Genomic DNA, 115,343 nt, shown 5'->3' with positions numbered 1-115,343 from the left:
GCACGGCGTTGAAGGTCATCGAAAAAGAAATGCAGACGCCTTTCGTTGCCCGCCGCAGCGGTCAGCCGCACACGGACTTCCGTTTTAGGCTTGTAAGTGCGCCTCAACTCCTCCTTTACAAAGATGGCCTCCTTGTCGAGCAAGGATTTCACCACATTGAGGATATTCTTAAATCCGGTATCTTTCTCTAACTTCGTCACGCATTGTTCGGGTTCGGCAGAGAGCAAATCAAGCACTTTCTGCTCACGCTGCGGCAACGGCTCCGTTGCTTCAAAATCAGGATTGTATTCTACAATGGTTTCACTTTCAAGCTTCAGTCCCGAAGGCAAGGCTGCTTTATAGACATCGCCCTGTGTACAAAGATAATAATCGGCCAGCCACTCCCAGAATTTGAACTGCACGGGAAGCAGAATGGGGTGCGCGTCCAGCAACGCCGTGACTTCCTTCACCTCATACCCCTCCGGCTTCTGATGATGGACATTCCGCACAATCCCCGTATAGAACTTCTTCTTTCCGAAGGAAACCACTACACGGCAACCCGCCCGAACCTCTCCCTCCATCTCAGGAGGCAGGGAGTAAGTGAAGCAACCGTACAGGGGCAAGGGCAATATGACATCTGCAAACTTTTCCATTGTGACGGCAAAGATAGGTGCATCCCGGCAACCGCACAAATAAAAAACGCCGTTTTTCTTCATAAAATCCGGGAGTATTCCCCGAGCCTCTACGCAGTTTCCACAGGGCGCAAAAATTCCTCCTCCGCGGATGGCACATCCGCGTCCTCCCCCCAGTGCCCCCGGTTTCGGGGGGAACTATTTAGGAGGGGTTATGCTATGCTATTCTGTGCTATGCTATGCTATGTGTACCGGATGCGACATTTTCGGGGATAAATGTTACATTTATGGGGATAAATGTTACATTTTAAGCAAACATCCGTTTCAAGCAATGACCCTTCATCCACACCTTTTCCAAGCATTGCAAAAGTCTGTATGACGGGCTGACCTGCATATATAGATGCAGCCTGCTGGATATATAGATGGAACAAGTTGCATATATAGATGCAGCAAACCACATATAGCACAAAAAAAAGAGGGTATTCTCACGAACTCCCCCTTCACAGTATCTATAAATTTAAAACTACTATTCTTAGAAAATATATGCGGCGGAAACCTGCCAAGTCTTAGTCTTGGCGCTGGCATCCCCCAGGTTCTTCAGTTCAAAGCTGTTGCCCAACGGAATCTGATAGTTGAATCCTATCTGAAGATGGCTCAGCAACTTCACGCCTGCGCCTAAGTTCAAACCTACCTGAGCTTTCTTGGAGTCCACATTGTCCGACGAACCCGATAGACCCAGCATACTCAAGTCCACATCCTTGAAGTTGAAGAAGAAATCGGGACCGGCCGCTACATAAATGCCCAGCATGCTGCCCAAACCGAAAGTATATTTCAGGTTGATGGGAATTTCGATGCCTTGCTGCTTTGCGTCGATGGAGCCCACCGTCGTATTGCCTTTTTGGACATCATACTTATTGCCCCTCTGCGAGTACATCAGCGCGGCATCCACGCCAAGCCCCACGATAGGGATCGTAACCTCGGCCATAGGGCCGATAAAGAAGCCGGTTGAGTTATCTTTGTTACCGTCATATCCACCTTTCCAATCGATTTTCGACAAGTTCACGCCGCCTTTCACACCCCATTTGATGAGTTGCGCCTGAGCAGGCATAGCCATAAACATACAGCATACAGCTATAATGAAAGCACTAAAAATCTTTTTCATAATTCAAATTGTTTAAAAATTACGGGACAAATATATGCAAAATATGGTAGAAACCACCACTTCGCACGAAAAAAAGCAAGAAAAAGAGAATAACGAGCCGCAAAAACGCCTTATCTTTGCATCCGTAAAAGCGGATACGCCAAAACAGAAAGAAGGAAAGATGCCGGAGTGATCGATCGGGCCGCACTCGAAATGCGGTGAACGGGTAACTGTTCCCAGGGTTTGAATCCCTGTCTTTCCGCTGAACTAACCGGACAAAACCGGACAGTAAGCAGACAAGTCCCACAAATTCAATGATTTGTGGGATTTTTTTATCCCCTTATGTCTGCCCTACCGGACATCATTTAGACCCTAAAAGACAAAGTTAGTAACCTAACTCGTACCCCCGACAACTGAAAGTCCAAAAGGGGTACACTTAGTCCGAAATTGGCGAACTTCTGTCGCTATTTGGCGAGCCTGTATAAACTTCACTTTGAGTTAATTACCGTAGTTTTGTAACCCCAAAAAGTGAGTTTATGAAGAGTACATTTTCTGTTCTTTTCTTTGTGAAAAAGGACAAGCAAAAAATCAATGGCAGTTACCCTATTTTCGTCCGTGTTACGATTGACGGTGTGGCAAGTCGTTTTAATTCCAAACTTGATGTTCAACCCAAAGTTTGGGACGGTAAGGCAGGTAAAGCCGCCGGACGTTCTGCGGAAGCTACCCGTATCAACCGATTGCTGGATGATATAAACGCATCCCTGAACACCATTTATCACGAACTGCAAAGGCGTGACAATTATGTTACCGCCGAAAAGGTGAAGAATGAATTTTTAGGTCATAGCGAGAGCCACGACACCATTCTTAACCTTTTCCAAAAGCACAATGATGATGTTAAGCAGTTGGTCGGCATATCTAAAACGATTGCAACTTATCGTAAATATGAAGTGACCCGCCGCCATCTTGCCGAGTTTATCCAAAGCAAATATAACCTGTCGGATATTTCTATAAAGGAAATAACCCCGATGTTCATTACTGACTTCGAGTTGTATTTGCGTACTACCTGTAAATGCGGCTTATCTTTCTTCCTTTCTCTCATTGTTAGATAAGTCCTATAATAATCTCCTAAGTCTATTTTGAATGATGCTTCTAAATAAGTCATAATCTCTTTAATATCAGCATTGCCATTATTCAAAACCCCGGCGGCATATATGGCGTATCCTAATTCGATAACAGCTATCTTTGTTCCAGTCCATTGAAAAGGATTGTCAGGTAATGTAGCACGGCTGGTTTCTATCACTTCTTGCCTTTCCATATTTTGTAACCGTTGTTGGAGATAGATTTCCAACATATCATAACCTAACATTTTTGCTACTTTATGGTCGCAACAAGTTGAAAATAGCGGGTCTTTATCAAGCATCCCACAATTGTGGCACAGTTTGTAGTTTTCATGTCCTCTAAGAAAATAGTATTTGTCTAAGTGAATTGCTTTAGAACGATAGTACTGGTAGAAATCAAGATTGTGATTACAAAATTCTGTTATTGTTGCTTGCTTTCTCTTGTAATACTCTTTAAGAACCTCTTTACTGCCATTCGGCTTTCTTAATTCAAGTGTGTATATATCACTGAAATATATTAGTTTGCTTAAAATGAAAGGCTTAATATCTTTAAAGAATAATATTTCTTCATTAGCATCTTGAAATGTATATTGATGGATAAATTTTCTTAATTCTTCAAATAGAGGTCTGATAAAGTTAATCATATGCAGAGCTGTATCGGAAGATATATCACTATCTATACAGGACATTGTTATCTCTGTATTGATTTTTGCTATAATATTATTAGAAATTTGTTTCATGTCTTTATTGAAACTTTAGCTTGTGAATTTGCCTTTATAATTATCATAAAAGCAAATTCTTTTCTTTTTCTATATTTTTGGAATAAATTTCTTATCTACTTATTACAAAGGCTCTTGGATGAATATCCAATTTTAAGGTAACGAGTTGGTACTGTACTTATTGCTGCGCTCTGCTTTCAATGCTTTCTATTATAGATGGCAAAAATAGAAAGAAATATACTGGCGAAAAAAATCCTTTTACCAGTATATTCCTTGCAGTTCTATGGATATTTAGATGCTACATAATATTCAAATGACAGAAGGGGAAACGCCAAACTGCTTTTTGAAGGCAGTAGAGAAATGGGATAAGTTTTTGAACCCTACTCGCAAATAAATGTCAGACGGAGTACTCTTTTCCTGCTTTAACAGTAGATATGCCTCTTCCAGCCTACGTTTCACCACCCAACGGTTCGGTGTATCGTTGAAGATTTCTTGAAAATCGCGTTTAAAGGTAGACAAACTCCTGCCTGTGTAATGGGCAAGTTCTTCTATTGTGAGGTCACAGGTAAAGTTCTTATCCATGAATTCTTCTAAATCCGGTTTCCACGGTTCTATGAAATCGAATAGAATACTACCTAATTTTGGATTCAATTGCAGCAGAATCAGAATTGTTTCATGCAGTTTCATTTCCACCAATTCTTTGGACGGGCATTGCCCGGTGCTGAAGTATTTGTCTAATGACTGGAAAAGTCCCGTCAAGAATGGGTGGGCAGGCAAAGGTATGTGCAACGCATTCAACATCCCTTTGTCGGCTTTTGCATCAGGCAGCACTATCTGGGAAGCTATTTTCCTAAGAAAAGGGGTATTCAGATGCAGAAACAGCCCCTTAAATGGTTCCCCGTTTTTGGTAGGCTGTTTCGTCTTACGCACCAAATGATTGCGGCGCAAAAATACTGCGTCGCCTTTGTGAAGTACCACACGACGGTCTTTCGACTGTAATATCATCTCCCCGGACATGATGTATGCCAACATGTGGTCGGTTATCATTTCCTCACATACCTTGTCCGTCGTAGTGAAACAACGGAAGAAAGTATCTATGTAGTTATTGTGCGTTTCATCCATATGGGTACAAAATTAGAAATTTATCCGATACGTTATCAATGGATTGGCGGATTATTTCTCTACAGGACTTTTCATTTTGCCATTGTATAGACGGCTTTCATGTCTGTACTGTCGAGGTGCTTAAAATTCCCAATTGTAATGGTATCTCTATGACTACATTTATCAACCATTTCATCTATTTCTTGTTCTGTCACTTCTCTGCCTATTAATTCGCTGATAGAAACGGGCATCCCAATGGCCTGATAGAAACGTTCCATAGCAGCGATACCTTCCAGTGCGGTATGCTCCGGACTGGTGAAGTCGTTTGCCACTCCCATCACATTGACGGCAAAGCGGGCGAAGCGGGAAATATTCTCCTTGTAGACGTAGCGTGCCCAACTGCACCACAGGGCAGCCAGTCCTGCACCATGCGCCACGTCAAACATGGCACTCAATTCATGCTCCAGCATGTGAGTGGCAAAGTCACCCGTAGTGCCGCAACCTGTCAGGTCATTGTGTGCCAAACTGCCAGCCCACATGATTTGGGTACGATGGCGGTAGTCTGTCGGATTTTTCAGAACTTCAAACACACTGTTCTTCACGGTTCGCAGCAAACCCTCCGCCAGTTCATCGGTCAATGTCATGTCATCATCCTGAGAGAAGTAGCGCTCCATCGTGTGCATCATGATGTCCACCGCACCGCAAGCAGTCTGATAGGCGGGTAGCGTGTAGGTGCGTTCCGGGTTCATCACGGCAAACTTGCAACGGCATAGGTTGTTGGAATAGCCTATCTTGATGTCGCCATCTTCGTTAGTGATAACACTACTGTCGCTCATTTCACTTCCGGCAGCAGGAATGGTAAGCACAGCGGCTACAGGGAGTGCGCACTGTGGCTCATACGCCTCTGTGTAGATGTCCCACACATCACCTTCGTATGGTACTCCGTAGGCAATGGCTTTGGCGGAATCTATCACACTGCCACCGCCCACAGCGAGGATAAAGTCAATGCCTTCCTGACGGCAAAGTTCGATGCCCTTGTGAACCAATGACAGGCGAGGATTGGGTACTACACCGCCTAACTTGATACAGGCTATGCCTTCTGCTTCCAGCAAGGAGGCTATCTTACTTAACAGACCGGAGCGTTCCGCACTCTTTCCGCCATAGTGCAGCAGCACTTTGCTTCCACCATATTGTTTCACCAGTTTTCCTGTTTGTTCTTCTGAACTTGCGCCGAACACTACTTGTGTGGGGGCATAATAATTAAAATCTTTCATATTCGTTGAATATATTAAATGAGTTATTACTGTTTTAGCAGTTGCAAAGATAAGGGGATAGACAGGAGTTCCGTTTTTCTTATTCGTTCAATCTACTTTTCTTGAAAGTTCAAATCCTCATTTTTGCTTTCCATTCTATTGCAAATTCAAACTAATAGTAGCAGTATTGACAGACCTGTGATTACTGTAGTCAAGTAGCGAAATCCTTTTTCCGGTATCTTCTTCACCAATAAGATGCCCAAGTATCCTCCCACTATAATAAACGGAATGGTACAAGCATCCAACCATAAGAAATGGAGCGTTATATTATTCCAAGAAAGTACCTGTACCGGGATTTTCAGATAATTTATGACCAAGAAAAACCAAGCATTAGTCCCTACAAAACTATATTTGGGCAACCTGACAGACAATAAATAGATGGCCATGACCGGACCGGCAGCATTGCCTATCATCGTAGTAAATCCACCTAACAAACCAAATGCGGGTCCGTACCACCAATAGGTAGGAGTCGTATCGCTCTTTCTCCATTCAAACCACAGCATGACACCAAATACAACCGCCAGACAAATTCCCAATAAATATCGGAATGCTTCCGGAGGAATGAAACTATCGACCAGTAACGCCACCCCAAAGCCAACCAAAGCAGAAGGCAGCAATTTGAATACATATTTCCACTCTGCAATTCTTCGATAATAGAGTACCGCTATCAAGTCTGCCACGCAAAGCATAGGTAAAATCAATCCGGTAGAGGGCTTGGCTCCAAACGTCAAAGCCATTATTGGCACAGCCAAAAGGCTGATACCCTGTATGCCTGTTTTAGACATACCAATGAGTAAAGCGGCCAAACAAAGCATTATCCAATCCATCATTTCCACCATATTTTTGTTTTCGTTATTCCGGGTATCACTCTTTCCCCCATCAATGGAGTAAGCATTTCGATATGTTGGGCTGTTGCCAGATTATAGACCGTCTGTATAGATTCATTCCACGGGTGAAGAGCCAAATCGAAAACACCCCAATGAATAGGGAGCAGAGTTTTCGCTTTGACATCTTTGCAAACTTCAACTACTTGATGTGGAAATAAGTGTGTGTTAGGCCATCCGTTGTTCCAAGCATCTATTTCGATACAAGCCAAGTCAAATGGTCCGTATTTTTCCCCGATTTCCTTGAAATGCCGTCCATAACCGGAGTCTCCTCCCCAAAAGATGTTTTTCTGCTGTCCTTTTATTGTATAAGCCGCCCACAAGGTCCGATTCTCATCTTTACCACTCCGTCCGGAGTAATGGATGGTTTTGCAGGCATTTATCCGTAACGAACGATAGGTTAAGCTGTCTCCCCATCCCATTTCTGTAATATGCTCCTGTGGTACGCCCCAACCAATTAATCGTGTCCCCACACCCAAAGGAACGACAAAACGTATGTTTCGCTTCTTCAATGCCTTTACCGTCCGCATCTCCAAATGATCATAATGGTCGTGTGTCAAGAGTACCATATCCACATCCGGTAATTCATCGGCTGTAATCGGAGATTCCGTATAGCGAGGCACAATGAAAGGGAATGGGGCAGCGTTTCCCAACACGGGGTCTATCAGAATCCGCACTCCATCCAGTTCTATAATAGCGGATGAATGCCCCAACCAATAAAGGGCGTAGGCAGCGGGAATTTGTAGGAAACTATTACGTGTCAGTTGCACTTTAGGAAGAGCCTGCTTAGGAGCATAGGGAGATTTCTTAAAGAAACGTGCAAATCCCATGCTGCCTCCAGTGGTTCGTTCAGGATAGCGTACAATAATTTGCGGACTGATAAAACCATGCGTTTCCATCGAATAATAGGGCAACTTGCCATATTTTTGGTCGGCTTCATCCGTTGAACTAAGTTCTCCCATAGCAGACCATACATAAATAGTTGTAAAAAGCAAGATTAGCAGTATTCCACTGGCAAGAAGTAATATCCACTTTCCGTTTTTCTTTATTATTTCTTTATTGTTCATTTTTAAATTATGTTATTGCAGCAAAGATAATCACCGCCATTTTGTCGAGACAACCATTTTGACAAAATGGCGGTGCAAAGATTAAGTGAATTTAATAAGGAGAATTTTCTTAAAAATCCTGCCGTTTATTACTATTTCTGCAAATTATCATAGTTGTACCGGGTGATTTCAGAACCCATTTCAGAAACCCGTTTAAACGCAGAACGCAAAAAATCAGGATTGGCTTCGGTGAAGTCTTTGGAGAATTGCGCACGGACAAAGGCGCGTGCCATTTGTTTACCCAGATAAGGAGTGACTACGATCCCCCCCATTGACAGAACATTGGCATTGTTGATGACTCTGGAGAGTCGGGCAGTCTCGATGCTCTCGCACAAGGCACAATGCACTCCGTTGAACTTGTTTGCCACTAAATTCACACCCATGCCCGTACCACAGAATACAAAGCCGAAGTCGTATTCCTTTTCGGAAACAGCCCGACCTACATTGTAACCCACATCAAAATAGTCTTGCTGCTCACTCCCGGTAATGTCCGTTACTTCAAAGCCTTCTTCCACCAAAGCTTCCTTTACGGCATCTTTCAGGGCTATTCCCAATGGGTCAGCTCCCAAGATAGCGGTTCTCTTCACTTTCGTTTCAGCAGAATTAGCAGTTTGTGCCTGCACTCCCATAGCTATGAATGTTATAAACATAGCCATTACAATTGATTTCACTGTTGTTTTCATTTTTTCTTTTGTTTTAAAATTCTGCTGCAAAGATACAGGAGGAATGGCAGCCTCTGTTTTTCTAATTTGTTCAATCTTCTTTTCTCAAACGTTCAAAGGTCTTTTATATAGATAAAATCCTTATTCTCACGTCTGATGTTTATTCCCACGCAATAAACGTTCATTGTAAGGAGGAAAATGATTTTAGAGATGATTTAGTGTAAGGTGCAAGTATATATCTATATATATAGCTTGCACCTTACACTTAAACGCTAAATATTTATATTCAGACATTTGCGTAATTTGGAAAAGAGTTGTATCTTTGAACCGAAGTTTTAGGCAGACAATGAACAGTCAAAGGACGACAGATAAACGTCTTTTTTGAAACCTAAATTGTACCCCCTAAGGCATTGACATATTGATAAAGAGTTGAATTAAAGCGACATAAGGAGATAGGTTCATTACCCTATCTTTCCGCCAAAGCAGGCAAAAAGCCCGGCACTGTAACAGAGATTAATTCCCTCAAAAGATTAATCTCTTTTTTTTTTCGGATATGATAAGAATCAGAAAGACGGAACCCACAGAAACGGATATCCTGATGGATATCTTTGAACAGGCCAAACGCATCATGCGGAAAGACGGAAACATGGCACAGTGGACAGGCAACTATCCTTCTATCGACATCGTCACAAAGGATATACGGGACGGCAACAGCTATGTATGCCTTGACGACAATGGAAAGATCATCGGGACATTCGCCTTTATCCGGGGAAACGACCCCACATATACCCGCATTTATGAAGGAGAGTGGCTGGAAGACACCCTCCCCTACGGGGTGATACACCGGCTGGCAAGCACCGAAGACAGCAAAGGAACAGCAGCCGCCTGCCTCGGGTGGTGCTACGCGCAAATTCCCAATTTGCGTGCCGACACCCACCGGGACAACCGCATCCTCCGGCATATCCTTACAAAACATGGTTTCCGCTATTGCGGCATCATCTACCTGGCCAACGGAGACGAGAGGCTGGCGTTCCAGAAAATCACCCCTCGTACTTCTTCTTCAGTTCTTCCACACCCATACCCGTGAAATAATCTTCCACAAAGTCCCAACGTTGCCCGTCGGTCAGGCTGTCGTTGCCGAAGAAGGAAGTGAAGAGTTCTATCTGCTCCTCAAAAATACGCTCGTTGTCATCGAGAATCTGATTGCGGTAATCGCCCGAAGAAGCCAGTTGCAGCAAAAGGTCAGGTTCGTTGAAGCAAACAAGGACGCAGGGCGTGCCTCCCCCTTCTACGCTGAACGACAATCCTCCGAGCATGGAAAGCAGGTTGAGCAGCATGTTCAGGTCGGAAAAAGGAGTGCAGAAGTAGGTGAGGCGGTCACCGGCATTGCCTACTATGCGCTGTGCGAACAGCTTCTGATAACGGGACAAGAGCAGGTCGAATCCTCTGGTCACCGTGAAAGAAAGCTCGTTCGAGTCTTTCTTCTTTGCGCTGCTGATGTAGCTCACGCTGCGGCCTTCCTCCGTACGGCTTTCGAGCAGAGATCCGATAAAGCGCTTGGCAGAACGTACATCCATGTTGTGATCGGCAAAGAGGAGGCGCAATCCGTCTTCATCAAATTTTCCTTTCGACTTTATCAGGGCCGTCTTCAGCATTATGCCCAAGTCCTTGAACAAAGCATCCATGCGCTGACGGATCACAGAAGCGTCTTCTTTCAGCAGCACTTCATGCTTTCCCACCGACACTGCACGGGCCCCTTCCATCAAAGTCCCGTTGTTCAATTTCTGCTTGAACTCCTTATAGCCCAGTTCGGAGAAACGCTTCTCCCAGATGTCTTCCAGATGCGCTTTATAAAGTCCTTCCTCTCCTGCTATCGGCGTCAGGTAATCGGCAAACTCGCGGGCAAAGGCATCGCCCGTCTTGTCCTGAATGTACCCTTCGGTCAACAGATTCTTGGGGCTGACTTCTATCAAGTGCTTGCCAAAGCGTTTTGCCAAATCGTCTTCGAGCCACAAGAGAGCCGTCTTGATGAGCTGTCCCAACTCTGCCTCATATTCAAGCTTATTCTTGGTACGGGGCAGCTTCACCACAAATTCAAAGTCGGAGAGTGATACCAGCATCTCCTGCCTGCCGCCCTTCATCCGATATACATCGGCCAGTTTTCTAAGAATGAGTACCAGTTGTTCCTGGGCGATGTTCCCAGTCTGGTGCAGACGCTTCATGTAGTAGAAATCGCGTTCGTTGAAGTCGGTAGATGCCACTCCTTGAATGCTGCCATCGCGTGCCGCACGCCCTATTTCCTGAATATAATCGACAAATGTGCTTGAGGGGGCCGCATGATACACACGGTCTATATCACTGATGTCCACACCCATGCCGAAAGCCTTGGTAGCGATGATCAGCTTCTTCTCTCCCTCCTTGAACTCCTGCACAATGGCTGCTTTCTGCACCTTGTCCTTTTTGCCGTAATAAGTGGCCACATAGTGCCAGTCAGTGGACTTTACCCAAGTTTTGAGACGCATCTCGATGCCTCCGGCAAAAGGATAGTAGAGCAATGTCTTGTGTCCGTCCAGAAAGTCTTCCGTACGGGCCAGCACCACGCGCTGCTTGGCTCTGTCGTAAGTTTCTCCCGCCTCTATCTGCATCTGCCGGATGTCAAAGCCGATGTTCCGGCGCTTCACCGTACCCACATAGAGCACACAAGGCTCCATCTGCAAAGAACGTATTGTCTCGAATATCATGTCGTTGCCCCCCTTAGGATTCCACACAGCCGTAGCTGTCAGCGCAAACAAGGGGAAGGCATAACCAAGGTTCTGCTTCAACTCGCTGAGATATCTTCCCAAGAACCAATAGTCCACACGGAATTCCTTGCCCCACGTAGTGACCGTATGTGCTTCGTCGATAACCACCATCCCGATGCGGCGTTCACCCACAAAGTGCCTGATGTCATAGGAGAGAAGCAACTCCGGTGAAAGGTAGAACAAGTCGATTTCCCCTTCACGCACGCGGCGGTAAACGTCCGACTTTTGTTCAGGCGAGAGGTCGGAGGATGCATATGCCACGCGCGTATAGCCCAAATCCAGCAGGCTCTCCACCTGATCTACTATCAGTGCTTTCAAAGGAGAAACCACGATAGTGAGAAGCCCGTACTCTTTTCCCAGATAAATGGCAGGAAGCTGGAACAGCAGAGATTTTCCCGAACCGGTAGGCGCTGTCAAGAGGATATTGTCCACCTGTGCCTCACTTTTCCGTGCCTTCTCCGCCTCAAGGATAACATGCTCTATCAGTTGCCCCTGAGAAATACAAAGCTTCTCTTTCCCCTTAAACAAATCATCATAAATCTCAAAGTCACGGAACCGGTCATAACCGTAAACCTCTTTTAAGAGTACGCTTACAGCCTCACGACAAGTCTCCGGCAAGCGCCGTTCTTTCAACTCCGGTAACCGCAATGTACCTTCTTCCTGCATTTCTGTCATAATTAATGTATTTTAAATAATAAAAATGGGCGATTAAGAAATCGCCCATTCTATTTACTCGCAGCCTGTGTCTTCAAAGGCTCTTTGGTTTACGCTAATACTCCTCCTCGTTAAAGAAGAAATCCTCTTTACTGGGATAATCAGGCCAAATATCTTCAATACTTTCATAAATCTCGCCCTCATCTTCCATCTCTTGCAAATTTTCAATCACTTCAAGCGGAGCACCCGAACGCATGGCATAATCAATCAATTCATCCTTGGTTGCCGGCCAAGGGGCATCTTCGAGTTTTGATGCTAATTCCAATGTCCAATACATGTCTATAAGTATTAAAATTGTGAATATTAAGTCCTTCTTTCTATTTTTCGGCAAAAGTATAACAAATTATTTCACTTGCAACTATTATTCCAAAATATTTCATCTTTTTTCTCATCCATATTGATTTTTCGAGACAAAACAAACAAATAATCTGACAAACGGTTTACATAAGCCAATAATTCCGGGGATACTTCCACCTGATCTGCCAGAGTAAGAATCCGGCGTTCGGCACGACGGCAGACCGTGCGGCAGATATGGCAGACAGCCGCCCCACGGCTTCCTCCAGGAAGGACAAACGATGAAAGAGGGGGAAGAATGGAATCCAGATAATCAATCTCCTGCTCTATGGCTTGCACCAATGCGGGAGTTATGACACTGACTTCATTGAGTCTTGTCTTTTCACAGTCGGTGGCAAGATGAGATCCTACCGCAAAAAGTTTATCCTGCACTTGTTGCAGAAAGCCCTTGTCCCGTTCATCGGACAAATAAGTTATCAATAAGCCGAGGTTGGAATTCAATTCATCTACCGTGCCATAGGCTTCAAGGCGAATGTGAGTCTTGGGCACGCGAGTACCCCCTACAAGAGAAGTGGTCCCTTTATCTCCGGTTTTGGTATATATCTTCATAAGAACGTTTTTTTATTGAAACACCTAAAGATAATCAAAAGTTGACAATATAGTCTTGTTTTATCTTTGTTTTATCAAAGAAGATGATACCGATATCGTAAAGATCAAACGAGACTCCTGTCCGAGCATCCTGTTTCATGCGCTTCCATAGAGCAAACATTTTTGAGGTATAACGAATTCCTTCAATGACGAAAACCGATTTACACGTTGTACGGGCAGCACAAACGCTGAATACGCTTTCTACGAATTCCGGATGCCGGTAGTCATGCAAATAGAGAAAATCCACAGGCACACCGGCTTCGAGGAAAAGCTCCGAAAGTGCGGAAGCGGCAATATAGTCGGCTCCTTCCTTCCCGGCCTTCAGGTAAAGGGAGGAGGCGGCAAGCGTACCGGCATCCACTATTGTGTCCGGACGGGCATAATTGACCAACCGGAACAAAAGGCGCTTTATCTTTTCCGGCTCATACTTCCAACACTTGCCTGAAAAGGGTAAAACGAGTTCTTTCTGTTTCGCCTTCAACTCCTTATATTTATAATAAGGTGTACGCTCGTAAATGACAAATGTGATCAGATTAAAGGCAAAGGGAGAATGCACTCCGTAGCCACAACGATAGCGGAAACGAAGCAGCCAGATGAAAGGACGCTTCAAGGCAAGGACAACACGGTTCACAGCAACTATATCCATTTTTCTGTCGGCAGCTTCTATCAATGTAATTTTCCTTTAATTATCACTTCGTCTGAAGAACAGTTTTCCGTAACGGTGAAGAGTACATTATCTCCGTCAATAGTCTTTCGATTATTCATCATCATATCGGGCATTTGTCTAACATGTGCGCAAAAATACAGCATTCACACACGAAAGACAAATAACTCGACAGATTTGTCACAAGCCACCGGTAACTTATTCCAGCTCAAACAACACCCCCGATATGAATAAAAATATTCCACTCATCATTTACAATCTCACCGATTGTGCTTTCCCGTCATATTTCACTATTTTGCCTTTCGCCTTCAAGTCGAATGGCTGCGGCTTGTCTCTGCCTACTTTCACGACGTTGAAAGTACGCTCTTTCAGCATACCGGGAAATTCACCCGTGCGGCCGCCGATAACCAAAGTCCTTTCGGCTTCATTGTAAGTAAACGGGATAGCGGCATATTGTCCCTTTTCATAATTGTAGTTCACCCCTTCATCTTCGTAGAGAGTGAATGCACCGTTTTGCCCGGTATAGACATACAAGGTAATTTCGGAGGCCGGCTTCTCGTCACTATATTGCATATCCGGCCCGTAAGGCACAATGGAACCTTCGCGGACATAAAGCGGAATGCGTTCGTATGGAGCATCCACCGTCAGTTTCCGTCCGCCTGCCACGTACTTGCCAGAGTAGAAGTCATACCAACCGCACGGAGCAGGGAAATACACTTCACGGCTGCGTGCACCGTATTCATAGACCGGGGCGACCATCAGGGCGGGACCGAACATGAACTGGTCGCCTATATCATTTACATTTGCATCGGCCGTGAAGTCCATCACCAACGGACGCATAATGGTGTAGTCATTAAAATAAGTCATACCTGCCAAAGAGTAAATGTACGGCATCATGTTGTAGCGAAGCTTCGTGTAATAAAGAATGGAATTATAACACGGATGCCCGGCGGGAGCTATGTTCCAAACTTCGCGGAACGGATACTGTCCGTGCGCACGAAACAGTGGACAGAATGCGCCAAATTGATACCAGCGGGCGTTCAGTTCCCTCCATTCCTTGTAGTCGGAGTTCTCACGTCCGGTCTCATCCAGTTCCTTCTGACCTGCAACATAGCGGTTTTCCACACAGAATCCACCGATATCCATTGTCCAATAAGGAATGCCGCTGACAGCAAAGTTCAGTCCGGCCGCAATCTGTGACTTCATATCTTCCCAACGGGTGGCAATATCACCACTCCAAGTAGCCGTGGAGTAGCGTTGCAGCCCCGCAAAACCCGAACGGGTGAGCAGGAAGACGCGCTTGTCCGGATCCATGCCACGCTGTCCGTCATATATGGCCTCGGCATTCATCAGTGCATAGGCATTGAAGAACTTGGTAGAAGGACCGAGTGCCGTAGGGCCGCAAAGCGCCTTGCGATATTGCATATCCGTGCAGTCGCGCACGTTAGGTTCGCTGGCATCCATCCACCAGGCATCAATACCAAGCGGGCAGTAGTGGTCTTGCATCTGCTTCCAGAAGAGTTTGCGGGCATCCGGAGCGTAAGCATCATAGAAAGAACCTACATAGCCGGGACCTACCCAATCCCTGATGCTGTCTCTGACAGCCTGCTGATACATCCATCCTTTCTCATCGAATTCTTTATAGTGTTCGGTCGTAGTGTAGAATTTGGGCCATACGGAAACCATCACTCGTCCGTGCATGGCATGGATGGAATCCACCATACCTTTGGGATCAGGAAAGCGTTCGGGATCGAACTCGTGGCTGCCCCACGCATCCTGCTTCCAGTGCAGCCAGTCTATCACAATATTGTCAATGGGTATCTGCCTCTCACGGAACTCTTTCAGAGTGGAGAGGACTTCTTCGCGCGTATTGTACTTCTCGCGGCTTTGCCAGTAGCCCATCGCCCACTTGGGCATAATCGGAGACTTGCCGGTCAGGGTGCGATAGCCGCTTATCACATCGTCCATCGTGTCGCCATAAACAAAATAGTAATCTATCTCATTCTGCATCTCGCCCCACCAAGAGAGTTTGTTTTGCTCTTCATCGGCCACCGGACTCAATGCCCGCAAGCCGCAATAAGACACATATCCGTCAGGCTCCCATTCAATCTTTAAAGGAACCCGCTTGCCTGCTTCCAAATGGACGGTAAATTTATAACTGTTGGGATTCCAAGCAGTACGCCAACGCCGGGGAACCACCGGTTCATTATTGAGATATACCTTCGTATAGCCTGCATAGTAAAGAATGAAACGGAACAGACCGGTTTCCGACGGTTCTATCTCCCCTTCATAAGTTACATGCGAGCCCATGAGGGGAAACCCGTCGGGCAGGTTCACCACCTTTTCCAGATGGGCGGCACGGTCCAGATGCTCAAAGTAAAGGGAATCTTCCCGACGTACAATGACTTTCGCATCTTTGCCGGCCGGTATGTATGTACCCGTCAGAGCACCTTCTTTTCCGTCCTTGTCATACAGTTTGAATATGCCGCACAACTGGGAATAGTCACGCGGATCACCAAAACGACAAAGGGAATAGCTATCCCACAGCACACCGTAGTTCTTGTTGGACACGATGAACGGAACTGAAACCTTTGTGTTATACTGAAACAGTTCCTCATTCTTCCCTTTATAATTGAATTCGTCCGCCTGATGCTGTCCCAAACCGTAGAAAGCCTCATCATTGCCGGCCGACCGGAATACTTGGCGCACGGTATATCCGTTAGTTCCTTCCACTTTAATCGGAGTGAAAGTGCGTCCGCCTTGGTCTTCCGCCAAAATCTGTTTTCCTGCGGCATCCGTGAAGCGCACCTCTCCTGTAGCCTTGGATACGATGGCACACAGTTGCGATGTTTTTACCATAATCTCATCATCCTGTTCTTCTACTTTAAAACCTGCCTTATTCTTTTGGGGAACGATAATGAGACTTGGCTCTTCCGAGAAGTTCTTTTCCGGAGTGGCAGATACATGGATAAGCTTCTCGCCCATAACCTCCACCCGTACCTTGCGCACATCTGTAGACCGTTGTTGATTGATCTCTACGATAATGCCATTTTCGGTCTTTTGCAATCCACTGCCGGCACATGCAGCAAACACCCATCCGGCCAGCAAACAAACTGAAGTAAATTTCAATTTCATATTATTACATTTAAAGTTATTTTTCTCCGGATGTAAAGATAGAAAACCACACACGGAAAAAGCCCTCCCGATGTTGAACAGGAAGGGCTCATTTGATTACGGAAACGGCAATATGTTTCGATTATAGGTATCTTTTGTTATTTCCTTCCCTTTCCTGATAGACAGAAGGCAAAACGCCGAATTCGTCCTTGAAATATTTACTGAAGTACTTGGGATTGTTGAAGCCCAACTGATACGCTATCTCCGACACATTCTGCTGGCTTTCGCGCAACAGTTGGGCGGCGCGCTTCAGGCGGATGACACGAATAAACTCGATGGGAGTCTTACCCGTAATCTGCAACAGCTTCTTGTACAGGTGCACCCTGCTCATCCCCAGTTCATGGCTCAACTCCTCTACGGACAAGTCACTGCGGGCTATGTTTTCTTCCACATACTTGATGGCATTTCCTATCAGCTTCTCATCCAATGACGTAATGGCAATCTCACTCGGCTCAGGGTCTATGCGCGTGCGTAGCTTGCTCCTGCCACTCAAATCGATGAGTTTGCGCATACGCAATATCAACACTTCCACATTGAAAGGCTTCGTCACATAATCGTCCGCCCCGATAGTCAGGCCTTCCACTTTATTTTCTACGGATTGTTTGGCGGTAAGCAGCACAAAAGGGATGTTTGCGGTACGCTTGTCCGCCCTCACCCTCCGGCACAGTTCATTGCCATCCATCTCCGGCATCATCAGGTCGCTGACTATCAAATCCGGCATCAGTTCAGGAATTACCTTCCAGGCTTCCGCACCATCTGGAGCCGACTGTACAGAGAAATACAAGCTCAAGCTGTCTTTCATGAAATCTATAAAGTCTCCGTTGTCATCCACAACCAAAACCAGAGGTTTCTTTCTATCCCCGGACAACGCACCACCTCCCGCAGTGCCACCTTCGGGGGGAGCAAGAGCCGCAACATCTTCTTCCACAGCCTCTTCAGACAGAGGTGTGGCAACGCGCACCTCCGAGTGCTTTACGGGAATGTCCACAACAAACACGCTGCCCGAACCTGCATTATCAAACACACGCACCGCACCGCCATGAAGCGTAACAAAATCGCGCACCAGACTCAATCCTATGCCGCTTCCGGTGGACAGTCTGTTCGTAGCTTTATGCTCTATCTGAAAGAAACGCTCGAAAATGCGTCCCTTATCTTCTTCTTTTATGCCGATTCCCGTATCGGAAACCTTGATTTCCAATGTCTCGTCAGCACCTCTCAGCAGCTCCAGCGAAACATCTACACGTCCCCCCTCCGGCGTGAACTTGAAGGCGTTGGACAATAGGTTCATCACAATCTTTCCCACCTTGTCTTCATCAAACGCCATGTTAAGCGACTCTACCGCCGAAAAGAAAGTAAGGTGTATGTTCTTCTTTTCAGAAAGCATAAGAAAAGAGTTGCAGATGTTTTGCACGTATGCCACTACATCTCCCTCGGAAAGCGTGAGGTGAAGCCCCGCCATCTCGTTCTTGCGGAAATCAAGCAGTTGGTTCACGAGATTCAGCAGGCGCAGTGCATTGCGGTGCATCATTTTCAGCCTGTCCAGCATTTTTTCTTCCGCCGTTTCCTTTATCATGCTTTCCAGAGGCGAGATAATCAGCGTAAGCGGCGTGCGCAGTTCATGGCTGACATTTGTGAAGAAACGGAATTTCATCTGGTTGATTTCCTCCATTTTCAAGGTATCCTGCTCCATCTGCCGTATCTTGAATTTGTTCCGTTCACGACGTTGCACGGCATAAAGAGCCAGAAGCAGACCACCGATCAGCAAGAAGATGTAGCAAGCATAGGCCCAGGGAGTCATCCAGAAAGGCGGAAGAATGACAATCTTCAGGCAGGCTTCCTCCTTTCCGGCATATCCGTCGCTGTTGGCAGCTTTCACTTTCAGGAAGTAAGTGCCCGGCGCCAGATTGGTATAAGTAACGCGGTGCATGTCGCCCGTACTCGTCAGCCAGTCTTCGTTGAACCCCTCCAACTTGTAAAGATACCGGGTCTTCTGCGGCAACACATAATTATCGGAGGCAAACAGCACTGTAAACATGTTCTGTTTATAGTTCAGCACCACCTCCCGGACGCGATTCAATGCTTTCTGCAATATCACGCGCCCGGCATACTCCTCACCTACCTTTACGTCTTCATTAAACAACTGGAAACCGGTGAACATCACTTTAGGCAAACTACGGTTATATTTTATGTTATCCGGACGGAAACGGTTCAGCCCGTACAAACCTCCCACAACAATCTCTCCCGTATGCAGACGCTTGAGCGAACGCTGATTGAAGTCACATCTCTGCAAACCGTCCTTATCGCCATAAGCACGGCAACCGAACGAGAATTTTCCGGTTTCCTCCTCCACAGACAAAACGACATTTATCATCTCACCACCCGTACTCACCCAAATGTTTTTCCTGTCATCTTCGGCAATGCCCAATATAAACATTTTGGAGAAGTCGGACTTCAGAGGTACTTCATAAAGTTCGTCCCGCCCGGAATCGTAAACATTCAGCCCTTCACGGGTTGCTACCCAAAGCAGCCCCCGGCTGTCTTCATAAACCTGACATATATGCTGATTGGAAAAGCGGGCTTTCCCCGAACGGGTTCCCGTGAAATTGACAATCTTTCCCGTGCCCAGATCCATAAAGGCTACACCGACCGAAGTTCCGATAATCAACCTGTTATCCCGCCCTATCACCAGCGAAGAAATATAGTCCGAAACCAGACCGGAGTTCTTGGTAGAATAAGTGGTAAAGCGCCCCGTCCGGGGATTCAGACAGCGCAATCCTCCTCCCAATGTGCCCATCCAGATATTCTTATCCACATCTTCGGCCAGCGCCCAGACATTGTCATAGGCAGAAGGGGCCGCCCCTTCTTTTTCGTCGCGATAATGCGTAAAGCGGTTCCCGTCATAGCAGTTCAGGCCACCCCAGAAGGTTCCCGCCCAAAGCCTCCCGTCACTGCCCAGCAAAAGTGAGACAACCACGTCACTCGACAGAGAATTGGATGTTGCCGAATGCGAGAAAACTTTCCGGTCACCGGTCACCGTATTCCAACGTACCAAACCGCCACCATTTGTACCCAGCCACACAATGTCATTTCCGCCGTCTTCCACGCAGTTGATGTCTCCTATATCGGCTATGCCAAACTTAAAAGCACTCTCGTTATAATAGGAAATTCCTTTTTTATAAGTACCCACCCACATGGTTCCGTCGGCGTCCTCATAAAGCACGGTTATCGTATTGTTGGATAAGGTACGCTCATTATTGGGATCATTTGCCAGACGGGTATGTTTCTGATTCCGGTCTATCACATCAATGCCATCCTGGTCGTGCCCCACCCATACACAGCCATATTTGTCCTGTGCCAGAGCCCTCACCGTATTATAAGCATCGTTCCTGGGAGAACGCAGCTTCCACGTTTTCCCGGCAAGATGATAGACCCATACGCCTGCCACGCTATACACCCACACCTGCCCGTCGCGATCGGCAAACAAGTCAAACGTATTGTTCGCATCCTTTCCAAGTTGGGCAGGAATATCCGAGTTCACCCACTTCACGCCCGGTTTCTCCTTGTCCAGACACACCAGCGTACCGTCACCGTATGCAATGAGAATCCCCTCCTCACACTCCGTCATATCAGTAATGAGAGCTTTGGAACGCAATTCCGGTGACATGCGCACCTCATCGGCAGCCTTCGCTCCTGCCTTATGGCGGTAAATGCCTTTGCCCGCAACAGAAATCCAGCATACCTTCTCCGCGTCAATATACAGCATGGAAGGCGTCCCGCTGATCCCTACATTCCACATCCACGCCTCGACATCCCGGTCAAAAGTATCGGATACAGAATTATAGACAGCATATCCTGCCCCCGTGCGTATCCACAAGTTGCCGGAAGCGTCTTCCTGTATTTCTTCTATATAATTATCGGGCAAGGTACTTGCATCATCCTTCCGGCTGCGGTATGTCTTAAAGCCATAACCGTCATAACGGTTCAGTCCGGAAGCCGTGCCAAACCACATGAATCCGTCCGCATCTTTATAGATAGCATTGATCTGGTTATTGGAGAGTCCGTCTTTCACCTCCAGATGTTTGAACATATAGTTTTGTGAAGCCGCCGAAAAACAGATCATCCAGACCAATAAGATGGGTAGTCGCAGTCTTTTCATACCATCAGATATAAAGAAATTCTATATTATGCTACAAATGAAGCAAAAAGGATACAGATAGACAAGGAGAGCTTGCCTTTTTTTGATAAAATTGGAACTTTCCAATTTCTAACAATGGTATAAATTGGAAGAAATAAGGGAAACTTCCTTTATCCTGTTCATTAGATTCTCTCCTTATTTGAGTGCAAAAACACACAATTTTATTTGGTAAAAGGCTCGATTTCCAAGAAATGTGTTACCTTTACAGTTGAAAAGAGTTATTAGATAGCGAAGCAAAACATTGTAAACCGCAGAAATCATGACCGTCGCTAAATCATTACCCAATTTTCAAAACAAGTTCATAAGTCGCTTATCTCTAAACAATTCGTTCTAACGGTAGTTTTTATCAAAAAAGGACTCAAGATTTGACCACTATCGCTATTTTCTTTCTTTTTTTTCTTTTTTTAGAATATTCTTCCGATATTTGCATTTGGACTATGAAAGTCTCAGATGTTGTCATTGAAGATGTACTCTTCTAAGACCACAAATGAAACGCCTACGCCGAGCCAAGTGCAAAATATTGCATGAAGCGGGCAATGGGTGGGGTAATAGTCCGTTACATAATTAAGGCGTTTACTCAACGCTGTGTTTAAGACCTTCTGTAATCTTGCAAATTCACAATTGTTGTCTTGAACTTAGCAACGGTAGATGTCCCGGGTGTGATTATATCAGCCCCGTGGAGACCTTATAAGCACTAATTGTACCCTTTTGGGTGCAATGGGTTGTTTATGCAGGTCTCTTAACGGAACGTGATTATTCATATCGGCGTGGGCTCTGACGTTGTCTGTTCAACAACAATAGGCAATGCAAGAGCCTCAGAAGGTGGAATGGACAACAGGATGATTCCACGCTTTTTTTGTGTGCTATAACTAAGTTCTTTTGCGAATAAAGTTTGCACCGATATGAATAAGAATAGAACTGCATTTAAATATGCAAGCAGCCAAGAAGGCGGCATAAATCCTCCCTGCACCGGACTAATCCCCGATGTCCTCTCCGAAGTTCAAAAGTCAGTTTGGGTAAAGAACTTGCATACAGGGGTGTTCACCTTAGATGCGCAGTTAAGAACAGAACAAGAAAACCTTATCCTTGTTTATAACAACTTAAATCTCCCATTTTTCAGTTTATACTATCACTATTACCGTCTTGACATCCCTGTCTGGATGGAATCCCTGTTTGTATCTGAGAATAAGGTAAAAACCATTTCTAAATGTAATTACTGGTTGAATTAGCTAATTTAAAATATATAAATCAAAAAACACACGCTTATGAAATCAAAAAGTTTATTCAAAATTACAATTTTATGTCTGGCTATGATAGCCGGTTGCATTAACCTGACTGCATGCGGTGATAGTGACGATGAGCCGGAAGTGACTAACGAACTTACCACCATCAAGACAACGTTTTCGGTCTCCCTCTCTAATGACTGGTACAAGTTTTTCGACATCGAGGTGACTTATACCTCTGAGACGGGAGAGAAAACAATTACCCTCACACAAGATTGGATGTACGAAAAAGACATCCCCTATTCGGCAGAACCGGATGAATTCCTCTGCAAAGTGATTGCCAAGCCTAAAGCCAACTCTCCCGCTATTGACGCTAACACCACTTATTTGTTGGAACAGTCAGTTCATGCAGAGGTATCTGGAATACTTAAGGATGGTACAATAGATCTTGATTATGGTCTAATAGGAAGTAAATCAGGCAAGGATGAAATGAATAGCACAGGCATGGAGAAATATATAAAAGGCGAACACCGCCTCTTGTCTTTCTCGTTTATTCCGGAAGAATAGTGATAACCTCAAAACGACAAAAATGAAAGAGAAAAGAATAATTCAAAATCCAATGATAATATTACCAATATTGTTGTTGAGTATGACTATGAATTTGTCATCTTGTTCAAAAAACGATGATGAATCCATGTCTGACAAACAAGAAAGTCGGCTTGTAATTAACGGAAACTGTGACATCCATACACTTGAGAACATGGCATCTGCCTCATGGCGTGTTGCTGAATCCCCTGCATGGGTAACTCCGGTGAAAACGGAAGGTTCTGCGGATGACAAAGTAAAGATATATGTGGAGAGTAACAGTGCTTCTTTGCGTGAGGGAACAGTCAAAATCAAATATTCCAACGGCAAAAGTCGTTCGATAGCAGTAGTACAGTCTGCCAATAAGAGCCCGTCATCACTTCAACGTACATATGCCGCAGGGTGGAGCTTTGATGTGAGAACCTATATGGATCTCCGAGGATTGAAAGACCAAATCTTCAATGCTCAGAAGCTACTAAATTACGATACGATAAATCCACTCTATGTGATAGAAGACAATCAATCTACTCTCATCGACTATTATTATGGTGAAAGCGGATCGGATTTATCAGACGACATGAGTGGGAAGTTGGGAATCAATGGCAAATACAATACGTTCAGCCTCGATCTTCAGGCATCCTTCGGTAAATCTGCCATCAGCAATTCAAAGAGAATATTTTCACGGATTAGGAGTCGATACCAGCAGTGTGTGGTATATCTTAACCAACTTGACTATTCCGAAGTCCAAAGCGAAGACCTATTTACTGTGGATTTTGCGGCTGAGCGCAAGAAAGTAATTGATGCCGGAGCTTCTGACGAATCTATACGTAATCTGATAGAACGCTACGGCACGCATTTAGTGGTTCTTGCTAATCTCGGTGGATGTTACGATTATTTCTACTCATCTGTTGTTGAAAACAATAACAACAGCCTGAATGTAGAGGGAGCCATCAAATTAGGATTTTCTGAAAAATTCAAGCTTCAAGGTGATGTGAATTATAAGGATGATTTGAAAAAACTCAGTAGTGAAACAATAGAGAAATTCACTGTTAAAGGTGGCGATGCCATCATGCTCTCCATGGCAGTGGAAGCCGACACCATCACCGAAACCACTACAGACAAGTGGCTTGCCACACTTCGAGACGAAAAAAAGTACGAGCTCTTGTCGTTCCAGTTAGTCCCCATCTCGAAACTTTTCCCTTTAACTGAACAAATAAAAATTAACAACTATACTGAAAGGATGTACTACAGTGAAATACCAGTAACACGTTCTGCCAACTATTTAAAGTAATAGCCTTATGCTTAAAAAATATAATATCATACTGATATTCATGGCTATAATGTCCATGTTCATAAGTTGCAAAGACGATTCTTTGGAAAATACTGACCCTATACCCGATAAGCCTTCAGTCTTAGAACTGAAGCGTCTGAACGCTTTCTACAATATTGAGGTTAATGGAGACCAAACATGGTCTGTGACAGAAAGTCCAGAGTGGGCTGGTCCGATGAATGATGTCGGAGAGGCTGGCGAAAAGGTTTGTCTGTTTGTCGAAACCAATGGTAAGGATGAGGATCGAAGCGGCATCATGACCGTAGAATATGGCAATGGGAAAAAGCAAGAATTTACACTGCACCAGCTCGGCAAAATAAACGATCAGGATAATGGAACCATCTTGTCATCCGGTGATCTTAACCTAACTTCCGGTGTGGGCTACACCTTGGATGTGTTTGATGTAAGTAGCGAATCGAAATATTGTGTAAAGCCTCAAAGCCCGATTAACTTCCGAAAGCTGGTCAATGCACTCCAAAAATATGGCGAAGCCGATGCAATGGCCGATGAGGAACGATATTTTTCAAGGACGGAGCATGTCACGGGCAACACGAGCTCTGCTGTGTCAAACCAACTCTCCATCAACGCCGGTATTGAAGTAGGGGTCTCTGCTTTTAAATTGTCAGTTGAAGGCGGTTATGACAAGAAAGCGAGTGGCGATGACCAATTTTCGTATGCACTTCAAGAAATACAGCACACCGTAAAGTCACGACATCTACGCCCGGGCACATTGAGATATTTTGCCGAAAACGGCATTAACGTCTTTCAAGGTGACTTCAATGAACTCGTTCAAACTCTGTCGGACAACAGCTTTTCCGACAAGGAAAGCTTGTACCAAATGTTATTGACTGAATATGGTACGCACGTGATTACACAAGGCTCATTGGGAGGCGAATTGAAACTTTCCATGCAGTTGAAAGTAACCGATAATACCTCTGAAAGCGATATTCATGCCGCCCTCAATTTGAGCAGTAAGGTGGTCAATGTTAATGGCAATTTTGAGATGAGCAATCAAGAAAAAGCCATTGCTTCCAATACCACTATTTCATTGAAAACCTACGGAGGAAACAATGTCTATACGATTGCTCCGGGTGCTACCTTCCAATCATTCCAAAAAACAGTACGTGACAAAACGAAGATGGAAGAATGGGTATCCGGCATTCGTAAAGGAGATAATCTGGCACTTATTGATGTGGAAGTGATACCTATTTACGACTTGATGCCGACAGCAGAACTGCGTAATGCATTGCGTGAGTATATGGTAGGTACTTATCAGAAAGAACGGTATTCAGCATCGGATAAAGACTATAAAGGCCCCGACCTATATATACTCAAAGGCTTCAACTTAACAGAAAATACGGGAATGGAATGTAAAGCGTATATTCCGGAAATTGATGTGGAAGTGATTGCATGCCGTACTATAATAAAAGAACTCTCTGAATCGGAATACTCCACCGTAATCTACTCTGGCGAAAAAGGCAAAGTAGGCAGAAAGCGCGGATTCTTTGTGGGCAGCGATACACGCAAGCCTTGCAAATTCCAATGGAAAAATGACGGAACATTTGCTACTGAAGTATTTGAAAAACTTGATAACGGAGTCATTACCGAATTGTATGTGGATGCCACAGGAAATATCACCATATACCCCAAGGGTGTGACTTCTCTTTATCGAGAGGTCTCTTTCTCAGACTTGACTATTGATGTGACAAATTGGGATAATCCAGTAGTGACGCAAAACTGCACATTGACCGGAGAAACGACTCACAGAATAGTTTTGAAAAAAGGACTTGAGGTTTCCTTTGATAATTTACATGTCGTAGGAGGCAATTTGGTTTGTCAGGGAGATAATAACATTATTTTGACTACGGGATCAAATAACATTATAGATGCTCAGTGGGAACCTAATTACTCGGGTATCTCTCCCGGTCGTGAAGGAACACTCACTATCAGTGGCACTGGAGCACTTACCATTCGTTCAGAGTATGGTGCCGGTATTGGAGCCGGTGATGTACCGGAATGCGGAAACATTGTTATTAAAAATGGGAATATCAATATATGGTCAAAAAATGGATCTGCAATTGGAACCTCAAAAAGTGGTAGATCTTGTGGAAATATTGACATTATAGGAGGAACTGTAATTGCAAAAACCACCTTCCCTGATGCTGCTGCGATTGGAACATGTACTCAGATGGAAGACAATAAATGCGGAAATGTTTTTATCGGTCGTAACATTGAAAGACTAACTGTACAAAAGGGAGGTTTAGCCTTGGAACATATAGGAAAAGGCGAAGTGTACAATAGTTGTGGTACGGTTACAATAGAAGATCCATCTAAGATTATCAAGCAATGAAAATTGAGTACGCGGTTTTCACATTAATAGGTGTATTGTCACTGATAGCATGCAATTCAGAAAACGAAAGCCATGTAACATTAGAAACATCGCCAACGATGAATTTGAGTGCAGCGTGCCACACTGACACGCTGCGCTTCAAAGCGGATGAATCGTGGCAAGCCGAGTGTGATGCAGAATGGATTACACTATCCTCTACCGAAGGTTGCGGTGATGGTATTTTGCCCATCTATATTCAACAGAATGACGATGACGTTTCACGGGAGGGGGTAATCGTGATAAGAAATAGTCACAGTAAAGTATCTGTAACCATCAATCAAAGCGATAATGACAACAATGGTAGTCCAATCATAAACCTGGCTAAAGATTGCGGCTTGGGTTGGGGGTATGACTTGAACGAAGATTATGCCGATATAGCAGGAATAAGAGGGCAGATATTCGATGCAGCAGCATTGAAGAATGATTATGGAAGCGAAGCCATTCGGATAGATGCTCATGCCAGCACAAATATGTGCTTCGAGAAAGCACAAAGCAGTACGCAGCTTCAGTCGGAAATCGGTGGAAAAGTGTCGGGTGAAGTTGATATAAAAGTTGCGAAGGCAAAAGTTTCGGTGGAATATAATAAGCAAATCAACGAGCAAAAGGATAGACTATATGTATGGTGTCGCGATGCCCGCATCGTGAAGCTCTCCTACTTCGGTAATGACGTAAGTCTGACCGACCGAGATGTGTTGAAATGGTGTACGACCTCGTCGTTTCGTAAGTCAGTAAAGAACGATAAAGTAGAGGATATTGTGCGAAAATTCGGAACGCATGTGGTTACAAGTTCCTATTTAGGCGGTAAACTGGATTATTATTTCACTGTAAGCCAAGACATCAAAACGGAAATAGAGAAAGTGGTAACCACCATTAATGTTAAGATTTTGTTTTTCAAATCATCCTCCACAACGGTTGATGAAAAGACCTGGACAGAAATAAAAAAAGATTTCCAAGGGAACTTTGTCGTGACAGGTGGTGGTGATACAGGGACAATCCTCAATCGGCAGATGAAAGAGTACGCCTCCAAAGGAGAACCTCTTACTGACCCTACACTATTTGAAAAATGGTATTCGTGTTTTGAAAGCCCGCAGACAGCCAATGACACAGACCTTGCCATGGTGGATTTTACTGTAATCCCACTATGGAATATCGTAAGTAGAATGGATGCCAATAAAGGGGAAAAATTGAAAGACTATATTGTTAAAGTATATTTGAAATGAGAATATTCCGCTGCCAAAGCATAATTGCCGTAATCGGTCTGGGGCTGATGCTCGTATCTTGTTCGCACGATGCCGATGAATTTCCGGCAAACAATTTGCCGTGTCTCACCCTTATTACTTCAACCGGTGGCATGGGTGACAATGGCTATAACGATTTGATTTTCGACGGCATTATGGAGTTTGCCACCAAGAATGAAGTGACGCTCTCCATCATCTCTCCCAAAGACAAGCTGGAGGCACAAACGGCAGTAAGCGATTGGTGCGACGAAAATACTGATAGCAAACAGTCGTTGCTCGTACTGGCTTCCAGCGAATACGAGTCACTTTTAGACGGTAACTTTTCCGAGTTGAAAGCATCGAAAAGCATTCTGCTCTTTGAAAGCGAAAGAAAGGACTTGCCGGGAAACGTGTTCACTTTCAACATCCGGCGTTACGGAGCTTCTTTCCTCTGTGGCAGAATGGCGGCGGAATGTCCGCAGGCGTTCGTGCTTGCCGCCTGCCCCAGTGATGCCACGCTGCAACCTGCCATCGACGGTTTTCTACAAGGCTATGCGAAGGAGGAGGGGCGAACCGCCGATGTGAGTTATTTGGCAGACGATGCCATCGGTTTCAATAGTCCTGAAAAGGCATATTTGCTGACCAAGGAATTGCCGTGGAATGCGTTTGTTTTTCCACTTGCCGGAGGATCGAACAGTGGTGTGTATAAGTATGTAAGAGAGAATATGTTTTCGGGGATGCTGATTGCCGGGATGGATGTGGATTGTTCCGCATATTCTACCCGTACCCCGTTCTCTTTGACGTTGAAGATAGACCGGATGCTTAACACGTTCTTGAACGACTGGCTTGCCGGAAACACAAAAGAGCAGCATTGGGAAGGAGGTTTGGCAGAAGGATTTGCTGATGTAACCGTCAATGCCGCTTTCTTCGACAAATGTCTCTCTTGGGAAGATTATTACGACAGTCAGGATTATTGGCAGAAAGCTTACGATACCTCTTATCAAGAGGCTTTGGAGGCAGAAAGGAGGTATTATGAGAAATAAAGTATGGCAAATTCTTCTGTGTATAATTCCGTGGTTTGTCACCGGTTGTAACGATGACGATTCCGATGTACCCCAATCCGAAAAGGTTTCTTACAAGATATCGGTCATCATGCCCCTTTCTTCGGGGAACGACTGGAACCGTACCGTTGACTGGGCTTTGGAGAACTTCCGGCAGGCACAAGTCGGACTTCCTAAAATTACCGACATAAAAGTAGAATTGAAGAACGAGGAGGATGCAGACTTGGCCGAATACCTCTCACGGGTAGCTTCTGATGATTCCTATACGGCTATCATAGGCCCTTACAGTTCAAAGAATGCGACTATGGCGGCTATTGCTTGTGCCGAAGGGCAAAAGACCTTGATTCTTCCACTGGCAACCTCGACAGAGTTTCAACGTGTCTTTGCCGGAAAGGAGTATGTCTGGAACTTGGCGCAAAGTGACCTTACGCAATGTGAGATTTTGCTGATGCAAATGGCTGTATCGGAAATGCATAGTGTCAGCCTGCTTACTTCGGATGACGATTACGGAAAGAGTTTCAGCGATTGGTTCGCCTACCAAGCCGTTGAATTAGGTTTGCAGGTGGATGATGTGGTGATTTATAGGAACGATAAAGAGTTGAAGGAGGCTGTCGCCCATTTTGCCGATAATCAATTCCGTAGCGGGGCATTGCTCTTCGCCCCATCGACGGCATCCGATTTCCGACAGTTTGATGAAATCTACGACAAGTTGGACAAAGAATGTTATCCCGTGGTGTATTGCTCCGATGTGGCGCACTCGAAATCCTTGACTGGCAAAATTAAAAACATCTACGAAGGTATATCTCCAAGTGCCGACCCGGCTTCTGGGTTTATCAATGCTTACCGTTTCAAGTTTGGCGACTCTCCGACGGCAGGCGAAGCGCATCTCTTTGATGCCATTACCTTATTGGGATATGCGCTCGCTTCTTTCGGGGATGCTGACTTGAACGGGGCAATCAAGAATATCGTGGACGGACGGGATAGTTGGAACCGCAGTTGGATGGCAAGCGACATGCAGGCGGCATTGGTTCGTTTGCAATCGGGTGGTTCCCCTGATTTGAGCGGGGCAACTGGAGACTGGACATTTGACCAGAAGCGCCATGCCAGCGTGCTGAACTCTTCCTATTGTCATTGGACGTTGAAAGACGGTGAATATCATACGCTCGAATATCTCTCCACAGACGGAAGCGGGCGGACTACCTCCACGCTGCAAACTTGGCAGACCCAAGCGGAACACTTCCAGCAGTTCAACCAACGGCAGGAAGATTTCAATTATGGGGAACATAAAGACAACTGGGCGGTAGTAATCGGTACGTCGGACACGTGGGCAAACTACCGTCATCAGGCGGATGCGATGGCTATGTACCAGATTCTGAAACGTCACGGGTATGACGACGAACATATCGTCCTGATTATCGCCGACAACATTGCATATGATACGCACAATCTTTATCCCGGTGTGGTCAAGGTGAAACCTGACGGGGAAAACCTCTATCAGAACATGGAAGTGGACTATAAGATTAATGATGTGACGATTGCCGACTTGCAAGACATCCTCATGGGACATTCTTCATCCCGGCTTCCTCATGTCATTTCCTCCGGAAAAAACGATAATGTAGTCGTCTTTTGGTGCGGTCATGGAAATCAGAACAGACTGGCATGGGGTTCGCATGAAACGGTCTATGGTTCGCAGGTACGTGACATCTTGCAGACAATGAACGAGGAACAGCGATACCGGAAAATTTTATTTGCAATGGATGCCTGCTATTCCGGTTCCATCGGTGAGGCATGTACGGGCATTCCGGGCGTACTGTTCATCACAGCGGCCAATGCCTACGAGTCATCCAAGGCAGACATGAAAGACCCGGAAATGGGAATATGGCTCTCCAACGGTTTTACGAGGGCATTTCAGGAAGCGATAGATGAGGACCCAGGTATTACATTGCGAAATTTGTACTACAAACTCGCTCGTCAAACAATAGGCTCACATGCCACGGTATATAATGTGGAGCACTACGGCAACGTATATTCCAACACGATGACAGAATTTCTCAAGTAAAATCGGATTGGAATCTATAAACGTCCTTTGATAACGGTCATTTGCTGAGAGCATAATCTGAAACGGTACGTTGGTCTTCTGTCTTTTGGATATAATCCAATTCGTGCCGTTCATCTCAACGAGGTTGTCCGTTGTAAGGTTCTTGATGTCTATAAACGAGATACCCGTCCAGCAACCGAAGATGAACAGGTCTCTTGCAAATGCAAAGTTCGGATTGTCCAATTCGATTGCAGACATGGCTTTCATCTCGTCCTCTGTCAGAAATCCACGTTCCTTGTGGTCGGGATTGACGTAATACTGTGCGAAAGGGTTTCTCGGTATCTTTCCGTTGTAGTGGGCAGAGGTAACGATATGCTTCAAAGGTATGGAGTATATCCATACGGTGGACTGTGCAAGTCCTACATCATTTCTCAGATACAGACAGTAGTCTCGAATGAAGTCCTCGGTAAGCTCGTTCATGGATATATCTGACCGCTTATACTGCTTCCTTATGAAGTCGGCAACGTATCTTCTTACTATGACGTATTTCTGATAGGTGCGTTGTGCACAGTCTTTGCCCACACGTTTGGCAAATGCCTCGTTCTCCTTGTCAAAGGCTCTGAGCAGTGTCTCGTATTCCATACCGATGCCCTGATAGGCATTGCGTACCATTTCGGCTGTCACGAAAGCCTCACGGTCTGAAATACGCTGATAGTGCTTGGCTATCTGCGCCTTGATGTTCTCAAGGGCAAAGTTTACGGTCACTGCCTCCTTGCTCTTTCCCTTTGCCTTGTTAGCTTTGGCATCCCAAATGTCCTTTGAGATGGTCTGTTTGCAACTGAACTGTGCGATAGTTCCGTTGATTGTTACTCGTCCCATGATGGGGACAATACCGTTTTTCTCCTTGCTTCCATTTACATAGAAGACCGTCTTGAATGTACTTCTCATAATCCTATTTTTTTTGAGTGCAAAATTAAAGTATGAGAGTCATAAGACAGGAATGCAAATCTACGCAACACGCAGAAAACAAATCAGTTGATGTTAAAAGTGCATCTTGTGTCGGGTAATGGTTTGAAAGCGCATCTACTTCTTAGCTTTTCCCAACCGATGTCTTTTTCATCTGTGCCACTTAATGCCAACCACTGCCTAACTACTCTAACTGTCAGTTAGAAGTCTGCTTTTGTCCCTTTTTTGCGTTCTTGGATATTATTTTTTGGAAAAAGTAGCGCAAACCACAGATATGCAGCCTGCAATATGTTATCCGGAACGGCATGATTTGTTATCCGAAGTGGTTAAAAAGTAACCATCAGATGACATCCGGACAAGCGTGCTTGCCCAGTCCGCATGAATGCTCTACTTTTGTGGATATGACATACTCCGTATCTGACTAACTATTTAAAATACAACCTATCCATGAGAAAAATGACATTCATTTTAGGACTGGTCATCAGCCTGTCCTGCTTTTCGCAACAACAACGGGGATACCAGAATCCCGTTATTCCGGGATTCCACCCGGATCCCAGCGTATGCCGCGCAGATGATGGCTTCTACCTGGTCAACAGCAGTTTCCAGTATTTCCCCGGCGTGCCCCTGTTCCACAGCAAAGACCTTATCCATTGGGAACAGATTGGCCATTGCCTGACACGCCCGTCACAACTGCCACTCTATGACGCCAGCACCTGGGGAGGCATCTATGCACCTACCATCCGCTATAATGACGGTACGTTCTATATGATTACCACCAATGTCTCCGACAGAGGCAACTTCATAGTCCATACTGACAATCCGTACGGCGAATGGTCCGAACCTGTCTGGCTCAAGCAGGGTGGCATAGACCCGTCTCTCTACTTCGAAGACGGCAAATGCTATCTGGTCAGCAACCCGGATATAGGAATCTGGCTAAGCGAAATCAATCCTGAAACCGGCGAACAACTGAGTGAGTCCAGACGCATTTGGAACGGTACAGGCGGACGACATCCGGAAGGACCGCATATCTACAAGAAAGACGGATGGTACTACCTGCTGATCTCTGAAGGCGGTACTGAATACGGGCACAAAGTAACCATTGCCCGCAGCCGGAGCATAGAAGGGCCGTATGACAGTAATCCGTCCAACCCCATACTTACCCATATCAACAAGAATGCGCAAGACAATCCCATACAAGGCACGGGGCATGCCGATCTCATACAAGCGCCCGACGGTTCATGGTGGATGGTGTGCCTGGCATTCCGTCCTCAAACCGGCTCACACCACCTGATGGGGCGCGAAACGTTCCTTGCCCCTGTGCGCTGGGACGAAAACGCTTGGCCGGTGGTGAACGGAGACGGCACGATAGCCCTGCAGATGGACGTGCCTACCCTGCCGCAACAGCCCTTTGTACGGAAGCCCGCACGCACCAGTTTCAAAGACGGCAAGCCCGGTCACGAATGGGTCTATATCCGAAACCATCATCCGGAGAACTATTCCTTCACTTCCGGAGCACTGCGCCTGAAAGCTACGCCCGTCAGTCTGAACGACGGCAACGACAGCCCCACCTTCATCGGACGTCGGCAGGAGGACATCGACTTTTGCGCCACAACGTCCGTGCAATTGCTGAAAGCCTCGACGGCAGACGAGGCCGGACTGACCGTTTACATGTTCGAACCTGCCCACTACGACCTTTTCGTCAGACAACAAGCGGAAGGGAAGCAATCCGTCGTCTTGCGCTACCGCATGGGCGAAATGACGCATATAGAGAAAGAAGCAGCCCTTCCCCGGAGCAAAGTGCAACTTCGCGTAAAGGGCAGCAATGAAGTATATTCCTTTGAATACTCCACAGACGGAAAGAACTTCGAGGAACTGGGCAAGATGAATACGCGATACATCAGCACCGAAACGGCAGGAGGATTTACCGGAATCATGCTGGGAATGTATGCCGCATCCGGATCGGATGCATCAAAGGCGTATGCGGACTTTGAATACTTCGACTATCAGAAGTAAAGAAAGACAGGGGCGCTCCATGCAAAGCATTGGGACGCCCCTAACCGTCTGATCTGTCAAGGATTATTTTGCCAACTCCCGCAAACCAAGTGGCAAAACTTTGCCAACATATTGGCAAGGTGCTGCCAGCAAACAGGCAAGCTCTTGCCAATAAGGTGGCAACATCGTGACAACAAGAGAGCAGGACGATGACAACACACTTGCAAAACACTGGCACAGGCCGGACAAAGGAAAACCAAGCGGGCATTATTCATACCGCAACGAGCGTGCCGGCTTGTCCACAATAACCTTCACAGTCTGAAAAGCAACCGTAACAAATGAAATAAACAACATCAACAGCACGGGAACGATAAAGAACCATGCTTTCAATTCCGTACGGAAAGCATAATGATTAAGCCAAGCATCCATTGTGAGCCATGCCACCGGAAGAGCGATGACAACCGCAATCAAAACCAACAGGAAAAATCCCTTCACCAACTGGCAGAAAAGATTCCAACGGGAAGCTCCAAGCACTTTGCGCATTCCCATCTCTTTGGTACGGACAGAACAGGAAAACATGACCAAAGCCCAAAGTCCCAGACAAGAAATAAAGATAGCCAATCCGGTAAAAGAGCCGATCATCACGCCAAATACCACATCCTGACGATACTGATGATCAAAAAACTGATCGAGGAAGAAATAATCGCAGCCGGAATCCGTAAAATACCGGGCCCAAACTTCCTGCACCTGTGACACCAATTCGCGAGGACTGCCGGAATTCATGACAATGGAAATATAACGTTGCGGCAGCCAATCAATCTTATCCTTATGAATCAACATAATAGGAGTATAATTCTTGCTCAAAGCCTGTTGATGGTAATCTTTCACCACTCCGATAATCTGCATCGGAGCATCGGTGCACTCCACATCAACCAGTTCTCCTATTGCTTCTTCACCCGAAGCAAACCCCAGATTGCGGGCAGCAGTTTCATTAATCACCAGTTTGTCAACATCATCCCCATACTCTTCCGAAAAACCTCTTCCGACCACCATCTGCAAACCGTAAGCATCTATGTAATCGGGATCGCAAGCCAGCATTTCATAAAGACGGTTCTGCTTCAAGGCATCATTAGTGCGGCGATTGGAAAGGAAGGTCGCCACCTCTTCGCCCGGAATGGAGCCGGAGAAAGTGACTTTATGCACCAAAGGCAAACGGGACAATGCTTTTTTCATAGCTTCCAGTTTGATATTCAGCCCCTCGGTATGTCCCGGAAATTTAACGATCAATATCCGGTTGGTCTTCACTCCCAAAGACTGGCTGCGCATAAAGTTCAGTTGCGCAAAGACAATCAGTGTGCCGCAAAGTAGTATCATGGAAGCCGTATATTGAATGACAACCAACACTTTACGCGTTCTGTCACCCGACCTGCCATTCATAAACTTCCCTTTGAGCAGAGCTATCGGCTTGCGGTTCAACAAAGCCAGCGCAGGATAGTACCCGGAAAGAACAATACCGGCAACAAAGACTATAACCAGCAAAATCCACCAATAATCCATCAACCAAACAGAAAAAGTAACCGTGCGCCCCACCAATTGGTTGAAAAAGGGAAGCACCATTTCGATGATTCCCATCGCCAGAATGAAGGCGATCAGATTCATTATGAATGCCTCAAACAGAAATTGAAAAACCAACTGCCTGCGAAAAGCTCCCACCACTCTGCGCACACCCACTTCTTTGGCACGCTCCATCGAACGGGCCACCGTCAGATTGATATAATTGATCCAAGCAATGCCCAGAATTGCAATAGCAGCAAAAACCAGCGCAACCATGGCAGAGCGATTTCCTTTAGTCTCCGCCTCATACCCGGCTTGCGGAGTAAGATGTATGTCCGCCAAAGGAATCAAGGAAACACCCCATTTCTTATTTTTCAATGCTTCTTCCGTTTTATACCTCTCCGCCATCACAGGAAATTCCTTCTCTATCCCGGCTTTCCTTTCCGGTGAATCGAGCAGGACGTAAGTATATACTTCGTGCTTATACCAGTAATCGTGCAGATATGCGGGCAAAGAAGCATAAGAAATCAGAAAATTATAACGCACATGCGAGTTGGAAGGCATTTCCTTCATCACCCCGGTCACTTCACACGATAATTTATCGTATGCCCCTGTAAAAACGAGGATCTTTCCGACAGGATCCTCATCCCTGAAAAACTTCCGGGCAATGCGTTCTGTAATCACCACCTGCCCCGGCATGGAAAGGCAAGTAGCCTTGTCCCCTTTCACGAGTTCAAAGTCGAAAAGCCGGAAAAAGCCCGGCTCGGTATAAGCTATCCCGCTTTCACGCAGCATCAGTTCCCCATGCTTCACAATCTGCTCCGGCCGAAACAGGCAGGCAACTCTGGCATAATCTTCAATCCCCGCCAGATTTTCTTTCATCGCCGATCCATATCCGAACGAACTGCCCGCCCAATAGTCCGTCAACTCATCGCCTTCATAAAAAACACTCTGCACACGGTAGATACGGTCATACTTCGCGTGCATCTTGTCAAAGCTGAATTCAAAGGCGACATAAGTCAAAATCAGCAATGCTGACGCTATGCCTATTGCCAGGCCGAACATATTGATAAAACTGAATTTCTTCCTCTTCATCAAATTCCTGCAGGCGCTTTTCCAATAATTTCCTATCATACGTTTTCGAGTTCAGATGAAACATTTCTTTCCAGCGGACGGTTGATGCTTTCGGCCACAATCTGTCCGTCCAGTAATTGAATGATACGATGGGCATACATCGCATCCCTCTGGGAATGGGTCACAATGATAATGGTAGTACCCTGACGGTTCAGCTCCCCAAGAAGTTCCATAACTTCCACGCCATTGGCAGAGTCAAGGTTTCCCGTAGGCTCATCGGCAAGCAGCAATTTACAGTCTGTCACCACGGCACGGGCGATGGCTACTCGCTGCTGTTGACCTCCCGAAAGCTGTTGGGGATAATGGCGGGCACGGTGCAGGAGATTCACTCTTTCCAGCACCTTATTCACCCGTTCCTTGCGCCGCAAAGCCTTGACCCCCAGATAGAGCAGTGGAAGTTCCACATTCTCGTACACGGTAAGTTCATCAATCAGATTGAAGCTCTGGAAAATAAAGCCCAGATTACCCTTACGGAGAGCAGTCAGCCGGTTTTCACTCATCTTGTCCACTTGCTTGCCTTCAAAAAAATAAGAACCGGAACTGGGAGAGTCCAACGTACCCAAAATATTCAGCAAAGTGGATTTACCACATCCCGAAGGCCCCATTATTGCTACGAATTCTCCCTGTTCCACATGTAAGGTAATCTCATTCAAAGCTTTTGTCTGTACCTCTTCCGTCGTAAAAAGCATAGATAGTTTTTCTGTTCTAATCATCATGGTTCATCAGATTATAGTTCATTTCAATATTAGTTTTTCATTTTCTCCAAACAGCTCATAACCGGATATAATCACTTTCTCTCCCGGAGACAAGCCTCCCGTCACCTCATAGAATTGCGGATTCTGCCGTCCTATCTTCACAGGCCGCCGCAGGGCAAATTTACCACTTTCATCAACAACGTACATCCATCTGCCCCCGGTTATCTGAAAGAAACTGCCGCGGGGAACAAGAATAGCCTGTACCGGATCTCCCAATTGCAGATTAATATGATAGGTTTGCCCGGCACGAATATTCTCCGGCTGTTCCGAAATAAAGGAAAAGTCTGTGCGGAACTGACCGTCTTTCACTTCGGGATAAGGCTTGGTTACTTCCAACTTATAGCTTCCTCCGTCACGGGTAAAGTCAGCAGGCAATCCCGGAAGAACACGTTCTACATAGTGCTCATCTATCTGAGCCTGTACCTTCAGATCAGGAGTAATAATCTGCCCGATATGCTCACCTGCAGAAATGGACTGACCGACCTGGGCATTCAGGTTTCCCACTTGCCCGTCAAGGGGAGCTTTTATCTTCAGATTTTCCAAACGTTCCCGAACCAATGCCAGACTTTTCTTCATATTGCGTATATTCTCGTCAAGGCTGCTTATCTGGCTTTCTCTGAAAACATTATCCTGACGGATACGCTCATCAACTACTGCCAGTTGTTCCCGGGCCACCTGATATTCTTCTTCGGCCTGCAGAAAATCTTCCCCGGCTATCAATTGTTCTTCCATCAAACGCCTGTATTGCTCATAACGGCGTCTTTTCCGGACAAGCTCTTTATTCAGACCAATACGTTCCTGTTTCAGCCGCAGGCTCTCTTGCTCCATACTGATGCGAGTGTTTCGCAACTCATTTTCCTGATACGCAAGGTCAGCTTCACTCTGCATAATACCTATATTAAGCAGCGGATTGCTAAGTCGCAGAATTACATCACCGGCTTTCACCATCGCCCCTTCTTCCTTCAAGCGTTCTTCCACCCGTCCGCCCTCGACTGCATCCATATAGATAATACGGTTAGGCAGCACCTGGCCTATCACCCTGATATAGTCATTAAATTCAGCCTTCTTCACAGCAGCAATTGTGAGGCGGTCTTTTTCCACTGTCATGGAAGAGACCGAATCCCTGAAAATGAAGTATAAAACAACTGCCATCCCCAATGCGAGGCCGCCAATCATACAAGCATGCTTGCGATTAATACCGGGTTTTCGCTCAATAAGTGTATCCATAATGATATTGTTGTTTATGCTATTATAAAAATGTTCCCTCCCGATAATATCTCTCCAATCTTATCAGCAATTCTATCTGCAACCGCACACGCACCAGTTCGGCTTTAGCCGAGATAAAACGGTTGCGAGCCTCTATCAGCCGGAACACAGAAATAAGTCCTTCCTCCCACTTACGTTCCGACTCCTTCAACACAAGTATCTCCGCATCCAGATGCATAAGTGCTTGTCTATGTTCAACATATCCGGCACGCAGTGAAAGAAGCGTCTGCTCGATATCTGTATATAATTGCTGTTTTTCCAATTCTTCTTCATTCCGGAGCCGGTGTATATTCAGCTTCTGCTTGCGCAGACTCAAAAGACGTTCCCAACCGGTTGACAAAGGAAGAGAAATGCCTATGCCGATATACCTCCCAACATTGGCACGCAATTGACTTGCAGAGAAAAACGTATTGTAATAGTCGGAACCGACTGTAAAGCGCGCAAAAACAGACGGCAAGAAAGCCCCTCCCGCCATTGCATACTCTTTACGGGCAGCTCTCTGCTTCAATCCTGTCAGACGCATTGAGGGAAGTATCTCCACCGACCGTCTATAGAGTGCATCCGCCGCCGGAACAGACGTCAGAGGCACATTGGCTGCCATTATCGTATCTTGAACCGCAAGTGTGTCATCCGGTTCGAAATTCATAAGTTGTTTTAAATGCAGCAACGCCAACCGGCAACTGTTCTCATACGATTTATAGCGGTAGAGATCTCCCTCCCTACGAGCTTTCATTTCCTGCAGATCGGAAACAGATTTCAGTCCCAATCCGACGAAGGCCTCTGTCTGCTTCAAATACCGTTCACTCAAATGACTCTGTTCGCGGGCAAGATCAAGCATCTTCCTTTCTAAAATCAATTTGTAATAAGCGTCCACTACTTGACCGGCCAATTCATTTTGCTTGTCTATCAGTTTCCATTCGCTATGCTCCTTATTCATTTTACAAAGTTTCATACGGTTGATGCGTGAAAAACCTTCGAATAAAGGAATAGTCATGTCCAATCTTACCGTTCCTTTCTCAAATCTTTCGGCCGTATAAGTATTGTTTTCAGGGATTATCGAACGACCGAAGTGTTTTCCTGCTTCGGCATTGACAACGGCACGAGGAAGAAAAGCGCCGATAGACGCCACATATTCTGCCCGGGCTTCTTGTATGCCTATTAGGCCATTGCGGATAGAAGGGCTTTGCTTCAAAGCGATACATATACACTCATCCAGACTCATTTCCAACTGGGCCTGCAAGACCACAGAAAACGAAAGTAAAAAAAGTAAGAGAATGCTTTTCATCCTTATCATAATTTACTTATTCACATTTAGTTTAATCATACTCTGCAACATGAAAGCAAACACAATGCCACAGTTACAACAAGCTGATTATAAGCAAAGTAATTTCACAACACAGTAAGTGAGTGTCCAATTCTTAAACGCAGTATCGTCCAAAAATTAGACGAAGCACGGCTCGTACTCCCCGACGCCATGCCAACGACATAGATTTCTTTCCATAACTTAATGTTACAGGCCCCGCATTTTACAAACTTCCTATTAAAACGTCTAATTATTGGACAGTCACTTGCAAAAAAAAACAAAAACGAATACCTTTACCCGAAAACAGGAGAAAAACAACTTAGCAAGTCCCCTATCTTACGTATGGAAACAGGAACAATTCTAATAGTAGATGATAATAAAAGCGTACTGGCTTCACTGGAATTATTGCTCGAAAATGAGTTCAGTGAAGTTCGTACTGCCACCAACCCCAATCAAATCACCTGTTTGCTAACTACCACCGTAATCAATACCTTGATTCTTGACATGAATTTCTCGGCGGGTATCAACAATGGAAACGAAGGATTATACTGGCTGAAACGTATCCGTGAAATACGCCCTGATCTTCCTGTTATAATGCTGACCGCCTATGGAGACGTGGAGTTAGCCGTTAAAGCCCTAAAAAACGGAGCTACGGATTTCCTGCTCAAGCCTTGGGACAATCAGGCATTGATACAGAAAGTGAAAGAAGCTTTCAAAGATAACAGGATTTCCCGCAATAAGAACCAGACTAAATCAAAGAATAAAATGCCCGGTTACGAAAATCCCAACAATCCGGAAATGCTGACGGGACATTCACCTTCCATGCTGCAATTGATCAAGATAGCGGCAAAAGTAGCCAAAACTGACGCCAACATCTTAATAACCGGTGAAAACGGGACAGGAAAAGAAATGCTGGCCAGAGAAATACATCGCCTTTCCCTTCGTAATGCCCACCAGATGCTGAGCATTGACATGGGAGCCATTAGCGAATCACTTTTCGAAAGTGAACTTTTCGGGCACGAACGCGGTGCTTTCACCGATGCTTACGAAAGCCATTCGGGAAAATTTGAAGCAGCCAACGGCAGTTCTCTATTCATGGATGAAATAGGGAATATTCCTCTTGCATTACAAGCCAAGCTACTGACCGTACTGCAAAGCCGGAATGTCACCCGGATCGGAAGCAATAAAATAATCCCCGTTGATATCCGCCTTATTTCCGCCACCAATAAAGACATTCCTCAATTGGTAAAAGAAGGGCTGTTTCGGGAAGACTTATTCTATCGTATCAATACTATCCATCTTGAAATTCCTCCTTTGAGAGAACGGGGAGACGATATTCTGTTATTCATCGATACCTTTCTTCATCGCTTCACCGCCAAATATCAACGGCCGGAAATACGAATGCACGAACAAACAGTTGAAAAACTGCGTTCCTATCATTGGCCGGGAAATATTCGGGAACTACAACATACCATTGAAAAAGCTGTCATTCTGTGTGAAGGCAGTATTATACGCCCCAAAGACATTCTGATGAAACAAACCTGGAAACCTCTATCGACAAACATTGTACCCAATCTGGAAGAAGTGGAACGCCAAGCCATAGAAACTGCAATTCTTCAGAAAAACGGGAATCTGACTGCCGCAGCCGAACAACTGGGAATCAGCCGGCAAACACTTTACAACAAACTAAAAAGATTCAAACTCTAACCTAAATGATATTCAGCCGACGCATATATTGGGTGATATTACTACATATCACACTTATTCTCACAACTTCGGGGACAGGGCTCTGGCTTATCATATCACTACGGGGAATCATTATCGGTACTCTACTCATCATCTGTTCTCTGTTCCAAATAGGGAGACTGGTTACTTACCTCAACAGCTTCAACCGGAAACTCCGGCTTTTCTTTGATGCCATCGATGACAGTGACAATACACTGAATTATCCGGAACAGGAAATGGGCAGAGAAGAGCAATTGCTCAATCATTCACTGAACCGGATCAACGCCCTATTGACACAAACAAAGATTGACTATCAGAAGCAAGATTTCTTTTACCGATCTTTATTAGAAAAAGTACCTAACGGAATAGTAGCCTATGATAGTTCAAAGAAAATAATCTTCGTAAACACTGCGGCGCTGAACCTGCTAAGTTGTGAAACAGTCAGCATGTATTCTGAACTGGCAACAATTCTACAAAAGGAGAATAATAAAAAAAGATTGAGTGTGTCCCAAAGCTATATGAAGATACAGAATGAAACCATCACTCTGCTTTCGATACAGGACATTGATGACAAACTCAATGAAAAGGAAAGCGAATCATGGAACAAACTCAGCCATGTACTCACACACGAGATTATGAATACAATTGCTCCTATTATTTCATTGTCCCAAACAGTAGCCTCCTATCCGGAAATCAATGAAAAAGGTATCCGGGGACTTCGCATAATTCAGGCACAAAGCGAACGATTGATGGAATTTACCGAATCTTTCCGGCATTTGTCCTACCTCCCACAACCTGAAAAACACATTTTCTCTCTATCCAACCTGCTTCTCAACCTACAGGAACTGCTACTTACCGATTTCCAAGAAAACCATATCACCTTCACACTCCAATGCATTCCTGAAACCATCACAATAAACGGAGATGAAAAACAACTATCGCAAGTCATCCTCAATCTATTGAAAAATGCCATGCAAGCACTGGCAGGAAACTCTCATGGAGAGATTTTGCTCCATGCCGAACAAAGAGCACACACACTTATAGACATTACGGACAATGGAACAGGTATTCCTCCGGAAATTCAAGAGAAAGTATTCATCCCTTTTTTTACTACCAAATCAGAAGGTACAGGCATCGGACTGAGTTTATGCAAAGAAATCATTCGCCGACATGAAGGACATCTTTTCATATCAGAAAGCAGGAAAGGAAAAACAGTCTTTCGCATTGAGATGCCCTGAATATCTTAAATTTCCAGATTGACCATTCTTTGAAATTTTACCATTATAACCATAAACGAGCCCTGCACGAAATCACCTTTTTTACAAATCCGGAAGTTCCTGGTACAATCTTTTCATCTCCCGGCAGAAACTTTTTTTTATAGACATTTACAGGACAGTATTAAATAAATAACCCGAAAGAATGATGAAGCATGCAATCAATCCAAAAAATACACCTATCAATCGCCAAGTCATAACTTTCTTTAGCAGTGTAGCTTCGGGTAGTGACAGCCCCACAACAGCCATCATAAAAGCAAGAGCTATACCTACCGGAATTCCTTTTGCCACAAAGACCTCGATAACAGGCACAACACCAGCAGCATTAGCATACATAGGCACAGCCAGAATTACTGACAGAGGAACTTATCCCAACGTTGGGCAAAGAGTATGAAATAAACAATGGAGTAGCCATTCACCGCACCGCCACCCTGGGACACGGCGTGACAATAAAAGCACCCGCCATCATCGGCCCGCATTGCTTTGTCGGCACACACTCTTATCTGCGCGGAGGTGTCTACATGGCAGAAGGCGCAAAAGTCGGGATTAGTTGCGAGATAAAGCAAAGCATACTGATGCACAACAGCGCGGTGGCCCACTTCAACTTCATAGGCAACAGCATCATCGGGCATGACGCGAACTTTGAAGCAGGTTCCATCACCGCCAATCACTACAACGAGCGGACAGACAAGAGCATCTTCGTCACCCACCACGCCCGGCGTATCCATACGGGGGTGCAGAAGTTCGGAGCATTAGTAGGCGACGGGTGCAGGATTGGCGCAAACGCCGTACTCTCCCCCGGAACATTGCTGCCTCCCGGCACTGTGGTTGCCCGCTTGCAACTGGTGGAGCAGAACCCGGTATGACCTCTGCTTTCTCGTCAAGAGTTGCCGGGATGTTCTTCACTCACCATAGCTCCCCAATCGGCCAAATGCAACACGATGGGCAATGCAGACTCACCCAGTTGAGTCAGCTTATATTCTACTTTCGGTGGAATGACGGGATAGATAATGCGCTCTATCAGATTGGAACGTTCCAGCTCACGAGCCGCCTGCGTGAACATCTTATTGGATATGTCACCCATCGCGCGTTGCAAATCAGAGGAACGCAACGCACCATCTTTCAAATGATAAATCATCATAGGCTTCCATTTGCCGCCAATCAGCTCTATGGCGAGGTTCAATGAACAATTATATACTCTGTCCTGAAAATAAAAGGCCTTCTTATCACATTGATTTTCCATAATTTACCCCTTTCGGTTACTATATAACGTTTCGGTAAGTACTTGCAAATGTCTTGTTTATATCTGACATTTGCAAAAAAATCAGTTATAAAAGGATATGGATACCAACGAAGAAAAGGTTGTCGCCCCCTCGCAACTTGTATTGAACAACATCATGACCCGCACAAGTATTCGGGATTATACAGAGAAGCCGGTAGAGAAAGAAAAAGTAGAATTGATGCTTAGAGCTGCCATGTCCGCCCCTTCAGCCGGAAATAAACAGCCGTGGCGCTTTGTTGTCATCAAAGACAAGAACACGTTGCAAAAGATTTCCGCCCACTTCAAGACGATGGGTATGGTGCAGAAAGCTCCTATGGCCATTGTCCTGTGTGGCGACCTTACCAAGACCTTCCCCGGAGACGGCTTGGGCTTGTGGGCTGAAGATGTGTCGGCGGCTACCGAAAATCTTTTATTGGCTGCCCATAGCTTAGGCTTGGGGGCTGTGTGGTGCGGTGCTTATCCGATGGAAGGAAGGGTAACTATCTTAAAAGAAATGCTGAAGTTACCGGAAAACATCATCCCGCTGAATGTTGTGCCCATAGGCTATCCGGCAAAAGCATCTGCACCAAAGGATAAATGGAAACCGGAGAATATCCATTATGAAGTTTGGTGAAGTCTTGCTGAAGACAATCGGTATTCATACTTTGATATTGTAATTATTCTCTAAACTCAGCCGGTAAATACCCGGTCTGTCGCTTGAAGAATTTCACAAAATAGGATGGGTCTTCAAAGCCTAAATAAAATGCAATTTCTTTGACCTTCAAATCCGAGTGAAGAAGTTGGCGCTTGGCTTCCAATATAATCCGTTCATTGATAATCTTTAAGGGTGTGCTATGGGCACTCTCATATACACAATTCGTCAGTGTCTTGGCAGACACGTTCAAACGGGCGGCATATTCTTTCACCGTATGCAACTGCCTATAATGGTGCTCCAAGATTTGCCGGAACCGCACAAAAGTACGATTGGAAGAATTATTGATGCACAAAGGGATGCCGATGCCTCTTTTCCCTATGCGCTGCACACATATCAAGAACATCTTGACTAAATATTTCAGGTAGTCTTTGTGCGCAAAGGCTGTTGTATGACCGGTTTCCAATTGCATTTCTTCAATGATATATTCCAATCGAGGGGTATCATCGGACGTTACCTCATAATAAGGGGCTGCATCAAACGCATTGAATACGTTATATTTAAGAAAAACATTTTCGCTGCTACCTTCATCCGAAAGGAAACTTTCATTAAAGTGTATGATGACTCCTTTTGCATCATTATTCTCATCGAAATAATGGATTTGTCCGGGTGAGATAAAAAACAAAGTATTGTCCGTTATGGGATACTCCTTGAAGTCAACGTAATGAACACCTGTTCCATGCTGAAACCATATAATCTGATAGAAACTATGTATATGAGCCTGTTTCGGAGCGTCTCCATTCTCATGAAAGAATTGGGGCATTTCCATTATCTCAAATTGTACTTCATCAGGAGTGCCCTCTTCCAAATCATATTTAGTAAAGATATTATCTCGTATCATATTCATTTTGGTTTATAAGCGCAAAAATAGCTTGTTATCCGTTCTTGGCAATGGTAAAAAGAAGACATTTAATGGTAAATATGGGAAACCCGGTTTTTTGGAATCATACGGTTTCCCTTTTTTACCATACATTTTCCTTAAAGTCCATTGAACGGTCCTTTTTATCACCTTAGCTTTGCAACGTCAATTAAAAAAAGAGATTATGGCAACAGAAAGAAAAATCGGTGCTTTCTTGGAGATTACCATGAAAGTAAATGAAAGCGACAGAGTAGCTGCCGCAAGTGTGTACACAAAGTATCGTCAACCTTTTTTGGATACGATTGCAGGTGCGGCAAGTAAGCAATTACTTGTAAGAGAAGAGGATGTTCAGGTACTTCACGGCTTCACTTCTTTGGCTGAAGCAGAGGGATATTTAAAATCTGATTTATTCAATCAGGATGTTGTTGTAGAACTGAAACCGTTCTTTCAGGCAGCGCCGGATATTAAAATCTACAGCGTAGTAGGCTAAAAAGGCAAGAACAAACAAGGAAAAAGCGCAATTCATGAACAATCAGAATTGCGCTTTTCTTATGCGAAATTACATTCTTACTTCTTTTTGGGGTACATCTTCTTCTTTTGCAATGTGCATGTTGCAGTTATAGGCCGCTGACTTTATGTACAAGCTCTTGCAAACGAGCCTTGTATATCTCGCAGCCTTTCTGTAAATCGGCTTTTGCACGGTCGGCATCCTGCGAATTGCCGTAAACCACGAGTGGAGCGTTCCAGCGCATTTCGGAATGGTTAGCCTGGCCTTCAAACGGGCGGAGGTACTCTTCCATTGTATATTTGTTGCGACCATCGTGCTGATATGCCGTTTCCTCGCTACCGGTTGTTGTTACAACCATAAACTCCTTACCCTTTATCAGCCCTTCTTGAGTGAAAGCCATAAACACCTCGTCAGTCCACTGCTTCAGCAGATGTGGCGAACTCATCCAATAGAACGGAAACTCATACACCAAAGCTTTGGCGCGACTGACGGCTTCACGATATACACCGGGTTGCATCGGGTAATCATAGATATTGACGACTTGCACACCCTCCACTTCTGAAGCAGCTTGGGCGAGCGCGGCGTTCATATGACTCTTGGCGATATCGGGGTGAGCCAGCAAGACCAGCACCTTCGCATCGCTCTGCGGAATGACCTTCATAGTATCTGCCACTTCATTGGCATTCACTGTTTCACTTGCCTTTTTGGGAGTGCAAGCAAAGAATATCATGGCCGCAACTGCCATGACAAGGATTGTCTGTTTTTTCTTCATCATTTCTGCTTATTTAGTTGTTATCGTTTTCCTAAAATCAAAGCAATTCCCGATATGACTACAAAAATACAAATAAAATATTAAGGCTTTATCTATATTTATCACAATATAGCATTATACAAGTAACCTAATATGACGATGAATAGTGTTATCAAGCCGAAAAAAATTCCTATCAACTTCCACGTCATTACCTTTTTCAACAACGTGGCTTCGGGTAATGACAAGCCCACAACCGCCATCATAAAGGCAATAGCTGTTCCGATGACGATATACAGCAACACCCCCCGAACAATGCCCCATGCTTCACGGGCAATCATTGGCAGACGTTTTACGAAAGGGGTATGTACTTTTTCCCACGTATCGGATTCAGAAGACGAATGTTGCTGTATCTGCTTCACCCAATCACTCAAATAAGGCTCTAACTTCATTTTGCCTAAAATAAATCCACCTATCATGCCCAATAAAATGCCGCTAATCACATATATGATTGTGATACGTACCCCAAAAGTTCCTATAAACATCGCAACGGCAATTTCATTCACCAAAGGCGAAGTTATCAGATAGGCAAAAGTGACTCCCAAAGGAATGCCACCCTTCACAAAACCGATAAACAGTGGTATGGATGAGCAAGAGCAGAATGGAGTGATAGCCCCAAACAAAGCAGCCAAGAAATATTGCAATCCATACAGCTTGCGAGAAGTCAGATAATTACGCAAACGTTCTATCGGGAAATAAGCGTTTATAATACAATCTGAATTGTTTACGAATATGCAGGTGCAATAAACAGCAGTATACTGAACCTACCTCAGTCGTATATTGAGATAGTTTCAGTATACGACTGAGATGGGTTCAGTATACGACTGAATGTAGCACGCCCAATACATGCTGATAATCAAGAACTTGCATAGCACCGTTACAGCTTCAATAAATTAAGACAAACCACCGTTCCTCATTGTGTTTATTCCGCAGCGGCAATGCTGAAAAGGGAGATATATTTTCCCTATCCTACAAACTTCTACTCAAATAAATTTCGATGATTATTTCCCCACTCATCCATTAAATCTATGATAGGCAACAAGCTTTCACCTAAATTAGTCAGAAAGTACTCAACTTTTGCCGGAATAACAGGATACACTATTTTATATACCACACCCATGTTTTCCAGCTCATTCAGTTGTTGAGTCAATACTCTTTTGGTTGCAATAGGTATGGCACGTTGTAAATCCATAGGACGATGATTCCCCTCCCTTATGCGATTAATCAACCAGGGTTTCCATTTACCACCAATTACGTTCATCGTTATTTCTATTCCGCAATCCGGATTTATAGGTATTTTTCTTTCGTACATTTTGATGTTATTCTTTTTCCAAATACAAAGGTAATATATTTATCTCAAAATCAGAGAGTGATAAATTCATCACTCTCTGAAAAAGAAATCCCTCATTGTTACTAATTCAAATTACCAGTAATTTTGCAACATAAAAAAAGAAAGATATGAGTATAAAAAAAGAATTGTTTCAACAAGTCCGTTTTAAGAATTTGACTTTAAAGAATCGTTTTGTCCGTTCGGCCGTATGGATGCAAATGGCCAGTGAAGAAGGACACTTAACCCCTGAATTAGTTGATGTATATAAGAAGTTAGCAGATGGAGGAGTAGGGCTCATTATTACCGGATATGCTTATATTGATATTAACGACCAGCCAAACTCACGCATGATAGGGATGTATGACGATACTTTCATACCAGAATGGAAAGAAGTTATAGATTACGTACATAAAAAAGGAGCTAAAATAGCCTTACAGATAGCATCCGGCGGTTCACAAACATATATCGAAAGTGCAAAGCATAGGAAAATACTTGCAGCATCGGCAGTATTGAACAGAGTTACAGGCATTTTGCCGGAAGAAATGACCAAAGAGGACATTACACACTTGATAGAAACCTATAAACAAGCTGCCTTAAGAGCCAAACAAACCGGATTTGATGCTATACAAATCCATGCCGCACATGGCTATCTCCTGAGCCAGTTCCTGACACCTTATTACAATAGGCGTACAGATGAATATGGAGGGACATTGCATAACCGGGCGCGGTTGATTTATGAAATATTTTCCGCCATACGTTCTGTTCTTGGCTGCGACTTTCCCATAATGATAAAATTAAATTTTGATGATTTCATGGATAACGGCGAGGGGTTGACTTTTCCCGAATCTATAGAAATGTTCAAGCATTTGGATACTTTAGGAGTTGATTTTATCGAACCGAGTGGAACCAACGAGTCGTCAGGGAGAGGATTGAAACCAGCATTTTCCAAGATTGCCCAAACAACAGAAAAACAATCCTACTTCAGCATACAAGTTGCTCAGATAGCCGAACAAATATCAACTCCCATAATCCTCGTAGGTGGAAATCGCAACATTGAAGTGATGGGAAAATTGCTGAATGAGACCAATATACAACTATTCTCGTTAGCCCGAACCCTATTTGCCGAGCCCTATTTGATAAATAGGTGGAAAGAAAATCCCGATTATATTCCCAAATGCATAGCTTGTAATAGATGTTGGGATACTACCCCCAATAGTTGTATCTTAAATAGAAAAACTAAATAAATGGGCTCAGTCCCTATTTTGCATATGTGGGGAAAATCGAACAAAAGAAAAACGCTAACAGCTTTATTTATTAGCTATTAGCGTTTCTGAAAGTACCCAGACCTGTGGAACTGGCGCACACTCAGATTCAAAATTAATAGGCAACATTTTATTAAACTCTATCATCGGAGAATCCAACACCGTAGATTTAAATTTATTTATCATTTGCTCAGAACAATCTTCCAAATCCACACGAACTTTATTGTTCATTACATCTATGCCAACAGATACCCATTTTAAATCTTCGGCAATCTTCCCATCTTTAAAAATTTCACCAAGTCTGATATTCAGACCCTGCAAATCATTTAATGAATACTTACACTGCTTTACTACAAAATCCGAAGACTTAGAACGAGATTGCAAATCCTCAACAATACTTTTGCCACCGTCTGTACTTAGCACCACTAATCCGCCATCGTCATCGATATAAGAACCGCCATAATAACTTGAATACACGACCTCATTTATACTACGAGTCTTCCCCATAAAAGAGTCATCAAGATTACCATATACTTCAAAGGATTTATCTTGACCAACAGTGGGCAAATCACTCTCTTTTTCATTTTTACCTTCATTCAAGTTGTCAGAACAAGACATCATAACTCCTCCAACACACAGACTAATAACTAAAAATTGTTTTTTCATCATATTATAGTTTTAAATGTTTGATGCAAAGCTACATACAAGGCAAGATATGTATTCTCCAAATCCTCATTTTGACATAAAAAAAATCATATAATCCATTAGAAAAATTAAATCAATATACATTTAGCCCTTACCATGAAGGCTATTTAATTGAAATTAGACAATAGTAAAACCATTTCCATATTTGACGAGATACTAAAATATAAAACGGAATCCTTTTCTCTGCGAAGCATTAAATCGTTCTGTTTCCAAAGTAAGCGATTTCTTTAACTGCATCGCCATAAAGTCTAAAAACGGCTGATTGGTTTCTTCTTCTTGGGATTGCCGCAATGAAAGGATATATTCTTCTCTATCCTCTTTGAATATCTTAGTCGGGAAAAGGTGATAGCAGAACTGAATATAATTCATCAACAGGCGAGCCATTCTTCCGTTACCGTCCACCCACGGATGAATAGTAACTAAGTTAAAATGAGCATTGAAACTCAATTCGTATTGTTCCCGAAATGTTCCTATTGTATCCTGCCTCTCCTGCAAGATAGAACAAAGTTCTTCTACCTTAGCAGCTACTTTCTGATAATTCATATAAGACCGCCCACCGACGCCAGCAGTAACACCACATAAACGATACTCACCTTTGGATGAATCAAAAGAACCGCCCATTACATGATGCATACTTCCGGTAGTTCGCATTAGAGTACTATTCAACTGTTGCAAGAAAGCAGAGGTAATCACTACACTTCGCTCGCTTTCTTCTTTGGCAAGCTCATAGGCTTTCTTTAAATCTTCATTCATTAAATGATAAACTAACGGTTTTCCTTTAGCAGTCACTCCCTCGTCAAAAAGAAGTTGCGTATCCATTTCGGTAAGTGTAGAACCTTCAAGGGCTGTGGAATGGGTAATAAGAGAATAGAGGTAGTACTTCTCATAGTCCACCGCCTCACTGATACCAAGTTTTTGAAACTCTTGGTACAGCCGTTCTATGTCCTGCCAAATATCCTTTCTCATAACAGCTATCTTTAATGGTTATTTTTCCCAAAAATACTTCCGATAGTACACTCCACCAAGCAAAACAATAACTTTCTTACTATTTATTTAGCGCGTGTGGGGAAAATCAAACAAAACAAAAACGCTAACAGCTTTATTTATTAGCTATTAGCGTTTCTGAAAGTACCCAGACCCGGGGTCGAACCGGGATGGAAGTGAATCCACTGGTGTTTGAGACCAGCGCGTCTACCGATTCCGCCATCTGGGCATCTTGTTTTCCTTAAATGCGGTGCAAAGATACAGCTTTTTTCTAAACCTGCAATACTTTTGGTGAAAAAAGGAGAAAAAAGAGAGAAAACACCTTTTAATCATTCTTCGTTTATAAAATATGCTGTACATTAGCAGAAACTTTTAAAATAAATAATATGGTAACCAATAAGGATAATTTCTGTGTAATTATGGGCGGAGGAATCGGCAGCCGTTTTTGGCCGTTCAGTCGCAAGACGCTTCCTAAGCAGTTTTTGGATTTCTTTGGTACAGGGCGTTCATTGTTGCAACAGACTTTCGACCGCTTCAGCAAGGTAATCCCTGTAGAAAACATACTAATCGTCACAAATGACTTATACGCCGACCTCGTAAAAGAGCAACTTCCAGAACTCAGAGCCGAACAAATATTATTGGAACCGACACGTAGAAACACGGCTCCCTGCATTGCATGGGCAGCCTATCATATCCGAGCCTTGAATCCAAATGCCAATATCGTAGTAGCTCCTTCGGACCACCTTATATTAAAAGAGAATGAATTTCTGGCTGCTATTGAAAAAGGGCTGACCTTTGTTTCGCAAACAGACAAACTGCTAACTCTCGGAATCAAGCCCAATCGTCCTGAAACAGGGTATGGCTACATACAAATAGCGGAACCTACCGGCGAGAATTTCTACAAAGTGAAAACCTTCACTGAAAAGCCGGAGCTTGAATTGGCAAAAGTATTCGTGGAAAGCGGTGAGTTTTATTGGAATTCCGGCCTTTTCATGTGGAATGTAAATACTATTATCAAGGCAGGCGAAACCCTTCTTCCCGAATTAGCCTCCAAATTGGCCCCGGGAAAGAATGTATATGGAACTCCCGATGAAAAGAAGTTCATAGATGAAAACTTCCCTGCCTGCCCGAATGTATCCATCGACTTCGGAATCATGGAAAAAGCCGATAATGTTTATGTATCATTAGGTGATTTCGGTTGGTCTGATTTAGGAACATGGGGCTCGCTCTATGACTTGTCTCCCAAGGATAGAAACGACAATGTAACCCTGAAATGCCAATCGCTTCTATATAACAGCAGAAACAATATCGTAGTGCTGCCGAACAACAAACTCGCTGTCATTGACGGATTGGAAGGCTACCTTATCGCCGAGTCTGATAATGTGCTGCTCATCTGCAAGAAAGATGAAGAACATGCTATCCGCAAATATGTAAATGACACACAAATCAAGTTAGGAGAAGACTACATATAAATGAAGAATGAATATCAAGAACGAAAAATGACCAAAAGAGACAAACAAGAATAATGAATGCGGCGGGAGTTGAACAACAGTTCAACTCCCGCCGTTGTTTATTTAGGGGAGGAAAATAAACCTTTTAAAGCATCGCGCGGATAGCCTCCACCACAACCTTGAATTCTCCATCCGTAAGCTTCAGCTTAGGATTGGAGAAAAGCATATCCTTTTCACTTTGCATAGGGATCAAATGTATATGGGCATGAGGCACTTCCAAGCCCAATACGGCTTCACCCACTTTCTTGCAAGGAAATGCTTTACCGATGGCAACTGCCACTCTCTTGGCAAACACATGCATTGCCGCCAAATCTTCGTCTTCCAAATCGAAGATATAATCTACTTCCTGCTTGGGAACGACCAATGTATGACCTTTCACCAATGGATTAATGTCCAAGAAGGCAAAGAACTTATCATCCTCCGCCACCTTATAGCAAGGTATTTCACCTGCGATAATTCTGCTGAATATTGTTGCCATAGCTATCTGTTTATTATAAAATAAGGCAAGCCCCTCACGGACTTGCCTTTCGATTAAAATGATATGTTCATTACTTCCAGATGAATCATGCCCTGCGGCACTTTGATTTCTGCGACATCACCCACCTTCTTACCAAGCAAGCCTTGTGCAATGGGAGTATTCACGGAAATCTTGCCTTCCTTCAGATTAGCCTCACTTTCAGAAACAATGGTATAAGTCATTTTCATACCATTTTTCACATTCTTCAGCTCTACCTTATTAAGAATCTGCACAGAGTCCGTACTCAACTTCGACTCATCAATGATCTTGGCATCCGCTATCGTCAGCTTTAAATTATTGATTTTCATTTCAAGCATTCCTTGCGCTTCTTTCGCCGCATCATATTCGGCATTCTCCGACAAGTCACCCTTATCACGTGCCTCAGCAATCGCAGCCGAAATCTTAGGACGTTCTACCGTCTCCAATTGTTTCAGTTCAGCCATCAATTTCTTGTAGCCTTCTTCCGACATATAAGCCATACTTTTTTCCTCCTTTAATATTTATATTAGTTTTTAATGGTACTATAAACAAAAAAGAATTCCAACATGTCAGCATGCTGGAACCCTCTTTCCGATTTTTCCTTTGCAAAGATAGACTTTTAAATAATGCGTGTCAAGCAAAAAATACTGCTTTGTAACATATTTAAATGAAATCTTCTAATTTATAACATGTTAGAGCAAAGCTTTCACTGCTGTTTCCAGATCCTTGATAGTTTCGCCACGGGCACTCAACTCATTGTTCTTATTTATAAGAAAGAGTGAAGGAACGCCTTGCACGTTATAGGAAGCAGCCACTGCCGAATAGACGCCATTTCCGTCACGTACACAAATCCACGGAAGATTGTCGGCAGTCGTTTTCCAATAATGCTCATCAGCATCAAGAGAAACCTGATAGATTTCCAAACCCTGGCTGGCATATTTGTCATACAAATCGCGCAACATATAATTGTGTGAAGCAGATACTGCACTCTGATAAATAGTAAAATCCAAAATAACTGCTTTACCTTTCAATTCACTCAATTTACGGACATTTCCCTTCATATCGCGCAGATTAATCTCAATCACTCCTGTTTCGGAGACTTTCGATTCAGGAAGTTCGACCACTTTCTGCTGGGCAATACGAGTGTTCTTCATTCCCTTTATTACAATATTATAGAGGTTTTTTGAACGGTCGGCATGAGGATAAGAATTATTCAGGCTGGTTGCTACAGCAGCAAAGCACTTAATGTCGTCCTTACTATTCAACGGGTCGAATATCAAGTAGTTGTTCAATTTCTGAAACAGAGCAAAATAAGCAGCAGCCGTATTGGGAGCAGCAAAAATATAATTGATTTTGACCTCGTTTTTGTAGTTTTTCAGCAGTATGGCAAGACTGTCTTCAAATACATCCGCACTGATTTTATGTCCCTGCATGGATTTCAGCAATGCATTTACATTATCCTGAAGCAGAATTTGCTTCATAGTCAGTTCTTTTATCTTCAAGCTGTTCGGAGATCCCTCCACTGTATATGAAGTGGCAAAATCAGTGTAAGGAGCCTTTACCTGCACGGTTTCAGTAGAATCTATTGAGAAATTGATAACCTTGTCATCCACTCGCAAGCGGTAAAACTCTGGAGAAACGGGACGAGCCTGCCTGAAAACAAACGATCCCCCACCCTTCAACTTTACAGAATCCAAAGGGACAATGCCTTCCAAAGCCGAAGCTTCCAGATAAAGCGTCTTACCGTCAGCACCCGAAATATCCCCTTCTACCTTGAATTTCGGTTCGGAGTTACATGCACTCAAAGCAATCGCAACAAATGCCATAAAAAAGATTTTCTTCATATCGTATCTTTAGTTTTGTTTTATCCTTAAAATGTATTTTGCTTATTTCAATTGTCCCATTCTTCTGTTTTCGCCCTACTTCCTCCTTACTTTCTCCCTACCAGGTCCCTACCTTCTCCCTGTCTAAGCACAAGGAGTAGGTAAGGACTTGGTAGGGACCTGGTAGGGAGAAGACAGGAAGAGGGTCATGATTGTTCTATTTCTCTTATTTTCTCTTTCCCTATGCCCGAAAAGCGCTTTCCGAATCGCCTGCAAATATACGTCTTTTCAAGTTCAGTCAAAGCATTTTCCACGCATCTTACACATAGAAAACTGCAAAAAACAACTAAATATAAACTTTTTATCTCATTCCCACCATTTTACATGAATAAAATATGTACCTTTGCACGAATTTTGAAAGAAAATATAGATAAAACATTTTTTATGATTAATCCAATTGTTAAGACGATCGAGCTTCCCGATGGCAGAACCATCACGCTCGAAACGGGAAAGCTGGCAAAACAGGCAGACGGTTCTGTAATGCTTCGTATGGGCAACACCATGCTTCTTGCTACTGTTTGTGCCGCCAAGGACGCAGTTCCCGGAACAGATTTCATGCCGTTACAGGTAGAGTACAAAGAAAAATTCTCCGCATTCGGACGTTTTCCCGGAGGTTTTACAAAGCGTGAAGGACGCGCTTCTGATTACGAAATCCTCACTTGCCGCCTCGTTGACCGTGCTCTCCGCCCTCTATTCCCCGACAATTACCACGCAGAAGTATATGTAAATATCATCCTCTTCTCGGCAGACGGCGTTGACATGCCCGATGCATTGGCAGGACTTGCAGCTTCCGCCGCACTTGCCGTTTCAGATATCCCGTTCAACGGCCCCATCTCCGAAGTACGTGTTGCACGTATCGACAACCAGTTCGTCATCAACCCGACTTTCGAGCAATTGGAAAAAGCCGACATGGATCTCATGGTAGGCGCTACCTATGAGAATATCATGATGGTGGAAGGCGAAATGAGCGAGGTTTCAGAGCAGGACTTGCTGGAAGCCATGAAGGCCGCCCACGAAGCTATCAAGATTCAGTGCAAAGCTCAGATGGAACTGGCTGAAGAAGTTGGCTCCACCGTCAAACGTGAATATTGCCATGAAGTCAATGACGAAGAACTCCGCAAGGCTGTTCACGATGCTTGTTACGCAAAAGCATATGCTATTGCCGCTTCCGGCAACAAGAATAAGCACGAACGCATGGATGCATTCGATGCTATCTGTGAAGAATTCAAAGCTCAGTTCTCTGAAGAGGAATTGGCAGAGAAAGCAGCACTTATCGACCGCTACTACCACGATGTAGAAAAAGAAGCAATGCGCCGTTCCATTCTTGATGAAGGCAAGCGTCTGGACGGACGCAAGACTACCGAAATCCGTCCTATCTGGTGTGAAACCAGCTACCTGCCCGGACCTCACGGTTCTGCAATCTTCACACGTGGTGAGACACAATCGTTATCCACCGTTACTTTGGGAACAAAATTAGACGAAAAGATTATCGACGATGTACTGGAACATGGAAAAGAACGTTTCCTGCTGCACTACAACTTTCCTCCATTCTCTACAGGTGAAGCCAAAGCCCAACGAGGTGTAGGCCGTCGTGAAATCGGGCACGGGCATCTGGCATGGCGTGCTTTGAAAGGACAAATCCCTGCCGACTATCCATACGTAGTACGTGTGGTTTCCGACATTCTCGAATCAAACGGTTCCTCTTCAATGGCTACCGTATGTGCCGGGACGCTGGCATTAATGGATGCCGGCGTAAAAATCAAGAAGCCGGTATCGGGCATTGCAATGGGACTTATCAAAAATGCAGGCGAAGCAAAATATGCCGTACTGTCTGACATCCTCGGCGATGAAGACCATTTGGGTGACATGGACTTCAAGGTAACTGGGACGAAAGACGGCATCACTGCCACTCAGATGGATATCAAGTGTGACGGACTGACTTATGACATTCTGGAAAAAGCTTTGCTGCAAGCCAAAGAGGGGCGCGAATTTATTCTCGGTAAAATCACAGAATGCATTGCAGAACCCCGTGAAGACCTGAAGCCACATGCTCCGCGTATCGAAACGATGACTATCCCCAAAGAATTTATCGGAGCCATCATTGGCCCCGGCGGAAAGATCATCCAGGGTATGCAAGAAGAAACCGGTGCTACCATCACTATCGAGGAAATAGACAATGTGGGTAGAATTGAGATTGCCGGAACAAACAAGCAATGTATTGATGACGCAATGCGCATGATCAAAGGCATCGTAGCCGTACCCGAAGTAGGTGAAGTCTATAAAGGTAAAGTGCGGAGCATCATGCCTTACGGTGCATTTGTTGAATTCTTGCCCGGCAAAGACGGCTTGCTGCACATCTCCGAGATTGACTGGAAACGTCTGGAAACAGTAGAAGAAGCCGGAATCAAAGAAGGTGATGAAATAGAAGTGAAACTGTTGGAGGTTGACCCGAAAACCGGCAAGTTCAAACTGTCTCGTAAAGTATTGCTTCCGAAACCCGAAGGCTATGTTGAACGTCCCGAAAGAGGCGAGCGCCGCGACAGAAACGACAGAGGAGGTGAACGCCGCGAACGTCGAGACAGAAACGACTAAGCTCCCTACTCCATTCAATACAAAAGCGCCCGGCGGAATTGATTTTCCACCGGGCGCTTTTTATATAAAAAGATCGGAAAGTACCCCCATACTTTCCGATCCGAAACAGTCAAAAATCGACCTTAATCAATTTATTAACTTAACACGGCAACAAAGATATAAGAAAAAAATTTCTACCACGACCTTTTTCTTGTTTTTTTTTATGACTGAGTATTGCCGTAATAAGGGCAGCAAGAAGCAAAAGTTATTGATAAACCTGTATAGGCAACTCCCCACGTAAAGCGCCTAAAGCATTCAAAGCCAATGCTTCCAATTCATCCTCTCCTGGATACACATACACAGGAGCAAGGAAAGAGACACGCTCCTCCAAACGGGAAATAATATAATTGGAATAGGCCATGCCACCTGTCAACAAAATGGCATCAATCTTGCCATAAAGAACTGTAGCAGCAGCACCCACGCTTCTGGCTATCTGATAAATCATAGCATTCAGCACCAATTCAGCATGTGTATCACCTTCTTCAATCCGTCTGACAATGGCCTGAACATCCGTAGTACCCAAATGAGCCGTCAATCCGGCACGCCCGGAGATACGTTTTTTCAGTTCGTCTTTGGTATAACGGCCGGAATTACAAAGATCTATCAACTGACCGGCAGGAAGGGTTCCGGCACGTTCCGGTGAAAAAGGGCCTTCACCATCCAAGGCATTGTTCACATCAATGGCACGCCCGTGACAATGTGTCCCTACAGAAATACCACCTCCCAAATGGCAGATTATCAGATCCAGATCTTCATAACGAGTTCCTTGTTCAGCAGCAAAACGCCGAGCTATGGCACGTTGGTTCAAAGCGTGCCAAATGGTAATTTTAGGCATCAGCGGAGAACCGGTGATACGGGCTATTTCCTCTAACTCATCCACCACTCCGGGATCTGCAATAAAGGCACGGCAATCAGGAAGGAGAGCTGCAAGTTCCGAAGCAATAAGACAGCCCAAATTACATGCATGGCTTCTCATGGCGTGGGCTATATCATCAAGCATCACGTCATTCACCTCATACACCCCGCCCGGAATAGGTTTCAGCAATCCTCCACGACCTACAATGGCATCAAAATCAAAAGGGATGCCATTGGCTTTCAACTCATCCATCACCAAATTCTTACGGAATTCAAACTGATCGATAATACGGGGAAATTCAGCCAGTTCTTCTACCGAATGGCGTATATTGCGAAGTAGATGAGGTGTCTCATCTTCATAAACGGCTATTTTTGTAGAGGTAGAACCGGGATTGACAGCAAGTACCTTCATTATTTACGATTTTACGATTAGACGATTAAAGTCTGTTTTACAGATTTCCGGTACTGGTCAGGCAGGCCATGGCAATACTATAATACTTTGACAAGCCGGAATCGCTACGCGATGGCAATACAACCGGACAAACGGGGCCTTGAAGCAATCCCGCCATATCGGCATGAGAAAATAGAGAAACGGCCTTATAGAAAGCGTTTCCCGATTCAATATTAGGAAATATCAAAACATCCGCTTCTCCGTTGATCGGAGAAACAATTCCCTTAATGTCACCACTTGTTTTCTCACAAGCCGTTTTTACATCAAGAGGACCGTCAATAATGACATCACCAAATTCTCCGGCTTCCGCCAGTTCCACAATATTCACATAATCCAATGAATGAGGAAATTTAGCATTGACCTTTTCCGTGCAATGGATAAGTGCAATGCGAGGTTGCTCAATACCAAAATGACGGCAGGTACGGATAGCATACCAAATCATCTCAATGCGTTGCTGCAACGTAGGGCGCGGAATGACGGCCGCATCCGAGAAAAACAGAAGTTTGTCATACGTGGGTATCTGCATCACCGCCAGATGGGTCAGCACATTGCCTTTAGGCAACAAGCCTTTTTCCTTGTCCAGAATAGCGTGAAGCAAATTATCCGTATTAATGATTCCTTTCATCAGAATATCCGCTCCGCCCTCGCGAACGATACGGACCGCTTCGCGTGCAGCCTCATCGGGGTCTTCCACATGCAAAGTCTTGACGTACCGGGGATATTTTTTCAGAGTCGGATATTTTTCCAGAATGGCAGAATCACCAATCATCAGGAATTCTGCAATTCCTTCTTCCAATGCACGGGAAATGGCATATTCCGTATTAGGATCATTAGCGCAAACCACTGCAATGCGCTTTCTTTTATTCAATGTTTTCAGGTGATCGGTTAACTGATCAAAGTTCCGTATCGGTTCCATAACGTTAGATTTTCAGCAAATATCTGAAAAAATGCCGAAAAAAGCAGCATAACAGATGGTGAAATTTTATATGTTTAATATCATTTTGACAAGTCCGCCACAGATTTAGCAGTGTACGGAATATTTCTGTTTTTTACATTTGAGGTATAGCCACATATTAACACAAAGGTTCTTCTTTCTTAAAAATCTGTGTTTGTCTGTGTAATCTTTGGTGAATTGTGTATTTTTGCTGAAAATATAAATGGTAGTCTATGAGTAATCTTATTTTTCCTCCATATTTGAGAGAGGGCGACCGCATCATTATCCTTTCTCCTTCCGGCAAAATAGATAAGTCCTTTTTAAGAGGGGCCGACAAACGCCTGAAGTCTTGGGGGCTGGAGGTTGTTATAGCCAAACATGCCGGCAATGCACACGGAACTTATGCAGGAAGCATCCAACAACGTCTGGAAGATTTGCAGGAAGCCATGGATGATGAAAAAGCCAAAGCCATACTTTGCAGTCGTGGCGGCTATGGGGCTGTACATTTGGTGGGCAAGTCAGACTTTACCAGATTTAAAGAACATCCCAAATGGCTTATTGGCTTCAGCGACATCACAGCCTTGCACAACGAATTCCAACAGAATAACTTTGCAACACTGCATGCTCCCATGGCACGACATCTGACGGTAGAACCGGAGGATGACTTTTGCACACTGGCTTTAAAAGATATCTTGTTCGGAGACGCATTTACCGGCAAAGAGCCATTCAGTTATATCTGTCCGGCGCACAAACTCAATCATAAAGGAAAGAGAGAGGGTGTTTTGCGTGGCGGCAATCTATCTGTCTTTTACGGGCTGCGCGGAACCCCATACGACATACCCGCTGAAGGAACCATCCTTTTCATCGAAGACATAGGCGAACGTCCACATGCTGTGGAACGCATGATGTACAACCTGAAATTGGGTGGTGTACTTGGAAAGTTGTCGGGCCTCGTTATCGGACAGTTCACCGAATATGAAGAGAACAAGTCCTTGGGAAAAGATCTGTATGGCGCATTGGCTGATCTATTAAAAGAATACGACTATCCGGTGTGTTTCAATTTTCCCGTAGGACATGTCACGATGAATGTTCCTTTGATCAATGGAGCAAAAGTCACTTTGGAAGTAAACCAAAAAGAAGTCAAATTAAGTTTTAATACAAAGAAACAATGAAACGGAATTATACATTATTCATTCCCCTTTTCTTGCTACTGGTCGTAGCAATGGTGTCATGCAGCAACAACAGCCGCAAGTCTGACGGTGACAATGAAGAGAATGCAACAAAAGGCATTGTCAATGTGCCCCGATTCAATGCCGACAGCGCTTATCTGTACATACAGGCTCAAGCTGATTTCGGGCCGCGTGTACCCAACACGACTGCCCACAAGGCGTGCGGAAATTTTTTAGCCAATAAACTGGAAGAATTAGGAGCAAAGGTTTATAACCAGAAGGCAGATTTGGTGGCATACGACAATACTATCCTGAAAGCTCGCAACATTATCGGTTCATACAATCCAGAGAATAAAAGGCGCATTCTCCTTTGTTCCCATTGGGACAGCCGACCGTATGCCGACCAGGACACTGACGAAAAGAGCCACAGGACTCCGATTCTCGGAGTAAACGACGGAGCCAGCGGTGTGGGAGTACTGCTTGAAATAGCCCGGCTGTTGCAACAGCAAGCTCCGGCTATCGGCATAGATATCATCTTCTTTGACGCTGAAGACTATGGCATCCCTTCTTTCTACAAAGGAGAATATAAAAAAGATACTTGGTGTCTGGGTTCGCAATATTGGGGACGCATGCCACATGTAGAGGGCTACAACGCCCGCTTCGGAATTCTGCTTGATATGGTAGGCGGCAAGAATGCCACTTTCTACAAAGAACAGTTCTCTCAAAGAACCGCAGGAAAATATGTCAAGAAAATATGGGACACCGCACACCGTCTGGGTTTTGGCAATACTTTCATCAAAGAGCAGGGAACCGAAGTGACCGACGACCATATATATGTATATAACCTCCGTCAGATTCCATGTGTGGATATTATCAATTTAGATCCTAACTCCGATACCGGTTTCGGGGACTTCTGGCATACCCACGATGACAACATGGATATCATTGACAAAAATACGCTCAATGCAGTAGGGCAAACTGTGCTGGAGGTGATTTACAACGAAAAATGAAAGAGACCGGTACAAACAGCCGGAAATAATATAATTTGAAATAGCCAAATAATAAATTTAAAGATGAGCATCAACGAAGTACAAGATGAAGTAATCGCCGAGTTTAATGATTTTGACGATTGGATGGACCGATACCAGCTCCTCATTGACTTGGGTAACGAGCAGGCCCCACTCGATGAAAAATACAAGACGGAACAAAATCTGATAGAAGGTTGCCAGAGCCGCGTATGGCTGCAAGCGGATAACGTGAACGGGAAAATCGTTTTCCAGGCAGAAAGCGATGCACTGATTGTGAAAGGCATCATTTCTCTGCTCATCAAAGTCCTTTCGGGACATACGCCGGACGAGATATTGAGCACCGACCTTTATTTCATCGAGAAGATAGGCTTGAAAGAGCATCTTTCGCCTACCCGCAGCAACGGACTGCTCTCCATGGTAAAACAGATGCGGATGTATGCACTGGCATTCAAGGCAAAGGAAGGGAAATAACAGTCATGGACTGTCTCTAAAAAGGAGCGTTGTAATCGCTCCTTTTTATTCCTCTCCTTCCTGATATTCCAATATATCACCCGGCTGGCAATCCAATACTTTACAGATTGCCTCTAACGTAGAAAAACGGATAGCTTTGGCTTTTCCCGTTTTAAGAATAGAAAGATTGGCGGGCGTAATATCAATCTTCTCCGCCAGTTCGCCCAAAGATATCTTTCTTCTGGCCATCATAATGTCAAGGTTTACTATTATCATATAATTGTTTTCTATTTATCAACTATTCTTTTCCCACTCACACCACCAGTCAGTGTATTGTTTTGTCAACCGGTAATAACCATATATACACAGATACATCCACGGCATTACGATATAGACCTTCCACTTACCCTCAAAGGTAGGAAACAAGATGAGAAAATAGACAATACTTGCCAACAACAAAACCGCAACCAGTCCGACAAAAAAATACAGACCATATTTCACACTTCTCTTCATATCACACTCCTCCTTTCATTTAAATGGTCAGGTCCTGTTCTTGCTTAATCTTCACTCCAACGGCAAATATCTCCGTGAAAAGCGCCAACAACATATAATTAAACCAACTGTACTTAAAAGAGTAAGGTAATACCTCGTACCCCTCCAGTTGAATCTGCGACGCCAAATCCCGATAAATACCCCATCCTTGCAACTCGAATACAAGACCTACAGCAATCAATGAATAGACAAAAAAGCGCATTCTGCGTACATTCTTACGCACAAACACCTCCCCTTTCGTGACAGAAAGTACCAATCGCGCCACACAATAAAAGCCATAAAGGGCAAACAACACTATGGGAAGCACCAGAAAGGACATCCACCGCCACTTCGCACTATGAAAGCCCTGTACCGTCACCTCATTTGTACTGTAAAACATCGGTGTGCCCTGCGCCGCACTGAACAATGTATCGGCAGGCAACGTTCCATCCGCCTTCACCGAAAGCGAAACAGGAGACAATGAATGAAAACTCTTTTGATCGCCTGCTTCACTCCAACCTTCCATAAAGCCGCTGAACATATCTGTAACCACACTACCCACAAATACAAGCAAAGCCAACAAGGCCCATATTCTGATTTTATTCATAATCCGTTTTCTTCTTCGTTAAATTGTCAACTCCTGCTCCTCTTTCATCTTCAGCCCTATATGGAACACCTCCGCACCCAGCAACGAGAAAGCACCCGCCATCAGATATAACAAGGAGGATATCCCGTTAAACTCCAGACGGTAGTTTTCAAAATCAATCAAAGAGCTTGTCCCCCAATAATCCATATAGGCAAACAGGAAACTAAAAAACCAGACACCGACCAATACCAATCCCAGCCTATGCAACAAACGCACATTCTCAAAGGTGAAAACCCGCCGTTCACGGACATTTCTCAAGAAATTGCGGGTCAACCCTATCGAATAAACCACATAGGCAAAAAGCAGCATACCAGACAGGCATCCCACTGCCCTGACCCAAAGCGGAATCCGCTGAACATCCAATGCCATGAATCCCGTTCTCATCTTTTCATAACGCACGGGCAGCACTTCGCCCGATTTTATATTGGTCAATGAATCCGTATAATGATAACCGGTTTTTGAGTCCAGATCTGCCACCAGCCTATACTCTGACTCCGTAGAAAAGTTCTGAAAGACATAATCTACGACACGGGAACCTTCCGCATAGATAAAATACCCATACAATCCGGCTATAAAAGCCGAAAGCAGGTAACAAAGAATTATACTTTTTGACATTTCTTTCATAATCAATTTCCTCCTGTTCCGTTAAATCGTCAACTCCTGCTCCTCTTTCATCTTCAGCCCGATAGCAAACACCTCGCCCACTATCAGCGAGCAAAGCCCAAGCACCAAGGTGGTGATACTCACCATCTCGGAGATGCTTAAATCGTAGCCACGGAGCGAGAAGGCCTCGCGAACAGTAACAAGATCAAGATAGGCTCCCATAAACACACAACAAAAACCAAGAATCAGAGCTATGCCCAAACGTCGCAAGCGGCGCACGTTACGCCAGTTAAAGATGTCGGACTTATTGATGGAAATAATCAGACGAATGAACAGCACGACAGCCCAAATAGACAAACCTAAATGCAGATATACCAACAGTACGTTTATTACCCTTTCCCAAACGGGAGCATGAGTGTCCACACTGACTACCATAGAAGAATAAGATACGGGTACATACAAACCGTCCTTGTCATTGCAAACAGAATCGGCAAGAATACCTTTTACAGAAAGATCATGCGGTGTCAGGCCTATGCTTCGCAGATTCATCAGCTTCATATAGTCCGCAGGAGCAGAGTTATCCTTCTCTATTTCCATTCCGGCCTCCGCACCTGCCTTGGCCCCAAGAAAAAAAGTATATCCCGTCTCCAGTACCGAATAGCTCAGCACCAGCAGCACAATCACACACAGGATGTTCAATCGTCTTTTCATAATTCAGTTATTGTTATATTAGTATCAGGTAGTTTATATTTATTCAGAATCATCAGCGAAAGCAGCAACAGCAGGATAGCAACCAGCAAACAAATCAAATAAGCCGGATCCCCCAAAAGTTCATGTGTATTTTCCACATCAGGATAAACCACACTGAGGCAAACACTCAACGTATTATTCAGAATATGAATCAAAATGCCGGGAATCAGACTGCCTGTCCGATAATAGAGCCAGGCAAAAAGAAAACCCGAAAGACAAGCACCCACCACTTGCGCAGGATTAATATGGAAAATTCCGAAAATCAATCCCGAAAGTAAGATTGCCGTCCAGGGACTATATTTATGAAGCAGCACTTTTGTGACAGCACCACGAAACAAGAGTTCTTCCAGAATGGGACCCAGCAATGTAATGCAAAGCAATCCCAGAACATTGGATTGCAGGACATCAAAGGTAGAATGCATCCAATCCGGCAAGAAGCTAAGACCGGACATCACAAAATCCACCAAGAAGATGGCAGAGGCCCCTGCCACCAGACTTACCGCCAAATAAAGAACCGATACGGGCGAATATAGACGCCCGTCGTTTTTCAGATAGCCTGCACGCCACAAGAAAATCCCCATGAACAGAAAGCCGAACAGCATTGCCAGCCCCATGAATATGGGCTGCACTTCAGCTACACCCAACCGGCCGTAAACGACATAGCCATATATCAACCCGAAGGGTGCAGCAAGCATCGCTCCCAATATCTGCATCAGAAAGTTAATCAAAACCAATTTAATCGATGTCTTCATCGTTCCATTTCTTTTAAAAGCGTGCAAAGATACATATTTTCGCTGTCTTTTCGTCAGGCTGTGGCAACAACTCCCACCATCAACATCATTAATGTAGAAAGCGACAATACCAAAAGCGTTATACTCATGAATGCTTTTCTCATAATCCAATCTCTTTTCATCCCTTTTCTTCCCATGATACTTCTCCTATCTATTGGCAATCAGCCGTACATCCTCATCCTTGACGATGCGGTGTTCTACCAACATATTCCAACTGCCCTCCTTTTCATTCCAACGATAACTTTGATAGTTCACATTGACACCTTCCTGCATATAGACAGCCTTTTCTTTCACATTACCATAGCTGTTTGTCTGCTTGTTCCATAAAGCATATACCACATCGACACCTGCTTCCGTGTAATTGTAGTTCAGGCAGAAGTAACGTTCATAGGTACAATCTGTTTCATTCCACTTCAACGCCTCTTTCTTCACCACACGGCCTTGGGCATCGTACTCAAAACTATACTTCAGATGGTTTTCAAGAAACTTGCCGTCTTTTAACTTATATACGGTTTGCGTTTTCACCTGGCTACCATCCGTCTCCGTGTTATAGGCAAAATTCTTGGCCTCGTTACCTGCCAAAGCGTTAACCATTGCTGTCATTGCGAAGATTGCTGTCATTACTAAAGTTTTCATACTGTTTCCTCCTATTACTTTAAGTCATTATTTTTGTTTCTCGATAATCATTTATCGTTTTTCGATATGCAAAGGAAACACTTATTTTTTAATCTACAAAGGAAAACAGAAAAAATTTATCGAAAAACAATAAAAAACAGATGTTTTACAATAAATGCATATAAAAACCACCCGTCAGAGGAATTAGAAAACTGTGCCAAACAAATATATTGCGAATGTACTATACCGGCAAGAAGCACCGGGCTGCAAGCTAAGATGTCATAAGACATAAGCCACTGATAGATTCATACTTATTTTGCCAGCAAAGTGGCAAGACTTCGGAAGAGGCTCACCACTGCATCGAATCAATCAGTTCATCTCCACGACCTTGCCCCTCAAAACTGACTGCTTATCGCTCTTGCCGGATACTGGAGGTACTCATGGAAAGCACGGAATTAATCTCTTCCTCATCCCGGCGGATGCGGGCTATAAGCTCTTCAACCGTATTGAATTTCTGTTCCGGACGCATATAGCGCACAAAGGAAACTTGCATTGGACGGTCATAAATATCGGCATCAAAATGGAAGATATTAACCTCTATGCTACGGTCAGTACCATTGGCAAGAGTAGGGCGATAACCGATACTCAGCATGCCCCCGTATCTCATTCCGTCCAAAGACACATAAACGGCATATACCCCATCGGAAGGAATGATCTTATCAGGACTATCGACACGGAGATTTGCCGTAGGAAATCCTATTTTACGCCCCACCTGATAGCCGCCCACCACCGTGCCTCCCAAAAAGAAGCCATACCCCAAATATTCGGCGGCTGCGGATACATTTCCTTTCAGCAGCAGATGGCGAATGAGGGAGGAACTGACCGTTGATCCGGTTTTCTCCTTATTATAATAATATGCATGCGCAAGGAGCACCTCAATGCCCAATTCCTTGCCGTAGCGCACATAGTCATCAAAACCTTCACTGCGATTGTGCCCGAACCGATGGTCATAACCTATCACCAAAACTTCTATCAGATAGCGCTCCTTCAATACAGCCATAAATTGCCGCGCCGAAAGCCGTGCCACCTCCGGAGTAAAATCAAGCATCATGCAATAATCTATCCCGGTTTCGGCAAGCAGCGAAATTTTCTCGTCACAGGTAGTCAATAATGCAGGATGATAATCAGAACACATCACTTGGCGCGGATGTATGGGGAAAGTAATGACTGCCGAGGCAAGACCGCGCATGGCAGCAACCTCGCATACCTGTTCTATCAAGTAGCGATGTCCCCGGTGCACCCCATCAAAAAAGCCGATGGTAGCTATGCTCGGCCGGAGAACAATATCTGACGTTTCGCAAACTAACCGCACGAGAGATTATGATTTAGCCACCCCGCCGGAGCAGCAGATTGCCGTTTCTCAAAAAGGAAACTCCAGTCTTCACCGGCTTTAGGAGTATAAGTAAAGATTCCCAATGCCTCCGCCGTCCGGCAATTGTCTTCAGAATCATCGATAAAAAGAGTCTCTCCGGGAGAAATACCGGTATCATTCAACACTTTCTGAAAAATCTCAGCATCCGGTTTAGCCATTCTCATCTCATAAGAAAGGTAGATATGCTCAAAATAATCTTCCACCCGGAAGGTCTTGTAGGGAAACGCATTCCGGCACGACCATTGCCAGTGGATGTCATTAGTGTTGCTCAACAGATAGACCACATAATCCTTACGCAGCCTCAACAATAAATCCAACTTGTATTCCGGAATACCGATCAAAAAACTGTTCCAAGCTTCATCAATCTGTGCATCAGTTACTGCCTTGCCTATTTTTCCACGAATCACATCGCGGAATTCAGCACTGGAAATCAATCCCTTCTCATACTTCCGGAAGAAATCCTGCTGGTGATACAAGTCCAGCATCACTTCTACATCAGGCAATTCAAGTTTTTTAAAATTCTCTATACACCGTTGGCGGTCCAGATCTATCAAGACACCGCCAAAATCAATAATAAGGTTTTTAATTCCTTTTCTCTTCATCTTTCTATTTCTGCGTTAAACGTCGGAGGAGACGTATAAATTCACCTGCCCATAGGACAAAAGAGGTAGAAGCAATAATCGTTATCCAAGTCATGAAATCAAGCGGTTCTGTACGGAATACAGTTCCACCGAACTGCACGATGAGTATCTGTCCTCCCAAAATGGCAAATACAATCAACTCCATGCCATAAGATTTGGAAATTCCCCTGAACGCCGAATCCGACGTGCCGAACACACGCGCATTGAAAAGGTTCCAGAATTGCAGCATGACAAAAAATGTAAAAAAGACCGTAAGGCGGCGGGTGGTCATGCCTCCCTCTGCGTGATTGAACCAGAACAGCATGCCCATCAGCAATATCAGGAACAGCATGCCCATGCCCAAAATATAATATCTCATGGATTTGGTTATGATAAAATCGTCACTCTTACGAGGCTTCTCTTTCATCACACTCTCACTGGGAGGAATAGAAGCCAATGCCAATGCCGCAAAGGTGTCCATAATCAGGTTCACCCATAACATCTGAGTGACAGTCAAAGGCAGGTCAGTACCCACCAAAGATCCCATCAACACGATGAACAATGCCACAAAGTTTATTGTCAACTGAAACACAATAAAACGCTGGATATTCTTATACAGGGAGCGTCCCCACATTACGGCAGTGCCGATACTGTTGAACGAGTCGTCCAGCAAAGTAATATCACTCGCCTCTTTTGCCACGGAAGTTCCCGTACCCATCGAGAGTCCCACTTGCGCATGGTTCAATGCGGGAGCATCGTTGGTTCCGTCGCCTGTCACGGCTACCACCGCGCCTTTCTGTTGCAGCAGTTGCACCAGACGTTGCTTATCCGTGGGGCGTGCACGCGACATTATTTTCAAGTCCATCACGCGCTCCAGGGCCTCTTCATCTGTCAGGTCGGCAAAAGCTGCTCCCGTAATCCGGTTGCGCTCCGTATCTTCCGGTTTCCACAAACCGATCTGCCGGGCTATTTCCGTAGCCGTTCCCGGTGTATCTCCCGTTACTATCTTTACTCCGATGCCTGCCAACCTGCATTTGGCCACCGCGGCAGGCACATCCGGACGAATCGGATCACTGATGGCCACCACACCCAAAAACGACAAATCATTCCGGGCAACCAATGACACGCAGTCCTCTGCTTCAGCTTCATCCACAACCTTAAAAGCAAATCCGAGCGTACGCATTGCCATATTCTGATAGTCCAGCAACCGCGCTTCCACCGTAGAACGATATTCCACCGCATCCACCCGCTTATCCCCAAGAAGAACGTCCTTGCACTTGCCCAGCACTATTTCAGGAGCGCCTTTTATGTACAGGACTTTTTTCTTCATCAGAGGAGAATGTACCAAAGTAGCCATAAACTTACGTTCGGTAGAAAAGGTCAACTGGTCGATCACCTTTGCGTCTTCGCGCAAGGCCAAGTAATCTTTACCTTGACCGTTCAGCCACAAAAGTAGCGCCACTTCCGTAGGATTGCCCATACCCTTCGGTTTTTCATCAGCAGCAGATTCTTCAAGAAAAGCAGTGGAGTTAACGCTTATACCTTCCATTATCAGCTTACTGAGGTCATCATCTCCTATTTCTCTCCGATTTTTCAATCCATAAAAATCAGAATCATGTACTTGCATCAAATTCTGTGTCAACGTGCCCGTCTTATCCGTGCAGATAACGGTAATTGCCCCCATCGTTTCGCAGGCATGCATCTTACGAACCAGATTATTGGTAGAAAGCATACGGCGCATGTTCAGTGCCAGGCTGAGAGTCACGCTCATCGGCAGACCTTCGGGCACAGCGACCACAATCAGCGTTACCGCCATCATAAAGTAACGCAGCGTGTCCTGCAAAGCCGGCAACCAGTCGCGGAAGGTATGGAATGATGAGAAATCATAAATCAGAACAACATCCTTGACAAAAAAGATCAGAAAAGCCAAAGCAGCCACAGAAAATCCTATCTTTCCGATAAGATTGGCCAACTTGGTTAACTGTATGTTCAGGGGGGTAGGTTCCGTGTTCTGCTCTGTGCTTTGGCGTGCCACTTTTCCAATTTCCGTTGTATCACCCACAGCGTCCACACACATGGTTCCATGTCCGTCAACCACGGTAGTACCACGTAGAATACGGTTTGAGGCATAAGTCGCTTCATCATCGAATTCGGCTTCCACAACAGTCTTCGTAACAACCGGTTCACCTGTCAGGTTCGACTCGTTTACCTGTAAAGATATGGCGTCCAAAAGCTTGCCGTCCGCAGGTGTCTCCTCACCCGTTTCCAATACAACAATGTCTCCCACCACTACATCTTTACGGGGAATTTCCTGCACATGCCCATTACGAATCACTTTCACCAAAGTCTCCTCGTTCACCGCATTCAGCAGGTCAAACTTCTTGCTGGCATCATATTCAAAGAAAAAGCCGATGCCTGTAGCCAACAAAATGGCAGCGATAATGCCAATTGTTTCGGCATACTCATTTTCTATAATGGAAATCATCAGGGAGAAAAAGGCAGCCAACAGTAATACTCTGACCACCGGATCCTCAAACTTCTCCAGATACAACTTCCATAGGGAAGGACGTTTAGGGGGAGTCAACACATTGACACCATGTTCGGCGCGACTCTTGCGCACTTCTTCATCCGTAAGCCCGACGTGATAATAATCATCCTTTATTGCAGTCATGCAAGTCTTTAGGTTTAATTTGGAGTCGCAAAATTACGGAAATATATCGGTAAAGCAATGTTATTACTTTTTTTTAAGAAGACCTTGCGGCGTTATATCACCTGATAATTTTTTGCTTGCCCAGCACACTCCCAAACTCATTGTAAATGGTGATACGCTTTGAACCAATCATAAAAACAGCCGATTCCTTCCTCCATAGACACCTCCGGACTATAACCGAAATCGTGATGCAGATGAGACACATCGGCGCAGGTGCAATAGACATCTCCCGGTTGCATATCTTCCATCTGCATGACCGCCTTGTGCCCAGTAACACACTCGATGGCAGATATGAAATCAAGCAATTTGACAGGAGAAGCATGACCGATATTATATACCCGTGCAGGAATAGCTTCTTCCGAAGGATGTTCTATCAGTAGTAAAAGTCCGTTTACAATGTCATCTATGTAGGTAAAATCGCGAGACAGGTTGCCATGGTTGAACACTTTGATGGACTTCCCGTCAAGAATGGCCTTCATAAAAAGGTAGGGAGCCATGTCCGGCCGCCCCCACGGACCATAGACAGTGAAGAAACGAAGTCCGGTGACAGGAATTCCGTAAAGTTTGCTATAAGCATATGCCATCAGTTCGTTCGACTTTTTGGTAGCTGCATAAAGGCTCACAGGATGGTCGGTTTTGTCGTCTTCACTATAAGGAACATTATCGTCCATGCCATAAACACTACTCGAACTGGCATATAACAAATGTTTTACCGCATAGTGACGGCATGCTTCCAGCACATTAAGAAAGCCCAATATATTGGACTCTACATAAGCGTATGGATTTTCTATTGAATACCTGACCCCGGGCTGACCGGCGAGATTCACCACTATGTCAAAGTTCTCGTTTTCAAACAACCGTTCCATAGCTACACGATCGGCCAGATCAATTTTGATAAACCGATATGCAGGAAAAATGGTACTGACTACAGGCCTTCCGTCATGTATTTCCTCTTGTACGATACCGGCAGATAGCAACCGGGCATACTTCAATGAAGTGTCATAATAGGAATTGATATTATCCATGCCCGTCACGTTGTAGCCCTGCTTCAGCAAGGCGTTGACCAATTGTGAACCAATAAATCCGGCAGCACCGGTAACAAGAATATGAGACTGATTATGAGTTGTCATTTAACTATTTCATTTGTTTATAACACAACAATGGCGTTCTCACCTACCTGATATTTCTCCTTGCAATGAACAATTTTCTCCGCTTCCTTTTGTGGAAGCATCAAAATCATGTCAGTCAAACCGGATGGCAGTACATCGTCCGAAGGCAATATCTTAACCTCGCGATGCAGATACACATCCATATTCTCCGGCCGGGACAGATGCCATACACCGAATGTTTTTATCCTGTGACGGGCAGCAATAGCAACCGACTTGCGGCACAAAACTCCATATCCCAAGCGGTCGTTGATTTGCGGGATACCCCATCCGCCTACAAACAGAGCGAAAAACAGCCCCACGCTCATCAGGCGCAATGTCTTGGGCATGGCACGATAACGAAACAAAAGATACAAAGAGGCCACCCCCGTCATCGTAAGTATCACGGCAGTGGCATAAAAAAATCCATGCCGCAGGTAACTGAACTCCGGCATAGATGCAAACACACAAAACACCGGAAGAACAGCTACAAATGCCAGAGCAGGGATTGCCACCGCACAAACCATCCATCCGTTCCGCCTCATGCGCTGCAAGCTAATAACCCCTAAATAAATGATGAAGGGGTAGGCAGGTATCAGATAGATGTCTATCTTCGAGCTGATGAATGACAAGATGACCAGTGTACACCCGATTACCGTAAGAAAGAATCGACTCAACGAACTTTGCCAATGCTTCTTGAAAAACAAGGAAGCAATGATGATTCCGCCCGTCAACAGCGACCAGGGCATCATGCAATACCACATGGAATAAAGATAATAATAGAAAGGCCGACTATGGGCAAACGAGTTTACAGCTCTATCCACGGTCTGATGTATCAGGAGGTTTTGCAGGTAAGCTTCTCCGCCTTCAAAGTAAACCATTCCAAACCACAGGAGACACCCTCCAAGCAACAAACACCAAGTGCGCCAGCCCCAATAGATTACCAGCGTCCGCCACTTCTTGGCAAACATCAGATAAACCAACGTAGAGATAAGAGGAATAAGAAATCCCAACGGCCCTTTGGTGAATAGAGCCAAGAATACATAAAGCGGAAAAAGCCATTTTCCCCGGCTATGCGCAAAACTCTCATCATGGCACATCCGATAGAAAGTATGAAGTGAAAGCAAGATAAACCAGCACATCAGCATATCCATGCGCAAAATGACCGCCGTACCCAAAAACATCCCGCAACTCATCAGCATCAGCATGGCGGCAGAACGATAGCCCGAAGATATTTCCTCTTTCGCCCACCTGTCCATCAACAAGGTACACCCAAATGCCGGCAACAGAGAAAACAGAGAAAGAAACCACATCTGATGACTTCCGAACAAGACCTTGCCCAGCATGACAATCCACAGATAGAGAGGAGGCTTGTCGGCATACGGAACGCCATGGTTGGTGAAGGCAAAGAGATTTCCCTGCCGCAAAGCCTCGTCGGCGATGCTCAGATAGCGGAGTTCGTTGGATGGCGTAAAATCCCTAAAGACCAATAGAGGCAGCAAAGCTATGAAAACAAACAGGCAAATGATGTATTCTTTTCTTTTCATGAAGGTATCTCCTTTTGGCTATGCAATATACATAAGTTGCGTATGTAGGCCACAAATCCGAAAGATTGTCCGATGATGAGCACAGGGTCAAAACGAATCATGCCATAAACGATGATGGCAGAAGAACCCGTCAGGCTGATTATCCAGAATCCTGCCGGCAACACAGATTCGTGGCGGCGATAAGAGTAATGCCATTGATAAATGAAGCGGAGCGTAAAAATGACTTGCCCTAACGAACCGCCTACCAACAACCAGAGTGGAACATCTTCATTATGAAAAAATCTGTCTGCCAGTGCACCGGCATCTCGCATTGCAAACAAGAGAGCTGCTACCGGAGTAAACAGCAACAAGAGCTTGAGCACTCGGTGCAACCGATTCCAAACTCCCTTTTCACGCAGATTCCATACATAAATATAATAGGAAATCACCTGTCCCAACACAATGGAAAAATCATGGCGCAGCCATCCGTATAGGCAGAGAAAGTATGCCCCTGCAAGGCTCAGCGTCCAAAACAAGGAAGGCGAAAGCACCTTGCGTGCCCGTTCGGACATCAACCACTGAACCAATATACGCGCCGAAAAGAAAAGCTGAGCCGTAAAGCCTATGGCAAAAACTATCCACTGCTGATTCATAGCTATGCTACAGTATTTCGTTCCGCAACGCTACAATTGATATATCGTTTCTTCATCCACCGGTAAGCAAAGCAATCTAAGAATGGAGACACCAAACGGTTCCACAAATGATATTTGGAAACTCCTGCCACGCGAGGATAGTGCCGAACCGGAACCTGCCTGACGCTTCCGCCTTCTTGAAGAAGAATCAAAGCGGGAAGAAAGCGGTGCATCCCGGTGAAGAATGGTATGCGTTTGGCAGCATCAGTATGCATCACCTTCAGAGGGCAACCGGTATCCTGCATACCATCGTGTGTCATCCGGCGACGAAATCCATTGGCAATGCGCGATTGCAACTTCTTGAAACCCGAATCTTTGCGATTTGCCCGGATTCCTGTCACCAATGTATATTGCTCGATGTCAGTCAGAAGCAGGTTGAAATCTTCCGGATCGGTCTGCAAGTCAGCATCTATATAACCCACATAATTCGATTCCGTTTCGTCAATACCTGCCTTAATGGCAGCACTCAAGCCTTTGTTCTGAGAATAGGAAATGTAATAGAAATCGGGGTTCTGTTGGCACATCTTCTTGATGCCTTCCAAACTACGGTCGGATGAACCGTCATTGACAAACAAAAGGCAAGATTTACAGGCAGCATGAGAAAGATACTTACCTAACTTTTCTTCCAAAGCCGAAATATTCTCCTCTTCGTTGTAGATGGGCACAACAATAGTAAATTTATACAAAGATGTTTTATTCATGCTTCCTGTTGAGAATTCAGAGTGCAAAACTACATACTATTTATTAATTTCATTCAACAACAGCCTAATAAGAGGTTAATTAGACCACTTTTTCTGACAAATCGGACATAAGTTTATAATTCCGGCAGAACTTGCAGAATATAGCATTCCGAATCCGTGTTCATGCCTGAAATCATAAACACGTCCGCTAAATTCCCGTTTATAGGCCTTTACACAATTTGTAAAGATTTAATGTACGATCCTATTCTCTCAAGGTGTTATTCTTTCATATCCCGTCACGGGCTATCTCTGGTAGGGGAGAAAATTTTCAGTAAAACTTCGGGGGATTTTTAGTAAAAATCCCCCGAAGTTTTACTGAAAATCCAAAGAGGATTTACTGAAAATCCGGAAAAGGGTTACTTTTATAATATATAAAAAACAAAACAGGACAACTATCTGTAATAATATATTTAAATAAGACGCGGCAAAGTAAACCAGAATGTAGAACCTTTGCCCACTTCAGAATCTACCCCAATCTTACCACCTAATTTACTGACAATGGTCTGACAGATGGAAAGTCCCAAGCCTGTGCCTTTCTTTTCCTGTTCCAGCTTCACAAAGCGGTCAAAGATAGTTGGCAGCTTCTCCTTAGGAATGCCACTTCCGGTGTCTTTCACATAAAAATAAAAGCCATCTTCATTAGTCCTGTAACCCAAGGTTATGCTTCCTTCGTCAGTAAACTTCATGGCATTCGTCATGAAATTAGCAATAACCTGAGCCAGACGATTCCTGTCCATATGCATCACACAGCCTTCCGGGGGTGTTTCACGGATAACCTGTACCGCCGATCCCTGTTCTTTCAGCCTCATGCGGAACTGCTGTTCAAGGTCTGACATCAGTTGATTGATATCTATGTCCGAAAAAACAAACTCCAGTGTTCCCGCTTCTATTTTTGACAAGTCCAGAATATCGGCGATCAACTGCTGCAACATTTCATTGTTATTTTGAACAATCCCCAGGAACTGTGCCTTTTCTTCCTCTGACGAAGCAGATGCCAATAGCTCCGAAAACCCCACAATCGCATTCAGAGGTGTCCGGATTTCATGGCTCATATTCGCAAGGAAGACAGATTTGGAACGATCGGCATTCTCTGCCTTTTCCCTTGCCTGTCTCAACTCAACTTCAACCTGCTTCAAGCGGGTTATATCATGTACAGTAATCACCATACAATCACGGCCCTCAATCTCCATATACTCTCCCGAAACATAGGTATCGCATTCCACAGCCTTGCCATCCGCACCCTTGACATTCAAGACAGCCTCCAGATCAACAAAATTCCGACGTGCGCAATAGGCTTGTTCAATAGCCTGTCTCACAGGACAAACCGAACAAAGTTCATGCGTACCGCAACCACCCGCGGCGGACAAGGCATTACTACAACGCAGAAGATCGCCTACCCTCTTAGGCTTGTCGGGCTTCTCCGTACCGGTTATATCATAATAATTAGTATAGAACACGGTGAAATCACGGTCAATCAGCAAAACATAAGCATGAATATTCCGCATTATCGCTCCGAACAATTCATTAGTCATTTGCATAAAAGAGTTTATTTAAGATAAATTGGAACAAAAGTAGCTTTTTTTTGTTCGAGACAAAACAAAAAACCACTTTTATTCGTTTTTAAAAGAGAACAAAAACCAAATAATATGGAAAAATACATTTGCACTGTTTGCGACTACATTTATGACCCGGAAAAAGGTGACCCCGATAGTGGAATTGACCCGGGAACTGCTTTTGAAGATATTCCTGAAGACTGGACTTGCCCTCTATGCGGAGTAGGTAAAGAAGATTTCGAGAAGTTGGAAGAATAATCAAAAAAAAGATGGGGGATTAGCTTTCTATGATGCTGTTGCAGAAAGTAATCCCTCATCCTTAATTTCCAATCTTTGTCAGGCTATCTTCTTTTCCTTTATATCGCTGCCGGCTTCTACCACATTCACTACATAGTCACCCAGCTTCTCACATTCCGCAATGATATCCATGTAATATACACCCATCTGGTAATCATATTCCTTATTGTTAACATCCAGAATATTTTGATTTTTCAGTTGGTTGCGATAATTATTTATTTCATTTTCAATATTGAAGGACTTGTTCACATCTATACTTTGATGTTCGGGGCACTCTACTACGACAATCATTTGTGCCAGAGCATCGTCCGTAAGTTTCATCATGAAATGGATATGCTCATATTGCTTTTCCGTAAAATCCTGATTGGTCTGGCGTTTACGGTTGATGGTACGTGCCAAGTTGTAGCAACTGTCACCAATGCTTTCTATTTCGGTTACTTCACGCAGCATGGCACGTATCTGCAACTTACTTTCAGAACTCAGACGCCCCTCGGATACCTGATTTAAATAATTGGCAATTTCCAGTTCCATGCTGTCGCTGATATTCTCGTATTTCTCCACACGGCTGAACACCTTATTAAAATCATCATCTTTCTCGGTATGCAGCAAATCCTGTACCATGCCAAACATACGGCGTGTACGTTCGGCAAACAGATGGATCTCCTTGCTCGCCTGCAAGATGGAGAGTTCTGCCGTGGAAAGCATCCCCCCGGAAATGAAACGCAGACGATATTCCTCGTCCTGCTCTTTCATCGGAATTATCGCACAGACCGTCCTTTCTATGAACTTCACAAACCAAATCAAAATCAACACATTACAGATATTGAAACAGGTGTGAAATGCAGAAAGTTTAAAAGATACCGCTACGGCAGGATCATTTGCCCCCATCACATTTTCAACAAACCATGATACACCGTTCGTAAAAGGAATGAACAGACACAACACCCAGAAAACCCCAAACACATTGAATACCAGATGGGCCAAAGCAGCCCTCCTGGCCTGAGTATTACCAGTCAATGCGGCAAGATTTGCGGTAATGGTAGTACCGATGTTCTCACCCAAAACCAACGCCGCTCCCAGCTCAAAACTGATCCACCCATTGGCACACATAATGAGAGTGATAGCCATTGTTGCCGCAGAAGCCTGCACAATCATGGTTAATACAGTACCTATCAATACAAAAAGAAGAATAGAGACATATCCCATATCGGTATAATCCTGCACAAAAGCCAACATATCGGGATTCTGGCTTAGATCCGGTGCATTGTTTTTCAGATAAGAGAGCCCCATAAACAAGAATGCAAAACCGAAAATGAATTCACCTATCGACTTTCGGGAACTTTTTTGAGAAAAGAGAAGAGGAATGCCAAAGGCGAGGAGAGGAAGTGCAAAAGCCGCTATATCGACCTTGAAACCCAAAGCTGAAATAATCCATGCCGTAACAGTAGTACCGATATTGGCTCCCATAATGACGCCAATGGATTGCGAAAGTGTCAGAAGTCCTGCATTGACAAAACTTACGACCATTACCGTAGTGGCTGAGGAAGACTGAATCAATGCCGTAATCAACACGCCTGTTAAAACACCGGTCACCCTATTAGTGGTCATCGCAGTCAGAATTCTCCGCAATCTGTCGCCGGCAAATTTTTGAAGCCCCTCACTCATAATCTTCATACCATACAGGAATAAAGCCAACGAACCGAGCAGCTTTAAAAAATCATAAAAAGAATATTCCATCTTTAATTAATTAAAGGTTTTCTTGGTCTCATGCATTATAATGCCCTATATTTAACGTATCAATCTATTAAAGATGAACATCATGAAACACATGTTACAAATTTGTTGCAAAAATAACAATATTTCCAAAGAATTCACTATTGGAAGCTCACTTTTGGAAATTTATTACGGTTTTAATCTCAATTTTCCTTACCAGGTGGTTAGCGCCAAGGTAAACAACCGATCGGAAGGACTGAATTTCCGCGTTTACAATAACAAAGATGTAGAGTTTCTTGACGTGCGCGATTCTTCGGGCATGCGTACTTATGTACGTTCGCTTTGTTTCATTCTTTACAAAGCTGTCAACGAACTTTTTCCCGAAGGCAAGCTGTTTGTGGAGCATCCGGTATCCAAAGGCTACTTCTGCAACCTGCGCCTCGGCCGCCCCATCGAATTGGAAGATGTGGCAGCCATCAAGAAACGGATGCAGGAAATCATCGCCGAAGACATCCCTTATCATCGCGTAGAATGCCATACAGCCGAAGCGGTACGTATTTTCAGCGAACGGGGCATGAATGACAAGGTGAAACTACTGGAAACCTCCGGTTCACTCTATACCTATTATTATATGCTGGGCGATACCGTAGATTATTATTACGGTAACTTGTTACCCAGCACCGGTTTCGTCAAGATGTTCGACATCGTAAAGTATTATGGCGGTCTGCTGCTGCGCATCCCTAATAAAGAGAATCCGAATATCCTGGAAGAGGTGGTGAAACAGGAGAAAATGCTGGATGTATTCAAAGAACATCTGCGCTGGAACTACATCATGGGATTGAGTAATGTAGGCGACTTCAACCTTGCATGTGAAGAAGGTCATGCTACAGACCTTATCAATGTGGCAGAAGCCCTGCAGGAAAAGAAAATCGCCCAAATAGCCGATGAGATTTACCACCGCGGTGAAAACGGCAACCGGGTGAAGCTCGTCCTCATTTCCGGCCCGTCATCTTCGGGCAAGACGACATTCAGCAAACGGCTCAGCGTGCAACTGATGACTAATGGACTGCGTCCGTACCCCATCTCATTGGACAATTACTTTGTGGATCGCGAGGAAACTCCGCGCGATGAAAATGGCAACTATGACTATGAATCGCTATATGCCCTTGACCTTGAACTCTTCAACACACAGCTACAAGCATTGCTCCGGGGTGAAGAAGTGGAACTTCCACGCTTCAACTTCACCCTCGGAAAGAAAGAATACAAAGGAGACAGGCTACGCATTGATGAACATACCATACTCATACTGGAAGGTATCCATGCCCTGAACCCCGAACTGACGCCTCAAATCCCGGTGGCAAGCAAATACAAGATTTATGTGTCCGCCCTCACCACCATCTCACTGGATGACCACAACTGGATTCCCACAACAGACAACCGGCTGCTGCGCCGCATTATTCGCGACTTCAACTACCGGGGATATTCAGCCCGCGAAACCATCTCCCGGTGGTCGAGCGTACGTGCCGGCGAGGACAAATGGATATTCCCCTATCAGGAAAATGCAGATGTCATGTTCAACTCTGCCCTGCTGTTCGAGTTTGCCGTACTGCGCTGCCATGCGGAACCCATACTCACCAGTGTTCCCCGCAATTGTCCGGAATACGCGGAAGCCTACCGCCTACTGAAGTTCATCAAATACTTCACTCCCGTACAAGACAAGGAGATCCCCCCGACCTCGCTGCTAAGAGAATTCTTAGGGGGAAGCAGCTTTAAATACTAAGCAAATGTCAATTGTCCATTACCAATTTCCAATTATTTATTCTACCTTTGTGTATAAAACAAACAATTTCACATGATGAAAAAAATAATTACTATCCTTTTCCTGGCATTCTTGTGTGCCTACAGCCAGATTCATGCGCAAAACCGCGCTGACGAATTGATGAAACAAGCCCAAGAAAATCTTGCGAAAAAAGAATATACCAAGGCCCGTTATCTTTTCCTTCAGGCCTACAATACTTTCTCATCTCAAGAACAATACCGGAAGGCCGTAGAATGCGGCATCAATGCCAGTGCCCTTTACCATCGGGAGAACTATTACAAAGAAGCTTTTGAATTACTCCGCGGCGCCGAAATGACAGTGGCCGCCGGTGAGCAGAAAAACGGCAAAGCCATGCCCGAACTACATTTCCTCATTAATAAAGAGCGTCTGCAAATGTATATCGGCCTGAAAAATCCCACTCGTGCCAAGGAGCAGTTGTCCAAGCTTGAAGAAACCGCCGAAGCTTCCCGCAATGACTCGCTGAACAATGATCTGCTTTATACTCAGGCCAATTATTACTACACTTTCGGACAAAACGCCCAAGGAGACGCCGCCATCAATCGCCTGATTGGAAAATACAAGGAACAAAAAAATTACGATAAGGTGAGCGAGTGCTACAAGACCCTTATCAATATTGCCCGCAAAGCCAATAATGCAATATTGACAGCCCGTACTTACGAAAAATACATCTTGTGGACCGATTCGGTAAAGGCGCTCACTGCCCAAGACGAACTGAACGTGCTGAAACGGAAGTATGACGAAAGTCTGGCAACCATCCAAGACAAGGATAATTCGCTAAGTGCCAAACAATACGTCATCATAGGACTTTGTGTTCTCGCTGCCATCCTTGCTGCAACATTGATATTCGGCGCTATCGTATTACTGCGTTTCGTCGTATTGACCCGCAAGCAAAAAAAAGCTATCAGCATCGCCAATGAGCACAATGAACTAAAAACCCAATTCATCCGGAATATATCCGCCCAAATGGAACCAACTTTAGACACGCTGGATTCTTCATTGCCTGGTGTCAAAGCTCTGCGTGGCTTCTCCAACCACATTCAGGAACTGTCGGAACTTGAAAGTACCTTGTCCGAACCTTACGAAATGCAGGAAAAGAACATATCCACATTCTGCGAAACCGTAATGGACAAGATTAAAGGAAAAACGCAAGAAGGTGTGTCTGTAACCGTCAATGCTCCTAAATTGAATGTGAAAATAAATCCCGAACACCTGGAACGGATCCTGCTGCATTTGCTGGAAAACGCCGCCGAATATACTCCCGTTGGGGGAAAGATTTGGCTGGATTTCAAAAAGCGCGGCGCCCATACCCACCAGTTCGTCATCAGCGACACCGGTTGCGGCATTCCGGAAGAACAGCGCGAAAACATCTTCAAGCCTTTTGCCGAAATCAAAGATCTGACACAGGGAGACGGTTTGGGACTACCCATCTGTTCACTGATTGCCACCAAGATGAACGGTTCGTTGACACTGGACGGCAGCTACACCAAAGGAGCAAGGTTTGTATTGGAACTGCACGCTTGACAACACTTAGTTTCCAAATCCACCCCTCCGGACGGCTACCTGCCTTCTTCCCCGTCCTTTATAGAATATAGAAGAAACAATGGCATTTCTTGATACTTCGGCTTATTGTTGCTACTTATCAAGAAATAAGCTATTTTTGTAGGCAGGAACAGCAATGAGCAAAAAGGAGAGCAACATGGAAACAGTAAAAAGAATACCCTACGGAGTGGCAAGCTTCGAGCGCGTGATAGAAGAAAACATGTACTACGTGGACAAGACCATGTACCTGCCCCTGCTGGAGCAGCAACCGGACAGCCTTTTCTTTATCCGCCCCCGCAGGTTCGGGAAGAGCCTCTTCCTCAATATGCTGCAGGCCTACTACGACATCAACAAGAAAGACAAGTTTGAGAAGTGGTTCGGGCAGTTGTGGATAGGGCAGCAGCCCACACCGATGCAAGGGAAGTACCAGATACTTTCGCTGGACTTCTCGCAAGTGGGGGGAGACATCAGCCAGTTGCAGGAAAAATTCGAGGACTATTGTTCCATGAAATTGGATTCCTTTGCCGTTGTTTACGAGTCCTATTACTATCCCGGATTTGCCCGGGACATGAAAGAAAAGAAATTCATGAGCAGCAAGCTGAATTACCTGGCCGACCAGAACAGCCTGTACGGCAATTCCCTCTACCTCATCATCGACGAATACGACAACTTCACCAACGTGGTGCTCAACGAGCAGGGCGAAGAAGTCTATCACGCCCTGACCCACGCCAGCGGATTCTACCGCGAAGTGTTCAAGAAATTCAAGGGGATGTTCAACCGCATCTTCATCACCGGCGTAAGCCCCGTCACCCTGGATGACCTCACCAGCGGCTTCAACATAGGCTGGCATCTATCCACCAACCCGCAGTTCAACCGGATGCTCGGATTCAGCCTGGAAGAAGTACGCGCCATGTTCCGCTACTACCAAGAAGCGGGAGCCTTGCAGGGAGACATCGAGGGGATGATAGAGGAAATGAAGCCGTGGTACGATAACTACTGCTTCGCCAAAAGCAGCCTGCTCAATGGCGAGCACATGTTCAACAGCGACATGGTGCTCTATTACCTGCAAAACAGGGTGAACTTCAACTGTACACCCGAAAATATGGTGGACCCCAATACCCGCACGGACTACAGCAAGATGAAGAAGCTCATCCGGCTCGACAAGCTCGACGGCGACCGCAAGGGCGTGCTCCGCAGGATTACGGAAGAAGGGCAGATTATCACCGACCTCGTCACCTCCTTCCCAGCCAGCCAACTGACCGACCCGGAGATATTCTCCAGCCTACTCTTCTACTACGGGATGCTTACCATAAAAGGCACCCGCGGAGACCGGATTATACTGGGCATCCCCAACAACAACGTACGAAAACAGTACTACGAATATGCCCTGGAAGACTATCAAAGCCATCACACCATCAGCTTCAACGGGCTGAAGGATTTGTTCGACAATATGGCTTTCGACGGCCGATGGCAGGATGCCATGACCTTCATCGCCCGCGCCTACAAGGAAAACTCCTCCGTACGCAGCGCCATCGAGGGCGAGCGCAACCTGCAAGGCTTCTTCACCGCCTACCTCAGCATCTGCTCCTACTACCTCATCGCCCCCGAAGTGGAGCTGAACCACGGCTTCTGCGACCTCTTCCTCATGCCCGACCACAGCCGCTATCCCGAAGTGGCGCACAGCTACATCATTGAGCTGAAGTACCTCACCGTGAAGGACTCCGCCGAGAAAGCCCAGACCCAATGGGAGGATGCCGTGCGGCAAATCCACGGCTATGCCGAAGGCAGCAAAGTGCAGCAGATGTGCCGGGGCACAGAGCTGCACCGCATCGTGATGCAGTTCCGGGGATGGGAGCTGGAAAGGATGGAGGAGGTATATTAAAGTATGAATAATGCAGGCTAAAGCAATAAAGACAGCCTTATCTAAGAAACACAAAAAATCTCTATCTTTGCAGCACAAACCATATAGACTGCATGAGAAATACTGCTTTACTCATATCCCTGCTGGTCCTATTCCTATCTGCCTGCACCAGCAGGAACAGTGGAAATCTGCTGGCACAAGCTGACTCGCTGATGCAAGAATGCCCGGACAGTGCACTGCACCTGCTGCAAGACATCCCAGCAAACAGATTGAAGACAGAAGCCGACCGCGCCTACTATGCGCTGCTGTTGACGCAGGCACGGGACAAAAACTACATAGTGCAGACTGATGACTCGCTGATACAAACAGCCGTGCGCTATTATAACTCCATAAAAGAAAGTAAAATGCAAGCGAAAGCCTATTATTATTGGGGCAGCGTTTGCAGAGACAGAAATGAGCAAGCCAAAGCTACAGATAAATTTCTCTGTGCAATTCCTTTTGCACAAAAAGCAGGAAACAAAGTGTTGCTCGGACAAATATACGCCAATATGGGATACATTTATTACCTGCAAAATTTCTATGAAAAAGCAGATACCGTTTATCGGAAAGCCGAGCAAATCAGTATCCAATTGGAAGACACTTTCCTGAGGATTACAATCCTCACCATGCAAGGGAACATACAACTCTACCAAAAGCATTATCCACAAGCGAAAAAGGAACTGCTACAAGCACAATCCCTTTTAATAAATATCAAAGAAGATGCTATTAAAGCAAATGTCCTTTCTGCACTGAGCACACTGTATGTCAGAACCGGAGAGAGTACAAAAGCACTACAATATGCCAAGCAAAGCTTCAAGCTGCAAAAAGATACGACACACTGTTACCGTACCTTTTTGGAATTGGGAGATGCGTATTACCAAACGAAACAATACGACTCTGCCACCATATATATAAAGAAAAGCTTTGCATCGCCAAGCTATAGCACCAAAGAAGCAGCCTATATGCGCTTGGCCGATATAGCAAAAGCAAAAGGCGACACTTCCCTATCTCTCAATTTGGAACAGTTCCATTCTGCTTATAAAGACAGCGCGAACTTGTTTCTGCAGAGAACCGAAATCAACGAGGCAGAACGAACCATAGAAATGTTGCAGCAACGGACATTGTACGAATCTTATCTAAAAGAATATCGCTACTACATTCTCATCTCAGTACTCATAGGCTTTGGAAGCATTTATCTATTGCGAAAACGTTATCTCAAGAAACTCTATCTGCAAAAACAAAAAGCTCTCTTAAAAGAAAAAGAACTGCGCCGACAATACTTTTTTGTGAAAGAAGAAACGAAACAGAAAGAGGAACAAATAGCCGCCCTGCAACAAAAAATAACACAGCAGTACATTGACGAAGCCCAAAAGGAACAAATGCAGGAGGAACTGGATAAATTGAATAAACAACACATTATGCTACTAAGAAAGGTGTTGGATTATTCGGATGTATACAATAAAATGAAGCAAATCATTGCAGATTGCAAAGAGCACGGAATCTCCAAGGTGACATTGACAGACGATGAATGGATTAGATTTATGGCAGAAACAGAGAAAACAGGCACTCTCTCAAAACTGGCTGCTGAACATAAATTCAGTAAAAACGAAACCCATTACTGCTATCTGCTATTTACAGACTTCTCTATCAAAGAAAAAATGCAAATCTTGAAAATTGCCCACGCCACCCTCTACCGGACTGAACAGAGAATTTGCAAAAAGATGAATGTCCCTTATCAGGCAAATGGATTACAAAAACTGCTAAGAAGCATAATAAGCACTACTTCTGCTGATACATGAGACATGTCTCATGTAGAAATGGGACAAATCACATCAAAAATGAGACATGGTTTATTTGCACAACAGACGAGAATTACGCTAACTTTGTCACAAACAAAAAAACAAAAAAGTATGAAACGAATCTTGTATCTGAGCATTTTAACCGTATTCCTTGTAATAATGAGTACAACAACATCCAGCGCTAAAGAGCTTGCTAATAACAATGGAGAGATTACACTCACTGTGGCCAAAGATGACACGAGACACATAGAACATGGACATGATATAGAACCAGATAGACCCGTGACTCCACGCAGCATCATTTTTCAGCCTGCCTACGCTTATCTCTATAATGATGTAGTAGATATCAGCTTCAATGAAAGCATTGCAGTTGTCAGTGTCACTATCACCAATGAATCTACCGGTGAAGCAGTCAATTCAGAGACACACAGCAATCCTGCTACCCTCAGTATAGACCTGAACGGCGAAAGCTCAGGTAACTATCTCATTGAGATAGAGGCGGACAATACTTGTTTAGAAGGAAATTTTAACTTATGATATTTTGTGTGCTAAAATATAAGCGGAATCGAAAAGCTTTAATAGAGTAGAACTAACTCTGTAAATTCAAAAGAAATGAATTTCAATGATTTAAAATCAAAAGCTCTCAGCAAGACTCAGATGAGAGCAATCAAAGGTGGTTCTGGTACTTGCGGTTACAAATCACCAAGCGGTACCGTAGAATGTAACGTAAGCAAAATTCAGGCCCAATTCATGGCTACCTCGGAAGGAAATTGGTGCTGTGATAGCTGTGCTTCAAGCAGCTATTGTGGGTAACGAGCTTCACAACTGGAGTAGGAGAATTTGTTCAAGAGGCAGTTCTCCTGCTCATCGTTGTTTGGTTGAAAACAGTCATTCACATTGATTCATCTTTATTCCCTAAAATACAAACCTATTCGTTATGATTAGATATACCATTTTCTTTCTGACGATATTTCTCTATTCTTGCCAGCAGAGCCAATCCATCAATAAAGAATGTGAAGAACAGATTGTAGTATGTTTCGACCACTACCAGCCTAAACCATACAAAACTCCCGGAGGGTCAAAACACATACCCATGCCTAAAGTTCTCTATACCGACAATACAGAAGTACTTAGGGAATATATGCCGGAAGCAGATTTCGATACTATAATCTTACAATCACCCGAGCATTTCAAGGAATTAGCCCTGAATTATAGAGATTTTGAATTTATCTATTATCCTTTAATGCAAGGGGATACTATTACCATCTCTATGGACAACCTCGACTACCCTATTTTAAGCAGCAAACATCACCCGGAACGCAACAGAATCTATAATATGAACTATGAATTGCGCAAAGGGAGGACACACTCCGGCTTAGAAGCAAAAACATGTTTGGGAAGCGACTGGGTACGGATTGCCCAAAACATAGACGTGATACGAGCCAACAACTGGACTTCATTATTAATGAACTATTGCCCTTTGGACTCATTGCAATCCATGTTCAGCAGCTATAAAACAGCCTATACGGACACCATCAACCTCTTTAAACAACAGCAAATCATCTCGGACAAGATATACAATCACTATCAATACCTACTTGCTCTGAAAGACTATGAATCCCGGCGGATGTTGAATGAAGACACCACCTTCTATCGCCAGATGGAACCCGAAATATCCGACAAATATATCCGTTATCCCTCCTACCGTGAATTTCTGGACTACTACCTTTGGTTTTTCAATCAGCATATTCCGACAATACGCAAATCCCAAGGAGGAAGCAAGGATTGGCGTCAAACCTTCGATGAATTATCTCCGAAACCATTTCAGCCAAAATCCAAACAAATCTTGCTTGAACGCTGCATCAAAGAAATCGGCGAAAACTTTTCGGCACAAGATGTAAACAGCTATCTTGATAAATATATCCATATCACTCAAGACACACTACTACTCAACAAAATAAGAGACCAATACAACTTGTCTGCCGACGCCAGCCAGCTATTGCTGAAGGACATTCACGGAAAGCCTACCAACCTAAACATATTGTTGAAAAAAAACAGAGGAAAAGTCATTTATGTGGACTTTTGGGCAAGCTGGTGTGTGCCCTGCCGGGAAGAAATGCCTCCCTCGGCAAAGTTGAGAGAATTGTACAAGGGAAAAAATGTGGTATTCGTCTATCTGGCCCTCAACGACAAGGAAAGCAGTTGGAAGAAGGCGGTAGAGCAAGAGGGCTTATCAGAAGTGCCCAACAATTTCTTCATCACCAATTCAAAGAATAGCAAAATACTGGAAAAGCTAAAGTTGGGATTAATTCCCCGATACATCATTTTCGATAAACGGGGCAATATTGTTGAAATGAATGCTCCAAGACCGAGCGACCAACAAGTGACAACAACGATAGACAAATATTTAAAATAGTAAAGCAACAGAATGAATGCACATCAGAAAATAATAAAAGATAATGCAAGAACCATTTTGAAGATTATCACAAAATATTATGGCTGCAAATATTCTACTGCATTATATGTAATGTCAAAGGAATATCCGGATTTTATACCATCACCGTAAAACTTCCACAGGACTTGTGCACTTCGTATGGCAAAACGTTGGATTTCAAAGGGGAACTATCCGGAACGGCAGAGGTGATGACAGACGAACGGAGTGTAACGGAGAGATTACTCAGCCCACTCCGTTATCTATGGGAAAAATATATTTGAAGTATAATTATATCGAACAGATAATTCCTTTCATGCAGAAAAGCCTCATCAGATACAGAACTATACAGAATAGATTTCATCGGAGAGAAAAACAACAAAGCCTGCCGCATCCTCGCACAAGATGCAGCAGGCTTTATCATTATATATCTTGATGGATTCAGCGCAGCGCCTCCACCTCTTCCGGCGTCAAAGGAATCTTCTTGCCCAAGCGGCGTGCACCGTCTTCGGTTATCAGATAATCTTCTTCATTGCGGATTCCGCCGAAATCACGGTATGCTTCCACCTTATCGTAATTGATGAAGTCCGCAAATTTCTTTTCGCCTTTCCAAAGGTCTATCAGCTCGGGGATGAAATAAATGCCCGGTTCAACGGTGTGCACAAAACCCGGTTCCAGAGGGATGGCAAGCCGCTGGCTCTTGCGGCCGAACTGCGTGCTCTTAGGCTGACCGTCGTAACCCACCCAAAGTTCACCAAAATTTTCCATATCGTGTACGTCCAGCCCCATCATGTGCCCCAGACCGTGAGGATAGAACAGCGCATGCGCCCCTTCACGCACAGCATCTTCAGCATTTCCTTTCATCAGACCCAGTTCCTTCAGCCCTTCTACCATGACACGGGCAGAGAGTTCATATACCTCCATATAAGGAATGCCCGGACGGAGTGCTTTTACAGATTCCAGATGCATAGCATTCTGAATTTCATAAACCGCACGCTGGCGGGAAGTGAAAGTCTTGTCGGCAGGGACGGTGGAGGACATATCTCCACAATAGCCGGAAGGAAGTTCAGCACCTGCATCAATAAGGAAAAGATCTCCCGGCTTTACCTTGTTGCCATGATAATGATTGTGTAACGTTTGCCCGTTCACCGTAGCAATCGTTGCAAAAGAAAGGTCACAATTATTAGCCTCTGCCACACGGTTCATCTCTGCCACCACTTCATATTCGTACATACCCGGACAGAGGACTTTCGTAGCTGTGATATGCATGTCGGCCGTCACGTCGCAGGCCTTTTCAATCTCGGCTATTTCTTCTGCCGACTTATGGTTGCGCTGTGCCACTACCGCACGGATAAACGGCACTGATCCTTCCTGATGTGCAGGTGGAATACCCAGCCAGTCCATCAGTTTCAACTTATGCTCGGCACGGTAGGGAGGAAGGTAATGTATGCTCTGTCCCTTCTGCACAGCCTTATGCAGATAACCTACAATATCTGCATAAGGACGAGTTTCCGAAATGCCTACCCGTTCACTTTTCTCTTTCAGGGTAGGTTGGGTTCCCATCCAGACAATATGATCAATGGTCAGTTCATCACCGAAAATGATTTCCTTGTCCTCATCAATGTCGATAACGGCCGACAAACCGGCAAATGACAGACCAAAATAATAAAGGAAAGTAGAATCCTGACGATAACGAAAGGTATTGTCTTCATAGTTCAATCCTTGTTCATCGTTACCTAAAAACAGTAACACTCCTGAGCCTATATTTTTTTTAAGCAGGGCTCTGCGCTGCACATACGTTTCTTTAGCAAACATGACGCTGCATTTTTAATTGATTTTACGCAAAGATAAACAGAAAATCCGAAAGACAGGGTACGAACTGTTACAGAAATACAGATAGCAGTCCGTCATTTATTCTGATTTTCTAATCCCAAGATGGCAGAGTCACTGAAAAATTAGAATTCGGAGTATGCTGCATTCTGATTATTTCTTTCATCCGTTTCACTATATCAGGATGTTCGGCAGCCACATCATAATCCTCGTGTATATCCGTAGCAAGATTATACAGAAATGGTTTTCCCTTCTTTACCACCATCTTCCAGTCACCCATGCGGACACCGATCTGATCGGTTTCATCAAATTCCCAATATAGGAAATCATGTGCTTTCTGTGCTTCCCGCCCTAACAAAGTCGGAGCAAAAGATATTCCGTCAAAATAATCTATTTCCTTTTTCTTTTTATTGGCATACCGCTTGGTATAATTCTTTATACCTGCAATATCACAAAAAGTAGGCATTAGGTCATAAAATGCACATTGATGGTCATTCACTGCCCCTGCCGCTACTTTACCCGGCCAGCGGACTATAAAAGGAACGCGGATGCCACCCTCATAGCATTGGCGTTTCAATCCCCGGAGTTTTCCATCACGGCCGAAAAAGGCTGGATCTGCCCCTCCTTCTTCATGAGGGCCGTTGTCACTGGTAAAAATCACAATAGTGTTCTCATCCAATCCTTTGTCCTTCAGTTTCTTCAGCACTTCACCGACGTAATGGTCCAAACGGGTAATCATCCCAGCAAACTGGGCATGGGTATGGATAGAAGGATTATAACGTGAGCCTTCCTGTCCGCCCCAAGTTCTGTCTGTAAAGAACTTTTTCTCATAACCCAACAATATGGAATCTTCAGGCTGTGCCAATTCGGCATGAGGAAGTGTATAGGTAAAAATACCGAAGAAAGGTTGTTGTGCATTCTGTGAATCCAGCCATTTCATCGCCTCTTTATGAATCATATCCGCAGAATATTGCGGACGTTTAAAATAATCCTTGCCAAACATCGGATACTTTATATTCTCATCCATCACGACACGGACCACTGCCGTATCACCCAAAGACTTGCTATAACGGTTCAGGAAGTTCGGATAATAAAGATGCGCCTGAAACTGGCAGATATAGCCGTAATACTCATCAATTCCACGCTTATCCGGTGTAGAGACAGAGCCCTCATAGCCACCTGCCCATTTGCCGAACATACCGGTTACATACCCATTATCTTTCATTATTTCAGGTATGATTACATGATCCGGATCATACGGATGCTGCCCCACCACAGCATATTCCCTGTTATCTCCATACATCACGGCAGGGGCATTACGCCAGTATTCCTTATTACCGCGCACTTCACAATGCCCGGAATGCTGCCCGGTCATGAATGAAGCACGTGAAGGTGCGCTCACCGGACTTCCGGCATAAGCCTGAGTAAAACGCATGCCTTCGTCAGCCATTTTATCAATGTTGGGTGTATTGATATAAGGCTGCCCATAGCAACCCAAGTCACCATACCCCATGTCATCGCACATAATGTAGATGATATTGGGTTTGGATGCTTTCTGTGCGTAGGCTCCCAACGAAGAAAAAAGAAGTCCGCTACTCAGAAAAAAAAGATTCCGTTTTTTCATATTATATAATATTGGTTATTGTCACCCATTCGGGATAGACATTGCAAATATAATATATTTTAATTAATTTTCCGATATAGGGTTGCCATTTGCCTGAAAGATAATACCTCAAAATGACCGGGGAGCCTCTTTCTTGTTAAATATAGTAAGAGAAGGTTTCGCATTCCCGAACTATTCGCTATTTTTGCGGTAGAATTTTAGAATAGGCATTTTATAGTTCAAAACTCATTATTCATAATTCTAAATATGGCACAAGGTTCCCGACAGGTACAGACGCAGGCGCAACAGCAGATTCAGACGTTGTCTCCGCAACAGATTCTGGTAGTAAAGCTATTAGAACTTCCCGCTGTGGAGCTGGAAGACCGTGTGCATGCCGAACTTCTGGAGAATCCGGCATTGGAAGAGGGAAAAGAAGAATCGGCCAACGATGAATACACCGATGCTCCCGATGCTGAAACCGCCGCAGAAGATGGTGGAAACACCGATTATGATTCTTTAAGCGACTACCTGACAGAAGATGACATTCCCGACTATAAATTACAGGAGAACAACCGAAGCAAAGGCGAGCAAGCCGAAGAAATTCCTTTCTCCGACACCACTTCCTTTTACGAAACTTTGAGAGAGCAATTAGGTGAGCGTGATCTCACCGAACATCAACGTGAATTGGCGGAGTACCTCATCGGTTCACTGGACGATGACGGCCTGCTGCGCAAATCATTGGACAGCGTCAGCGATGAACTTGCCATTTACGCCGGAATCGAAGCTACCCCTCAGGAATTGGAAGAAGCATTGAAAATTATCCAAGACTTTGATCCGGCCGGATTGGGGGCCCGCGACCTCCAAGAATGCCTTCTTATCCAAATCCGGCGCAAGATAGAGCAGCAACATTTCACTCCGAATCCGTTGCTTTATATTGAAGAAGCTATCATTTCTGAATGTTATGAAGAATTCACCCGCAAACATTGGGACAAGATTCAGCAGAAGCTCGATTTGGAAGAAGATGCTTTTGAACAGGCCATCAAAGAAATATGCAAGCTGAATCCCCGTCCGGGAGCATCATTGGGTGAAGCCATCGGCAAAAATATGCAGCAGATAGTACCTGACTTCATTGTAGATACTTATGATGACAGTACCATCAACGTAACGCTGAACAACCGGAACGTTCCTGAACTGCGTATGAGCCGGGATTTCACGGAAATGGTGGAGGAACATACTAAGAACAGGGCAAACCAGTCCAAAGAATCCAAAGAAGCCATGATGTTTCTGAAACAGAAAATGGATGCGGCCCAAGGATTCATCGACGCCATAAAACAGCGCCAGAATACGCTGATGACCACCATGCAAGCCATCATCGATCTGCAACGTCCGTTCTTCCTCGAAGGGGACGAATCGCTGCTTCGCCCCATGATTCTGAAGGACGTTGCCGAACGGACGGGATTGGACATATCCACCATCTCACGTGTGAGCAACAGCAAATATGTGCAGACCAACTATGGCATCTACCCGTTGAAATTCTTCTTCAGTGATGGCTACACCACCGAAGACGGTGAAGAAATGTCCGTACGCGAAATCCGCAGAATATTGAAAGAATGCATTGATAATGAGGATAAGAAAAAGCCCTATACCGACGATGAACTCACCGAAATACTAAAAGAAAAAGGATATCCGATAGCCCGCCGCACGGTAGCTAAATACCGGCAACAGATGAATATCCCTGTCGCAAGACTCAGAAAGTGAAAAAATGGCGAGATAGCTGCATGGCAAAAAGGAATTATATCAATCGTAAACCGTTAAACAACAAATAAAAATGGTGGAAGAACATATTATAGCAGATAAAACCCTGATCAGGTCAGCGAAAGTAATTTCGGCCATATTCACACCCTTTTCCATCCCATTTCTGGCATTCCTGATTCTGTTTCTGTTTTCATATCTGCGTATCATGCCCTTAAAGTACAAACTAATTGTATTAGGGGTGGTCTATTGTTTCACTATCCTGATGCCTACATTGACAATTTTCATTTTCCGCAAGATCAACGGTTTCAGTCCGGCAGACCTGATAGAAAGAAAACGGAGGTACATTCCTTTCATCCTCACCATTACTTCTTATGTATTCTGCCTACTCATGATGCACCGTCTGAATATTCCCTGGTATATGACCGGCATCATTCTCTCCGCATTGGTAATGATGATTATCTGCGTCATAGTCAATCTGAAATGGAAACTCAGTGAACACATGGCGGGAGCCGGAGCCGTAGTGGGAGGACTGGTAGCCTTCAGCGCCCTGTTTGGATATAACCCCGTGTGGTGGTTATGCCTTTTCATTTTAGTGGCAGGCGTATTAGGCAGTGCCCGCATCATTCTGCAACATCATACATTGGGTGAAGTCATGGGAGGATTTGCCGTAGGTCTGGTTTGTTCCCTGCTTGTGCTTCATCCTGTGAGCAATTTATTATTCCGCATCTTCCTGTTTTAAAGGAAAGAAGGAGCCTATTATCATAAAACAATAAAGAAAACAAATTGAACATAGTATTAACCCCTTAAAACTAACAATTATGAATTTTCCAACAAATGTAAAGTACACCAAAGAACATGAATGGATTCGTCAGGAAGGCGATGTAGCTTACGTAGGTATCACTGATTACGCACAAGAGCAACTGGGTGACATTGTATTCGTGGATATCCAGACAGAAGGTGAAACGCTGGCAGCCGATGAAGTATTCGGCACAATTGAAGTAGTGAAAACCATTTCTGACCTTTTCTTGCCTGTCAGCGGAGAAGTTCTGGAACAAAACGAAGCTCTTGCCGACCAGCCTGAGCTGGTAAACAAAGATCCGTATGGAGAAGGCTGGCTTGTCAAGATTAAACCTGCAGGCGATGCAGACTTTGACAGTCTGCTGGATGCGGAAGCATACAAAGCTTTGATTAACGGATAAGAAAGCAGGCGGCGGGTGATCAGCGGGGCAGAGAAACCCAATAGCCGGTCACCCGTCACCAAACATTCATCTCTAAACACTAATAACCCAATAATATGTCTCCAATTGTTAGCATCATCATGGGCAGCACCTCAGACCTTCCTGTAATGGAGAAAGCCGCACAGTTGCTCAATGACCTGCATGTACCATTCGAAATGAATGCTCTCTCGGCCCACCGCACCCCGGAAGCTGTAGAGGAATTTGCAAAAAATGCCCGTCAACGTGGCATTAAAGTAATCATTGCTGCGGCAGGCATGGCTGCCGCCTTGCCGGGCGTCATTGCTGCCAACACCACCTTACCAGTCATCGGTGTTCCCATAAAAGGCGCTGTACTCGACGGTGTGGATGCACTATATTCCATCATTCAGATGCCTCCGGGCATACCGGTGGCCACTGTTGCCATCAATGGAGCTATGAATGCCGCCATTCTTGCCGTCCAGATACTGTCATTGAGCGACGACACACTGGCAAAAGCATTTACAGCCTATAAAGAAGGACTAAAAAAGAAAATCGTCAAGGCAAATGAGGATCTGAAAGAGGTGAAGTACGAATACAAAGTCAATTAGACGGTAATTAATCGCTCATGGATTTATTCAACTATTCCCGTAGGGAAACATCAGAAGTAAATATTGGAGCCACCCCTATGGGCGGCTTCAATCCTATCCGCATACAGAGTATGACCAACACGGCCACACAAGATACGGAAGCCTGTGTGGCACAGGCAAAACGCATCGCAGATGCAGGGGGCGAATATGTGCGCCTCACGGCACAGGGCATCAAGGAAGCCGAGAACCTGATGAACATCAACGCGGCTCTCCGGAAGGACGGTTACATGGTTCCTCTCATAGCCGACATCCACTTCAATCCCAAGGTAGCGGATGTGGCAGCACTTTATGCAGAAAAGGTTCGCATCAACCCGGGAAATTATGTAGATGCGGCACGTACCTTCAAACATCTGGAATACACAGATGAGGAATACACCCAAGAGCTCCAGAAAATACGTGACCGGTTTATCCCTTTCCTCTATATCTGCAAGGAAAACCATACCGCAGTCCGCATCGGTGTGAACCACGGCTCACTGTCAGACCGCATCATGTCCCGTTACGGAGACACACCGGAGGGAATGGTAGAGTCATGTATGGAGTTCCTGCGCATTTGTGTGGAACAGGATTTCAAGGACGTAGTGATTTCCATCAAAGCTTCCAACACGGTAGTAATGGTAAAGACCGTACGTCTGTTGGCAGCCGTCATGGAAAAAGAAGGCATGCACTTTCCGTTGCATCTTGGTGTAACGGAAGCAGGAGACGGGGAAGACGGGCGCATCAAATCGGCTTTGGGCATCGGCGCTTTGCTGGCCGACGGCTTGGGTGATACCATCCGTGTCTCTTTGAGTGAAGCTCCCGAAGCCGAAATTCCCGTAGCACGCAAACTGGTGGATTACATCATGCAACGCCGGAACCATCCTTATATCCCCGGAGCAAATGTTCCGGAATTTGACTATCTTTCTCCCGTACGTCGCGAAACAACGGCCGTACACAACATCGGCGGGAAGAATCTGCCGGTGGTTATTGCCGCACGTCCGGACGGCAACATGAAGTTCACTCCCCAATTCATGCCTGATTATGTCTATACAGGACGTTCCGTTCCCGAACAGCGTCCAGAAGGCATGCACTGCATTATTGACGCCGATGTATGGATGGACCTTAATGGGGGAGAAACGAAGCCAAACAATGTCTGGCCCGCTTTCAAGGGTGACCAGTTACCTTTCCTCAGTAACTGTAACGCATCACTGAAATTTCTGTTCATCACTTATATCGGGCTGAATGACGAAGCCATCGCCTGCCTGAAATATCATCCTGAAGTCGTACTGGTTTCACAAAGCATCCACCCCAACCGTCTGGGAGAACAGCGTGCGTTGGTGCATCAGATGATGCAGGAAAGGCTGAAGAACCCGATAGTCTTCTTTGAACATTATTCGGAAGAAGAGGCAGAGAATCTGCAAATCAAATCTGCCGCCGATATAGGAGCCCTCATCTTCGACGGTCTTTGTGACGGCATCTTGCTGTACAACCAAGGCGGCAAGAGCGACAAAGCGATAAGCGATGAAACAATAGATGCCACCGCCTTCGGCATCCTGCAGGCCGGACGAGTGCGCACCAGCAAGACCGAATATATCTCCTGCCCCGGTTGCGGACGCACTCTCTATGATTTGGAAAGCACCATTGCCCGCATCAAATCGGCAACCGGCCATCTGAAAGGACTGAAAATAGGTATCATGGGATGCATCGTCAACGGGCCGGGTGAAATGGCAGATGCCGACTATGGCTATGTAGGCGCCGGCCGAGGCAAGATTAGCCTTTACAAAAAGAAAGAATGCATTGAAAAGAATATCCCCGAAGAAGAAGCAGTAGAGAAGCTGATCGAACTGATAAAGGCAAACGGAGATTACACGGAATAGCCCGCAGGGGAAAAAAAAATGCGTATCAAAAAAGTTATAGATTATAACCGATAAAAACGAAAGAGTCATATTAAACCTTATTTATGGTTATAATATGACTCTTTATTATGACAGATAAAGACTTTCAAGCTTCAGATTGAAAATTCTCTTTCTTTAAAATTGAGCTCACTATTTTGCGGCAGGCATTTCCGGTGCGCTTAGCATTTTCTTATACTCTACCGGGCTTTCCAGAATCTTCACCGCTTCCTTCAGATCATCATCATCCTTCAGTTGTTCGATAATGCTTCCACGTTGATAATAATAACGCTTGATGATTTCCACTGCAATCATGCCTTTTATCTCTTTGGAGAAATGATCAAGGTCACGGTCAAGATTATGCGTCAGTTTCTTCTCCAGAGCCTTGAATTCCCCGGAAGCATCGGCCAGATAGCCTTCAAACTCAGCCATCTCCTTCAGGTTCTTCAAAATCTTTTCTGTCTGCTGGTCGTACTTGAAGTCCGCATTCTTCACCATTTCCTTGAAAGTCGCATAATCAGCGTCGGTTATTTCAAATTTCTCAGGAGCCGGAACCGTAGGATGTTTCAGGCAGTACCGGGTTGCATAATCAAAAATCAAATTATCATTCACCAGATAGAACAGGATATTAGGCAATTTCTCCTGTTTCACGGCAATATCAGGACTGACTCCCCCGCCATCGCGCACTTCACGCCCGGCTGCGGTATGGAATACGGTAGTCAGACTGTCGGGAATACGTCCCACACTGCCGTCCTCATTACGGTGTTTGTAATCTATGGCCTGCACGCAGCGCCCGCTTGGAATATAATATTTGGACGTGGTGATTTTCATCGTCCCCCCATAAGGCAATGGGCGTGGAGTTTGCACCAATCCCTTGCCAAAAGTCCGGCTACCGATTATTACGGCACGGTCAAGATCCTGCAAAGAACCGGCCAGAATCTCCGAAGAAGAAGCCGTTCCACTGTTTACCAGCACTGCCAAAGGAATTTCCAAATCCAGAGGCTCTCGCAGAGTCTTGTATGAACTGCTGGCCTGCTTGATTTTTCCTTTTGTAGTCACAAGGGTTTTGCCACGGGGAAGGAAGAAATTCGCTATTTCCACAGCTTCATCCAGCAATCCTCCGCCGTTGTTGCGCAGGTCTATCACCAAAGAAGTAATGCCTTTTTTCTTCAAGTCCAGAAAAACCTGCTTGAATTCCTTTGAGGGATTACCGGAGAAAGTACTGAGGTTGATATATCCGATTTTACCGTCCAGCACCGTGCTATAAGGGATAAGAGGCAACTGGATGGAACGGCGCACAATATCGAACACCAACGGTTTCTCCGTACCGGGACGCTGCACTTTCAGCTTAAAGCTGGTTCCCACTTGTCCGCGAAGCATCTCGCTGACTTCCTGGTTGTTCTTTCCCGCAAGGTCTTTCCCGTCAATTTCCATCAGGATGTCACCGGCTTTCAATCCCACATTGGCAGCAGGCATATTCTCATACGGTTCAGCTATCATGGAGCGTTTCAGCTTCGTACTCCATGTAATGATCGAACCGATACCACCGTAAGAGTTCTTCAGCATCTGTTCCAGTTCGCTCTGGTCTTCTTCCGGAAAGTAATTGGTATAAGGGTCGAGCGAATAAAGCATGGCATCTATACCCTCGCGGATGGTCTTGTCAGGATCAATCGTATCCACGTAGAACATATCCAGTTCTTTCACAATGGAATTGAATATATCCAGATTCTTGGCTATCCGAAAACTGCGGCTGTCGCCACTCTTGAAACTCAGAAAGCAGACAGCACCCGCCACAACCAGCAGAACAACCATCCAGCGCATCTTTAAAAATCTTTTCATATTGATCAATTATTATAGTCTTACAACTCACTGATTTCTTTCTTTATCCTCTCCCACTGCGCTTCCGGCAATTCCGTGCCTATGACCTGAATTACATCCCCGGAAAGGATGGAGCCTATTCCGGCACATTTTTCCAATGAATAGCCGCAGGTAAGCCCATATAAAAAGCCGGCGGCAAAATAGTCTCCGGCTCCCGTGGTGTCCGCCACTTTCGCTACCGGAAGCGCCTGCACACGTATTTCCTCCGTCCCCTTTCGGAGCAAAGAGCCGCGCGCTCCCATCTTCACAACAGCCACGCTGCACATTTTCGCAATGATTCCCAGAGCCTCTTCAGGCTCTTTTCCGGTAAAAGCTCTGGCTTCTTCTTCATTGGCAAATACAATATCCACATACTTATTGACCAGCATGGAGAAAAAAACATGATCCTCACCCACCACATTATAGCTTGCCATATCCAGACAGACTTGCAGCCCCGCCTCCTTGGCCAGTTCGATGGCACGGAGAATCATATCATGGTCTTGCACCAAGTATCCTTCGACGAACAAGTACGTATAGCCTTTGAACATTTCCAGAGAAAGCTCCTCCGCCTTCAATGTGGCCGCCGCCCCCAAATAAGTGCCGAATGTACGTTCTCCGTCGGGCGAAATAAAAGTAGAAGCCACACCTGAAGGCAGGGAAGAAGAAAACAACAGCCGGGCCTCTGTCCCCCGGTTCAGCAAGCTGTCCCGGAAAAAGTTTCCATAAAAATCATTGCTCACTTTTCCGATGAATCCGGTAGCAGCCCCAAGGCATGCCAGTCCCCGGATGGTGTTTCCGGCAGAGCCTCCCGTAGCCAGATGAGTTTCCATTTGGCCAAAGTATTCATTGATTTTCAACAGCTTACATTCATCTATAAGGGTCATGCTTCCTTTGGGAAGTTGCATTTTCTCTAATATTTCGTCGTTCTCAAGGGTTACCAGCACATCGACCAAAGCGTTGCCTAAACCTATTATTTTATCCATTTCCGATATTTTTTTTGCAAAGATATTGCATATTTCAAAATATCCTATTACTTTTGCACCGCATTTAAGGAAAAGCAACATTCTTCCTTAGCTCAGTCGGTTAGAGCATCTGACTGTTAATCAGAGGGTCCTTGGTTCAAGTCCAAGAGGAAGAGCAAAGATCCTTAAATGCAAATTCTTCCTTAGCTCAGTCGGTTAGAGCATCTGACTGTTAATCAGAGGGTCCTTGGTTCAAGTCCAAGAGGAAGAGCAAAAAGGTTCGTCATACGGCGAGCCTTTTTTGTTTTCCGTTCCCTGTCACGATCCTGCTACAGCCAACGTCAGAATACTGATACGAATCCCCTCCACTCCCCTGAATGCATCGGCACAAGCCGTGACGGTGGCTCCGGTAGTCAGTACGTCATCCACTATAAGCACATGCTTCCGCCTGAAACATCCGGGAGAAAGAAGGCAGAAGATGCCATCCACATTCTCCCAGCGTTCATAAGCCGATTTGCGGGTCTGTGTGTCGGTATGTCTCTGCCGGACAACGGAAGACACATCCATTGGAATGCCCGTCACGGCAGATATACCGCGGGCGATGCACTCGCTCTGATTATAGCCCCGCACCTTCTGCTTGCGAGGGTGCAGAGGGACAGGCAGAATCAGGTCGATACCTTCAAAGAAGCCTGCCTCCATCAGTTCCGCAGCCATAAACCGCCCCATAACCTCTCCTATGTCTTTCCTTCCGCCGTACTTCAGTAGATGCAGGACGTGCCGAAAATCACTGCCCTTATGGTAAAAGAAGCAAGAAGTGGCGCGTTCCAAAGGCAGTTTTCCCCAGAACATGCATTCCACCGGATTGTCCGTACGCAGATGATAGTCCGTGCGGGGCATATCCATGTTGCACTTCATGCAGACACATTCTTCTCCTTCCCGCAAGACGGAACCGCACACTGCGCACCGGCACGGGAAGAAAAGACGGACGAAGGGCAAAAGCCAGGTTTTGAGAACGCTTTCCATCGGTCCTTCAGAATGGCGGCACTTCCTGCGCCAACCTTACGAACAACGGATGCAGTGCTCCATTGGTGGCTATGATGTGATGGCCTTCCATGAAATCGTCGTTTCCATAAAAGTCCGTCACCTTGCCGCCGGCCTCTTGCACCATGAGCGCGGCGGCGGAGAAGTCCCACTTGCCGATGAAAGCCTCCAACCAGGCATCAAAACGCCCGGCAGCCACATAGCAGAGGGCAAGGGCTGCCGAGCCATTCATACGGATACCTGCCACGCGGCCATAAAGCTCATGTATCAGATGTTCGCCCGTACGGGCGTACTGCTCCGAATTATAGGGCAGCTCGGCCACCACAAAGGCTTCTTCCAAATCCTGCACGGAAGATACTGCCATCTCCACACCGTTCACATAAGCGCCGCCGCCTTTCCAGGCACAGAAGCACTCGCCACGGCAAGGATCATAGACCACGCCCAGCAACAATTCGCGCTTGCTGCGCAGCGCAATGCTGACGCAGTAAGGGGCATTGTCGTGAATGTAATTCGTGGTTCCGTCCAGCGGATCCACCACCCAGCAATAAGGCTCGTCACGATAGACGGCTGACCCTTCTTCGGCAATGAACCCGGCTTCGGGCAGCAGTTCTCTGAGAGCTACCACAATCCGCCTTTCCGACTCCTTGTCCACATAAGAGACATAGTCGTGCGTATGCTTTTTCCGCACCGCCTCCAGACGGAACTTTTTACGTTCTTCTTTCAAGAAACATCCCGCATCACGGGCTATGCGGCAGACTTTATCCGCCAGTGTTTTCAGTTCCTCCATCATTTCATGAGTTATATCATAAATCAATACATACATTTTCCTTTTTCTGCCATTCACGTCTATACGTCAAATACCATTCGGGCTATCCATGCACAGGCTTCCGCATCGGCCAAGGCATGATGGTGCTGCTCCAGCCGGTAGCCGCAACGGGAGGCTACGGTATGAAGCTGATAGTCGGGAAGCCCCTTGATGACCCGGCGGGAGGCCTGCAAGGTGCAATAAAAATCATAGTCGGGATAGTCCATGCCATAAGTCCGGAAAACGGCCTTCAGACAACTCTCATCAAAAGCCTTGTTGTGGGCAACCAAAGGCAGGCCTTCGATACGCGGAGATATTTCACGCCACACGTCGGGAAAGACGGGAGCCTGCGCCGTATCTGCCAGCGTCAGACCGTGCACGCGGGTAGTCCAGTAGGTATAGTATTCCGGTTCGGGGCGGATAAGGCTGTAATAATTGTCGGTCATCTCTCCATCTTTCACCACCACCACACCGACACTGCACACGCTGCATCGCTGCTCATTGGCTGTCTCAAAATCAATTGCGGCAAAGTTCTCCATCGCATCGTTTCTGTTTGGATATGCCAAAAGTAAGGAGAATATATTTCAGAAGAAAGAAGAAAGGAGAAAAAAGTTTCACCGCATGTGTCTTGCCCACCTTCTGCCTCATGTATTGATTCACTGCCACTTATTCTGCCAACGTTTACATCCGTATTGGCAAAGCATTGACAACAGTGTGACAAGGCGCGCCTCTTGTGCGGGCAGCACCAAAACAGTGCTGCCTTCACCCGCAAAACTCCCCGCACGTTGTGGCGGCAGGATACAGGGTGAAGGCAGCGAATGCTAAAAAGCTGCTCCGGAAAGAGAGAAGCTTAGAAAGTTATCTCATAAAGAGTTGAGCTTGATACATAATAGAGCTTACTGCCTATCACGCAAAGCATATATTCCATATTTGTTTCGTCAGGCAAGGTTACCGAAGAGACTTTGTTGGAGGACAAGTCACATTCATAGAAATTACGGCCATTAGGGATGTACAGTTTGCCGTCCGCCGCAAACGGATAATTTTCATAACCATAATAAGAATTATAAGAATTATAATCCTTATAGCCATAATCATGGGGATAAACCAGAGACGCAGTGCTCGACACCGAGGTATAAGGCGCATTCAATGTCCGCAATATCATTGTTCCGCCTTCGTAAGTCGTGCTGTATAGCTTATCGCTTTGTGAAAACATGCGGAGAGCAGAAGGGTCATAAGAGGCGCTTCCATCCAGATCACCTTTAAGCTCCCAATTGTTATTAGTGAAAGAATACTGATAAATTTGCGAATTTTTCATTGCAAAAATCCCCTGACTCGTAGAGAAGATAAATTCGAGATATGAATCATCTGATGCTTCGAGTACATTCACTTTAATTTTTCCCGTTGCAGGGTCAAATTCAAGCAATACAGGCTTATTATTGAAAACAGAAGAATAGCCTGTTTCTATATAAGAATAGCCCTTGCCATTATACGTACACATGCGGTTCTTATCATTAGAAAAAGAAGACATGCCATTACTTACAGCATCTATTATTTCTCTGACTGATTGGTACAGGTTAGAACGTTCGGAATCCTTTTCATCATACTGTTGCTTCAACGCATCACGGTCATTGTACAAGGTGTTATAATCTTCATCATATTTAGCGATAGCGGCTTCAATGCGTTTATACTCATCAGAGCTATAATCCAACTGATACAACTCATCACGTAATGTCTCCCTTTCATTCTGTATTTTCTGCATCTCTGCATCTTTAGCATCCATCTGGCCCTGCAAATCCTGCATTTGCGTGACCAGTGCAGTAAGCGCTGACAAGGGGCTTTCCATTCCCGCATATTCAATAGGTATATTCGTGTCCGACACATACCACGCTACAGTGACCTTACCTGCTTCCGGATTGTATTTGTAGATTGAATAGTTACCATACACGTCTCCACGATATGCCTTTCCCCTGAAGTACATATCGCTACCTATACTATACATATAGTTATAACGTAAATCACTCCCCTCAGTGAGTCCCGCATCCGTCAGTTCCGTCGTTGCCACTTTCCTCACTTTGTCCGTCCCAATCGTCCTGGACTCAAACTGCGGTATCTCCGGATCTGTTCCACAGGCACAAAGCAGTGTTGTGGCAAACATCAGCAGACCGCCATAAAATATATTTCGTTTCATAATCTTATTCTATAAATTATTAATGTACTTCATTATCTGCCGAACACATAACCAATACCTACGATAAACTCCAGATATTTGTCATTGCCTTTCAGATTTGTGTCTACAATCTTTTCCATACCGAATCCATAAACCGCACCTGCCGAAAGGGCAAAGCATTTGTATCGCCCTATAAGGCCAAGTTCCACCATCGGGCCATTGTTGTTCACCACGGTTTGATAATCGCCCGGCTTGGCGACAGTGCCCGTTTCCCAATCGAGCTGACGCCACAGACAGCCAGCACCGGCATATAGATACAAACAGTTGAAGTAACGCGCCATGAAACCGACAGAGAGGGATAAATGATGTTTCTTCGTTTTTCCGGAATAAACGCCCGTTTCGTTCGACATATCCCTCCAGTCCAAAGTAGGATTTCCATCGGTACGCCCACTGATATATCCTCCGAGTCTGCGGCAATAGCCCACCATCAATCCGAAAGAAGTCTGATTATTGTCTTGCAGCGCATTACCCAATTGCGCCATCAGGAAGAGGTTCGGCTTCTGGCGCACCAGATTGAACTCCACCACACTCGTCTCCGTAGGCCGCACTTCCACATCCTTTTCCTGCGGAATGTACCAAGCACGCTTGGCAGCCACCTTATAAGTGCCGATACTGATGGTGTCCGAAGCGTATGGCAATTCACCCACATGGCTTCCATTCACCGTAACATCCGTCTTATCCATGTTTGAAGCCACACTCATGAATCCGAAGATGGGCGGAAGACTGGCGTTCAACGCCGTAGGACGTTCGGGCACAATATCGAAAGAGCCCTTTTCTTCAGTATAATGTTCCGCTTCCACACGATAATTGTGTGTTCCCAAAGGAAGCACAGCCGTGAAAGCACCGTTCCCATTGGTCTTCTGCAACACATCATCTATATACAGCCTTGCCTGTGAAGGTGCGTAGTTCATCATCAGCGCCTGCTCCGTCACCTCCTGACGGAGAATGATCTTATCGCCTTTCACCTCCGGTACATGGAGTATCAGTTCATAAACCGTAGCCTTGTCTATGGGCTCGCCGTAAAAGTAGTTGCGGATAATGCCGAAGCGCTCGTGTTTGATGGTGATGCGCTTGGCGCCGTGCGGCACATAAAGCCAGATCTCACCCGGCTGATCCTCGCGGGCGGTGATGCCCAGAGCGTCCGGCTCAAAGAACAAGCCTTTGTCCTTCGTCACTACCTTGATGATGGCGCAAGGTTCGTTGTTCTGGTCACGCTTGGGAGCAGTGACACGCGCCGTCAGGTCGTTGGCCAAGCGTTTGAAACGCGTCACGGAGATTTCTTCCTGAGGAGAAGTCTGTTGTGGCATGATAGAGTCTGTCGCCGTTTGTGGCTGAATACTGTCGGTCGCTGCGATGTTTTGGGCAAATCCGTACTGCAAGCCCAGCCCGCAACATAGACCCACAGAAAGAATCATTTTCTTCATTGTTTTGTCTATTATTCCTATGACTAATCATTAAAAACTGTTGCAAATGTATAGCATTTTTCTTTTAATCATATTAAAAAAAACAAATATTTATCATTGTCCTGTAAGAAAAACTTTCTACTTTTGCCCTCGATTAAACAAAACACACTTTTTTGACATGAAAAATAGCTTTCTCTTTCTTCTCATTGCACTTCTATCCATCCCGGCAAGCATCGGCGCCCAGTCCGTCGAAGAAATCCAGAACAACCCCGACTACCTTTGGGGAACAGGAAACGCAACCACCCTGAAGCAAGCCGACAACAGCGCCTTAGCAGCACTCATCAGCCAAATATCCACCAAAGTATCGGCCAGCTTCGACCAGCAGACCGTAGGCGGACAGAACGGGGAACAGGCCACAGCCAGCGAATCGTTCAAGTCCGTCATCAACACCTACTCGCGCGCAACGCTGAACAACACCCGCCGCATCGTCATACAGAACGAACCGGATGCCGCCGTCATGCGCTATATCAAAGTAAGTGAGATACAGCGCATCTTCGAAGGAAGAAAGAACAAGATACTGAACTTCACCCAAGAAGCCATACAGGCGGAAAAGAAAGCACAAGTGGCCGACGCCCTGCGCTACTATTATTGGGCCACCATTCTGCTGCAAAGCTATCCCGACGGCAACTTCCTCACCATGAAAGATGAAGACGGCAATGACCAACTGCTCTCGACATGGATTCCCAAACAGATGAACGACATCTTCTCGCACATCCAGCTTGACATTGAAGACGTGCAAACCGATGCCTCGCTGAAAAACGTCAACGTCAAAGTGACCTACAAAGGAAAGCCGGCGCGAAACTATGATTACACCTACTTCGACGGCCGGGACTGGTCCAACATCTTCTCCGCCAAAGACGGCAGGGGAGTCATCGAACTGCCTGCCATGGCAAGCGCCAAAGGGCTTTCCGTCAAGACAGAATATATGTTTGAAGGCGAAGCCAACATAGACAGTGAACTTGCCGAAGTGATAGAAACCGTCAGTCCCGTAGCCATGCGCAATGCCTACCTGAAGCTGAATGGCGAAGAAACAGCCACAGGTGCAGATCTTGCCGGTGGAAACGCTCCCAAAGCAAGCGACAAAGGCATGCACTTCCTCAGCGCCGACAGCGCAGCCGTCTATCGTGCCACCTTAGAAAAAATAGAAGACGCCATCCGTTCGCGCAACTATGCCGGCGTGCAATCTCTGTGCACCGCAAACGGATATGAGATGTTCAACCGCCTCATCAAGTTCGGCAACGCCCGCATCATACGCCAGCCCGCCTATCAATACCTGGAATGCGAAGGCGAAATCATCTGCCGCAGCCTGCCCATGAGCTTCAACTTTGCGGACAACCGCCGCACCTTCGTGGAAGACGTCGTATTCAGCCTCACCAAAGACGGCAAGGTGGACGGACTGTCCTTCGGCCTGAACAAGCCCGCCGTGGACGACATCATGAACCACACCTCTTGGGGAGACACAGTGCGCAACGTGCTGATAAACTTTCTGGAAAACTACAAGACAGCCTATGCCCTGAAACGGTATGACTACATCAACAGCATTTTCTCGGACGACGCACTGATCATCACCGGCTCCATCGTGAAGTCGGCCGGAGCCGGCGAGCGCCAGCCCATGGACCGGAACATGGTGGTATATACCAAGCAGACCAAGCAAGAATACATGAAGAAACTGAAACACATCTTCAACAGCAGCGAATTCGTGAACCTACGGTTTGCCGACAACCAAGTCCGCAAGTCGGGTGTGGGCGGTGAGATTTACGGCATCCAGATAAAACAGGACTACTTCTCTTCCAGTTATGGAGACACCGGCTATCTGTTCCTCATGGTGGATCTCAACAACCCGAAAGAACCTATCATACATGTACGTACTTGGCAACCCGAAAAGGATCCTGACTTCGGACTGATAGATCTAAGCAATTTTTAAGAACGAACAATAAATACCCCCGGAAAACGTATCTATATAGAGAAAAAATATTCCATTTAACCCATATATTTAGCATTATAATCCGAGTTATATGTCAAATAATCCAAATTTGAGAATTTGGATATAAGCCCGCATACCTATTCACATAAATTTATCTATAAAACAAGCACCAATCCATTGGCAAAATTGCATCTCAGAGACATAAACGACAGACTCTGAGACAGAACATTTATTGACTATGCTTGCCAATAATTGTATATTTTCATCATAAAACTTGTATATATAACAACTTATTCATAATTTTGCAGCGGATAAACTCCTATATACAAAAGAATTACAGTAAAATCATCTATTAAACATGAGAAAAGAGTATATTAACAAAATTGCTGCAATCGGATGTATCTCCCTATTAGTTGGTATATCCGGTGGATGTATGAACCAAAATGAAGTTTACGATCCCAATCACAGAAAGGATCAGTTACCTGCCATGGATACTTACTTCGGCTTCAAAACGACAAGTGAAGTGAAACTGAATGTAAACTATGATTTACCGGGATGCAAGGCTCTGCTTGAAGTATATACCGAGAACCCCATCGACGGAAGTACCGCCGAACTGAAGAAGAAAGCCGATGTGGAACCTATATTCAAAGCTTATACCGATGAAGACGGTAAATATAATGGTATCATGACCGTGCCTGCCATGTTTGACAAAATATTCCTTTATACCGATGCCGCCGGAGTACCAAGATGCCTGGAACTGGGCATTGAAAACGGCATTGCATCCTTTGACGGCACAATAAACCGTGAAACAGAACCGGAAACACGCGCTTATCAATTTAGAGGTCAAGCTCCCTACACACTGAATGCCGGTAAAAGCCTGTATTCCCTCTGCAAATGGAAAACATACGGACAATTGTACTACAACTATACAAAAACAGTCACAAATGTAAACAGTGAAAAAATCGGTTCTTTGGCCGACCGTATAGATAAGAATCTGGAATCATCATGCAAAAACAACAATGGAAGCAATGCGCATCTTTTAGCAAATGCCGAAAAGACCAATATCTACATCAGCCCCAAAACCGCAGCCGGCAAAGATGTAGAAAGCGCCACCATTGATTTTATATTCCTTGAGCAAAGCGGAGCGTATCGTAATTCTTTCGGTTACTATTATTATAAAGGAACCACTCCTCCCACGGATATGTCGCAAGTGAAGAAATATATCATCTTCCCGAATGTGGCAAAGACAGACCATCTTACCCCATGGATGAAACAGATTACTTCAAAGACAATCCTCAAAAGTGGAGACAAAGTCCGCCTGAAATACTTCGGAGAAGACGGAAACCAATCTGCCAGCGAGCAATTCCCCGCAGGATATACCATAGGCTGGTTCATGGTAAGTGACGGCTTCAACGGCAGATATTACGATGAGTACAACAGTGACAAATGGAGACATAACGACCAACGCGACACCAATAATTATGAGATCAACGCCAATCGCCCCATACTATCTTCCAATGATGAAGAACAGCAGTTCATCACGGTGTATGACAAAAAAAGCGGAAAACTCATCATTGGCGTGGAAGACGGCGGCGATACGAATTACAAGGACCTGCTGTTCTATGTAGAAGCCAATCCGATGGAAGCCATCGTTAACCCAGAAAATCCCGGACGTCCTTCCATCGATGAAGGCGGAGAGGTAGAAGTGCCCGACGTTACAGAAAACAAGACTGGCACACTGGCTTTCGAAGATATATGGCCCAAAGGGGGAGACTATGACATGAACGACGTAGTAGTGGAATACAATCGTGCCGTAACTTTCGACAAGGACAACATGGTAAAGAAGATAGTGGATACTTTCCGTGCCATACACTGCGGTGCACAAATAACCGATGCCTTCGCCTATCAAGTGGGAGCAGGACAATTAGGAAGCGTAAGCGGCGATGGCATAATAGAGACAGCCACTAACAGCATCATAGTCTTTGAAAACTGCAAAGAAGCGGTTGGCAAAGAGTATGTCATCACCAGAGAGTTCAGTACTCCGTTCGACAAAGCCGACCTGAAAGATTACAATCCTTTTATCATCTCAAACTATGTAGCAGGAGCTACATCGCGCACGGAAATACATCTGCCGAAACGTGAAAGTACTTCTTATGCCGACAAATCGGAAAATTATACCCAAGATGACGCATACTTCATCAAAAAAGACGGGAAATATCCGTTTGCAGTCGAACTCCCCATCCTCGGCTTCAAGGTAGCCGATGAAATGAAGCGCATTGACGATGACACCCAATATCCTCTGTTCAGAACTTGGGCGGAAAGCAAAGGAACAAAAGCCACGGACTGGTACATCCACAAAAAGAAGTAAATGTCTGGCTTCCACGAATAAAAGAAGGAGAGTTTCTACACACCCTCCTTCTTTTATTTCATTATCCCCCGCCTTACAATCTCACTGTTTTTCTTTCCGCAATAGATTGTTCAGACCACGGAGTAACGGAAGTCCACAATGCCAAGTCATCAAGCGTCGCCGGATAAGGAACTTCATCTTTCAAATCCGCCTCCAAGGCTTTCAGCATGATATAGTCCATACCCTGATGATGGGTATCCTGCTCCAAAGCTTCGTGTCCCCACCATCGCCAATAGTCATGCTCATAACGGTCTATATATACCGCATCCGGTTCCCAAGCCTCATCAGGACTCCGACCCTCTACATATATTCTCCGCCCATCTCCCTGCCATATTCCTTTTGTTCCTTGTATCTCAAAATCCAGGCTGCGCGGACGAGGCAATGTAGTATCATGCGTCAACGAGATAAGTATCCCTTTCTCTGTCTCCAACTGGGTGACCACAACATCCCCCGTTCGTATATCTACAGAGGTATTCCCTCCCAAATCCCTGATACGTTGCATCAAACCTGCCGGTTTGGAAGCAAATGAAGTCAGACATTTGATCTTGTCTTTCCGGTTAATACCCGCAATCATACAAAGAGGAGCCAGTCCATGCGTGGGATAAAGGTCACCATTCTCCTCTTGATAAAACTTGCTGCGCCAAACGCTTTCCGTCTTCCCCCGGTTGCCTATATTTCCTGCGTCATCCAGCAACAAGCGGCGCAAATCGTGCCGATAACCTCCACGCATATAAACAATCTCCCCCAGTAAACCTGCCCCCACCAGATTACAGACAGAGAGGTTCTCACGCATGAAGAGTGTATTTTCCAAGGGATACACACGGCATCCACGGGATTCTGCCTGCTGAACCAAAGGCTCATATTCATCTATATAAAGTCCTCCTTTAATTTCCAGAGCAACGTGACATCCACGACCTGCACACTGCAAAGCATGCTGCACGTGGCATTGCCAGGGAGAAGCAACAAACACCAGTTCAGGAGCATGTTCTTCAAGCATATTCAAATAATCATCTTTTCCCCGGTTATAACAAGGGATACCCTGAAAATCAGAAGGCTCTATCCCAGGATCGGCAAGTGCCACTACCCGGAAAGCGGGAAGACACTGCAACAAACGCAACAGTTGCCTGCCACGATAGCCTACACCTATAAAAGCTACTTTTATCATATTTCTCTCATAAATCCGACACATTTCACTACATTATATCCGGAATTCCTGCCCTTGTTGAAAAGGCTGCCAAATATAAAACTTTCCACAATATTTACCAAACTTTGCCCTGCCACATCCTCACTTCTCCCTGTTTGCGGAAAATGAATTTTGCATTATCTTTGTGGTCAACAAAAACATTTCAATGATGGAACATCCTCTTTCCCAATTCAAATACTGTCCAAAATGCGGTTCCGCACATTTCGGGGTTAACAACTGCAAGTCCAAACAATGTGCCGACTGCGGTTTTGTCTATTACTTCAATCCCTCCTCGGCTACCGTAGCTCTGATTCTGAACGAACAGAATGAACTGCTGGTGTGCCGACGCGCCAAAGAGCCGGCCCAAGGTACACTCGACCTCCCCGGAGGCTTTATCGACATAGCAGAAACCGGTGAAGAGGGTGTCAGCCGTGAAGTAAAGGAAGAAACAGGCATGGAAGTAACCAAAGCAGAATACCTGTTCTCTCTGCCTAATACCTATATTTATTCCGGATTTCCGGTACAAACATTGGATATGTTTTTCCGTTGCACCGTGACCGATACTGTGCACTTCAAGGCAATGGACGATGCGGCCGAGGCATTCTTTCTGCCACTAAAAGAAATCCGGGCAGAAGAGTTCGGGCTGAGATCCATACGCAAGGGACTTGAAAAATTCTTGGAAATTAAAGCTCCGATTCCCTAAAAAAGCCAAACAAGTGTAACAAATCCAAGGTAAAACCCGTATGTTTGCAAAACACCTATTCTAAAGAAAATGAGACATAAGATATCCCGAATACTCTGCACAGCAATTTGCTGCGCACCTTTGCTCGCCACTGCGCAAACAAGCGAGAAAAACACCTCTGCCCAGAGACTTTATCAGGAAGGACAATCCTTGTTCCAACAAAAGGCTTATTCAGCAGCCATCTCTCCGTTACAAACTTATATACGACAAACAGATGCAAAAGGAAAGCCTTTGCCCGCCACCGGAGAGCGTCAGGAGGCTGAATACATGTTAGCCTGTACCTCCTATGAACTCAGAAATCCTCAAAGCATGGAACGACTCAGGACTTTTCTGGAAGAATATCCCGACACTCCTCATGCCAACCGCATCTATGCGCTGATAGCATCCATATATTTTTTTGAAGCAAAATATGATGACGCACTTGCCATGTTCAACTCCTCCCGTCTCGACTTGTTAGACTCCGAAGAACGAGACGACATGACCTACCGGCTGGCAACCTGCTATTTGAAAACCGGCAATGCCAAAGAAGCCGCCATCTGGTTTGAAACCCTGCGCAGCACCGGCCGGAAATACACAGCAGACTGCAATTATTATATCTCTTATATCCGCTATATCCAAGGACGACATGAAGAAGCTCTCAGTGGCTTTCTGCCTTTGCAAGACAATAACAAATACAAAGCACTGGTTCCCTACTATATCGCAGAAATCTATCTGATAAAAAAGAATTATGACAAAGCGGAAATCGTTGCCCAAAACTATCTGTCCGCCCATCCCGGCCAAACCTATACGGCAGAGATGTACCGTGTACTCGGTACGGCAGAATACCATTCCGGAAAGTTCCACGAAGCTATGACCTCTTTTGATAAATATCTGGAATATGGTACAGAAGCCATTCACCGCAGAGACGCTTTGTATATGTCGGGAATATCTTGTTACCAATGCGGCGTATATTCCAAAGTCCCTGCCATCCTCGGTGAAGTAACCTCCGAGAAAGATGCACTTTCGCAGAATGCCTATCTGCACATGGGATTGGCCTATTTGCAACTGGCGGACAAAGCCAAAGCCCGTATGGCCTTTGAACAAGCGGCTGCCAGCAATTCCGACTTGAAAATCAAGGAACAAGCATCCTACAACTACGCATTATGCATTCATGAAACAGCTTATTCCGCTTTCGGCGAATCTGTGACTGTATTTGAGAAATTCCTGAACGAATTTCCCAATTCTCCATACGCCGACAAAGTAGGCAGTTATCTGGTAGAGGTTTATATGAACACCCGTAGTTATGATGCCGCCCTCAAATCCATCGAACGCATCACACATCCCGGCAAAGCCATCCTGGAAGCCAAACAGAAGATTCTATTCCAACTCGGCACACAATCTTTTGCCAACGCAGGATTTGAACAAGCCATCGGCTACTTCGGACAAAGCATAGCCTTAGGACAATACAATTTGCAAACAAAAGCAGATGCACTTTACTGGCTTGGCGAATCCTGCTATCGACTGAACCGGATGCGGGAAGCCGCACGTTATTTCAACGAATATCTGACCCTTACCGGAGAAAGAAATACAGAAATGTTTGCTTTGGCATACTATAACCTTGCCTACATCGCTTTCAATCAAAAAGACTACTCTACGGCAGAAGGATACTTCCGCAGCTTTATCCAATTGGAAAAAGGCAAGAATCCCACCGCCTTGGCAGATGCCTGCAACCGTATCGGTGACTGTAACCTGCATGTCCGCCGTTTTGACGAAGCCAAACGATATTATACAAAAGCTGAAAGCTTGGGAACTCCTGCCGGAGATTATTCTTTTTATCAACTGGCATTGGTGGCAGGATTACAGAAAGACTATAACGGAAAAATTTCCCTGCTGAACCGTTTGGCAAACAAATACCCAAGCTCTCCGTATGCCGTCAACGCTCTTTACGAGAAAGGCCGTTCCTATGTGCAAAGCAACAACAGTCATCAGGCCATTGCCGCATTCCGTGAGCTGCTGAGCAAATATCCCGAAAGCCCTGCCAGTCGCAAAGCTGCTGCGGAAATCGGCTTGCTTTACTACCAAAACAATGATTATGACCGTGCCATCGAAGCTTACAAGCACGTCATCACCCAATACCCGGGCAGTGAAGAAGCACGTCTTGCCATGCGCGATTTAAAGTCCATTTATGTAGATGCCAACCGTATAGATGAATTTGCCGCCCTTGCCTCACAAATGCCGGGCGAAATCCGGTTTGACCCCAGTGAGCAGGACTCACTGACCTATATGGCAGCCGAAAAGATTTACATGAAAGGCGAAGCCTCATCGGCCAAGAACAGCCTCACCCGTTATCTGCAAAACTTTCCGAACGGTTCATTCAGTCTGAATGCACATTATTATCTCTGTATAATCGGTAAGGAGCAAAAAGATGATGAAGCTGTACTGGAACATGCAGGCAAATTACTGGAATATCCGGATAACACTTATTCGGAAGAAGCTCTGCTGATGCATGGAGAAATCCTGTTCAACCGCAAGCAATACGCCGAAGCAATTGCAGACTACAAAAAGCTACAAACCAAAGCCACCACCACCGAACACCGCCGGTTCGGTTCGACAGGCATACTGCGCTGTGCAGCCTCAATGAATAATGACACGGAAGTCATACAGGCCGCCACAGCCCTTCTCGGTGAAGCGAAGTTACCCCCCGAACTCCATAGCGAAGCTTTATACTACCGTGCCAAATCCTACCTGAACCAGAAAGCGAACAAAAAAGCCATGGACGACCTCAAACTTCTGGCCAAAGATACACGCACCCTGCACGGAGCAGAAGCAAAATATTTAGTGGCACAGCAACTTTACAACGCACACGAATATACCGCCGCCGAAAAAGAGATCCTTAATTTTATCGATCAGAGCACTCCGCATACCTATTGGCTGGCACGCAGTTTCATTCTTCTGTCCGACGTATATGCCGCAATGAACAAGAAACTTGACGCACGCCAATATCTATTGAGCTTGCAACAGAATTATCAGGCAGATGACGATATCGAAAGCATGATTAACGAGAGACTGGAAAAACTGAAATAAACCATAGCGCTATATGAAAAAGTTACAATATATCCTCATAGGAACGGCATTGACAGCCTTCCCCTTAGAGGGACAGGCACAGAAGCAAGTTAAAGACTCTACC

The 115,343-nt window shown here is 45.0% G+C and carries 94 protein-coding genes, 4 tRNA genes and 5 pseudogenes (2 of these 103 only partly in view); 44 read left to right on the top strand and 59 right to left on the bottom strand.

Annotation, left to right across the window (positions count from 1 at the left end; genetic code table 11):
- Both priA and BACHE_RS05145 read right to left on the bottom strand, forming a co-directional pair.
- Positions 1-632 carry the start of a replication restart helicase PriA gene (gene priA / locus BACHE_RS05150; RefSeq protein WP_013546653.1) on the bottom strand. 1,831 nt of this gene lie to the left of the window's left edge, so the window shows 632 of its 2,463 coding nt (coding positions 1-632); it begins with the start codon at positions 630-632; its stop codon lies off the left edge, out of view.
- Positions 633-1,143: 511 nt separating this feature from the next.
- Positions 1,144-1,773 carry a porin family protein gene (locus BACHE_RS05145; RefSeq protein ID WP_013546652.1) on the bottom strand — a complete coding sequence of 210 codons (630 nt, stop codon included), beginning with the start codon at positions 1,771-1,773 and terminating at the stop codon, positions 1,144-1,146.
- A gap of 154 nt (positions 1,774-1,927) precedes the next feature.
- Between BACHE_RS05145 and BACHE_RS17295 the strand changes: the two genes are divergently transcribed.
- Together BACHE_RS17295 and BACHE_RS05140 are read left to right on the top strand one after the other, a co-directional pair.
- A tRNA-Ser gene (locus tag BACHE_RS17295) sits at positions 1,928-2,014 on the top strand.
- A gap of 274 nt (positions 2,015-2,288) precedes the next feature.
- Positions 2,289-2,855, top strand: a pseudogene (locus BACHE_RS05140) (phage integrase SAM-like domain-containing protein); the annotation flags it as partial.
- On the opposite strand, the pseudogene BACHE_RS16890 reads toward BACHE_RS05140, so the two are convergent.
- The 6 genes and pseudogenes from BACHE_RS16890 to BACHE_RS05115 all read right to left on the bottom strand — a co-directional run.
- Positions 2,828-3,610, bottom strand: a pseudogene (locus tag BACHE_RS16890) (RteC domain-containing protein); the annotation flags it as partial. The pseudogenes BACHE_RS05140 and BACHE_RS16890 overlap by 28 nt on opposite strands.
- Positions 3,611-3,898: 288 nt before the next feature.
- Complete coding sequence (locus tag BACHE_RS05135) at positions 3,899-4,711, bottom strand: helix-turn-helix domain-containing protein (RefSeq protein WP_013546649.1); 813 nt, start codon at positions 4,709-4,711, stop codon at positions 3,899-3,901.
- Between the two features lie 71 nt (positions 4,712-4,782).
- Positions 4,783-5,964, bottom strand: coding sequence for an iron-containing alcohol dehydrogenase (locus BACHE_RS05130; protein ID WP_013546648.1), 1,182 nt, complete (start codon positions 5,962-5,964; stop codon positions 4,783-4,785).
- 146 nt (positions 5,965-6,110) lie between these two features.
- Positions 6,111-6,833: a sulfite exporter TauE/SafE family protein gene (locus tag BACHE_RS05125; RefSeq protein WP_013546647.1), complete on the bottom strand. Its 723-nt coding sequence runs from the start codon at positions 6,831-6,833 to the stop codon at positions 6,111-6,113.
- Positions 6,830-7,954 carry an MBL fold metallo-hydrolase gene (locus BACHE_RS05120; RefSeq protein WP_013546646.1) on the bottom strand — a complete coding sequence of 375 codons (1,125 nt, stop codon included), beginning with the start codon at positions 7,952-7,954 and terminating at the stop codon, positions 6,830-6,832. The genes BACHE_RS05125 and BACHE_RS05120 overlap by 4 nt, the downstream gene beginning before the upstream one ends.
- Before the next feature lie 131 nt (positions 7,955-8,085).
- Entirely contained in the window at positions 8,086-8,676 is a 591-nt protein-coding gene (locus BACHE_RS05115) for an RpiB/LacA/LacB family sugar-phosphate isomerase (protein ID WP_013546645.1), read from the bottom strand.
- A gap of 532 nt (positions 8,677-9,208) precedes the next feature.
- Between BACHE_RS05115 and BACHE_RS05110 the strand changes: the two genes are divergently transcribed.
- Positions 9,209-9,742 carry a hypothetical protein gene (locus BACHE_RS05110; protein ID WP_013546644.1) on the top strand — a complete coding sequence of 178 codons (534 nt, stop codon included), beginning with the start codon at positions 9,209-9,211 and terminating at the stop codon, positions 9,740-9,742.
- Here BACHE_RS05110 and BACHE_RS05105 read toward each other — a convergent pair.
- The 6 genes from BACHE_RS05105 to BACHE_RS05080 all read right to left on the bottom strand — a co-directional run bounded on the left by BACHE_RS05105 (position 9,696) and on the right by BACHE_RS05080 (position 21,106).
- Positions 9,696-12,131 carry a DEAD/DEAH box helicase gene (locus BACHE_RS05105; RefSeq protein WP_013546643.1) on the bottom strand — a complete coding sequence of 812 codons (2,436 nt, stop codon included), beginning with the start codon at positions 12,129-12,131 and terminating at the stop codon, positions 9,696-9,698. The two genes, BACHE_RS05110 and BACHE_RS05105, sit on opposite strands and share 47 nt — an antisense overlap.
- A gap of 94 nt (positions 12,132-12,225) precedes the next feature.
- Complete coding sequence (locus tag BACHE_RS05100; protein ID WP_002558131.1) at positions 12,226-12,447, bottom strand: DUF2795 domain-containing protein; 222 nt, start codon at positions 12,445-12,447, stop codon at positions 12,226-12,228.
- Between the two features lie 71 nt (positions 12,448-12,518).
- On the bottom strand, positions 12,519-13,073 hold the full coding sequence (locus tag BACHE_RS05095) for a cob(I)yrinic acid a,c-diamide adenosyltransferase (RefSeq protein ID WP_013546641.1): 555 nt from the start codon (positions 13,071-13,073) through the stop codon (positions 12,519-12,521).
- 34 nt (positions 13,074-13,107) lie between these two features.
- Entirely contained in the window at positions 13,108-13,743 is a 636-nt protein-coding gene (locus tag BACHE_RS05090) for a hypothetical protein (protein ID WP_041579667.1), read from the bottom strand.
- Positions 13,744-14,028: 285 nt separating this feature from the next.
- On the bottom strand, positions 14,029-16,911 hold the full coding sequence (locus tag BACHE_RS05085) for a TIM-barrel domain-containing protein (RefSeq protein WP_013546639.1): 2,883 nt from the start codon (positions 16,909-16,911) through the stop codon (positions 14,029-14,031).
- A gap of 121 nt (positions 16,912-17,032) precedes the next feature.
- Positions 17,033-21,106: a hybrid sensor histidine kinase/response regulator transcription factor gene (locus BACHE_RS05080; RefSeq protein ID WP_013546638.1), complete on the bottom strand. Its 4,074-nt coding sequence runs from the start codon at positions 21,104-21,106 to the stop codon at positions 17,033-17,035.
- A 941-nt stretch (positions 21,107-22,047) separates the two neighbouring features.
- Between BACHE_RS05080 and BACHE_RS05075 the strand changes: the two genes are divergently transcribed.
- The 7 genes from BACHE_RS05075 (at position 22,048) to BACHE_RS05045 (ending at position 31,009) form a co-directional block, all read left to right on the top strand.
- Positions 22,048-22,374: a hypothetical protein gene (locus BACHE_RS05075; RefSeq protein WP_013546637.1), complete on the top strand. Its 327-nt coding sequence runs from the start codon at positions 22,048-22,050 to the stop codon at positions 22,372-22,374.
- Positions 22,375-22,410: 36 nt separating this feature from the next.
- Complete coding sequence (locus BACHE_RS05070; protein WP_013546636.1) at positions 22,411-22,935, top strand: hypothetical protein; 525 nt, start codon at positions 22,411-22,413, stop codon at positions 22,933-22,935.
- 82 nt (positions 22,936-23,017) lie between these two features.
- Positions 23,018-24,244 carry an MAC/perforin domain-containing protein gene (locus tag BACHE_RS05065; protein WP_041579211.1) on the top strand — a complete coding sequence of 409 codons (1,227 nt, stop codon included), beginning with the start codon at positions 23,018-23,020 and terminating at the stop codon, positions 24,242-24,244.
- 7 nt (positions 24,245-24,251) lie between these two features.
- Positions 24,252-26,633: an MAC/perforin domain-containing protein gene (locus BACHE_RS05060; RefSeq protein WP_013546634.1), complete on the top strand. Its 2,382-nt coding sequence runs from the start codon at positions 24,252-24,254 to the stop codon at positions 26,631-26,633.
- Entirely contained in the window at positions 26,630-27,892 is a 1,263-nt protein-coding gene (locus tag BACHE_RS05055) for a BACON domain-containing protein (RefSeq protein WP_013546633.1), read from the top strand. Before BACHE_RS05060 ends, BACHE_RS05055 begins: the two co-directional genes overlap by 4 nt.
- The gene (locus tag BACHE_RS17290) at positions 27,889-28,932 is read left to right on the top strand and encodes a BMP family ABC transporter substrate-binding protein (protein ID WP_013546632.1); all 1,044 of its coding nucleotides are present in this window, start codon (positions 27,889-27,891) and stop codon (positions 28,930-28,932) included. Before BACHE_RS05055 ends, BACHE_RS17290 begins: the two co-directional genes overlap by 4 nt.
- Positions 28,922-31,009, top strand: a complete 2,088-nt coding sequence (locus tag BACHE_RS05045; protein ID WP_013546631.1) for a C13 family peptidase — start codon at positions 28,922-28,924, stop codon at positions 31,007-31,009. The genes BACHE_RS17290 and BACHE_RS05045 overlap by 11 nt, the downstream gene beginning before the upstream one ends.
- Here the strand turns inward: BACHE_RS05045 and BACHE_RS05040 are convergent.
- Positions 30,935-31,939, bottom strand: a complete 1,005-nt coding sequence (locus BACHE_RS05040) for a phage integrase SAM-like domain-containing protein (RefSeq protein ID WP_245530933.1) — start codon at positions 31,937-31,939, stop codon at positions 30,935-30,937. The genes BACHE_RS05045 and BACHE_RS05040 overlap by 75 nt on opposite strands.
- Before the next feature lie 462 nt (positions 31,940-32,401).
- On the opposite strand from BACHE_RS05040, the gene BACHE_RS05035 reads away from it, so the two are divergent.
- Positions 32,402-33,967, top strand: a complete 1,566-nt coding sequence (locus BACHE_RS05035; protein WP_013546630.1) for a glycoside hydrolase family 43 protein — start codon at positions 32,402-32,404, stop codon at positions 33,965-33,967.
- 246 nt (positions 33,968-34,213) lie between these two features.
- Here BACHE_RS05035 and BACHE_RS05030 read toward each other — a convergent pair whose 3' ends face one another.
- From BACHE_RS05030 to BACHE_RS05015, 4 genes are read right to left on the bottom strand one after another with little or no spacing between them, the layout of a single operon-like run.
- Positions 34,214-36,634, bottom strand: a complete 2,421-nt coding sequence (locus tag BACHE_RS05030; protein WP_013546629.1) for an ABC transporter permease — start codon at positions 36,632-36,634, stop codon at positions 34,214-34,216.
- Positions 36,631-37,347 (bottom strand): ABC transporter ATP-binding protein, encoded by a 717-nt coding sequence (locus BACHE_RS05025; protein ID WP_041579660.1) that lies wholly within the window; start codon positions 37,345-37,347, stop codon positions 36,631-36,633. The genes BACHE_RS05030 and BACHE_RS05025 overlap by 4 nt, the downstream gene beginning before the upstream one ends.
- 21 nt (positions 37,348-37,368) lie before the next feature.
- Entirely contained in the window at positions 37,369-38,616 is a 1,248-nt protein-coding gene (locus BACHE_RS05020) for an efflux RND transporter periplasmic adaptor subunit (RefSeq protein ID WP_013546627.1), read from the bottom strand.
- Between the two features lie 22 nt (positions 38,617-38,638).
- Positions 38,639-39,940, bottom strand: coding sequence for a TolC family protein (locus tag BACHE_RS05015; protein ID WP_013546626.1), 1,302 nt, complete (start codon positions 39,938-39,940; stop codon positions 38,639-38,641).
- Between the two features lie 360 nt (positions 39,941-40,300).
- On the opposite strand from BACHE_RS05015, the gene BACHE_RS05010 reads away from it, so the two are divergent.
- A complete protein-coding gene (locus BACHE_RS05010; RefSeq protein WP_041579207.1) occupies positions 40,301-41,665 on the top strand; it encodes a sigma-54-dependent transcriptional regulator in 1,365 nt (454 codons plus the stop codon).
- 5 nt (positions 41,666-41,670) lie between these two features.
- Entirely contained in the window at positions 41,671-42,921 is a 1,251-nt protein-coding gene (locus BACHE_RS05005; RefSeq protein ID WP_013546624.1) for a sensor histidine kinase, read from the top strand.
- A gap of 147 nt (positions 42,922-43,068) precedes the next feature.
- Here the strand turns inward: BACHE_RS05005 and BACHE_RS05000 are convergent.
- Positions 43,069-43,323, bottom strand: a pseudogene (locus tag BACHE_RS05000) (permease); the annotation flags it as partial.
- 11 nt (positions 43,324-43,334) lie between these two features.
- Here BACHE_RS05000 and BACHE_RS04995 point away from each other — a divergent pair.
- Positions 43,335-43,823: a DapH/DapD/GlmU-related protein gene (locus tag BACHE_RS04995; protein ID WP_049778914.1), complete on the top strand. Its 489-nt coding sequence runs from the start codon at positions 43,335-43,337 to the stop codon at positions 43,821-43,823.
- A gap of 14 nt (positions 43,824-43,837) precedes the next feature.
- Here the strand turns inward: BACHE_RS04995 and BACHE_RS04990 are convergent, their stop codons facing one another.
- Positions 43,838-44,200 (bottom strand): winged helix-turn-helix transcriptional regulator, encoded by a 363-nt coding sequence (locus tag BACHE_RS04990; RefSeq protein WP_013546623.1) that lies wholly within the window; start codon positions 44,198-44,200, stop codon positions 43,838-43,840.
- Positions 44,201-44,297: 97 nt separating this feature from the next.
- On the opposite strand from BACHE_RS04990, the gene BACHE_RS04985 reads away from it, so the two are divergent.
- Positions 44,298-44,852, top strand: coding sequence for a nitroreductase family protein (locus BACHE_RS04985; RefSeq protein WP_013546622.1), 555 nt, complete (start codon positions 44,298-44,300; stop codon positions 44,850-44,852).
- A gap of 43 nt (positions 44,853-44,895) precedes the next feature.
- Here BACHE_RS04985 and BACHE_RS04980 read toward each other — a convergent pair whose 3' ends face one another.
- Entirely contained in the window at positions 44,896-45,771 is an 876-nt protein-coding gene (locus BACHE_RS04980; protein WP_013546621.1) for a helix-turn-helix domain-containing protein, read from the bottom strand.
- A gap of 202 nt (positions 45,772-45,973) precedes the next feature.
- On the opposite strand from BACHE_RS04980, the gene BACHE_RS04975 reads away from it, so the two are divergent.
- Positions 45,974-46,279, top strand: coding sequence for a hypothetical protein (locus tag BACHE_RS04975; protein ID WP_013546620.1), 306 nt, complete (start codon positions 45,974-45,976; stop codon positions 46,277-46,279).
- 127 nt (positions 46,280-46,406) lie between these two features.
- Here BACHE_RS04975 and BACHE_RS04970 read toward each other — a convergent pair whose 3' ends face one another.
- The 3 genes and pseudogenes from BACHE_RS04970 to BACHE_RS04960 all read right to left on the bottom strand — a co-directional run bounded on the left by BACHE_RS04970 (position 46,407) and on the right by BACHE_RS04960 (position 48,417).
- On the bottom strand, positions 46,407-47,072 hold the full coding sequence (locus tag BACHE_RS04970) for an NAD(P)H-dependent oxidoreductase (protein WP_245530917.1): 666 nt from the start codon (positions 47,070-47,072) through the stop codon (positions 46,407-46,409).
- Between the two features lie 98 nt (positions 47,073-47,170).
- Positions 47,171-47,815: pseudogene (locus tag BACHE_RS04965) on the bottom strand (permease); the annotation flags it as partial.
- Between the two features lie 269 nt (positions 47,816-48,084).
- On the bottom strand, positions 48,085-48,417 hold the full coding sequence (locus BACHE_RS04960; protein WP_013546618.1) for a winged helix-turn-helix transcriptional regulator: 333 nt from the start codon (positions 48,415-48,417) through the stop codon (positions 48,085-48,087).
- A 146-nt stretch (positions 48,418-48,563) separates the two neighbouring features.
- On the opposite strand from BACHE_RS04960, the gene BACHE_RS04955 reads away from it, so the two are divergent.
- On the top strand, positions 48,564-49,679 hold the full coding sequence (locus tag BACHE_RS04955) for an NADH:flavin oxidoreductase (protein WP_013546617.1): 1,116 nt from the start codon (positions 48,564-48,566) through the stop codon (positions 49,677-49,679).
- 63 nt (positions 49,680-49,742) lie between these two features.
- On the opposite strand, the gene BACHE_RS04950 is transcribed toward BACHE_RS04955, so the two are convergent.
- From BACHE_RS04950 to BACHE_RS04940, 3 genes are all read right to left on the bottom strand, one after another.
- Entirely contained in the window at positions 49,743-50,366 is a 624-nt protein-coding gene (locus BACHE_RS04950) for a hypothetical protein (protein ID WP_041579204.1), read from the bottom strand.
- A gap of 192 nt (positions 50,367-50,558) precedes the next feature.
- Positions 50,559-51,368, bottom strand: coding sequence for a Fic family protein (locus BACHE_RS04945; RefSeq protein ID WP_013546615.1), 810 nt, complete (start codon positions 51,366-51,368; stop codon positions 50,559-50,561).
- Positions 51,369-51,531: 163 nt separating this feature from the next.
- Positions 51,532-51,615 (bottom strand) — tRNA-Leu (locus BACHE_RS04940).
- Between the two features lie 157 nt (positions 51,616-51,772).
- Between BACHE_RS04940 and BACHE_RS04935 the strand changes: the two genes are divergently transcribed.
- The gene (locus tag BACHE_RS04935) at positions 51,773-52,858 is read left to right on the top strand and encodes a mannose-1-phosphate guanylyltransferase (protein WP_013546614.1); all 1,086 of its coding nucleotides are present in this window, start codon (positions 51,773-51,775) and stop codon (positions 52,856-52,858) included.
- 124 nt (positions 52,859-52,982) lie between these two features.
- On the opposite strand, the gene BACHE_RS04930 is transcribed toward BACHE_RS04935, so the two are convergent.
- From BACHE_RS04930 to BACHE_RS04920, 3 genes are all read right to left on the bottom strand, one after another.
- A complete protein-coding gene (locus BACHE_RS04930) occupies positions 52,983-53,375 on the bottom strand; it encodes an HIT family protein (protein ID WP_013546613.1) in 393 nt (130 codons plus the stop codon).
- 53 nt (positions 53,376-53,428) lie between these two features.
- Positions 53,429-53,893 carry a transcription elongation factor GreA gene (gene greA / locus BACHE_RS04925; RefSeq protein ID WP_041579203.1) on the bottom strand — a complete coding sequence of 155 codons (465 nt, stop codon included), beginning with the start codon at positions 53,891-53,893 and terminating at the stop codon, positions 53,429-53,431.
- Between the two features lie 192 nt (positions 53,894-54,085).
- The gene (locus BACHE_RS04920; protein WP_013546611.1) at positions 54,086-55,237 is read right to left on the bottom strand and encodes a thioredoxin-like domain-containing protein; all 1,152 of its coding nucleotides are present in this window, start codon (positions 55,235-55,237) and stop codon (positions 54,086-54,088) included.
- A gap of 423 nt (positions 55,238-55,660) precedes the next feature.
- Here BACHE_RS04920 and pnp point away from each other — a divergent pair, with 423 nt between their 5' ends.
- The gene (gene pnp, locus BACHE_RS04915; protein WP_013546610.1) at positions 55,661-57,868 is read left to right on the top strand and encodes a polyribonucleotide nucleotidyltransferase; all 2,208 of its coding nucleotides are present in this window, start codon (positions 55,661-55,663) and stop codon (positions 57,866-57,868) included.
- Between the two features lie 244 nt (positions 57,869-58,112).
- On the opposite strand, the gene buk is transcribed toward pnp, so the two are convergent.
- Positions 58,113-59,174, bottom strand: a complete 1,062-nt coding sequence (gene buk / locus BACHE_RS04910) for a butyrate kinase (RefSeq protein WP_013546609.1) — start codon at positions 59,172-59,174, stop codon at positions 58,113-58,115.
- Between the two features lie 37 nt (positions 59,175-59,211).
- Positions 59,212-60,129 (bottom strand): phosphate acyltransferase, encoded by a 918-nt coding sequence (locus tag BACHE_RS04905; RefSeq protein WP_013546608.1) that lies wholly within the window; start codon positions 60,127-60,129, stop codon positions 59,212-59,214.
- A gap of 251 nt (positions 60,130-60,380) precedes the next feature.
- On the opposite strand from BACHE_RS04905, the gene BACHE_RS04900 reads away from it, so the two are divergent.
- From BACHE_RS04900 to BACHE_RS04890, 3 genes are all read left to right on the top strand, one after another.
- Positions 60,381-61,319, top strand: a complete 939-nt coding sequence (locus BACHE_RS04900; protein ID WP_013546607.1) for a S66 peptidase family protein — start codon at positions 60,381-60,383, stop codon at positions 61,317-61,319.
- The gene (locus BACHE_RS04895; protein ID WP_013546606.1) at positions 61,316-62,326 is read left to right on the top strand and encodes a M20 family metallopeptidase; all 1,011 of its coding nucleotides are present in this window, start codon (positions 61,316-61,318) and stop codon (positions 62,324-62,326) included. Before BACHE_RS04900 ends, BACHE_RS04895 begins: the two co-directional genes overlap by 4 nt.
- A gap of 63 nt (positions 62,327-62,389) precedes the next feature.
- The gene (locus BACHE_RS04890; protein ID WP_013546605.1) at positions 62,390-62,815 is read left to right on the top strand and encodes a SufE family protein; all 426 of its coding nucleotides are present in this window, start codon (positions 62,390-62,392) and stop codon (positions 62,813-62,815) included.
- 45 nt (positions 62,816-62,860) lie between these two features.
- Here the strand turns inward: BACHE_RS04890 and BACHE_RS04885 are convergent, their stop codons facing one another.
- The 15 genes from BACHE_RS04885 to BACHE_RS04815 all read right to left on the bottom strand — a co-directional run bounded on the left by BACHE_RS04885 (position 62,861) and on the right by BACHE_RS04815 (position 77,133).
- On the bottom strand, positions 62,861-63,070 hold the full coding sequence (locus tag BACHE_RS04885) for a helix-turn-helix domain-containing protein (RefSeq protein ID WP_013546604.1): 210 nt from the start codon (positions 63,068-63,070) through the stop codon (positions 62,861-62,863).
- An 18-nt stretch (positions 63,071-63,088) separates the two neighbouring features.
- Positions 63,089-63,307: a hypothetical protein gene (locus BACHE_RS04880; RefSeq protein WP_013546603.1), complete on the bottom strand. Its 219-nt coding sequence runs from the start codon at positions 63,305-63,307 to the stop codon at positions 63,089-63,091.
- 19 nt (positions 63,308-63,326) lie between these two features.
- The gene (locus BACHE_RS04875; protein ID WP_013546602.1) at positions 63,327-63,932 is read right to left on the bottom strand and encodes a DUF2975 domain-containing protein; all 606 of its coding nucleotides are present in this window, start codon (positions 63,930-63,932) and stop codon (positions 63,327-63,329) included.
- 18 nt (positions 63,933-63,950) lie between these two features.
- The gene (locus BACHE_RS04870) at positions 63,951-64,595 is read right to left on the bottom strand and encodes a DUF2975 domain-containing protein (protein WP_041579202.1); all 645 of its coding nucleotides are present in this window, start codon (positions 64,593-64,595) and stop codon (positions 63,951-63,953) included.
- Positions 64,596-64,616: 21 nt separating this feature from the next.
- Positions 64,617-65,285 carry a DUF2975 domain-containing protein gene (locus tag BACHE_RS04865; RefSeq protein WP_013546600.1) on the bottom strand — a complete coding sequence of 223 codons (669 nt, stop codon included), beginning with the start codon at positions 65,283-65,285 and terminating at the stop codon, positions 64,617-64,619.
- Positions 65,282-66,076 (bottom strand): CPBP family intramembrane glutamic endopeptidase, encoded by a 795-nt coding sequence (locus tag BACHE_RS04860; protein WP_013546599.1) that lies wholly within the window; start codon positions 66,074-66,076, stop codon positions 65,282-65,284. Before BACHE_RS04860 ends, BACHE_RS04865 begins: the two co-directional genes overlap by 4 nt.
- A 186-nt stretch (positions 66,077-66,262) precedes the next feature.
- A complete protein-coding gene (locus BACHE_RS04855; RefSeq protein ID WP_013546598.1) occupies positions 66,263-66,751 on the bottom strand; it encodes a DUF3836 domain-containing protein in 489 nt (162 codons plus the stop codon).
- Positions 66,752-67,139: 388 nt separating this feature from the next.
- The gene (ribF, locus tag BACHE_RS04850) at positions 67,140-68,102 is read right to left on the bottom strand and encodes a riboflavin biosynthesis protein RibF (RefSeq protein WP_013546597.1); all 963 of its coding nucleotides are present in this window, start codon (positions 68,100-68,102) and stop codon (positions 67,140-67,142) included.
- Positions 68,093-68,764, bottom strand: a complete 672-nt coding sequence (locus BACHE_RS04845; RefSeq protein ID WP_013546596.1) for an HAD family hydrolase — start codon at positions 68,762-68,764, stop codon at positions 68,093-68,095. The genes ribF and BACHE_RS04845 overlap by 10 nt, the downstream gene beginning before the upstream one ends.
- Positions 68,765-68,768: 4 nt before the next feature.
- Positions 68,769-71,453, bottom strand: a complete 2,685-nt coding sequence (locus BACHE_RS04840; RefSeq protein WP_013546595.1) for a calcium-translocating P-type ATPase, PMCA-type — start codon at positions 71,451-71,453, stop codon at positions 68,769-68,771.
- A gap of 137 nt (positions 71,454-71,590) precedes the next feature.
- Positions 71,591-72,622 (bottom strand): NAD-dependent epimerase/dehydratase family protein, encoded by a 1,032-nt coding sequence (locus tag BACHE_RS04835; protein ID WP_013546594.1) that lies wholly within the window; start codon positions 72,620-72,622, stop codon positions 71,591-71,593.
- Positions 72,623-72,639: 17 nt separating this feature from the next.
- The gene (locus BACHE_RS04830; protein WP_013546593.1) at positions 72,640-74,184 is read right to left on the bottom strand and encodes an ArnT family glycosyltransferase; all 1,545 of its coding nucleotides are present in this window, start codon (positions 74,182-74,184) and stop codon (positions 72,640-72,642) included.
- The gene (locus tag BACHE_RS04825; RefSeq protein WP_013546592.1) at positions 74,181-74,816 is read right to left on the bottom strand and encodes a lipid-A-disaccharide synthase N-terminal domain-containing protein; all 636 of its coding nucleotides are present in this window, start codon (positions 74,814-74,816) and stop codon (positions 74,181-74,183) included. The genes BACHE_RS04830 and BACHE_RS04825 overlap by 4 nt, the downstream gene beginning before the upstream one ends.
- A gap of 2 nt (positions 74,817-74,818) precedes the next feature.
- Positions 74,819-75,556: a glycosyltransferase family 2 protein gene (locus BACHE_RS04820; RefSeq protein WP_041579201.1), complete on the bottom strand. Its 738-nt coding sequence runs from the start codon at positions 75,554-75,556 to the stop codon at positions 74,819-74,821.
- A gap of 449 nt (positions 75,557-76,005) precedes the next feature.
- Positions 76,006-77,133 (bottom strand): PAS domain-containing sensor histidine kinase, encoded by a 1,128-nt coding sequence (locus BACHE_RS04815; protein WP_013546590.1) that lies wholly within the window; start codon positions 77,131-77,133, stop codon positions 76,006-76,008.
- A gap of 108 nt (positions 77,134-77,241) precedes the next feature.
- On the opposite strand from BACHE_RS04815, the gene rd reads away from it, so the two are divergent.
- Positions 77,242-77,406, top strand: coding sequence for a rubredoxin (rd, locus tag BACHE_RS04810; protein WP_013546589.1), 165 nt, complete (start codon positions 77,242-77,244; stop codon positions 77,404-77,406).
- A gap of 78 nt (positions 77,407-77,484) precedes the next feature.
- On the opposite strand, the gene BACHE_RS04805 is transcribed toward rd, so the two are convergent.
- Complete coding sequence (locus tag BACHE_RS04805; protein ID WP_013546588.1) at positions 77,485-79,182, bottom strand: Na/Pi cotransporter family protein; 1,698 nt, start codon at positions 79,180-79,182, stop codon at positions 77,485-77,487.
- A gap of 82 nt (positions 79,183-79,264) precedes the next feature.
- On the opposite strand from BACHE_RS04805, the gene BACHE_RS04800 reads away from it, so the two are divergent.
- From BACHE_RS04800 to BACHE_RS17955, 8 genes and pseudogenes are all read left to right on the top strand, one after another.
- Positions 79,265-80,938: a nucleoside kinase gene (locus BACHE_RS04800; protein WP_013546587.1), complete on the top strand. Its 1,674-nt coding sequence runs from the start codon at positions 79,265-79,267 to the stop codon at positions 80,936-80,938.
- Positions 80,939-81,013: 75 nt separating this feature from the next.
- Positions 81,014-82,519, top strand: a complete 1,506-nt coding sequence (locus tag BACHE_RS04795; protein WP_041579650.1) for an ATP-binding protein — start codon at positions 81,014-81,016, stop codon at positions 82,517-82,519.
- Between the two features lie 175 nt (positions 82,520-82,694).
- A complete protein-coding gene (locus BACHE_RS04790; protein WP_013546585.1) occupies positions 82,695-84,419 on the top strand; it encodes an ATP-binding protein in 1,725 nt (574 codons plus the stop codon).
- 92 nt (positions 84,420-84,511) lie between these two features.
- On the top strand, positions 84,512-86,236 hold the full coding sequence (locus BACHE_RS04785; protein ID WP_013546584.1) for a tetratricopeptide repeat protein: 1,725 nt from the start codon (positions 84,512-84,514) through the stop codon (positions 86,234-86,236).
- Positions 86,237-86,347: 111 nt separating this feature from the next.
- Positions 86,348-86,773 (top strand): DUF3244 domain-containing protein, encoded by a 426-nt coding sequence (locus tag BACHE_RS04780; protein WP_013546583.1) that lies wholly within the window; start codon positions 86,348-86,350, stop codon positions 86,771-86,773.
- Between the two features lie 75 nt (positions 86,774-86,848).
- Complete coding sequence (locus BACHE_RS16875; RefSeq protein ID WP_013546582.1) at positions 86,849-87,049, top strand: TIGR04149 family rSAM-modified RiPP; 201 nt, start codon at positions 86,849-86,851, stop codon at positions 87,047-87,049.
- Between the two features lie 124 nt (positions 87,050-87,173).
- Positions 87,174-88,652: a TlpA family protein disulfide reductase gene (locus BACHE_RS04775; protein WP_013546581.1), complete on the top strand. Its 1,479-nt coding sequence runs from the start codon at positions 87,174-87,176 to the stop codon at positions 88,650-88,652.
- Positions 88,653-88,786: 134 nt separating this feature from the next.
- Positions 88,787-88,951: pseudogene (locus BACHE_RS17955) on the top strand (HlyD family secretion protein); the annotation flags it as partial.
- 157 nt (positions 88,952-89,108) lie between these two features.
- Here BACHE_RS17955 and BACHE_RS04770 read toward each other — a convergent pair.
- Together BACHE_RS04770 and BACHE_RS04765 are read right to left on the bottom strand one after the other, a co-directional pair.
- Entirely contained in the window at positions 89,109-90,482 is a 1,374-nt protein-coding gene (locus BACHE_RS04770; protein ID WP_013546579.1) for an aminopeptidase P family protein, read from the bottom strand.
- 109 nt (positions 90,483-90,591) lie between these two features.
- Positions 90,592-92,121, bottom strand: a complete 1,530-nt coding sequence (locus tag BACHE_RS04765) for an arylsulfatase (RefSeq protein ID WP_013546578.1) — start codon at positions 92,119-92,121, stop codon at positions 90,592-90,594.
- A gap of 246 nt (positions 92,122-92,367) precedes the next feature.
- On the opposite strand from BACHE_RS04765, the gene rpoN reads away from it, so the two are divergent.
- The 5 genes from rpoN to BACHE_RS04740 all read left to right on the top strand — a co-directional run bounded on the left by rpoN (position 92,368) and on the right by BACHE_RS04740 (position 97,551).
- On the top strand, positions 92,368-93,858 hold the full coding sequence (rpoN, locus tag BACHE_RS04760) for an RNA polymerase factor sigma-54 (protein ID WP_013546577.1): 1,491 nt from the start codon (positions 92,368-92,370) through the stop codon (positions 93,856-93,858).
- A 70-nt stretch (positions 93,859-93,928) separates the two neighbouring features.
- Positions 93,929-94,594 carry a phosphatase PAP2 family protein gene (locus BACHE_RS04755; RefSeq protein WP_013546576.1) on the top strand — a complete coding sequence of 222 codons (666 nt, stop codon included), beginning with the start codon at positions 93,929-93,931 and terminating at the stop codon, positions 94,592-94,594.
- A 79-nt stretch (positions 94,595-94,673) separates the two neighbouring features.
- Positions 94,674-95,054, top strand: a complete 381-nt coding sequence (gene gcvH, locus BACHE_RS04750; RefSeq protein ID WP_013546575.1) for a glycine cleavage system protein GcvH — start codon at positions 94,674-94,676, stop codon at positions 95,052-95,054.
- A 95-nt stretch (positions 95,055-95,149) separates the two neighbouring features.
- Complete coding sequence (purE, locus tag BACHE_RS04745) at positions 95,150-95,659, top strand: 5-(carboxyamino)imidazole ribonucleotide mutase (protein ID WP_013546574.1); 510 nt, start codon at positions 95,150-95,152, stop codon at positions 95,657-95,659.
- 17 nt (positions 95,660-95,676) lie between these two features.
- A complete protein-coding gene (locus tag BACHE_RS04740) occupies positions 95,677-97,551 on the top strand; it encodes a 4-hydroxy-3-methylbut-2-en-1-yl diphosphate synthase (RefSeq protein WP_013546573.1) in 1,875 nt (624 codons plus the stop codon).
- A 168-nt stretch (positions 97,552-97,719) separates the two neighbouring features.
- On the opposite strand, the gene BACHE_RS04735 is transcribed toward BACHE_RS04740, so the two are convergent.
- Complete coding sequence (locus BACHE_RS04735) at positions 97,720-99,405, bottom strand: S41 family peptidase (RefSeq protein ID WP_013546572.1); 1,686 nt, start codon at positions 99,403-99,405, stop codon at positions 97,720-97,722.
- Positions 99,406-99,425: 20 nt separating this feature from the next.
- The gene (locus BACHE_RS04730) at positions 99,426-100,406 is read right to left on the bottom strand and encodes an adenosine kinase (protein ID WP_013546571.1); all 981 of its coding nucleotides are present in this window, start codon (positions 100,404-100,406) and stop codon (positions 99,426-99,428) included.
- Positions 100,407-100,487: 81 nt separating this feature from the next.
- Here BACHE_RS04730 and BACHE_RS04725 point away from each other — a divergent pair.
- Together BACHE_RS04725 and BACHE_RS04720 are read left to right on the top strand one after the other, a co-directional pair.
- A tRNA-Asn gene (locus BACHE_RS04725) sits at positions 100,488-100,561 on the top strand.
- Between the two features lie 21 nt (positions 100,562-100,582).
- Positions 100,583-100,656: transfer RNA gene (locus tag BACHE_RS04720), tRNA-Asn, on the top strand.
- A gap of 47 nt (positions 100,657-100,703) precedes the next feature.
- On the opposite strand, the gene BACHE_RS04715 is transcribed toward BACHE_RS04720, so the two are convergent.
- Genes BACHE_RS04715 through BACHE_RS04705 form a run of 3 tightly spaced genes read right to left on the bottom strand, consistent with a single transcriptional unit; the run spans position 100,704 to position 102,770 of the window.
- A complete protein-coding gene (locus BACHE_RS04715; RefSeq protein WP_013546570.1) occupies positions 100,704-101,408 on the bottom strand; it encodes a ComF family protein in 705 nt (234 codons plus the stop codon).
- Positions 101,409-101,415: 7 nt separating this feature from the next.
- Positions 101,416-102,213 (bottom strand): inositol monophosphatase family protein, encoded by a 798-nt coding sequence (locus BACHE_RS04710; protein ID WP_041579647.1) that lies wholly within the window; start codon positions 102,211-102,213, stop codon positions 101,416-101,418.
- Positions 102,214-102,272: 59 nt separating this feature from the next.
- Positions 102,273-102,770, bottom strand: a complete 498-nt coding sequence (locus BACHE_RS04705; protein ID WP_013546568.1) for a 3'-5' exonuclease — start codon at positions 102,768-102,770, stop codon at positions 102,273-102,275.
- An 82-nt stretch (positions 102,771-102,852) separates the two neighbouring features.
- Between BACHE_RS04705 and BACHE_RS17275 the strand changes: the two genes are divergently transcribed.
- Positions 102,853-103,056: a hypothetical protein gene (locus BACHE_RS17275; protein ID WP_148229816.1), complete on the top strand. Its 204-nt coding sequence runs from the start codon at positions 102,853-102,855 to the stop codon at positions 103,054-103,056.
- Between the two features lie 25 nt (positions 103,057-103,081).
- On the opposite strand, the gene BACHE_RS04700 is transcribed toward BACHE_RS17275, so the two are convergent.
- Both BACHE_RS04700 and BACHE_RS04695 read right to left on the bottom strand, forming a co-directional pair.
- Positions 103,082-104,419 (bottom strand): OmpH family outer membrane protein, encoded by a 1,338-nt coding sequence (locus BACHE_RS04700; RefSeq protein ID WP_013546567.1) that lies wholly within the window; start codon positions 104,417-104,419, stop codon positions 103,082-103,084.
- Between the two features lie 32 nt (positions 104,420-104,451).
- Entirely contained in the window at positions 104,452-105,882 is a 1,431-nt protein-coding gene (locus BACHE_RS04695) for a PEGA domain-containing protein (protein ID WP_013546566.1), read from the bottom strand.
- 157 nt (positions 105,883-106,039) lie between these two features.
- Here BACHE_RS04695 and BACHE_RS04690 point away from each other — a divergent pair, with 157 nt between their 5' ends.
- Positions 106,040-107,845 (top strand): LPP20 family lipoprotein, encoded by a 1,806-nt coding sequence (locus BACHE_RS04690; protein WP_041579199.1) that lies wholly within the window; start codon positions 106,040-106,042, stop codon positions 107,843-107,845.
- 358 nt (positions 107,846-108,203) lie between these two features.
- The gene (locus tag BACHE_RS04685) at positions 108,204-110,213 is read left to right on the top strand and encodes an LruC domain-containing protein (protein WP_013546564.1); all 2,010 of its coding nucleotides are present in this window, start codon (positions 108,204-108,206) and stop codon (positions 110,211-110,213) included.
- Between the two features lie 73 nt (positions 110,214-110,286).
- Here BACHE_RS04685 and BACHE_RS04680 read toward each other — a convergent pair whose 3' ends face one another.
- Complete coding sequence (locus tag BACHE_RS04680) at positions 110,287-111,417, bottom strand: Gfo/Idh/MocA family protein (protein WP_041579198.1); 1,131 nt, start codon at positions 111,415-111,417, stop codon at positions 110,287-110,289.
- A gap of 187 nt (positions 111,418-111,604) precedes the next feature.
- On the opposite strand from BACHE_RS04680, the gene BACHE_RS04675 reads away from it, so the two are divergent.
- The 3 genes from BACHE_RS04675 to BACHE_RS04665 all read left to right on the top strand — a co-directional run.
- Positions 111,605-112,138: an NUDIX hydrolase gene (locus BACHE_RS04675; RefSeq protein WP_013546562.1), complete on the top strand. Its 534-nt coding sequence runs from the start codon at positions 111,605-111,607 to the stop codon at positions 112,136-112,138.
- Between the two features lie 69 nt (positions 112,139-112,207).
- A complete protein-coding gene (locus BACHE_RS04670) occupies positions 112,208-115,240 on the top strand; it encodes a tetratricopeptide repeat protein (RefSeq protein WP_013546561.1) in 3,033 nt (1,010 codons plus the stop codon).
- A gap of 13 nt (positions 115,241-115,253) precedes the next feature.
- Positions 115,254-115,343, top strand: partial view of a TonB-dependent receptor gene (locus BACHE_RS04665; RefSeq protein ID WP_013546560.1) — the start only. The gene runs 1,557 nt beyond the window's last position; only the first 90 of its 1,647 coding nucleotides appear in the window; it begins with the start codon at positions 115,254-115,256; its stop codon lies off the right edge, out of view.

This window comes from Bacteroides helcogenes P 36-108 (assembly GCF_000186225.1).
GTDB lineage: Bacteria > Bacteroidota > Bacteroidia > Bacteroidales > Bacteroidaceae > Bacteroides > Bacteroides helcogenes.
The sequence above is the reverse complement of the archived record's forward strand: the minus strand, read 5'-3'. Positions and strand labels throughout refer to the sequence as shown.

What these genes read in the sequence shown, in the direction of transcription:
- greA (WP_041579203.1), bottom strand. Translation starts at nt 53,893, where the DNA reads ATGGCTTATATGTCGGAAGAAGGCTACAAGAAATTGATGGCTGAACTG.
- BACHE_RS04930 (WP_013546613.1), bottom strand. Translation starts at nt 53,375, where the DNA reads ATGGCAACAATATTCAGCAGAATTATCGCAGGTGAAATACCTTGCTAT.
- BACHE_RS05125 (WP_013546647.1), bottom strand. Translation starts at nt 6,833, where the DNA reads ATGATGGATTGGATAATGCTTTGTTTGGCCGCTTTACTCATTGGTATG.
- BACHE_RS04700 (WP_013546567.1), bottom strand. Translation starts at nt 104,419, where the DNA reads ATGAAACGAAATATATTTTATGGCGGTCTGCTGATGTTTGCCACAACA.
- pnp (WP_013546610.1), top strand. Translation starts at nt 55,661, where the DNA reads ATGATTAATCCAATTGTTAAGACGATCGAGCTTCCCGATGGCAGAACC.
- BACHE_RS04885 (WP_013546604.1), bottom strand. Translation starts at nt 63,070, where the DNA reads ATGATAATAGTAAACCTTGACATTATGATGGCCAGAAGAAAGATATCT.
- BACHE_RS04900 (WP_013546607.1), top strand. Translation starts at nt 60,381, where the DNA reads ATGAGTAATCTTATTTTTCCTCCATATTTGAGAGAGGGCGACCGCATC.
- BACHE_RS05025 (WP_041579660.1), bottom strand. Translation starts at nt 37,347, where the DNA reads ATGATTAGAACAGAAAAACTATCTATGCTTTTTACGACGGAAGAGGTA.
- BACHE_RS04870 (WP_041579202.1), bottom strand. Translation starts at nt 64,595, where the DNA reads ATGAAAGAAATGTCAAAAAGTATAATTCTTTGTTACCTGCTTTCGGCT.
- BACHE_RS04895 (WP_013546606.1), top strand. Translation starts at nt 61,316, where the DNA reads ATGAAACGGAATTATACATTATTCATTCCCCTTTTCTTGCTACTGGTC.
- BACHE_RS05145 (WP_013546652.1), bottom strand. Translation starts at nt 1,773, where the DNA reads ATGAAAAAGATTTTTAGTGCTTTCATTATAGCTGTATGCTGTATGTTT.
- BACHE_RS05085 (WP_013546639.1), bottom strand. Translation starts at nt 16,911, where the DNA reads ATGAAATTGAAATTTACTTCAGTTTGTTTGCTGGCCGGATGGGTGTTT.
- BACHE_RS05115 (WP_013546645.1), bottom strand. Translation starts at nt 8,676, where the DNA reads ATGAAAACAACAGTGAAATCAATTGTAATGGCTATGTTTATAACATTC.
- BACHE_RS04780 (WP_013546583.1), top strand. Translation starts at nt 86,348, where the DNA reads ATGAAACGAATCTTGTATCTGAGCATTTTAACCGTATTCCTTGTAATA.
- BACHE_RS04680 (WP_041579198.1), bottom strand. Translation starts at nt 111,417, where the DNA reads ATGATAAAAGTAGCTTTTATAGGTGTAGGCTATCGTGGCAGGCAACTG.
- BACHE_RS05005 (WP_013546624.1), top strand. Translation starts at nt 41,671, where the DNA reads ATGATATTCAGCCGACGCATATATTGGGTGATATTACTACATATCACA.
- BACHE_RS04765 (WP_013546578.1), bottom strand. Translation starts at nt 92,121, where the DNA reads ATGAAAAAACGGAATCTTTTTTTTCTGAGTAGCGGACTTCTTTTTTCT.
- BACHE_RS05110 (WP_013546644.1), top strand. Translation starts at nt 9,209, where the DNA reads ATGATAAGAATCAGAAAGACGGAACCCACAGAAACGGATATCCTGATG.
- BACHE_RS04800 (WP_013546587.1), top strand. Translation starts at nt 79,265, where the DNA reads ATGAAACACATGTTACAAATTTGTTGCAAAAATAACAATATTTCCAAA.
- BACHE_RS05135 (WP_013546649.1), bottom strand. Translation starts at nt 4,711, where the DNA reads ATGGATGAAACGCACAATAACTACATAGATACTTTCTTCCGTTGTTTC.
- BACHE_RS04990 (WP_013546623.1), bottom strand. Translation starts at nt 44,200, where the DNA reads ATGGAAAATCAATGTGATAAGAAGGCCTTTTATTTTCAGGACAGAGTA.
- BACHE_RS04985 (WP_013546622.1), top strand. Translation starts at nt 44,298, where the DNA reads ATGGATACCAACGAAGAAAAGGTTGTCGCCCCCTCGCAACTTGTATTG.
- BACHE_RS04795 (WP_041579650.1), top strand. Translation starts at nt 81,014, where the DNA reads ATGAAAAAAATAATTACTATCCTTTTCCTGGCATTCTTGTGTGCCTAC.
- BACHE_RS04715 (WP_013546570.1), bottom strand. Translation starts at nt 101,408, where the DNA reads ATGGAAAGCGTTCTCAAAACCTGGCTTTTGCCCTTCGTCCGTCTTTTC.
- BACHE_RS04785 (WP_013546584.1), top strand. Translation starts at nt 84,512, where the DNA reads ATGAGAAATACTGCTTTACTCATATCCCTGCTGGTCCTATTCCTATCT.
- BACHE_RS05070 (WP_013546636.1), top strand. Translation starts at nt 22,411, where the DNA reads ATGAAATCAAAAAGTTTATTCAAAATTACAATTTTATGTCTGGCTATG.
- BACHE_RS04685 (WP_013546564.1), top strand. Translation starts at nt 108,204, where the DNA reads ATGAGAAAAGAGTATATTAACAAAATTGCTGCAATCGGATGTATCTCC.
- rpoN (WP_013546577.1), top strand. Translation starts at nt 92,368, where the DNA reads ATGGCACAAGGTTCCCGACAGGTACAGACGCAGGCGCAACAGCAGATT.
- BACHE_RS04945 (WP_013546615.1), bottom strand. Translation starts at nt 51,368, where the DNA reads ATGAGAAAGGATATTTGGCAGGACATAGAACGGCTGTACCAAGAGTTT.
- BACHE_RS04845 (WP_013546596.1), bottom strand. Translation starts at nt 68,764, where the DNA reads ATGAAGAGAAAAGGAATTAAAAACCTTATTATTGATTTTGGCGGTGTC.
- BACHE_RS04830 (WP_013546593.1), bottom strand. Translation starts at nt 74,184, where the DNA reads ATGAAAAGAAAAGAATACATCATTTGCCTGTTTGTTTTCATAGCTTTG.
- BACHE_RS04710 (WP_041579647.1), bottom strand. Translation starts at nt 102,213, where the DNA reads ATGGAGGAACTGAAAACACTGGCGGATAAAGTCTGCCGCATAGCCCGT.
- BACHE_RS05075 (WP_013546637.1), top strand. Translation starts at nt 22,048, where the DNA reads ATGAATAAGAATAGAACTGCATTTAAATATGCAAGCAGCCAAGAAGGC.
- BACHE_RS04695 (WP_013546566.1), bottom strand. Translation starts at nt 105,882, where the DNA reads ATGAAGAAAATGATTCTTTCTGTGGGTCTATGTTGCGGGCTGGGCTTG.
- BACHE_RS04835 (WP_013546594.1), bottom strand. Translation starts at nt 72,622, where the DNA reads ATGACAACTCATAATCAGTCTCATATTCTTGTTACCGGTGCTGCCGGA.
- BACHE_RS04820 (WP_041579201.1), bottom strand. Translation starts at nt 75,556, where the DNA reads ATGAATAAAACATCTTTGTATAAATTTACTATTGTTGTGCCCATCTAC.
- BACHE_RS04955 (WP_013546617.1), top strand. Translation starts at nt 48,564, where the DNA reads ATGAGTATAAAAAAAGAATTGTTTCAACAAGTCCGTTTTAAGAATTTG.
- BACHE_RS04740 (WP_013546573.1), top strand. Translation starts at nt 95,677, where the DNA reads ATGGATTTATTCAACTATTCCCGTAGGGAAACATCAGAAGTAAATATT.
- BACHE_RS04970 (WP_245530917.1), bottom strand. Translation starts at nt 47,072, where the DNA reads ATGATGAAGAAAAAACAGACAATCCTTGTCATGGCAGTTGCGGCCATG.
- BACHE_RS04865 (WP_013546600.1), bottom strand. Translation starts at nt 65,285, where the DNA reads ATGAAAAGACGATTGAACATCCTGTGTGTGATTGTGCTGCTGGTGCTG.
- BACHE_RS05095 (WP_013546641.1), bottom strand. Translation starts at nt 13,073, where the DNA reads ATGAAGATATATACCAAAACCGGAGATAAAGGGACCACTTCTCTTGTA.
- BACHE_RS05120 (WP_013546646.1), bottom strand. Translation starts at nt 7,954, where the DNA reads ATGAACAATAAAGAAATAATAAAGAAAAACGGAAAGTGGATATTACTT.
- BACHE_RS04770 (WP_013546579.1), bottom strand. Translation starts at nt 90,482, where the DNA reads ATGTTTGCTAAAGAAACGTATGTGCAGCGCAGAGCCCTGCTTAAAAAA.
- BACHE_RS04775 (WP_013546581.1), top strand. Translation starts at nt 87,174, where the DNA reads ATGATTAGATATACCATTTTCTTTCTGACGATATTTCTCTATTCTTGC.
- BACHE_RS05100 (WP_002558131.1), bottom strand. Translation starts at nt 12,447, where the DNA reads ATGTATTGGACATTGGAATTAGCATCAAAACTCGAAGATGCCCCTTGG.
- BACHE_RS04670 (WP_013546561.1), top strand. Translation starts at nt 112,208, where the DNA reads ATGAGACATAAGATATCCCGAATACTCTGCACAGCAATTTGCTGCGCA.
- BACHE_RS05015 (WP_013546626.1), bottom strand. Translation starts at nt 39,940, where the DNA reads ATGAAAAGCATTCTCTTACTTTTTTTACTTTCGTTTTCTGTGGTCTTG.
- BACHE_RS04690 (WP_041579199.1), top strand. Translation starts at nt 106,040, where the DNA reads ATGAAAAATAGCTTTCTCTTTCTTCTCATTGCACTTCTATCCATCCCG.
- BACHE_RS05060 (WP_013546634.1), top strand. Translation starts at nt 24,252, where the DNA reads ATGCTTAAAAAATATAATATCATACTGATATTCATGGCTATAATGTCC.
- BACHE_RS04790 (WP_013546585.1), top strand. Translation starts at nt 82,695, where the DNA reads ATGGAAACAGTAAAAAGAATACCCTACGGAGTGGCAAGCTTCGAGCGC.
- gcvH (WP_013546575.1), top strand. Translation starts at nt 94,674, where the DNA reads ATGAATTTTCCAACAAATGTAAAGTACACCAAAGAACATGAATGGATT.
- BACHE_RS04840 (WP_013546595.1), bottom strand. Translation starts at nt 71,453, where the DNA reads ATGACTGCAATAAAGGATGATTATTATCACGTCGGGCTTACGGATGAA.
- BACHE_RS17275 (WP_148229816.1), top strand. Translation starts at nt 102,853, where the DNA reads ATGTGTCTTGCCCACCTTCTGCCTCATGTATTGATTCACTGCCACTTA.
- BACHE_RS04905 (WP_013546608.1), bottom strand. Translation starts at nt 60,129, where the DNA reads ATGGAACCGATACGGAACTTTGATCAGTTAACCGATCACCTGAAAACA.
- BACHE_RS04960 (WP_013546618.1), bottom strand. Translation starts at nt 48,417, where the DNA reads ATGTACGAAAGAAAAATACCTATAAATCCGGATTGCGGAATAGAAATA.
- BACHE_RS16875 (WP_013546582.1), top strand. Translation starts at nt 86,849, where the DNA reads ATGAATTTCAATGATTTAAAATCAAAAGCTCTCAGCAAGACTCAGATG.
- BACHE_RS04705 (WP_013546568.1), bottom strand. Translation starts at nt 102,770, where the DNA reads ATGGAGAACTTTGCCGCAATTGATTTTGAGACAGCCAATGAGCAGCGA.
- BACHE_RS04950 (WP_041579204.1), bottom strand. Translation starts at nt 50,366, where the DNA reads ATGATGAAAAAACAATTTTTAGTTATTAGTCTGTGTGTTGGAGGAGTT.
- BACHE_RS04855 (WP_013546598.1), bottom strand. Translation starts at nt 66,751, where the DNA reads ATGAAAACTTTAGTAATGACAGCAATCTTCGCAATGACAGCAATGGTT.
- BACHE_RS05080 (WP_013546638.1), bottom strand. Translation starts at nt 21,106, where the DNA reads ATGAAAAGACTGCGACTACCCATCTTATTGGTCTGGATGATCTGTTTT.
- BACHE_RS05035 (WP_013546630.1), top strand. Translation starts at nt 32,402, where the DNA reads ATGAGAAAAATGACATTCATTTTAGGACTGGTCATCAGCCTGTCCTGC.
- BACHE_RS05130 (WP_013546648.1), bottom strand. Translation starts at nt 5,964, where the DNA reads ATGAAAGATTTTAATTATTATGCCCCCACACAAGTAGTGTTCGGCGCA.
- BACHE_RS05105 (WP_013546643.1), bottom strand. Translation starts at nt 12,131, where the DNA reads ATGACAGAAATGCAGGAAGAAGGTACATTGCGGTTACCGGAGTTGAAA.
- BACHE_RS05065 (WP_041579211.1), top strand. Translation starts at nt 23,018, where the DNA reads ATGACTATGAATTTGTCATCTTGTTCAAAAAACGATGATGAATCCATG.
- purE (WP_013546574.1), top strand. Translation starts at nt 95,150, where the DNA reads ATGTCTCCAATTGTTAGCATCATCATGGGCAGCACCTCAGACCTTCCT.
- BACHE_RS05020 (WP_013546627.1), bottom strand. Translation starts at nt 38,616, where the DNA reads ATGGATACACTTATTGAGCGAAAACCCGGTATTAATCGCAAGCATGCT.
- BACHE_RS05010 (WP_041579207.1), top strand. Translation starts at nt 40,301, where the DNA reads ATGGAAACAGGAACAATTCTAATAGTAGATGATAATAAAAGCGTACTG.
- BACHE_RS17290 (WP_013546632.1), top strand. Translation starts at nt 27,889, where the DNA reads ATGAGAATATTCCGCTGCCAAAGCATAATTGCCGTAATCGGTCTGGGG.
- BACHE_RS04890 (WP_013546605.1), top strand. Translation starts at nt 62,390, where the DNA reads ATGAGCATCAACGAAGTACAAGATGAAGTAATCGCCGAGTTTAATGAT.
- rd (WP_013546589.1), top strand. Translation starts at nt 77,242, where the DNA reads ATGGAAAAATACATTTGCACTGTTTGCGACTACATTTATGACCCGGAA.
- BACHE_RS04825 (WP_013546592.1), bottom strand. Translation starts at nt 74,816, where the DNA reads ATGAATCAGCAGTGGATAGTTTTTGCCATAGGCTTTACGGCTCAGCTT.
- BACHE_RS05045 (WP_013546631.1), top strand. Translation starts at nt 28,922, where the DNA reads ATGAGAAATAAAGTATGGCAAATTCTTCTGTGTATAATTCCGTGGTTT.
- BACHE_RS05030 (WP_013546629.1), bottom strand. Translation starts at nt 36,634, where the DNA reads ATGATAGGAAATTATTGGAAAAGCGCCTGCAGGAATTTGATGAAGAGG.
- BACHE_RS04880 (WP_013546603.1), bottom strand. Translation starts at nt 63,307, where the DNA reads ATGAAGAGAAGTGTGAAATATGGTCTGTATTTTTTTGTCGGACTGGTT.
- BACHE_RS04975 (WP_013546620.1), top strand. Translation starts at nt 45,974, where the DNA reads ATGGCAACAGAAAGAAAAATCGGTGCTTTCTTGGAGATTACCATGAAA.
- BACHE_RS04735 (WP_013546572.1), bottom strand. Translation starts at nt 99,405, where the DNA reads ATGAAAAGATTTTTAAAGATGCGCTGGATGGTTGTTCTGCTGGTTGTG.
- BACHE_RS04920 (WP_013546611.1), bottom strand. Translation starts at nt 55,237, where the DNA reads ATGAAGAAAATCTTTTTTATGGCATTTGTTGCGATTGCTTTGAGTGCA.
- BACHE_RS04935 (WP_013546614.1), top strand. Translation starts at nt 51,773, where the DNA reads ATGGTAACCAATAAGGATAATTTCTGTGTAATTATGGGCGGAGGAATC.
- BACHE_RS04805 (WP_013546588.1), bottom strand. Translation starts at nt 79,182, where the DNA reads ATGGAATATTCTTTTTATGATTTTTTAAAGCTGCTCGGTTCGTTGGCT.
- BACHE_RS04980 (WP_013546621.1), bottom strand. Translation starts at nt 45,771, where the DNA reads ATGATACGAGATAATATCTTTACTAAATATGATTTGGAAGAGGGCACT.
- BACHE_RS05055 (WP_013546633.1), top strand. Translation starts at nt 26,630, where the DNA reads ATGAAAATTGAGTACGCGGTTTTCACATTAATAGGTGTATTGTCACTG.
- BACHE_RS04875 (WP_013546602.1), bottom strand. Translation starts at nt 63,932, where the DNA reads ATGAATAAAATCAGAATATGGGCCTTGTTGGCTTTGCTTGTATTTGTG.
- BACHE_RS04815 (WP_013546590.1), bottom strand. Translation starts at nt 77,133, where the DNA reads ATGCAAATGACTAATGAATTGTTCGGAGCGATAATGCGGAATATTCAT.
- BACHE_RS04675 (WP_013546562.1), top strand. Translation starts at nt 111,605, where the DNA reads ATGGAACATCCTCTTTCCCAATTCAAATACTGTCCAAAATGCGGTTCC.
- BACHE_RS04730 (WP_013546571.1), bottom strand. Translation starts at nt 100,406, where the DNA reads ATGGATAAAATAATAGGTTTAGGCAACGCTTTGGTCGATGTGCTGGTA.
- buk (WP_013546609.1), bottom strand. Translation starts at nt 59,174, where the DNA reads ATGAAGGTACTTGCTGTCAATCCCGGTTCTACCTCTACAAAAATAGCC.
- BACHE_RS04755 (WP_013546576.1), top strand. Translation starts at nt 93,929, where the DNA reads ATGGTGGAAGAACATATTATAGCAGATAAAACCCTGATCAGGTCAGCG.
- BACHE_RS04860 (WP_013546599.1), bottom strand. Translation starts at nt 66,076, where the DNA reads ATGAAGACATCGATTAAATTGGTTTTGATTAACTTTCTGATGCAGATA.